General features: G+C 66.5%; 107 protein-coding genes and 1 pseudogene. 64 read left to right on the top strand and 44 right to left on the bottom strand.

All coding sequences use genetic code 11. From position 1 onward, the window contains the following. Positions 1-187 precede the first annotated feature (187 nt). Positions 188-1,168: an aldo/keto reductase gene (locus FHR73_RS13960; RefSeq protein WP_183632048.1), complete on the bottom strand. Its 981-nt coding sequence runs from the start codon at positions 1,166-1,168 to the stop codon at positions 188-190. 118 nt (positions 1,169-1,286) lie between these two features. Between FHR73_RS13960 and FHR73_RS13965 the strand changes: the two genes are divergently transcribed. Together FHR73_RS13965 and FHR73_RS22565 are read left to right on the top strand one after the other, a co-directional pair. After that, positions 1,287-1,715 carry an OsmC family protein gene (locus FHR73_RS13965; RefSeq protein WP_145008323.1) on the top strand — a complete coding sequence of 143 codons (429 nt, stop codon included), beginning with the start codon at positions 1,287-1,289 and terminating at the stop codon, positions 1,713-1,715. A 115-nt stretch (positions 1,716-1,830) separates the two neighbouring features. Next, entirely contained in the window at positions 1,831-1,959 is a 129-nt protein-coding gene (locus FHR73_RS22565; protein WP_260175707.1) for a hypothetical protein, read from the top strand. On the opposite strand, the gene FHR73_RS13970 is transcribed toward FHR73_RS22565, so the two are convergent. The 3 genes from FHR73_RS13970 to FHR73_RS13980 form a co-directional block, all read right to left on the bottom strand. Beyond that, on the bottom strand, positions 1,956-2,228 hold the full coding sequence (locus tag FHR73_RS13970; protein ID WP_183632050.1) for a cupin: 273 nt from the start codon (positions 2,226-2,228) through the stop codon (positions 1,956-1,958). The two genes, FHR73_RS22565 and FHR73_RS13970, sit on opposite strands and share 4 nt — an antisense overlap. A gap of 159 nt (positions 2,229-2,387) precedes the next feature. Beyond that, positions 2,388-2,621 carry a hypothetical protein gene (locus FHR73_RS13975; RefSeq protein WP_183632052.1) on the bottom strand — a complete coding sequence of 78 codons (234 nt, stop codon included), beginning with the start codon at positions 2,619-2,621 and terminating at the stop codon, positions 2,388-2,390. A 65-nt stretch (positions 2,622-2,686) separates the two neighbouring features. Next, positions 2,687-3,103 (bottom strand): MarR family winged helix-turn-helix transcriptional regulator, encoded by a 417-nt coding sequence (locus FHR73_RS13980; RefSeq protein ID WP_183632054.1) that lies wholly within the window; start codon positions 3,101-3,103, stop codon positions 2,687-2,689. 54 nt (positions 3,104-3,157) lie between these two features. Between FHR73_RS13980 and FHR73_RS13985 the strand changes: the two genes are divergently transcribed. Then, positions 3,158-3,952 (top strand): siderophore-interacting protein, encoded by a 795-nt coding sequence (locus FHR73_RS13985; RefSeq protein ID WP_183632056.1) that lies wholly within the window; start codon positions 3,158-3,160, stop codon positions 3,950-3,952. Next, positions 3,949-5,298, top strand: coding sequence for an MFS transporter (locus FHR73_RS13990; RefSeq protein WP_183632058.1), 1,350 nt, complete (start codon positions 3,949-3,951; stop codon positions 5,296-5,298). Before FHR73_RS13985 ends, FHR73_RS13990 begins: the two co-directional genes overlap by 4 nt. On the opposite strand, the gene FHR73_RS13995 is transcribed toward FHR73_RS13990, so the two are convergent. Beyond that, positions 5,295-6,419, bottom strand: a complete 1,125-nt coding sequence (locus FHR73_RS13995) for an aminopeptidase (RefSeq protein ID WP_183632060.1) — start codon at positions 6,417-6,419, stop codon at positions 5,295-5,297. The genes FHR73_RS13990 and FHR73_RS13995 overlap by 4 nt on opposite strands. On the opposite strand from FHR73_RS13995, the gene FHR73_RS14000 reads away from it, so the two are divergent. Next, positions 6,418-6,840, top strand: coding sequence for a hypothetical protein (locus tag FHR73_RS14000; protein WP_133860296.1), 423 nt, complete (start codon positions 6,418-6,420; stop codon positions 6,838-6,840). The genes FHR73_RS13995 and FHR73_RS14000 overlap by 2 nt on opposite strands. A gap of 34 nt (positions 6,841-6,874) precedes the next feature. Continuing rightward, positions 6,875-7,309 (top strand): hypothetical protein, encoded by a 435-nt coding sequence (locus FHR73_RS14005; protein WP_183632061.1) that lies wholly within the window; start codon positions 6,875-6,877, stop codon positions 7,307-7,309. 43 nt (positions 7,310-7,352) lie between these two features. Here FHR73_RS14005 and FHR73_RS14010 read toward each other — a convergent pair whose 3' ends face one another. Together FHR73_RS14010 and FHR73_RS14015 are read right to left on the bottom strand one after the other, a co-directional pair. Next, positions 7,353-7,529 (bottom strand): hypothetical protein, encoded by a 177-nt coding sequence (locus tag FHR73_RS14010; RefSeq protein ID WP_166655878.1) that lies wholly within the window; start codon positions 7,527-7,529, stop codon positions 7,353-7,355. A 103-nt stretch (positions 7,530-7,632) separates the two neighbouring features. Then, positions 7,633-7,863 carry a DUF1161 domain-containing protein gene (locus FHR73_RS14015; protein WP_183632063.1) on the bottom strand — a complete coding sequence of 77 codons (231 nt, stop codon included), beginning with the start codon at positions 7,861-7,863 and terminating at the stop codon, positions 7,633-7,635. Between the two features lie 148 nt (positions 7,864-8,011). Here FHR73_RS14015 and FHR73_RS14020 point away from each other — a divergent pair, with 148 nt between their 5' ends. Further along, positions 8,012-8,680 carry a hypothetical protein gene (locus FHR73_RS14020; protein WP_183632065.1) on the top strand — a complete coding sequence of 223 codons (669 nt, stop codon included), beginning with the start codon at positions 8,012-8,014 and terminating at the stop codon, positions 8,678-8,680. On the opposite strand, the gene FHR73_RS14025 is transcribed toward FHR73_RS14020, so the two are convergent. Further along, positions 8,662-9,891, bottom strand: a complete 1,230-nt coding sequence (locus tag FHR73_RS14025) for a nucleoside recognition domain-containing protein (protein WP_183632066.1) — start codon at positions 9,889-9,891, stop codon at positions 8,662-8,664. The genes FHR73_RS14020 and FHR73_RS14025 overlap by 19 nt on opposite strands. Before the next feature lie 127 nt (positions 9,892-10,018). On the opposite strand from FHR73_RS14025, the gene FHR73_RS14030 reads away from it, so the two are divergent. From FHR73_RS14030 to ubiA, 3 genes are read left to right on the top strand one after another with little or no spacing between them, the layout of a single operon-like run. Beyond that, positions 10,019-10,588: a DUF2780 domain-containing protein gene (locus tag FHR73_RS14030; RefSeq protein ID WP_183632067.1), complete on the top strand. Its 570-nt coding sequence runs from the start codon at positions 10,019-10,021 to the stop codon at positions 10,586-10,588. Further along, a complete protein-coding gene (locus FHR73_RS14035; RefSeq protein WP_183632068.1) occupies positions 10,572-11,174 on the top strand; it encodes a chorismate lyase in 603 nt (200 codons plus the stop codon). Before FHR73_RS14030 ends, FHR73_RS14035 begins: the two co-directional genes overlap by 17 nt. A gap of 30 nt (positions 11,175-11,204) precedes the next feature. Then, positions 11,205-12,152: a 4-hydroxybenzoate octaprenyltransferase gene (ubiA, locus tag FHR73_RS14040; RefSeq protein ID WP_221191547.1), complete on the top strand. Its 948-nt coding sequence runs from the start codon at positions 11,205-11,207 to the stop codon at positions 12,150-12,152. On the opposite strand, the gene FHR73_RS14045 is transcribed toward ubiA, so the two are convergent. Together FHR73_RS14045 and FHR73_RS14050 are read right to left on the bottom strand one after the other, a co-directional pair. Beyond that, positions 12,137-13,126 (bottom strand): DMT family transporter, encoded by a 990-nt coding sequence (locus tag FHR73_RS14045; protein WP_183632069.1) that lies wholly within the window; start codon positions 13,124-13,126, stop codon positions 12,137-12,139. The genes ubiA and FHR73_RS14045 overlap by 16 nt on opposite strands. 243 nt (positions 13,127-13,369) lie before the next feature. Continuing rightward, positions 13,370-14,323, bottom strand: coding sequence for a LysR family transcriptional regulator (locus tag FHR73_RS14050; RefSeq protein ID WP_064307142.1), 954 nt, complete (start codon positions 14,321-14,323; stop codon positions 13,370-13,372). A gap of 269 nt (positions 14,324-14,592) precedes the next feature. Between FHR73_RS14050 and FHR73_RS14055 the strand changes: the two genes are divergently transcribed. Genes FHR73_RS14055 through FHR73_RS14070 form a run of 4 tightly spaced genes read left to right on the top strand, consistent with a single transcriptional unit; the run spans position 14,593 to position 19,348 of the window. Continuing rightward, positions 14,593-16,095: an efflux transporter outer membrane subunit gene (locus FHR73_RS14055; protein ID WP_311630019.1), complete on the top strand. Its 1,503-nt coding sequence runs from the start codon at positions 14,593-14,595 to the stop codon at positions 16,093-16,095. Then, complete coding sequence (locus tag FHR73_RS14060; protein WP_183632070.1) at positions 16,092-18,248, top strand: FUSC family protein; 2,157 nt, start codon at positions 16,092-16,094, stop codon at positions 18,246-18,248. The genes FHR73_RS14055 and FHR73_RS14060 overlap by 4 nt, the downstream gene beginning before the upstream one ends. Continuing rightward, positions 18,238-18,438 carry a DUF1656 domain-containing protein gene (locus tag FHR73_RS14065; RefSeq protein WP_007160208.1) on the top strand — a complete coding sequence of 67 codons (201 nt, stop codon included), beginning with the start codon at positions 18,238-18,240 and terminating at the stop codon, positions 18,436-18,438. Before FHR73_RS14060 ends, FHR73_RS14065 begins: the two co-directional genes overlap by 11 nt. A gap of 10 nt (positions 18,439-18,448) precedes the next feature. Then, positions 18,449-19,348: an HlyD family secretion protein gene (locus FHR73_RS14070; protein WP_183632071.1), complete on the top strand. Its 900-nt coding sequence runs from the start codon at positions 18,449-18,451 to the stop codon at positions 19,346-19,348. A gap of 316 nt (positions 19,349-19,664) precedes the next feature. Here the strand turns inward: FHR73_RS14070 and FHR73_RS14075 are convergent, their stop codons facing one another. From FHR73_RS14075 to FHR73_RS14085, 3 genes are read right to left on the bottom strand one after another with little or no spacing between them, the layout of a single operon-like run. Then, on the bottom strand, positions 19,665-19,826 hold the full coding sequence (locus tag FHR73_RS14075) for a DUF1328 domain-containing protein (protein WP_007160206.1): 162 nt from the start codon (positions 19,824-19,826) through the stop codon (positions 19,665-19,667). A 29-nt stretch (positions 19,827-19,855) separates the two neighbouring features. Next, positions 19,856-20,077 carry a hypothetical protein gene (locus FHR73_RS14080; protein ID WP_183632073.1) on the bottom strand — a complete coding sequence of 74 codons (222 nt, stop codon included), beginning with the start codon at positions 20,075-20,077 and terminating at the stop codon, positions 19,856-19,858. Between the two features lie 10 nt (positions 20,078-20,087). Further along, positions 20,088-20,342, bottom strand: a complete 255-nt coding sequence (locus FHR73_RS14085) for a hypothetical protein (protein WP_183632075.1) — start codon at positions 20,340-20,342, stop codon at positions 20,088-20,090. Between the two features lie 441 nt (positions 20,343-20,783). Between FHR73_RS14085 and algB the strand changes: the two genes are divergently transcribed. Then, the gene (gene algB, locus FHR73_RS14090; protein ID WP_133860284.1) at positions 20,784-22,133 is read left to right on the top strand and encodes a sigma-54-dependent response regulator transcription factor AlgB; all 1,350 of its coding nucleotides are present in this window, start codon (positions 20,784-20,786) and stop codon (positions 22,131-22,133) included. Then, entirely contained in the window at positions 22,130-23,920 is a 1,791-nt protein-coding gene (locus tag FHR73_RS14095; RefSeq protein ID WP_183632077.1) for an ATP-binding protein, read from the top strand. Before algB ends, FHR73_RS14095 begins: the two co-directional genes overlap by 4 nt. 296 nt (positions 23,921-24,216) lie before the next feature. Here the strand turns inward: FHR73_RS14095 and FHR73_RS14100 are convergent, their stop codons facing one another. The 3 genes from FHR73_RS14100 to FHR73_RS14110 are packed head-to-tail and all read right to left on the bottom strand — an operon-like array spanning position 24,217 to position 27,512. Continuing rightward, on the bottom strand, positions 24,217-25,689 hold the full coding sequence (locus FHR73_RS14100; RefSeq protein ID WP_183632079.1) for an FGGY family carbohydrate kinase: 1,473 nt from the start codon (positions 25,687-25,689) through the stop codon (positions 24,217-24,219). A 40-nt stretch (positions 25,690-25,729) separates the two neighbouring features. After that, positions 25,730-26,686 carry a transketolase family protein gene (locus FHR73_RS14105; protein ID WP_183632082.1) on the bottom strand — a complete coding sequence of 319 codons (957 nt, stop codon included), beginning with the start codon at positions 26,684-26,686 and terminating at the stop codon, positions 25,730-25,732. Next, positions 26,676-27,512: a transketolase gene (locus tag FHR73_RS14110; protein ID WP_133860280.1), complete on the bottom strand. Its 837-nt coding sequence runs from the start codon at positions 27,510-27,512 to the stop codon at positions 26,676-26,678. Before FHR73_RS14110 ends, FHR73_RS14105 begins: the two co-directional genes overlap by 11 nt. Before the next feature lie 338 nt (positions 27,513-27,850). On the opposite strand from FHR73_RS14110, the gene FHR73_RS14115 reads away from it, so the two are divergent. The 7 genes from FHR73_RS14115 to FHR73_RS14145 all read left to right on the top strand — a co-directional run bounded on the left by FHR73_RS14115 (position 27,851) and on the right by FHR73_RS14145 (position 36,059). Further along, positions 27,851-28,846 (top strand): ABC transporter permease, encoded by a 996-nt coding sequence (locus FHR73_RS14115; protein ID WP_183632084.1) that lies wholly within the window; start codon positions 27,851-27,853, stop codon positions 28,844-28,846. Between the two features lie 56 nt (positions 28,847-28,902). Continuing rightward, positions 28,903-29,835, top strand: coding sequence for a sugar ABC transporter substrate-binding protein (locus FHR73_RS14120; protein WP_183632086.1), 933 nt, complete (start codon positions 28,903-28,905; stop codon positions 29,833-29,835). A gap of 101 nt (positions 29,836-29,936) precedes the next feature. Further along, positions 29,937-31,442 carry a sugar ABC transporter ATP-binding protein gene (locus FHR73_RS14125; RefSeq protein ID WP_183632088.1) on the top strand — a complete coding sequence of 502 codons (1,506 nt, stop codon included), beginning with the start codon at positions 29,937-29,939 and terminating at the stop codon, positions 31,440-31,442. Between the two features lie 14 nt (positions 31,443-31,456). Continuing rightward, positions 31,457-32,221, top strand: a complete 765-nt coding sequence (locus FHR73_RS14130; protein WP_183632090.1) for an SDR family oxidoreductase — start codon at positions 31,457-31,459, stop codon at positions 32,219-32,221. Between the two features lie 199 nt (positions 32,222-32,420). Continuing rightward, a complete protein-coding gene (locus FHR73_RS14135) occupies positions 32,421-33,221 on the top strand; it encodes an SDR family oxidoreductase (RefSeq protein ID WP_183632092.1) in 801 nt (266 codons plus the stop codon). A 323-nt stretch (positions 33,222-33,544) separates the two neighbouring features. Continuing rightward, positions 33,545-34,495 (top strand): sugar-binding transcriptional regulator, encoded by a 951-nt coding sequence (locus tag FHR73_RS14140; protein ID WP_007160193.1) that lies wholly within the window; start codon positions 33,545-33,547, stop codon positions 34,493-34,495. Positions 34,496-34,634: 139 nt separating this feature from the next. Continuing rightward, complete coding sequence (locus tag FHR73_RS14145) at positions 34,635-36,059, top strand: MFS transporter (RefSeq protein WP_183632093.1); 1,425 nt, start codon at positions 34,635-34,637, stop codon at positions 36,057-36,059. 12 nt (positions 36,060-36,071) lie between these two features. Here FHR73_RS14145 and FHR73_RS14150 read toward each other — a convergent pair whose 3' ends face one another. Continuing rightward, entirely contained in the window at positions 36,072-37,703 is a 1,632-nt protein-coding gene (locus FHR73_RS14150; RefSeq protein WP_183632095.1) for a methyl-accepting chemotaxis protein, read from the bottom strand. Positions 37,704-37,797: 94 nt separating this feature from the next. Beyond that, the gene (locus FHR73_RS14155; RefSeq protein WP_183632097.1) at positions 37,798-41,268 is read right to left on the bottom strand and encodes an acyl-[ACP]--phospholipid O-acyltransferase; all 3,471 of its coding nucleotides are present in this window, start codon (positions 41,266-41,268) and stop codon (positions 37,798-37,800) included. A gap of 268 nt (positions 41,269-41,536) precedes the next feature. On the opposite strand from FHR73_RS14155, the gene FHR73_RS14160 reads away from it, so the two are divergent. Further along, on the top strand, positions 41,537-41,746 hold the full coding sequence (locus tag FHR73_RS14160) for a cold-shock protein (protein WP_007160189.1): 210 nt from the start codon (positions 41,537-41,539) through the stop codon (positions 41,744-41,746). 414 nt (positions 41,747-42,160) lie between these two features. Here the strand turns inward: FHR73_RS14160 and pap are convergent, their stop codons facing one another. Further along, the gene (gene pap / locus FHR73_RS14165; protein WP_183632099.1) at positions 42,161-43,645 is read right to left on the bottom strand and encodes a polyphosphate:AMP phosphotransferase; all 1,485 of its coding nucleotides are present in this window, start codon (positions 43,643-43,645) and stop codon (positions 42,161-42,163) included. Positions 43,646-43,843: 198 nt separating this feature from the next. Here pap and FHR73_RS14170 point away from each other — a divergent pair, with 198 nt between their 5' ends. The 8 genes from FHR73_RS14170 to FHR73_RS14205 all read left to right on the top strand — a co-directional run bounded on the left by FHR73_RS14170 (position 43,844) and on the right by FHR73_RS14205 (position 50,727). After that, complete coding sequence (locus tag FHR73_RS14170; RefSeq protein WP_183632101.1) at positions 43,844-44,809, top strand: CHAD domain-containing protein; 966 nt, start codon at positions 43,844-43,846, stop codon at positions 44,807-44,809. A gap of 75 nt (positions 44,810-44,884) precedes the next feature. Further along, positions 44,885-45,148, top strand: a complete 264-nt coding sequence (locus tag FHR73_RS14175) for a PepSY domain-containing protein (RefSeq protein ID WP_007160186.1) — start codon at positions 44,885-44,887, stop codon at positions 45,146-45,148. A 113-nt stretch (positions 45,149-45,261) separates the two neighbouring features. Beyond that, the gene (locus tag FHR73_RS14180; protein WP_183632102.1) at positions 45,262-46,101 is read left to right on the top strand and encodes an STAS domain-containing protein; all 840 of its coding nucleotides are present in this window, start codon (positions 45,262-45,264) and stop codon (positions 46,099-46,101) included. Positions 46,102-46,111: 10 nt separating this feature from the next. Further along, positions 46,112-46,537 (top strand): STAS domain-containing protein, encoded by a 426-nt coding sequence (locus tag FHR73_RS14185; RefSeq protein WP_183632103.1) that lies wholly within the window; start codon positions 46,112-46,114, stop codon positions 46,535-46,537. 4 nt (positions 46,538-46,541) lie between these two features. Continuing rightward, positions 46,542-46,895: an ATP-binding protein gene (locus FHR73_RS14190; RefSeq protein ID WP_133860267.1), complete on the top strand. Its 354-nt coding sequence runs from the start codon at positions 46,542-46,544 to the stop codon at positions 46,893-46,895. After that, on the top strand, positions 46,892-47,872 hold the full coding sequence (locus FHR73_RS14195) for a SpoIIE family protein phosphatase (RefSeq protein ID WP_183632104.1): 981 nt from the start codon (positions 46,892-46,894) through the stop codon (positions 47,870-47,872). Before FHR73_RS14190 ends, FHR73_RS14195 begins: the two co-directional genes overlap by 4 nt. After that, positions 47,865-49,622, top strand: coding sequence for an ATP-binding protein (locus FHR73_RS14200; protein WP_183632105.1), 1,758 nt, complete (start codon positions 47,865-47,867; stop codon positions 49,620-49,622). Before FHR73_RS14195 ends, FHR73_RS14200 begins: the two co-directional genes overlap by 8 nt. Then, positions 49,615-50,727 carry a response regulator gene (locus FHR73_RS14205; RefSeq protein WP_183632106.1) on the top strand — a complete coding sequence of 371 codons (1,113 nt, stop codon included), beginning with the start codon at positions 49,615-49,617 and terminating at the stop codon, positions 50,725-50,727. Before FHR73_RS14200 ends, FHR73_RS14205 begins: the two co-directional genes overlap by 8 nt. 440 nt (positions 50,728-51,167) lie before the next feature. Here FHR73_RS14205 and FHR73_RS14210 read toward each other — a convergent pair whose 3' ends face one another. Then, complete coding sequence (locus tag FHR73_RS14210) at positions 51,168-52,265, bottom strand: hybrid-cluster NAD(P)-dependent oxidoreductase (protein ID WP_183632108.1); 1,098 nt, start codon at positions 52,263-52,265, stop codon at positions 51,168-51,170. A 328-nt stretch (positions 52,266-52,593) separates the two neighbouring features. Between FHR73_RS14210 and gbcA the strand changes: the two genes are divergently transcribed. The 4 genes from gbcA to FHR73_RS14230 all read left to right on the top strand — a co-directional run bounded on the left by gbcA (position 52,594) and on the right by FHR73_RS14230 (position 56,751). Further along, complete coding sequence (gbcA, locus tag FHR73_RS14215; protein WP_183632110.1) at positions 52,594-53,892, top strand: glycine-betaine demethylase subunit GbcA; 1,299 nt, start codon at positions 52,594-52,596, stop codon at positions 53,890-53,892. Positions 53,893-53,974: 82 nt separating this feature from the next. Beyond that, positions 53,975-55,600: a methyl-accepting chemotaxis protein gene (locus tag FHR73_RS14220; RefSeq protein ID WP_183632112.1), complete on the top strand. Its 1,626-nt coding sequence runs from the start codon at positions 53,975-53,977 to the stop codon at positions 55,598-55,600. Between the two features lie 97 nt (positions 55,601-55,697). Further along, positions 55,698-56,330 (top strand): HAD hydrolase-like protein, encoded by a 633-nt coding sequence (locus FHR73_RS14225; RefSeq protein ID WP_183632114.1) that lies wholly within the window; start codon positions 55,698-55,700, stop codon positions 56,328-56,330. Between the two features lie 10 nt (positions 56,331-56,340). After that, positions 56,341-56,751, top strand: coding sequence for a DUF2141 domain-containing protein (locus FHR73_RS14230; protein ID WP_221191549.1), 411 nt, complete (start codon positions 56,341-56,343; stop codon positions 56,749-56,751). Positions 56,752-57,483: 732 nt separating this feature from the next. On the opposite strand, the gene trpA is transcribed toward FHR73_RS14230, so the two are convergent. Both trpA and trpB read right to left on the bottom strand, forming a co-directional pair. Continuing rightward, entirely contained in the window at positions 57,484-58,290 is an 807-nt protein-coding gene (trpA, locus tag FHR73_RS14235; RefSeq protein WP_183632118.1) for a tryptophan synthase subunit alpha, read from the bottom strand. Beyond that, complete coding sequence (trpB, locus tag FHR73_RS14240) at positions 58,287-59,495, bottom strand: tryptophan synthase subunit beta (protein ID WP_183632120.1); 1,209 nt, start codon at positions 59,493-59,495, stop codon at positions 58,287-58,289. The genes trpA and trpB overlap by 4 nt, the downstream gene beginning before the upstream one ends. A 92-nt stretch (positions 59,496-59,587) precedes the next feature. On the opposite strand from trpB, the gene FHR73_RS14245 reads away from it, so the two are divergent. Next, positions 59,588-60,484, top strand: coding sequence for a LysR family transcriptional regulator (locus FHR73_RS14245; protein WP_183632122.1), 897 nt, complete (start codon positions 59,588-59,590; stop codon positions 60,482-60,484). A 39-nt stretch (positions 60,485-60,523) separates the two neighbouring features. Here FHR73_RS14245 and FHR73_RS14250 read toward each other — a convergent pair whose 3' ends face one another. After that, the gene (locus tag FHR73_RS14250; protein ID WP_007160170.1) at positions 60,524-60,847 is read right to left on the bottom strand and encodes a YqjD family protein; all 324 of its coding nucleotides are present in this window, start codon (positions 60,845-60,847) and stop codon (positions 60,524-60,526) included. Positions 60,848-61,065: 218 nt separating this feature from the next. Between FHR73_RS14250 and FHR73_RS14255 the strand changes: the two genes are divergently transcribed. Both FHR73_RS14255 and FHR73_RS14260 read left to right on the top strand, forming a co-directional pair. Beyond that, positions 61,066-61,281, top strand: coding sequence for a dodecin (locus FHR73_RS14255; RefSeq protein ID WP_007160169.1), 216 nt, complete (start codon positions 61,066-61,068; stop codon positions 61,279-61,281). Positions 61,282-61,325: 44 nt separating this feature from the next. Further along, positions 61,326-61,553: a DUF1161 domain-containing protein gene (locus tag FHR73_RS14260; protein ID WP_145008271.1), complete on the top strand. Its 228-nt coding sequence runs from the start codon at positions 61,326-61,328 to the stop codon at positions 61,551-61,553. A gap of 74 nt (positions 61,554-61,627) precedes the next feature. On the opposite strand, the gene hmpA is transcribed toward FHR73_RS14260, so the two are convergent. After that, positions 61,628-62,797, bottom strand: a complete 1,170-nt coding sequence (hmpA, locus tag FHR73_RS14265; RefSeq protein WP_183632124.1) for an NO-inducible flavohemoprotein — start codon at positions 62,795-62,797, stop codon at positions 61,628-61,630. Positions 62,798-62,928: 131 nt separating this feature from the next. Here hmpA and norR point away from each other — a divergent pair, with 131 nt between their 5' ends. Beyond that, entirely contained in the window at positions 62,929-64,467 is a 1,539-nt protein-coding gene (norR, locus tag FHR73_RS14270) for a nitric oxide reductase transcriptional regulator NorR (RefSeq protein ID WP_183632126.1), read from the top strand. Between the two features lie 18 nt (positions 64,468-64,485). Here norR and FHR73_RS14275 read toward each other — a convergent pair whose 3' ends face one another. Both FHR73_RS14275 and betC read right to left on the bottom strand, forming a co-directional pair. Further along, on the bottom strand, positions 64,486-65,403 hold the full coding sequence (locus FHR73_RS14275) for a choline ABC transporter substrate-binding protein (RefSeq protein ID WP_183632128.1): 918 nt from the start codon (positions 65,401-65,403) through the stop codon (positions 64,486-64,488). 21 nt (positions 65,404-65,424) lie between these two features. Beyond that, positions 65,425-66,924: a choline-sulfatase gene (betC, locus tag FHR73_RS14280; RefSeq protein ID WP_183632753.1), complete on the bottom strand. Its 1,500-nt coding sequence runs from the start codon at positions 66,922-66,924 to the stop codon at positions 65,425-65,427. A 117-nt stretch (positions 66,925-67,041) separates the two neighbouring features. Between betC and FHR73_RS14285 the strand changes: the two genes are divergently transcribed. Next, entirely contained in the window at positions 67,042-68,028 is a 987-nt protein-coding gene (locus tag FHR73_RS14285) for a choline sulfate utilization transcriptional regulator (protein ID WP_183632130.1), read from the top strand. Between the two features lie 8 nt (positions 68,029-68,036). Here the strand turns inward: FHR73_RS14285 and FHR73_RS14290 are convergent, their stop codons facing one another. The 5 genes from FHR73_RS14290 to prlC form a co-directional block, all read right to left on the bottom strand. Next, on the bottom strand, positions 68,037-68,426 hold the full coding sequence (locus FHR73_RS14290) for a VOC family protein (RefSeq protein WP_183632132.1): 390 nt from the start codon (positions 68,424-68,426) through the stop codon (positions 68,037-68,039). Then, a complete protein-coding gene (locus tag FHR73_RS14295; protein ID WP_183632134.1) occupies positions 68,426-69,592 on the bottom strand; it encodes a lactonase family protein in 1,167 nt (388 codons plus the stop codon). The genes FHR73_RS14290 and FHR73_RS14295 overlap by 1 nt, the downstream gene beginning before the upstream one ends. A 262-nt stretch (positions 69,593-69,854) precedes the next feature. Beyond that, positions 69,855-70,298, bottom strand: coding sequence for an anti-virulence regulator CigR family protein (locus tag FHR73_RS14300; RefSeq protein WP_183632136.1), 444 nt, complete (start codon positions 70,296-70,298; stop codon positions 69,855-69,857). A 366-nt stretch (positions 70,299-70,664) separates the two neighbouring features. Next, on the bottom strand, positions 70,665-70,937 hold the full coding sequence (locus FHR73_RS14305; RefSeq protein WP_183632138.1) for a YheV family putative zinc ribbon protein: 273 nt from the start codon (positions 70,935-70,937) through the stop codon (positions 70,665-70,667). Then, entirely contained in the window at positions 70,934-73,030 is a 2,097-nt protein-coding gene (gene prlC, locus FHR73_RS14310) for an oligopeptidase A (RefSeq protein ID WP_183632140.1), read from the bottom strand. The genes FHR73_RS14305 and prlC overlap by 4 nt, the downstream gene beginning before the upstream one ends. A gap of 44 nt (positions 73,031-73,074) precedes the next feature. Here prlC and FHR73_RS14315 point away from each other — a divergent pair, with 44 nt between their 5' ends. Further along, complete coding sequence (locus tag FHR73_RS14315) at positions 73,075-73,626, top strand: gamma carbonic anhydrase family protein (RefSeq protein WP_183632142.1); 552 nt, start codon at positions 73,075-73,077, stop codon at positions 73,624-73,626. Positions 73,627-73,951: 325 nt separating this feature from the next. Here FHR73_RS14315 and FHR73_RS14320 read toward each other — a convergent pair whose 3' ends face one another. Then, a complete protein-coding gene (locus FHR73_RS14320) occupies positions 73,952-74,302 on the bottom strand; it encodes a MerR family transcriptional regulator (protein ID WP_183632144.1) in 351 nt (116 codons plus the stop codon). Positions 74,303-74,373: 71 nt separating this feature from the next. Here FHR73_RS14320 and FHR73_RS14325 point away from each other — a divergent pair, with 71 nt between their 5' ends. Beyond that, positions 74,374-74,793: a hypothetical protein gene (locus tag FHR73_RS14325; protein WP_183632146.1), complete on the top strand. Its 420-nt coding sequence runs from the start codon at positions 74,374-74,376 to the stop codon at positions 74,791-74,793. A 108-nt stretch (positions 74,794-74,901) separates the two neighbouring features. Here FHR73_RS14325 and aroE read toward each other — a convergent pair whose 3' ends face one another. Beyond that, the gene (gene aroE / locus FHR73_RS14330; RefSeq protein WP_183632148.1) at positions 74,902-75,717 is read right to left on the bottom strand and encodes a shikimate dehydrogenase; all 816 of its coding nucleotides are present in this window, start codon (positions 75,715-75,717) and stop codon (positions 74,902-74,904) included. 5 nt (positions 75,718-75,722) lie between these two features. Then, the gene (gene hemF, locus FHR73_RS14335) at positions 75,723-76,652 is read right to left on the bottom strand and encodes an oxygen-dependent coproporphyrinogen oxidase (protein WP_183632150.1); all 930 of its coding nucleotides are present in this window, start codon (positions 76,650-76,652) and stop codon (positions 75,723-75,725) included. A 143-nt stretch (positions 76,653-76,795) separates the two neighbouring features. Here hemF and FHR73_RS14340 point away from each other — a divergent pair, with 143 nt between their 5' ends. Further along, the gene (locus tag FHR73_RS14340) at positions 76,796-77,773 is read left to right on the top strand and encodes an NADPH:quinone reductase (protein WP_183632152.1); all 978 of its coding nucleotides are present in this window, start codon (positions 76,796-76,798) and stop codon (positions 77,771-77,773) included. Between the two features lie 158 nt (positions 77,774-77,931). Further along, a complete protein-coding gene (locus FHR73_RS14345; protein ID WP_183632154.1) occupies positions 77,932-81,315 on the top strand; it encodes a PAS domain S-box protein in 3,384 nt (1,127 codons plus the stop codon). Between the two features lies 1 nt (position 81,316). On the opposite strand, the gene FHR73_RS14350 is transcribed toward FHR73_RS14345, so the two are convergent. The 3 genes and pseudogenes from FHR73_RS14350 to FHR73_RS14360 form a co-directional block, all read right to left on the bottom strand. Beyond that, positions 81,317-81,871 carry an L-threonylcarbamoyladenylate synthase gene (locus FHR73_RS14350; protein WP_133860240.1) on the bottom strand — a complete coding sequence of 185 codons (555 nt, stop codon included), beginning with the start codon at positions 81,869-81,871 and terminating at the stop codon, positions 81,317-81,319. Between the two features lie 64 nt (positions 81,872-81,935). Further along, a pseudogene (gene dprA / locus FHR73_RS14355) lies at positions 81,936-83,021 on the bottom strand (DNA-processing protein DprA). Positions 83,022-83,072: 51 nt separating this feature from the next. Further along, positions 83,073-84,104: a LysM peptidoglycan-binding domain-containing protein gene (locus FHR73_RS14360; protein WP_183632155.1), complete on the bottom strand. Its 1,032-nt coding sequence runs from the start codon at positions 84,102-84,104 to the stop codon at positions 83,073-83,075. Positions 84,105-84,335: 231 nt separating this feature from the next. Here FHR73_RS14360 and def point away from each other — a divergent pair, with 231 nt between their 5' ends. Genes def through FHR73_RS14380 form a run of 4 tightly spaced genes read left to right on the top strand, consistent with a single transcriptional unit; the run spans position 84,336 to position 87,471 of the window. After that, on the top strand, positions 84,336-84,842 hold the full coding sequence (gene def, locus FHR73_RS14365) for a peptide deformylase (protein ID WP_007160149.1): 507 nt from the start codon (positions 84,336-84,338) through the stop codon (positions 84,840-84,842). Positions 84,843-84,900: 58 nt separating this feature from the next. Further along, positions 84,901-85,845, top strand: coding sequence for a methionyl-tRNA formyltransferase (gene fmt, locus FHR73_RS14370; RefSeq protein ID WP_183632157.1), 945 nt, complete (start codon positions 84,901-84,903; stop codon positions 85,843-85,845). Then, entirely contained in the window at positions 85,842-87,143 is a 1,302-nt protein-coding gene (rsmB, locus tag FHR73_RS14375) for a 16S rRNA (cytosine(967)-C(5))-methyltransferase RsmB (RefSeq protein ID WP_183632159.1), read from the top strand. Before fmt ends, rsmB begins: the two co-directional genes overlap by 4 nt. A gap of 10 nt (positions 87,144-87,153) precedes the next feature. Then, positions 87,154-87,471, top strand: a complete 318-nt coding sequence (locus tag FHR73_RS14380) for a tetratricopeptide repeat protein (RefSeq protein WP_183632161.1) — start codon at positions 87,154-87,156, stop codon at positions 87,469-87,471. On the opposite strand, the gene FHR73_RS14385 is transcribed toward FHR73_RS14380, so the two are convergent. From FHR73_RS14385 to FHR73_RS14395, 3 genes are all read right to left on the bottom strand, one after another. Beyond that, entirely contained in the window at positions 87,462-87,734 is a 273-nt protein-coding gene (locus FHR73_RS14385; RefSeq protein WP_007160145.1) for a PilZ domain-containing protein, read from the bottom strand. The two genes, FHR73_RS14380 and FHR73_RS14385, sit on opposite strands and share 10 nt — an antisense overlap. Positions 87,735-87,902: 168 nt before the next feature. Continuing rightward, on the bottom strand, positions 87,903-88,790 hold the full coding sequence (locus tag FHR73_RS14390; RefSeq protein ID WP_183632163.1) for a lysophospholipid acyltransferase: 888 nt from the start codon (positions 88,788-88,790) through the stop codon (positions 87,903-87,905). 90 nt (positions 88,791-88,880) lie between these two features. Next, complete coding sequence (locus FHR73_RS14395) at positions 88,881-89,465, bottom strand: DNA-3-methyladenine glycosylase I (RefSeq protein WP_183632165.1); 585 nt, start codon at positions 89,463-89,465, stop codon at positions 88,881-88,883. Between the two features lie 175 nt (positions 89,466-89,640). Between FHR73_RS14395 and glyQ the strand changes: the two genes are divergently transcribed. Genes glyQ through FHR73_RS14415 form a run of 4 tightly spaced genes read left to right on the top strand, consistent with a single transcriptional unit; the run spans position 89,641 to position 93,958 of the window. Beyond that, positions 89,641-90,606, top strand: coding sequence for a glycine--tRNA ligase subunit alpha (glyQ, locus tag FHR73_RS14400; protein WP_150340262.1), 966 nt, complete (start codon positions 89,641-89,643; stop codon positions 90,604-90,606). After that, the gene (gene glyS, locus FHR73_RS14405) at positions 90,606-92,663 is read left to right on the top strand and encodes a glycine--tRNA ligase subunit beta (RefSeq protein ID WP_183632166.1); all 2,058 of its coding nucleotides are present in this window, start codon (positions 90,606-90,608) and stop codon (positions 92,661-92,663) included. The genes glyQ and glyS overlap by 1 nt, the downstream gene beginning before the upstream one ends. Positions 92,664-92,666: 3 nt before the next feature. Further along, on the top strand, positions 92,667-93,209 hold the full coding sequence (gmhB, locus tag FHR73_RS14410) for a D-glycero-beta-D-manno-heptose 1,7-bisphosphate 7-phosphatase (RefSeq protein ID WP_183632168.1): 543 nt from the start codon (positions 92,667-92,669) through the stop codon (positions 93,207-93,209). Then, positions 93,209-93,958, top strand: coding sequence for a 1-acyl-sn-glycerol-3-phosphate acyltransferase (locus FHR73_RS14415; RefSeq protein WP_183632170.1), 750 nt, complete (start codon positions 93,209-93,211; stop codon positions 93,956-93,958). Before gmhB ends, FHR73_RS14415 begins: the two co-directional genes overlap by 1 nt. A gap of 386 nt (positions 93,959-94,344) precedes the next feature. Here the strand turns inward: FHR73_RS14415 and gyrB are convergent, their stop codons facing one another. Genes gyrB through dnaA form a run of 4 tightly spaced genes read right to left on the bottom strand, consistent with a single transcriptional unit; the run spans position 94,345 to position 100,477 of the window. Next, a complete protein-coding gene (gene gyrB / locus FHR73_RS14420; protein WP_183632172.1) occupies positions 94,345-96,765 on the bottom strand; it encodes a DNA topoisomerase (ATP-hydrolyzing) subunit B in 2,421 nt (806 codons plus the stop codon). After that, a complete protein-coding gene (gene recF, locus FHR73_RS14425; protein ID WP_183632174.1) occupies positions 96,762-97,871 on the bottom strand; it encodes a DNA replication/repair protein RecF in 1,110 nt (369 codons plus the stop codon). The genes gyrB and recF overlap by 4 nt, the downstream gene beginning before the upstream one ends. Before the next feature lie 10 nt (positions 97,872-97,881). Further along, on the bottom strand, positions 97,882-98,985 hold the full coding sequence (dnaN, locus tag FHR73_RS14430) for a DNA polymerase III subunit beta (protein ID WP_007160136.1): 1,104 nt from the start codon (positions 98,983-98,985) through the stop codon (positions 97,882-97,884). Positions 98,986-99,013: 28 nt separating this feature from the next. After that, positions 99,014-100,477 (bottom strand): chromosomal replication initiator protein DnaA, encoded by a 1,464-nt coding sequence (gene dnaA / locus FHR73_RS14435; RefSeq protein ID WP_183632176.1) that lies wholly within the window; start codon positions 100,475-100,477, stop codon positions 99,014-99,016. A gap of 526 nt (positions 100,478-101,003) precedes the next feature. Between dnaA and rpmH the strand changes: the two genes are divergently transcribed. From rpmH to atpB, 11 genes are all read left to right on the top strand, one after another. Next, positions 101,004-101,138: a 50S ribosomal protein L34 gene (gene rpmH / locus FHR73_RS14440; RefSeq protein ID WP_017641476.1), complete on the top strand. Its 135-nt coding sequence runs from the start codon at positions 101,004-101,006 to the stop codon at positions 101,136-101,138. A gap of 12 nt (positions 101,139-101,150) precedes the next feature. Beyond that, entirely contained in the window at positions 101,151-101,552 is a 402-nt protein-coding gene (gene rnpA, locus FHR73_RS14445; protein ID WP_133860591.1) for a ribonuclease P protein component, read from the top strand. Further along, positions 101,545-101,793, top strand: coding sequence for a membrane protein insertion efficiency factor YidD (gene yidD / locus FHR73_RS14450; protein WP_183632178.1), 249 nt, complete (start codon positions 101,545-101,547; stop codon positions 101,791-101,793). The genes rnpA and yidD overlap by 8 nt, the downstream gene beginning before the upstream one ends. Before the next feature lie 2 nt (positions 101,794-101,795). Beyond that, complete coding sequence (yidC, locus tag FHR73_RS14455; RefSeq protein ID WP_183632180.1) at positions 101,796-103,511, top strand: membrane protein insertase YidC; 1,716 nt, start codon at positions 101,796-101,798, stop codon at positions 103,509-103,511. A gap of 63 nt (positions 103,512-103,574) precedes the next feature. Then, on the top strand, positions 103,575-104,939 hold the full coding sequence (gene mnmE / locus FHR73_RS14460) for a tRNA uridine-5-carboxymethylaminomethyl(34) synthesis GTPase MnmE (RefSeq protein WP_183632182.1): 1,365 nt from the start codon (positions 103,575-103,577) through the stop codon (positions 104,937-104,939). A 444-nt stretch (positions 104,940-105,383) separates the two neighbouring features. Beyond that, entirely contained in the window at positions 105,384-107,276 is a 1,893-nt protein-coding gene (gene mnmG, locus FHR73_RS14465; RefSeq protein ID WP_183632184.1) for a tRNA uridine-5-carboxymethylaminomethyl(34) synthesis enzyme MnmG, read from the top strand. Further along, complete coding sequence (gene rsmG / locus FHR73_RS14470) at positions 107,276-107,920, top strand: 16S rRNA (guanine(527)-N(7))-methyltransferase RsmG (RefSeq protein ID WP_183632186.1); 645 nt, start codon at positions 107,276-107,278, stop codon at positions 107,918-107,920. The genes mnmG and rsmG overlap by 1 nt, the downstream gene beginning before the upstream one ends. An 8-nt stretch (positions 107,921-107,928) precedes the next feature. After that, on the top strand, positions 107,929-108,723 hold the full coding sequence (locus FHR73_RS14475) for a ParA family protein (RefSeq protein ID WP_183632188.1): 795 nt from the start codon (positions 107,929-107,931) through the stop codon (positions 108,721-108,723). A gap of 9 nt (positions 108,724-108,732) precedes the next feature. Next, positions 108,733-109,605 carry a ParB/RepB/Spo0J family partition protein gene (locus tag FHR73_RS14480; RefSeq protein WP_183632189.1) on the top strand — a complete coding sequence of 291 codons (873 nt, stop codon included), beginning with the start codon at positions 108,733-108,735 and terminating at the stop codon, positions 109,603-109,605. A gap of 146 nt (positions 109,606-109,751) precedes the next feature. Further along, complete coding sequence (locus tag FHR73_RS14485) at positions 109,752-110,156, top strand: F0F1 ATP synthase subunit I (RefSeq protein ID WP_183632190.1); 405 nt, start codon at positions 109,752-109,754, stop codon at positions 110,154-110,156. A 16-nt stretch (positions 110,157-110,172) separates the two neighbouring features. Further along, entirely contained in the window at positions 110,173-111,036 is an 864-nt protein-coding gene (gene atpB, locus FHR73_RS14490; RefSeq protein ID WP_133860216.1) for a F0F1 ATP synthase subunit A, read from the top strand. Positions 111,037-111,143: the final 107 nt, after the last annotated feature.

Genomic DNA, 111,143 nt, shown 5'->3' on the forward strand with positions numbered 1-111,143 from the left:
GAGAGAGGGGAGCAGAGCGGTCCTCGTCTTTGTAAGGTGAGATTCGGGTACACCTGAAAGCACCTCACTTCAAAGAGCGCAGCAAGCTCTGCAGGGTCTTGGGCACCAGGGCTCATCCAACCACACCGATCCGCTCTTCCCCCTCTCCCTCCGGGAGAGGGCCGGGGTGAGGGCAAGCGCCCCCGCCTCAGCTGAACCCCACCACCGGATGCGGCACATAGGGCGCTTCCAGGGCACCGATCTCTTCTTCGCTCAGGCGCAGTTCCAGCGCGGCTACCGCATCTTCCAGATGCTGCGGCTTGGACGCCCCGACGATGGGCGCGTCGATGCCCGGCTTCTGCAGCAGCCACGCCAGGGCCACCTGGGCACGCGGTACGCCGCGGGCTTCGGCGATACGCGCCACGGCGGCGACGATCTGCCGATCGGCTTCCTCACTGGCGGTATAGAGCGTCTTGCCGAAGGCATCGCTTTCGGTGCGCGCGGTGCTGGCGTCCCAGTCGCGAGTCAGGCGGCCGCGGGCCAGTGGGCTCCAGGGGATCACGCCGATGCCGGCATCGCGGCACAGCGGCAGCATCTCCCGCTCCTCTTCGCGAGCGAGCAGATTGACGTGGTTCTGCATGGTGGCGAATTTCGTCCAGCCATGGCGCTCGGCGGTGTGCAGCGCCTTGGCGAATTGCCAGGCGTACATGCTGCTGGCACCGATGTGCAGCGCCTTGCCGGCCTTGACCACGTCGTGCAGTGCCTCCAGAGTCTCCTCAATGGGCGTGTGATAGTCCCAGCGATGGATCTGGTAGAGGTCGACATAGTCGGTGCCCAGCCGCTGCAGACTGGCGTCGATGGCGGCGAAGATGGCCTTGCGCGACAGGCCGCCGACATTGGGCTTGTCGCGCAACGGGAAGTACACCTTGGTCGCCAGCACGATCTCCTCGCGCATGGCGTTGGCCTTGAGGAAGCGGCCGACGATCTCTTCGCTGGTGCCGTCGGAGTAGCTGTTGGCGGTGTCGAAGAAGTTGATGCCGAGATCCAGCGCCTTTTTCAGCAGCGGCTGGCTCTGGTCTTCCGGCAGGGTCCAGGGGTGATTGCCGCGCTCGGGGACGCCGTAGGTCATGCAGCCGAGGCAGAGGGGCGAGATCTTCAGACCGGTACGGCCTAGATTGCGGTAGTTCATGGGGGCCTCCAGGGGTGGTCGAAAAGGGTTGACCACGGCGCTTCCGGATCGACTGCAACGAACTTACCGGCTGCCGTCTGGTTCTAGATGAATTCTCATCCACAACCGGAGATGCTCCATGAAGAAATATGCTTCCGCGGTCTGGCAAGGCGGTCTGAAGGATGGCAAGGGCCATATCACCACCGAGAGCGGCGCGCTCAAGGACAATGCCTATGGCTTCAACACCCGTTTCGAAGGCACTCCGGGCACCAATCCCGAAGAACTGATCGGCGCGGCCCATGCCGGCTGCTTCTCCATGGCCTTCTCCATGCTGCTGGGCCAGAACGGTCTGACCCCCGAGCGGATCGAGACCAAGGCTGATGTGACCCTGGACAAGGTCGGCGACGGCTTCGAGATCACCACCATCGATCTGACCATGAAGGCCAAGATCCCCGGTGCCACCCAGGAGCAGTTCACCACCATCGCCAACCAGGCGAAGGAAGGCTGCCCGGTGTCCAAGGTGCTCAAGGGGGCCAAGATCAACCTGAACGCCACGCTCGAAGGCTAAGGGTCCCAGGTGCCTGCCGGTGCCGCCAGGCATCGGCAACACCCTGTTCCAGAGCCCGTTCGCCGAGACCCCGGCGAGTCGCTAGACTGCTCCGACCCCGCTTTCGGAGAGCACTATGAACGACTCCATATTCATGACCCTGTTTTCCATCCTCGCCCTGTTGCTGCTGGGCGGCGGCGTCTACGGCTGCGTGATCCTCAACCGCCAGCGCAAGGACATCGAGAAGAACGACAGCGAGGGCTAGGCCGGTCGCCGACCCGCCAGATAGCGCACGCCCTGGGCGCCGAAGACTTCCGCGTGAGGCTCATGGGCGGCCAGGTGAAAGACCTCTCCCACCCCATAACGACGCTCGCCCGCTGCCGTGCGAATGCGGAGTTCGCCGTGGATGACCAGCGCCTTCGCCTCGAAGGGATGAGCATGGGATTCCAGGCTGCCCAGGGCTTCGCGCTCGACCAGCACCGGTGCCTGAAAACCCTCGCGGGCGAGTTGCTCGATAAAGCCGACCTGATCCAAGAGCGCTCCTTGAGCTGATGACGATCAATTCCCAGGTTAGGAACTCCGTCCGGATCGGGCCAGTGCAATACCGCTATGACACGGCAGGGCTGCCGCTATGGCTGACCACGCCTGCCACAGCAGTGGAAACCCCGGCGGCCCGAGGTTCCACGTGGAGCATCAGTGCTGCAGCTTGCGCTCGACCTCGGCGGTCTTGCGCTTGAGCTCTTCGGCTTCCTGCTCCTTGGTCTTGATGTCGGTCGGCGTGATGACCTTGTCGATGGCATCGGTCGGCGTCGATTCCGGCTGCTCCATGTCCTTTTTCACCACATCCACCGGACGGCCCGCCTCATCGAGGGCGGGTTCGTTGGGCGGGGTCTTGCCCAGGTGGGCATCGGAACGCTGGTCACTCATGGAAGGCTCTCCTCGGTAGGGTGTCTCTTTCGAGCGCAACGACCGATAGGGAGTTCGCCCGCGACTCAATTGTGGGTGCGAACCCGCTCCAGATAGGCCAGCAACTGCGCCTGCTCGCTGGCATCCAGCGGCGCGAAGACCGCTTCCAGCGCCTGGGTACGGGGCACCTGGGCCTGATCCAGCGCCTGGCGGCCCTGCTCGGTCAGATGGACCAGCAGCGCCCGACGATCCTGGGGATGGGGTTCGCGACGGACCAGGCCGTCGCGCTCCAGGGCGTCGAAGGCATCGGTCAGGGTGCGGGGCGCATGACGCAGCTGTTCGGCGACCTCGCCCGGACGGCAGGGGCCCATGCGTTCCAGCACCTTGAGCACCTTGTAGCGGGCGAAGGAAAGTCCGGAGGCCTTGAGGGTCTCATCCAGTTGTTGGCGCATCTGCCGTTTCAGATCCATCAGGGCTTCGGCAATGGCGGCGGCGGTTGACATGAAAGCTGCTTACCTCGAATATAGTGAGGAACCTCAATGAATGGTACCTCCGCAATGGCGACATCTTTTCACAGCCACGAGGGCGATGCCAGTGCCCCTCACCTTTTCCAGCGTGTGCGCTTCGACCTCAAGCGGCGTTGGGCGACCGTCGTCCGCCGCGAAGATCTGGGTGGCGACCTGCTGCGCCTGACCTTCGGTGGCAGCGACCTGGCCGATTTCCAGAGCGCGGCCTTCGATGAGCACGTGAAGCTGTTCGTCCCCGCCGACACCACCCCGATCCGCGCCGCCAGCCCCGAGCAGCTGGTGGGTCGGCACTACACGCCGCGCCACTACGATGCCGCGCGTGGCGAACTGGCCATCGACTTCTACCTGCATGAAGCCGGGGTGCTGACCACCTGGGCCCGCCATGCGCAGCCGGGTGCCGAGCTGATCATCGGTGGTCCCAAGGGCGCCCTGGTGCCGCCCGAGGACTTCGACTGGTACCTGCTGGCCGGCGACGAGACCGCCCTGCCCGCCATCGCCCGCCGCCTGGAGCAGCTGGCAGCCGGCGTTCGGGTAGTCGTCGTTGCCGAAGTGGCCTCTTCGGGCCTGGAGATCGCCCTGCCGACGGCCGCGGCCGCCGAGATCCGCTGGGTCCATCGCGAAACCGCGGCCAATGCCCTGGTGCAGGCCCTGGAGCAGCTGCAATTGCCCGCGGGCGAAGGCTATGCCTGGATCGCCGGCGAAGCCACGCAAGCCCGCGCCGCGCGCCAGGCGCTGCTGGCCAAGGGGCTGCCGCGGGACTGGGTCAAGGCAGCCGGCTACTGGAAGCTCGGCGAAAGCGACCAGCACGTGAAGGTCGAGGATTGAGCACCGCCACCGCCGCCGTCACCGACGGCCTGCCCCGGCCACGTCGCTATCGCGCCGTGGCCGCCCTGTTGCTGGCCATCAGCATGACGGTGCTGGACAGCGGCATCGCCAACCTGGCGCTGCCCAGCATCGCCGAGGCCCTGCATGTCTCGGCTGCCGCCGCGGTCTGGATCGTCAGCGCCTATCAGCTGAGTCTGGTGGCCCTGCTGTTTCCCCTGGCCGCGGTGGCCGAGCGTCTTGGCCTGCGGCCGGTATTCACTGCCGGGGTCGGCATTTTCGGCCTGGCCTCCCTGGGCTGCGCCCTGGCGCCGGATCTCGCCAGCCTGGTGGCTGCGCGGGCGCTGCAGGGGGTGGGCGCCGCCGCCATCATGTGCGTCAGCGCCGGTATCGTCCGCCTCTCCTATCCGCGCGACCGCCTCGGCCGTGGTATCGCCATCAATGCCCTCTGCGTGGCCCTGGGATCGGCCGCCGCACCCAGCCTGGGCGCGGCCATCCTGGCCCTGGGCGGCTGGCCCTGGCTGTTCGCCGTCAATGTGCCGGTGGCGGTGCTGATCGCGCTGCTGGTGCACAACCTGCCCGACAGCCCCCGTGCGCAGCGCCGCCTCGACCCGCTCAGCGTGCTGCTCAATGCCCTGCTGTTCTGCGCCGGCATCGGCGGTCTCGAGCGCCTCGGCGCCGCACCGCTGCAGGGCGTGGGCCTGCTGCTGCTGGCCGCCACCAGCCTGGTGCTGCTGGTGCGCCGCGAGCGCGGCCTGCCGGCGCCGTTGCTGCCGGTCGATCTGCTGGGGTTGCCGGCCATGCGTCATTCGGTGCTGGCCTCGGTCTGCTCCTTTGCCGCGCAGATGCTCTGCTTTCTCGCCCTGCCCTTCTATCTGCAGCACCAGCTCGGACTGGTGCCCTTGCAGGTCGCCCTGCTGATGCTGGCCTGGCCGCTCACCGTGGCCGTCTCGGCGCAGGTGGCCGGGCGCCTGGCCGACCGCTATCCGCCGCAGCGGCTGTGCATGCTCGGTGGTCTGGGCATCGCCCTGGGGCTGGCGGCCGCCGCGGTCATGCCGCTGGAGCACTCGACCGCCCTGCTGATCCCCTGCCTGATTCTCGGTGGTATCGGCTTCGGCTTCTTCCAGGTGCCCAACAACAGGATCATGCTGACCGCCGCTCCGGCCGGTCGCAACGGCGCCACCGGCGGCGTCCAGGCCACCGCGCGGCAGACCGGCATGGCCCTGGGCGCCGCGGCCCTGGCGCTGCTGCTGCATCTGGACAACGGCCTGGCACCGCGGCTGGGACTGGCCCTGGCGGCAACGCTGGGTCTGGTCGCCGCCTGGTCCAACTGGCGGGCACCGCGCTAGAGCCGAGGGCCCGTCTCCGGCCCGAGCAGGGTCCGCAGCACCTGCTCGCGTTCGGCCGCCGGACGTTCGCCCAGCAGGCGGACCCGATGGAAGAACGCCGGCCAGTTGCCCGGATGCTGTCGATAGAGGGCGGCAAAGGCCGGCACCCACTGTTCGTACAGGCCATAGGGCACCAGCCGCGCATTGTTCAGCGGCTGCTGCATCCAGCCATCGAAGCGGCGGTCGTCCCGCCAGGCCGGGGTGGCGCGCAACTGCTGGTAATCGCTGCGCATCTGCGCGAAGCGGCGGGCCTTGGCCGCGCGCTTGGCCTCGGCCGTCAATGGCTGGGCGTAGAGTCTGGCCAGGTCGGCGCGGGTAGTCAGCAGCAGGGCGCGGAATTGCTGATAGCGGGCTTCGCGCCCTGCATCCGGCGGTGGCAGGCCGCGACGGGCGCGCCATTGCCGCAGGCCTTCGCCCTCGACGAAGGTGGCATAGGACTCGTTGAAGGCGGTATCGCCGGGCAAATAGAACCGCTGGTGCGCCAGCTCGTGGAAGATCGTCGCCGCCACCTGGTCGTCGTCCCAGCGCAGCATGCTGCTGAGCAGCGGATCGCTGAACCAGCCCAGCGTCGAATAGGCCGGCACGCCACCGACATAGGTGTCCTGGCCCTGCGCCTGCAGCCGCTGCGCCTCGGCCCGCGCCAGGGCTTCCTGGTAGTAGCCACGATAGGCCACGCAACCGGCGATGGGAAAGCAGTGGGTGGTGGGCCGAGTGGAAAATTCGGCGGTGGCGAAGACATTCCACAGCACGAAGGGCCGCTTGAGTTCGACGAAGCCGCGATAGCTGGCGTTGTCGGGCAGGGCCAGTTCGGCGCTGGCGAAGCGTCGGGCCGCCGCCGCGGCAGCCAGGCGTTCGCGCAGGGCAGCGGGTCGCGCCGGATCTGCGACGACCGTCGCAATGGGCTCGCGATCACGGATCAGCGCCCACTGGCCCTGTACCATCTGACCGTAGTACCCGACCGAGGTACAACCGCTCAGTCCGATCACGAGGGACAGCAGCGCCAGCCAGCGGCTCGTGCGTTGCGCAGGCAGGGTGCCTGGCTGGGTGGCGCGCCCTTCCCTGCCCGGAGTTGTAGCCGTCATGCGTAGACTGTGCCTGCTGTTGCCTGTGCTGTTCCTAGGTGGCTGTTCCCTGTGGCCGTTGCCCAAGCCGGATCCGGCGCAGGCCTGGATCGATCTGGACAGCGACGGCAAGGCCAAGCTGGAAGCCCTGCGCGCCGATCGCAAGGATCTCGAAGACAAGCGCTACTTCCAGGTCTGGCCAGGGAGCCATGATCTGCAGGTACGCTACCAGTTCGAGGTGCAGCCCACCAACATCGGCGCCCAAGTGGCCGATCCGCTGGCGCGCACCTGTCTGGTGACCCTCAACTACAAGGCCTTCGCCGCGGGCGAGCGCTATCGCCTGGAAGCCGGCCAGACCGGCTGGCGGCCCTGGGCGCGCCTCTATGACGAGCGAAACCAGGAAGTGGCGCGCAGCACTGCCAGTCGTTGCGGCGACGTGTAGACTCGGCTGATCTCCCTGCCGCGAGTCGCCGTCCATGCGTCTGCGCCTGCTGGTCCCTCTGCTGCTACTGCTGGGCGGCTGCACCACGCCGCTCCCTCCCAAGGATCCCCACCAGGCGTGGGTCGATCTGGCGCTGCGCGAACCCGGGGTGGGCGCTTCGCTGCTGGCCGAGTCCCAGGACGGCAGACGTCTCGACGACGGCCGCTATTTCCAGCTCACCCCCGGCAGCCACAGCCTAAAGGTGAGCTATCGCTACGAACTCTATGGCGGCGGTGGCTTCGGTTCGCGCTTCGGCTGGCGCGAGCCGCTGCAGATCCAGTGCTATCTGGAGCTGGACTACGCGGACTTCCAGGCCGGTCGGCGCTATCGCCTGGAGGCCGAGAACACCTTTGGCCAGGGCGAGATCACCCTCTACGACGGCGCGCGCGAACTGGTGAGTTCCGAGCGCGGCATCTGCTCGCCCTTCTGACCCGCGGCTGGCAACGCAGCCAGCACGGTCAGGCAACGGGCCACTAGGCGGGCACGCTGAGCCAGTCGTCCTGGCTACGGTCCTGGGTGCGGACCACGGGCGGGCGACTCTTCTGCTCGCGCAGCTGGCGGCTCATGCGCAGGAAATCCTCGCGTTCCATCCAGCGCGGCGCGGGCTGGGCAAGGGACAGAGCTTGGCGAATCCGGGCGAACGGCGACATGGCATTACCCTCTTGGCTAAATACTGTATGCGCAAACAGTACTAAGCCAAGCGAAACTGTACAAGTATCCAGCGGATGAACGGTCTGCCTCCCGGGTCGGGGGTCAGTCGTTGCGCTGATAGATGATCTTGTAGGTCCCGTTGGCGCAGCTGCCCACCACCATGTTGGGATCGCGCACCTCGGCATTGGGGACCGCTTCGAGGGTATAGGCGGTCACCCCGGCCGACTGGATCTTGACCTCGATGTCGGCCTTGAGCTGGTCGCAGGACAGGGGTTCGGCCAGCACGGCGGTGCTCAGCAGGGCGGTGCAGCAGAGTAGCGATAGACGCAGCATGGCGATTTTTCCTTGGCGTGATGACCTCTCAGGCTTGGACGCCCGAGCTGTGGCGATGTTCTCAGCGCGGCCCTTTGGCCAGCGAAGCGGTGGAACCTGGAAGCCGAACGGTATTTCCGATGCTCACTCCTTCCAGTGAAGTGCCCCCATGTTCCAGTGGTTGAAAGACAATTCCCAAGTCCTCACGCTCTTCGCCCAGTGCTGCACCCTGGGCGTCTGGGTGCTCTATGCGCAGCTCCTGCTCAACAACTACAAGCGCCAGCGCCAGCCGCGGCTGATCATCAACCGCGGCGCCGGCAAGGGCGTGGGCGCCCTCTGCCTGCTGTCCAACATGAGCGCCGAGCCGGTATTCATCAACCAGCTCACGGTGATCCTCAAGACCAATCGCGAGACGCTCTACACCGATGTCACCGACATCCGCGAGAGTGGCCAGGACGACGTCGATCCCGACCTGGTGCTGGGCCAGGCCACCCACCAGGGGCCGCTCAACACCGGCGACTTCACCCACATCGGTACCTTCCAGGGCCTGATCCGCCGCGCGGCCGAGTACAACGGCCTGACCCTGGAAAATCATCGTCCGCCAGAGGGCTGGGTGTTCGAGGGCCTGGAGATCCGCGCGGTGGCCTTCTACGGTTCGGATCACGACCCCATCGGGGTACGCCGGCGCTTTCGCCTGGGCCAGCACGACGGCCACTACTGCGCGCTGATCGCCGAGGACTGGCAGACCCAGCAGCTGACCACGCGCCGCCAGCGGCGCATGGTGCAGGACGAGTGGATGGTCGAGCTGGAGCCCAAGGCTCAGCCAAAGAACCAGTAGCAGATCAGGATCGACGCCGTGACCCCGGTGAATTCCGCCAGCAGGGCGCAACCCACCGCATGGCGGGCGCGCTGGATGCCCACCGCGCCGAAGTACACCGCCAGCACATAGAAGGTGGTCTCGGTACTGCCCTGGATGGTCGCCGCCACCAGCGCCGGAAAGCTGTCCACGCCGTGGGTCTGCATGGTCTCGATCAGCAGGGCGCGGGCGGCGCTGCCGGAGAAGGGCTTGACCAGGGCGGTGGGCAGGGCCTCGACGAAGCGGGTGTCCCAGCCAAAGAAGGTCACCGCATGGCGAATGCCTTCGAGGATGGCCTCCAGGGCGCCGGACGCCCGCAGCACGCCCACCGCACAGAGCATGGCGACCAGATAGGGCAACAGCGACTTGGCGACGTCGAAGCCTTCCTTGGCGCCTTCGACGAAGGCTTCGTAGACCGGCACCTTGCGCAGGGCGCCGAGTACCATGAACGCCAGGATGATGCCGAACAGGGTCAGGTTGCCGAGCAGCGACGACAACCCGGCCAGCGCGGTGGCGGTCAGGGTGAAGAGAAAGGCGACGAAGGCGCCGAAGGCCAGGGCGCCGCCGCCGATCCAGGCCAGCACCACCGGGTCCCAGAGTTTCAGCCGCTGCATGAAGGCCACCGAGAACAGCCCCACCAGGTTGGCGCAGGTGTGGGCCAGCAGGATCGGCAGGAACACCAGGGTCGGATCGGTGGCGCCCTGCTGGGCGCGGTACATGAACACCGTCACCGGCAGCAGGGTCAGCGAAGAGGCGTTGAGCACCAGGAAGAGGATCTGCGCATTGCTCGCCGTGGTGCTGCTCGGATTGAGCTCCTGCAGCGCGCGCATGGCCTTGAGGCCGATGGGCGTGGCGGCGTTGTCCAGGCCCAGGCCGTTGGCGGCGAAGTTGAGGGTGATCAGCCCCAGCGCCGGATGACCGCGCGGCACCTCGGGCATCAGCCGGGCGAACAGCGGCCCGAGCAGCCGCGCCAGGGCGTCCACCAGCCCGGCCTTTTCGGCGATGCGCAGGATGCCGAGCCAGAGGGTCAGGGTCCCGAACAGCAGCACCATGACCTCCACCGACAGCTTGGCCATGGCGAACAGACTCTCCACCATGGCGGCGAAGACCCCGGCGTTGCCGGCGACCAGCCACTGGCCGAAGGCGCTGATCCCGGCAACGATGAAGAAGCCCAGCCACAACCCGTTGAGCATCGCGGTTCTCCCGGCAAAACGGCGATGATAACCGCAGCGTCCGCTCCCTGCAGGGACACCGTTCAGTCTGTGGTCATCGCCGTCGGGTTATCCTCTGACCTTTCACGCAACCCGCTGGAGTCCGCCCATGCGTCTGTCCGTTCTCGCCCTGCCGCTGGTGCTCGCCGCCAGCCCGGTGTTCGCCTTCAACCTCAACGACGCCGTCAACGCCTACAACAGCGCCAACGGCAACAACAACGCCAAGGCCACCGCCGCCGCCGCGGCCACGCCCCAGGCCCAGGGCCTGCTGCAGGCGCTGACCAGCCAGCTCAACGTCACCCCGCAACAGGCGGTGGGCGGCACCGGTGCCCTGCTCGGCCTGGCCAAAAATCAGCTGGTGGGCAACGACTATCGCCAGCTGGCCAAGGCCGTGCCGGGACTGGATCAGCTGGCTGGCGCCAATGCCACCGGCGGCCTGGCGCAACTGGGCGGCCTGGGCAGTCTGCTCGGCGGCGGTGGTCAGGACGCCAAGCAGAGTCCGCTGGGCAGCCTGCTGGGCAATGTCGACAGCCGCCAGGACGTCGACAAGACCTTCAACGCCCTGGGCATGAACAGCGGCATGACCGGCCAGTTCGCCCAGGTGATCCTCGGCTATCTCGGCAAGCAAGGCACCCAGCCCTCCCTGCTGAGCACCCTGGGCAATGTCTGGGGCCTGTGACGGCGCCCCGCGCTGGCTGACCCAGGCAGCGGCGCGCGCTGAGCCGGACTGCGCCACGGCGCCGCTCGGCTGGCTCTATGCGGACCGCGGCTCCCTCACCCAGCGCCTGACCGCCCTCAGCGAGGGGCGCTTCGCCGTCGAGGTGATCGACGAGGGTTGGCAAGCGCTGCGCCCGGACGAGTGCCAGGCGCTCGAGGTACCGCCGGCCAGCCCCGGCTGGGTGCGCGAGGTCTGGCTGCGCGGTGGCGGCGAGGCCTGGGTCTTCGCCCGCAGCGTGGCGGCGCGCGAGGCTCTGGAAGCGGCGGATTTCGACCTGGCGGCGCTGGGCGAGCGCCCCCTCGGCCACTGGCTGTTCCAGGCGCCGGCCTTTGTCCGCGGGCCGCTGGCGGCGTGCCGCTATCCGCTGGCCTGGCTGCCCGCAGGGGCGGCCAGCACGCCCTGCTGGGCGCGGCGCTCGGTGTTCCGGCGCGGTCCCCTGGCGATCCTGGTGGGCGAGGTCTTCCTGCCGGCCTTCTGGCCCCACGCCCGACGCGAGGGCGAGCCGGATCATCACGACGGCAGCGGCGAAATCGCAGGGCCCCTATAATCGCCGGGCCCTTCGCCATGCAGCCGTCCGATGAAAAAGAACGCCTCCCGCCTCCGTGATCGCCGCCCCGCCGCGCCCCGCGGCCCCGAGCCCAGCGCCCGGGTGATCGCCACGCGCCCCCGTCGCGAGCGCATCCGCGACTTCGTCCAACTGACCCGGCTGGACCGCCCCATCGGCATCTACCTGCTGCTCTGGCCCACCCTCTGGGCGCTGTGGATCGCTGCCGAGGGCGTGCCGAGCCTGAAGAATCTGCTGATCTTCGTGCTCGGCGTGGTGCTGATGAGATCGGCCGGCTGTGTGATCAACGACTTCGCCGATCGCAATTTCGACGGCCACGTCGCCCGCACCAAGAATCGCCCCCTGGCCACCGGGCGCATCTCGCCCAAGGAAGCCCTGCTGTTCTTTGCCGTGCTGGTACTGCTCAGCTTCGGCCTGGTGCTCTGCACCAATGCCACCACCGTCTGGCTGTCCTTTGGCGCCCTCGGCGTGGCCGCGCTCTATCCCTTCATGAAGAGATACACCTACTACCCCCAGGCGGTACTGGGCGCGGCCTTTTCCTGGGGCATGCCCATGGCGTTCACCGCCGAGACCGGCGAGTTGCCGGCGGCGGCCTGGCTGCTGTTCGTCGCCAACGTGATCTGGACGGTGGGCTACGACACCTACTACGCCATGGCCGACCGCGAAGACGATCTCAAGATCGGGGTAAAATCCACCGCCATCCTGTTCGGCGACGCCGACCGGGTGATCATCGCCACCCTGCAGGGCCTGACCCTGTTCTGCCTGGCGCTGGCCGGCGGCCGCTTCGGCCTGGGCCTGCCCTTCTACCTGGGCCTGCTGGTGGCGGCCGGCTGCTTCGCCTGGGAATTCCACGTTACCCGCGACCGTGACCCGCTGGTGTGCTTCAAGGCCTTCCTGCACAACCACTGGGCGGGTCTGGCGATCCTCGTCGGGATCATCGCCGATTACGGACTGCGCTGAGCCGGAGCGCCCGCGGCGGCATCGGCCACCACCTCCGGCAGCGCCTCAGGTTGCGCCGCCGGCACCGCCCGGGCCTTCTTGGCCCTGGACGCCTTGCGGCTCTGCTGCCAGGCCACCGCCAGGCCACTGGCGCAGATGATGAGGATGCCGATCAGCGCACCACTGTCCGGCACGTGGCCGAAGACGAAATAGCCGATGATGCCGGCGGTGACGATCTGGCCGTAGCTAAAGGGTGCCAGCAGCGCCGGCGGCGCATAGCGGAAGGCCTGGGTCAGCAGTAGGTGGCCGGACATGCCGAAGAGGCCGAGCAGCGCCAGCATGAAGCCATGGGTCAGGGTCGGGATCTCCCAGAAGAAGGGCACCACGCTGCTCAGCACCAGGGTATTGATGATGCCGGTGAGGAAGTTGCTGGTGGTGGGGCTGTCGATGCCGCTGAGCAGACGCGTCAGCAGCTGGTAGAGGCCGAAGCACACCGCCGAGCAGACCGGCAGCAGCACCGCCGGGGTGAACAGCTGGCCACCCGGCCGCACGATGACCAGCACCCCGATGAAGCCGGCCAGCACCGCCGCCCACTGGCTGCGGGTCACAGTTTCCTTGAGCAGCGGCACCGACAGCGCAGTCACCATCAGCGGGGCGAGAAAGTTGACCGCGGTGGCCTCGGCCATGGGCAGGTAGCGCAGCCCGGTGGTGAAGAACAGGCTGCAACCGATCAGGCACAGCGCCCTGAGCACCTGCAGCCCCGGCCGCTTGGTGCGGATCACCGCCAGCCCTGAGCGTGGAATGAAGATGCCCATCATCAGCAGGGTGTGGGAGAGGTAGCGGGCCCAGACCACCATGACCACCGGATAGAAACCGGACAGGTACTTGGAGAGGGCATCGTGGGAGGCGAACAGCCAGACCGCGAGGCAGATCAGGGCGATGCCCTTGAGCGGCTGGTCGGCGAATCTCAGAGTGGGTCCTGCTGGGGCGCTCATTGGACTCCCGTGGCGCTGACGGCGGTCCCTGACCGCCTGCATGATCCGGCCGTCCTGCACGGCGGTCCGTCGGCGTGACCGCCGACTCGGGACATGGACCTCGACGATAGCGGAGCGTGCCGTCGAGCAGCCGTCCTGTCGCCCTCAGGACCGCGATACCGGGCGATATTTCAATAGCTTACTAACTATGACCCGGCATGCAGCCCGGTCTCCTCCGAGCTTAGTCCAAGCGCCCCGCCGATCTCAATGCGATTGTCCGACGACTTCGCTGACGGCCCGCACGAAGGCCTCGTCCGCTTCCAGCGCCCCGGGGATCTGTTCGCGCAGATAGGCCACCCAGGTGCGGATCTTGGCATCCAGGTACTGCCGCGAGGCATAGAGCGCATAGGCGTTGAGTCGCTGCAGGCGATAGGCCGGGAGCACCCGCACCAGGCTGCCGTCGCGCAGGCCGTCCACCGCCGAATAGAGCGGCAGCACGCCGATGCCCAGCCCCTGGCGCAGGGCCTCGGTCATGGCGTCGCCGACGTTGACCTGGAAGGGGGTCTCGCCGATGCGATAGGTTTCCGGACCATTAGGTCCGTCGAACTGCCAGCGGTCGAAGGACACCACCGGGCTGATGAATCTCAGGCAGGCGTGGTTGGCCAATTCCGCCGGCGTCTGCGGCTGGCCGTGCTCCTGCAGGTAGGCAGGCGAGGCGCAGAGGATGCTGTAGGTGTGGCCGATCTGCTGAGAGACGAAGCCGGAATCGGGTAGCTCGGCCGCCACCACGATGGCCAGGTCGAAGCCCTCCTCGAGCAGATCGGGGATGCGGTTGGCCATGGTCAGGTCGAAGCGTACCTCGGGGTGCAGGGCGCGATAGCCGGCGATGGCGCGGATCACGTAGTGCTGACCGATGCCGGTCATGCTGTGCACCCGCAGTCGCCCTTCGGGCCGCGCCTGGGCGTGCCCGGCCTCGGCTTCGGCTTCCTCGACATAGGCGAGGATTTGCTCGCAGCGCGCCAGGTAGCGCTGGCCGGCTTCGGTCAGGGCGATGCGCCTCGTGGTGCGGTGCAGCAGGCGGGTGCGCAGGTGGGTTTCCAGATGGGCAACCGCCCTGGAGACGTGGGCCGTGGTGGTCTGCAGCGTCTGGGCCGCGCCGGTGAAGCTGCCGCTTTCCACCACGGCGACGAAAACGCGCATGTTATGCAGGGTGTCCATGCCGCCTCGACAGTCGGGAAAAGCGTCATTCTCCATATTATTTCAGTATGTGAAACAAAGATTCGCGGGTTGGCGCGCTAATCGACCACCCCGGAATTTTATAGAATCGTTAGCAGCCTAATGGTAACGTCCGCTGACCTCCCGGTTCACGGCCGTCCTCTACGGGCGTCTCCTACAGGCGCCCTCTTCAATTCCAGCTCATCTCGCCGACCGCGCTGCGCTGTCTCATGTCAGACGCGGGTATGGCCCTGTTGCCAACGGACCCCCACGTGTCGCCTTTCTCTAACAGAGCCTGGCCTGCGCTCACGGTGGTCGCCCTCGCGACCCTGCTGGCCGGCTGTATCGGTACCGGTCACAACGCGCCCCGGGCGCAGCGCCTCGACGACCAGGCGCTGGCCACCGACGCCGCCATCCAGGCTGCTGCCAGCCAGGCCGCCTGGCCCGAGCGGCAATGGTGGCGCGCCTACGGCGATCCCCAGCTGGATGCCTGGATCGGCGGCGCCCTGGCCGACAATCCGCGCCTGGCCACGGCTGCCGCCCGAGTGCGCCGCGCCGAGTCCCTGGCCGGCCTGGCCGAATCCCGCGAAGCCCTGCAGGTCGAGGGCAAGGGTGCCTTCAAGCGCTACAGCTGGCCCACCGACGGCTTCTATGGCCCGGGCGAACTGGCCGATCGCACCACCTGGAACAACAATGCCGAACTGGGCCTGAGCTATGCCCTGGACTTCTGGGGCCGCGAGCGTGACGCCAGCGCCCAGGCCCTAGACCAGGCCCACCAGGCCGCCGCCGAGGTGCGCGCGGCCGAGCTGGAGTTGACCGGCAACATCGTCCGCAGCTACATCGGCTTCGCCCTGCACCACGATCAGCGCGACATCCTTGCCGCCACCCTGGAGCAGCAGCGGCACCTGGCCGACCTGGCCCAGCGCCAGCTGGACGGTGGCCTCGGCACCCAGTTCGAGGTCAGCCAGGCGCGCGCCCTGCTGCCCGAGACCGAACGCCAGCTGGAAGCCCTGGACGAGACCCTGGCGCTGGATCGCAACCAGCTCGCCGCCCTGGCCGGCAAGGGCCCGGGTGCCGGTGCCCGCCTGCAGCGCCCGCGCCTGACCCTGGGCGCGGCGCCGCGCCTGCCCAGCGCCCTGCCGCTGGAGCTGGTCGGCAAGCGCCCCGACGTGGTGGCGCGCCGCTGGCAGATCGCCGCGGCGGCCAAGGGCGTGGACGTCGCCCGCGCCAGCTTCTATCCCAACATCGACCTGGTGGCCAACGTCGGCCAGTTCCTGACCCTGGGTCGCCTCAGCGAGATGCTGACCCACGCCAAGACCGGCTCCTTCATCGGCCCGGCGTTCTCTCTGCCGATCTATGACGGCGGCGCCCTGCGCAGTCGCCTCGGCGCGGAGTCGGCGGCCTACGACGTGGCCGTCAGCGCCTACAACCAGACCCTCATCGACGCCCTCAAGGACATCTCCGACGCCCTGATCAAGGCCGACTCGGCGGCCCGGCAGGCCACCCTCGCCGACCAGGCCAGCCAGGAGGCCCAGCGCACCTACGACATCGCCCGCGAGGCCTTTCGCCGCGGCCTGACCGACTACCTGCACGTGCTCGACGCCCAGACCCGACTGTTCGCCCAGCAACGCGTCACCGCCCAGGTGCATGCCCTGCGCCTGGCCGCCCAGGCCGCGGCCCTGGTCGCCCTCGGCGGCGGCGCGGACCTCGAACGCGGCCCGGGTGACCATGACCTGGTGCCGGCGCGCGTGGCCGTCGAGCGAGCGCCCCGGTGAGTGCCGGCACCGCCACCGGCGCGCCGCTGCGCCAGGCCCTCGGCGCCTGGGCGCGCAGCGACGGCAGCCTCTGGCTCTACCAGGCCAAGATGCTGCTCGCCGCCAGCCTGACCCTCTGGCTGGCCATGCGCCTGCAACTGCCGCACCCCAGCTCGGCGGTGATCACCGTGTTCATCGTCATGCAGCCACAGAGTGGCCAGGTATTGGCCAAGAGCTTCTACCGGGTCATGGGTACGTTGCTGGGACTGGCGGTGATGCTGGTGCTGATCGCCCTGTTCGCCCAGGAACGGGTGCCCTTCCTGATCTTCCTGGCGCTATGGATCGGCCTCTGCGTGGCCGGTTCGGCGCGCTACCGGGACTTTCGCAGCTATGCCTGCATGCTGGCCGGCTACACCGCCGCGCTGATCGGCATTCCCGCGGCCCTGAATGCCGACACCGCCTTCATGTCGGCGGTGATGCGGGTCCTGGCCATCACCCTGGGCGTGCTCTGCAGCGGCGCGGTGAGCGCGGCGGTCTTTCCGCAGACCAGCGCCACGGCCATGCGCGCGACCCTCTATCGGCGCATGGGTGGCTTCGCCGGACTGGCCGCCGACGTCCTGCGCGGTCGTCTCGACCGTGCCACCCTGGAGGCCGCCGGCGTACGCCTGGCCGCCGAGGCGGTGGGGCTGGAAAGCCTGCGCAGCGCCTCGGCCTTCGAAGACCCGCACATGCGCATGCGCAGCGGGCGCCTGGCCCGGCTGAATGCCGAATTCATGGGCCTGACCACCCGCCTGCATGCCCTCAGCCGCCTGTTGATGCGCCTGCGCGAGCGCGACGCCCAGCTCCCACTGGCGGCCCTCGAACGCCTCTGGGCGCCGCTGCTGGAGCTGTTCGAGGAATGGCGCGGCCAGGCGCTCACCGAACGCGCGGCCCTGGCGGCGGCGGCGCGCCTGGAACAGCTGCACCAGGGCCTGCGGCCGCGCATTCGCGCCCTGCGTGCCGAGCTGCCGCCCTTGAGCGAAACCGACCGGCGCGACGTCGAGACCGCCGTGGAGCTGCTCTTTCGCTTCACCGGCGAATGGCACGGCTATCTGCAGACCCACGCCTCCCTGGCGGCGCCGCGCCACAGTCGCGAACAGTGGAAGCCGCGCTTCGTGGCCAAGGCCAATGCCCTGGGTGCGGCGGTCACCGGTATCCGCAGCGCCTTTCTGGTGCTGGTGCTGGGCGCCTTCTGGATCGCCAGCGCCTATCCCAGCGGCGGCATGCTGGCGCTCAACGCCGCGGCCGTCTCGGCGCTAGCCTCGGCCTCGCCCGATCCCAAGCGCACCGCCCTGCAGATGGCCGTCGGCGCCAGTGGCGGCGTGGTGCTGGGCTTCTTCCTGACCTTCTTCGTCTTTCCCTGGATCACCGGTCTGCCGCTGCTGCTGCTGACCCTGGCACCGGTGTTCATGCTCGGCACCTGGATCTCCCTGCGCCCGGGCTGGATGGGCTATGGCCTGGGTTGCCTGGTGTTCTTCTGCTTCACCTCGATTCCCGACAATCCGCCGGTCTACGACGCCTACGCCTTCATCAACAACGGCATCGCCGTGGTCCTGTCGATGGTGATCACGGCGGCGGTCTCGGCGGTGCTGCTGCCACCCAACAGCCCCTGGCTGTGGCGCCGGCTGGAGCGTGACCTGCGTCAGCAACTGGTGCGAGCGGTGAGCGCGCCGCTGCCGCACCTGGCGCCGGCCTTCGAGGGCCAGACCCGCGACCTGCTCAACCAGGCCTATGGCGTCAGCGCCGGACGCGGCGAGGCGCAGCGGCGCCTAATCGGCTGGGCCTTCGCGGTGCTGGAGATCGGTCATGCGGTGATCGAACTGCGTCAGTTGCAGGCCCGCCTGCCCGCGGCCCCGCGCTATGCCGAGCGCAGCGCCTGGCGCCAGGCCATCCGGGTGCTCGGACGCGCCCTGATGCGCCTCTTCCTCAAGCCCGGCGCGGAACATCTGCGGCGGGCGCTGGTAGCGGTGGACGCGGCTCTGGCGGCCGTGGCGACCGTGACCGAACCGCCGGAACTGCCCTATGACGAGTCGCCGCTGCGCCAGGTACAGAGCGACCTGCATTTTATTCGCAGCGCCCTGCTCGATCCCCAGGGGCCTCTGGCCCGCTATCACGAGATCTCCCATGCCCCGTGAAATCGCCTTCCACGGCCTCTACCTGCCCACCGTGACGGTGCTGTTCCTGGTCGCCGCCCTGCTCGCCTGGGCGCTGGACCGGGTGCTCGCCGCGGTCGGCCTCTATCACGTCGTCTGGCATCCGGCGCTGCTGCGCCTGGCCCTGTTCATCTGCCTCTACTGCGCCCTGGCGCTGTGCGTCTATCGCTAGGACTCCTGCCATGATCCTCAAGAAACTTTTCGGCGTGCTCTTTACCCTGCTGGTGGTCTGCCTGGCGCTGATCCTCGGGCGCCTGCTCTGGGTGCACTACATGAACGACCCCTGGACCCGCGATGGCCGGGTGCGCGCCGAGGTCATCACCATCGCGCCCGATGTCGCCGGCCTGGTGACCGAGATCGCCGTGCGCGACAACCAGTGGGTCAACAAGGGCGACCTGCTGCTGCAGATCGATCCGGAGCACTACGAGATCGCCGTGCATCAGGCCGAGGCCTCGGTCGCCGCGCGCAAGGCCACCCTGGCTATGCGCCAGCAGAACGCCCGCCGCCGTGCCGACATCGACAGCCTGGTGGTTTCCCGCGAGAACCGCGAAGACGCCAGCAGCGCCGCCCTGGCCGCCGAGGCCGATCTACGCCAGGCCCAGGCCCAGCTGGAATCGGCGCGCCTCAACCTCAAGCGTACCCGGGTATTAGCCCCCGTCGACGGCTACGTCACCAACCTCTCGGTGTTCAGAGGCGACTACGCCGCCGCGGGCGCGCCCAAGCTGGCCGTCATCGACGCCCATTCGTTCTGGGTCTATGGCTACTTCGAAGAAACCAAGCTGCCCCATGTGCAGGTGGGGGCGGCGGCCAAGATGCGGCTGATGAGCGGCCAGACGTTGCAGGGGCACGTGGAAAGCATCGCCCGCGGCATCTACGACCGCGACAATCCCCAGAGTCGTGAACTCACCGCCGACGTGAATCCCACCTTCAACTGGGTCCGTCTGGCCCAGCGGGTACCGGTGCGCATCGCCCTGGATCCGTTGCCCGAAGGCCTGCTGCTGGCGGCGGGCACCACCTGCACGGTGGTACTGGAAGACGTTCGCGGCGAACGCTCCTGGTGGGACGCCTTCTGGCAGGGGTGAGCCATGCCCGACCACCAGACTTTCCACTGCGCCAAAACGACAACACCCCTGACACCGGCAGGTTTCGCTTGAGACGAAACCGGTCGAATTCAGGGGTGTGGTCGTATCCAGCCCAGTCCGCCGCGAGTGCGAAAGTACTCCCTGTACTCTTGGAACCCTCCCTAACTGCAGAGCGTCCCGACCATGTGGCCCTTGCGTCCCGGATCAGGAGACGACTTCGAGGTTGCCCATTGAATCGGCTTAAAGCTGCAATTCGATGACAGAGCCTCAGCTGCCGGTCATCACGACCGGCAGCTTGTTTTTCATGAGGCTGGCGTCAGGGACGACGACGGCCCATGAAGAACGACACCACGAACAGCACCAGGAAAAGCACGAACAGGATCTTGGCGATACTGGTGGCGGTACCGGCGATGCCACCGAAACCCAGGACGCCTGCGATGATCGCGATGATCAGGAAAGTGATAGCCCAGCTCAGCATGGTGTTTCTCCTATGTATTACAAGTGCACTCAGCGGACGACAGCACCTGTCCAGCGAGCAGTGGTTTTATTAGCGAAATCCTGGGTATCCAGACTCGCCATCCGTGGTTCCACAGCGGTCAGATCGAGATCCAGACCGTTGAGGTTGTGCGTCTGATTGAGCGCACGACCCATTATCAAAGCACTGAGCAACATCCCGATCACGACCGCCGCTGCAGCGAACAACACAATCATCAGCAGCATCCACAACATGGTCATGACCTCAGAATACCCAGCGGGTCTGCTTTACCAGACGGTCACCGTTGGACTGTGCCGGGATGGCTTTGAGTTCCCCACGACCTTGACTTGCCAACGGCTTGGCTGCGGGCACCATGGCCTGGGCAGCAACGCGGGTGGATGCGATGAGGGCCTGTTCGCGGCTGACGTCCTGGCCCTGGGGGGCAGCGACGGCGGCGCTGGCGAAGCAAGCGAAGAGCGCAGTACCTACCAAGTGCTTGCGAAGGGTCTGGCTGATCATCGGGTATCTCCTGCAATCCGTTGGCCCTGAGGCCGGCTTGCCAAGGAGATTGCAGACTGCGTGCCAGCTTTTCGAAAACAGTTTTTTCCTTAAAAAACAGTAGCTTATGGTTTTCGCTAGTATCCGCCACACTTGCACCTTGCAAGGTGCAACGCCTGAAGCATTGCGTTTTGCATGATGGCCAGGAGCTGATTGGGACGTCCGGATCCGGATGGCTGCCAGGCGCAACGGCAAAAGACGGGTTAAAAGCCTTCCCCGACTCCATGAAAACGGTCTTTTTCCAGCGTTCGCCTTTCGGGGTTGCGATCTGCACGATGCCCGTAACGCGTCAGTGGTTGGCCCGATGGTCCTGCGGATTGCAACTTGCACGATGTATCATGGACTAACTGCCAGCCCTGTCCTTTAGCGCGTTTCGGCCCTTCGGCCTGGAGTTTTGCCGTCATGGAACAAACCAGCGGTCGCATCCTGCTCGTGGACGACGAAGCCGCCATCCTGCGTACCTTCCGCTTCTGTCTGGAAGACGCCGGCTACAGCGTCGCCACGGCCAATAGCGCGGCCCAGGCCGAAGCCCTACTCTTGCGCCAGGTCTACGACCTCTGCTTTCTCGATCTGCGCCTGGGCGCGGACAACGGTCTGGACGTCCTGCAGCAGATGCGTATCCAGGCCCCCTGGATGCGTGTGGTGATCGTCACCGCCCACTCGGCCATCGACACCGCGGTGGACGCTATGCAGGCCGGCGCCGCCGACTACCTGGTGAAACCCTGCAGTCCCGACCAGTTGCGCATGGCTGCGGCCAAGCAGCTGGAGTTCCGCCAGCTCTCGGCGCGCCTGGAGGCGCTCGAAGGCGAGGTACGCAAATCCAGCGCCGGTCTCGATTCGCGCAGTCCGACGATGATGAGCATCCTGGAGACCGCCCGACAGGTCGCCACCACCGATGCCAACGTGCTGATCCTCGGCGAGTCCGGATCCGGAAAGGGCGAACTGGCCCGGGCCATCCACGCCTGGAGTCGCCGTGCGAAAAAGACCTTCGTCACCATCAACTGCCCCTCGCTGTCCGCCGACCTGATGGAAAGCGAGATGTTCGGCCATACCCGCGGCGCCTTTACCGGGGCCAGCGAGAGCACCCTCGGCCGGGTCAGCCAGGCCGACGGCGGCACCCTTTTCCTCGACGAGATCGGCGACTTCCCCCTGGCCCTGCAGCCCAAGCTCTTGCGCTTCATCCAGGATAAGGAATACGAGCGTGTCGGCGATCCGGTGACCCGCCGCGCCGACGTGCGCATCCTCGCCGCCACCAACCGCAACCTGGAACAGATGGTGGCGGAAAACGAATTCCGCGAAGACCTGCTCTATCGCCTCAACGTCATCGTGCTCAACCTGCCGCCGCTGCGCGAGCGCAAGGAAGACATCGTCGATCTCGCCGAGCGCTTCCTCGCCCGCTTCGTCAAGGACTACAACAGACCCGCCCACGGCTTCAGCGAGGCGGCCCTGGACGCCCTGCGCAACTACGGCTGGCCGGGCAACGTCCGCGAGCTGCGCAACGTCATCGAACGCGCGAGCATCATCTGCGGCCAGGACTTGGTGGACGTCAATCACCTGGGTCTGGGTGACAGCCCGGCTACCAGCGGCGCCGCCAGCGCACCGCGGGTCGGCGAGGCCCTGAGCCTGGAAGCCCTGGAGCGCGCCCACATCGCCGCGGTGATGGCCACCAGCGAGACCCTCGACCAGGCCGCCAAGACGCTGGGCATCGACGCCTCCACGCTCTATCGAAAACGCAAGCAGTACGGGCTATGAAGCTGCCGATCAAGTTGCACACCCGCCTCTTCCTCAGCATTTCCGCCCTGATCGCCGTGGCCCTCATCGGCCTGCTGGTCGGCCTGGTCAGCGTCCTCCACCTGGCCCGCGAGCAGAGCGTCCAGACCCGCAGCAATCTGGACTTCATCAACCTGACGCTGAACATGCGCCAGGAGCTGAGCAACAGCCTGTTCCAGATGCTCGACGGGGCACCCAACCCCCAATCGCTGGCCGCGGCCCAGCAGCGTTTCCAGGAGTATTTGCAACAGGTCGAAGGCCAGATGCGCAATCCCGAGCAGCTGGCCATCCTGGAAGACGTCAAGCAGCGCTACCAGCGCTTTTCCAACTACCTGAGCTCACCCCCGGCGGGCTATGGCGAGCTGCGCGCCGATCGCGGCTTCCAGCAAAACCTCAACGCACTGCGCACGCGCATCTACGATCTGCAGCGCAGCTATGTGGTGACCCTGGAGCGCATGCAGGACGAGGCCCATGACCGGGCGGTGATCATCGCCCTGCTGCTGGCGCTGATCGGCGTAGCCATCCTGGTCACCGGGGTGGTCACCGCCAACGGCATCGCCCGGCGCTTCACCGGGCCCATCGACGGTCTGGCCAAGGCCGCCGAACGCATCAGCCAGGGCAACTTCGACGTCCAGCTGCCGACCTCGCAGATCGCCGAATTCACCCTCCTCAGCCGCCGCTTCGGCAACATGGCCCAGGCCCTGCACCGCCTCAGCCAGACCAATGTCGAGGCGCTGGTGGCCGGGCAGCGGCGCCTGCAGGCGGTGCTCGACAGCATCGACTACGGCCTGGTGATCCTTGATCCCCAGGGCAACATCGAGCACGCCAATCCGGTGGCCTGCCGCCAGCTGGGCTGGAACGAGAATCACCTGGGCGAATCCCTGATCGCGGCCCTGGAACGCCCGGAAATCGAGGCCAGCGTGCAGCGGGTCCTGGCCGGTGGCGCCCTCGATGCGGCGCCCGAAGACCTGGAGATCCGCGTCGACGACGAGGTGCGGCTGCTGGCCTGGAGTCTGACCCCGGTCAATCACGCCGATGGCCGCAGCGTCGGTGCGCTCATGGTGCTGCGCGACGTCACCGAGCAGCGCGCCTTCGACCGGGTACGCAACGAATTCGTCCTGCGTGCCTCCCACGAATTGCGCACCCCGGTCACCGGCATGCACATGGCCTTCGGTCTGTTACGGGAGCGCCTCAAGGTGGCGCCGGAATCCCGCGAGGCCTTTCTGCTGCAGACGGTGGACGAGGAAACCCATCGCCTGGTGCAGCTGATCAACGACCTGCTGGACTACTCCCGTCACCAGAGCGGCCTGCAGCGCCCGGAAAAGCTGCCGAGCGAGATCGGCGACCTGCTAGAAGCGGCCCGCGTCCGCCATGCCGACGAGGCCCGCGAGCGCGATGTCGAGCTGGCCGTGGAGTTGCTGCACACGCCGCTGCCACGGGTCAGCCTGGATCCCAAGCAACTGGCCCGGGTGTTCGACAACCTGCTGAGCAATGCCCTGCGCCATACCCCGGCGGGCGGCCGTATCGTCATCCAGGCCATGCGCCAGAACGAGCAGCTGCTGATGGCGGTGCAGGACAATGGCGAGGGCATCGCCTACGCCCAGCAGGGCCGGGTGTTCGAGCCCTTCGTGCAGATCGGCAGCCAGAAGGGCGGCGCCGGCCTGGGTCTGGCCCTGTGCAAGGAAATCATCCGCCAGCACGGTGGCCGCATCGGCGTGGTCTCCCGCCCCGGTCAGGGCACCCAGATCTTCATGACCTTGCCGACCTGAGTCAGGCGACACGGCGCCGCCGTAGGTTGGGTTGAGCGCAGCGAAGCCCAACGGTGCCCAGATCGAATCCCTGTTGTTGGGCTTCGACGATGGCGCCGTCTCAACCCAACCTACGGGCTAGCCCCCTCTCCCTCGGGGAGGGTGCGGTATCTCGTCACGATGCCCCCAGTAGAAAAGGCTGCGCCGTTTTCCACGCTACGGTGCTCGTAGGTTGGGTTGAGCGCAGCGAAGCCCAACGATTGAATCCACGTTGTTGGGCTTCGACGATGGCGCCCTCTCAACCCAACCTACGGACCTTACAGCAGCGTCCGCGCCAGCGCCTGGCGCCAGCCGGCGTAGAGTTCCGGCACGGCAGTGGCGCGGGGTTCGTAGCGGCGGCGTGGCCGTTCAAGGTCGGCCAGGGCCGCGGCGTCCTGCCACCAGCCAAGGGCGTAGCCGGCCAGGTGCGCGGCGCCCAGCGCCGAGACCTCCGGCGACAGGCTGCAGATCACCGGCCGCTGCAGGAGATCAGCCTGGAACTGAAGCAGCCATTCGTTGCGCGTGGCGCCGCCATCCACCCAGAGTTCGTCCAGGGGCGTCGGACTGTCCTGCTGCATGGCGTCGAAGACGTCGCGAATCTGGTAGGCGATGGCCTCCAGGGACGCGCGCATCAGGTGCGCCCGGCCGCAGTTCTCGGTCAGGCCGCAGAACAGTCCGCGCGCCTCGGCCCGCCAGTGCGGCGCACCCAGGCCACCCAGCGCCGGGACGAAATAGACGCCACCGTTGTCCGGCAGCGCCGCGGCTTCGGCGGCCAGGGCCTCCAGCTCGCCGGCCCCGCCCAGCAGGCGCGCCGTCCAGCCCACGGCGGCGCCGGTGTGGACGATGTTGCCTTCCAGGGCAAAGGTCGGCGTATCCCCCAGGCGCCAGGCCAGGGTGGTGGCCAGGCCATGGGCGGACACCACCGGCTCGGCGATGGGCGTCATCAGTGAGGAACCGGTTCCTAAGGTGGCCTTGACCTTGCCGGGGACGAAACCGCCCTGGCCGAACAGCGCCGCATGGGAGTCGCCGATCATCGCCAGGATCGGCAAACCCGCCGGCAGCGGACCCTGGGCACGGGTCTCGCCGAAGCAGCCGGCACTGGGGCGGATCTCCGGCAGCGCCGCCCGAGGAATATCGAATAGATCCAGCAGCCGCGGATCCCAGTCGCCCCCGCGCAGGTCGAGCAACTGGGTCCGGGCGGCGTTGGCCGCGTCGATGAGAAAGCTCGTGCCGCCGCTGAGTTGCCAGAGCAGCCAGCTGTCCACGGTGCCCAGGCAGATCTCGCCGGCGGCGGCGCGAGCCGTGCCGTCGGGGATCTGGTCGAGCAGCCAGCGCCATTTACCGGCGGAAAACATCGGGTCCAGCGCCAGGCCACTGCGCTCGCGGATCAGCTCGCCATGACCGGCGGCGTGCAAGGCTTCGCACTGCGGCTGGGACCTCTTGCACTGCCAGCTCACCAGCGGACCGAGCAACTGGCCGCTGCTGCGCTCCCAGGCCAGGGCGGATTCGCGCTGGTTGCTGATGGCGATGGCCGCCAGGGGCGCGTCCGCCTGGGCCAGGCAGTCGCCGATGGCGCCCTGCAGGGCCTGCCAGATGGCCAGGGGATCCTGCTCGGCATAGCCCGCCTGCGGATGCTGGACGGTCAGCGGCCGGGACCCGCGGGCCACGACCCGACCGGCGCGATCCACCAGGATCGCCTTGGCATTGGTGGTGCCCTCGTCGAGGGCGAGGATCAGCGGTTCGGCGGCCATGGCAGCTCCTGTTGTTCTTGTCGTGGCGGACGCCTGAGCCTCAGCGCAGGCGCTGCACCGCGGCGACGATACCGGCGGCATCGATGCCGTGCCTGGCACGGGTCGGCCCGCGGCCTCCGGCGGCAGCATACTCGCCGTCGGCGATGCCCAGACGGATCAGCGGCACGCCCAGGGCGGCCTCGGCCATCACCTCGGCGACCAGGCTGCCCACCCCGCCATTGGCGTTGTGCTCTTCCACCGTGACCACCCCGCCGCGGGCGGCGCAAAGGACTTCCAGCAAGGCCTCGCGCTGCAGCGGACGGATCGACGACAGATTGATTACCTGCGCGCTGATACCCTGCTCTGCCAGCAACCGCGCGGCGTCCACCGCCTCGTGGACCACCGAGCCCAGCGCCACCAGGCTGACGTCGTGACCCTGGCGCAGCACATCGACCTGACCGGGGACGAAACGATAGTCGGGGCCGTGCAGATCGGGCAGCGCCTTGCCGTCCAGGCGGATATAGACCGGACCGTCATGGGCCAGGGCGTGCTCGACGATCTGCCGGCACTCGCGGCCATCGGCCGGCGCATAGATTTCCACGTTGCCGAAGCCGCGCATCACGGCGATGTCGTCGAGGCTGTGGTGGGTGCTGGCCAGGGGACCGTAGCTGGCCCCGGCGTTGAGGCCGAACATCTTGACGTTGGACCTGTTGTAGCAGACGTCCACCTTGACCTGTTCGTTGGCCCGGGAGATCAGGAAGGGCGCGGCGTTGCAGGTCACCGCCACCTTGCCGGCGAGGCCCAGGCCGGCGGCCACCCCGACCAGGGTCTGTTCGGCGATGCCGACATTGACCAGGCGCTCCGGGAAGCGTTTGACGAAGGGGCCGATCTTGGCCGTGGAGGTGGAATCGCTCACCACCGGCACCAGGTCGACGCCGGCGTCCACCGCGGCGATGAAGGCCTCGACCATGACGCTGGCGAGATGGGCTTCGCCCGGAGTCTGGGTATCAGTGGCCATGGTCGAGCTCCTCCAGTGCAGCGGCGATCTCGTCGCCCTTGGGCACCCGGTGGTGCCATTCGGGTTTGCCTTCGATGAAGGAAACCCCCTTGCCTTTGACGGTATTGGCGATAAGCACCTGGGGCTGGCCGCGGTGTTCACGCAGCGCTTCCAGGGTCTCCACCAGTTGGGCCACGTCGTTGCCATCGCACTCGACCACATGGAAGCCGAAGGCGCGCCACTTCTCGGCCAGGGGCTCCAGCGGCAGGATCTCCGCGGTGGGGCCGGCCAGTTGCAGGCGGTTGTGGTCGACGATCACCGTGAGGTTGTCCAGCCGGTACTTGGCGGCGGTTAGTGCCGACTCCCAGTTGGAGCCCTCGCCCAGTTCGCCATCACCGGTCAGCACATAGACGCGGCGCGGACTGCCATCGCGTTGCGCGGCCAGGGCGATCCCGGTGGCGACCGGCAAGCCGTGGCCGAGGGCGCCGGTGTTGAGCTCGATGCCGGGGGTCTTCTGCCGCACCGGATGGCCCGGCAGGTGGGAGTCGAAATGTTGGTAGGTGTCGAGCCATTCCGGCGGGAAGTAGCCGGCCTCGGCCAGGCAGCAGTAGAGGCCGCCGACGCCATGGCCCTTGCTCTGGATGTAGATGTCGCGCTGGGGATCAGCGAGGCGCTCCGGGGCGACGTCGAGCAGGCGGAAATAGAGGGTAGCGAGGATGTCTGTCTCCGACAGATCCGCCCCGGTATGGCCGCCGGCGGGCGAGCCGGCATTGAGCTGGATGACGCGCCGGCGGATCAGCCGGGCCTTTTCGCGAATCTGCGCGACGTCGTACTGGAACGGATTCATCAGGCGACCCCCTCGGGTATCCGAAGCTGCGATGGAGCAGACGCCTGCCGAGGTTTCAGTGGGCGTCTTATGAATATTTATTCGTCACTGAAAATATATTTATCATTTAGACCCCAATCCGCAGGGCCGTCAATAGCCAGGAACGGCCGTTGGCGACCTGGCGAGCGGATAGAATGCGGGGCGGGCTGCGGGATTGCCGAAGCCATCGCGTTCGGCAGACGGCGATGAAAAGGCGCTTGACTTCCATCCGGAACAGGCGGAGTCTGAATTAAAAATCAGGCACGCATAAATATTCAGGCGAGCCGGACACAAGAACAATAACCTCCTAGGAGAAGTGCGTGGACGCCAAAGCCCCGACTGCCTCGCCACCCGCCAAGCCCCTGGCCCGCCTGGCACTGCGCCTGCCGCGCAACGTCGGCGGCCCGCTGATCGGCCTGGCGCTGCTGATCACCGTGTTCTCCTTTGCCTCGGAGTATTTCTTCTCCGTGCGCAACGCCCTCAACATCCTCGACCAGGTGACCGTGCTCGGCATCCTGGCCATCGGCATGACCCTGGTGATCGTCATCGGCGGCATCGACCTGTCGGTGGGCTCGGTGCTGGCCTTCTCCATGATGCTGCTGGGCTGGCTCTACCAGGACATTGGCTGGTCGCTGGGCCTGGCCATTCCCGCCGCCATCCTCGGTGGCCTGGTCTGCGGCCTGGTCTCGGGGCTGTTGATCGCCCGGGCGCGCCTGCCGGCCTTCATCGCCACTCTGACCATGATGTCGGTGGCCCGCGGCCTGGCCAACATCCTCACCGACGGTCGCCAGATCGTCGGCTTCCCGGACTGGTTCACCAACCTGGCCACGGTGCGGCACTTCGGCTTCCTCTCGGTCACCGTCGGGCTGTTCCTGCTGATGCTGCTGGTGGCCTGGGTGTTCCTGCGCTTTCGCGCCGGTGGCCGCAACCTCTATGCCATGGGCGGCAGCGCCGAAGTGGCACGGTTGTCGGGCATCAAGGTGCGCACCATCACCCTCTGGATCTATGGCCTGAGCGGCGCCCTGGCGGGCCTGGCCGCGGTGGCCATGGCCGCGCGCCTGGATTCGTCCCAGCCCAGCGCCGGCCTATCCATGGAGCTGGATGCCATCGCCGCGGTGGTGATCGGCGGCGCCAGCCTCAGCGGCGGCGTCGGCAGCGTCGGTGGCACCCTGGTAGGGGTGCTGATCATCGGCGTGCTGCGCAACGGCCTGAATCTGCTGGGGGTCTCGCCCTTCGTGCAGCAGGTGATCATCGGCATCGTCATCGCCCTGGCCGTCACCCTGGACACCCTGCGCCGCCGTAACGGGCAGCGCTAGTTTAGAACTGCTTCGTCTCGTCACCGCAGTACAACAATAACAACGGAGTGCCATCCATGCTGACCCCCAAGAAGCTGTTGCTCAGTACCCTGTTCGCCACCATCACCTGCACCGGCGCCCTCAATGCCCAGGCCAAGGAGCTCACCGTGGGCCTGGCCGTGGCCAACCTGCAGGCCGACTTCTTCAACCAGATCAAGCAGGCCGTCGAGGCCGAAGGCAAGGCCAAGGGCATCAAGGTGATCACCGTGGACGCCCAGGGCAACTCGGCGACCCAGGTCAACCAGATCCAGGACCTGATCACCCGTCAGGTCGACGCCCTGATCTACATCCCGGCCGGCGCCACCGCCGCCGGTGTCCCCGTCAAGGCGGCCAAGGCCGCCGGCATCCCGGTGGTGGCGGTCGACCGCAACGCTCCCGATGCCCCGGGTGACACCTTCATCGCCAGCGACAGCGTCGCCGCCGCCCGTACCCTGGCCGGATACGTCGGTAAGGTCACCAACGGCAAGGGCCGCGTCGCCATCCTCCAGGGTCAGATCGGCACCACGCCGGAAAACGATCGCGCCAAGGGCTTCGCCGAAGGCCTGGCCAAGTTTCCCGAGTTGAAGGTGGTCGCCCAGCAGCCCGCCGAGTGGGCCCAGGACAAGGGCTTCGCCGTGGCCCAGGACATGCTCCAGCGCGATCCCAACATCAGCGTCTTCTTCGGCCGTGCCGACGCCATGGCCCTGGGCGCCGCCCAGGCGGTCAAGGTCGCCAACCTCGACCATCCGGTGACCATCGTCGGCTTCGACGGCGACGTGGCCGGCCTCAAGGCCGTGGCCGCCGGCACCCTGTCCGCCACCATGACCCAGCAGACCCGCAAGATGGGGCGCATGGCCCTGGAATCGGCAGTGGCGCTCAAGGAAGGCAAGCAAGTGCCCAAGGAGCAGCTGCAGGAGGCGATCCTGACCACCAAGGATAACGTCGCCTCCTTCATCGAGAACCACCCGTAACGGATCACCTGGCCAGCAGCGGATAACGGCCGCCGCCGCCAGCCCATGCCCCAGGTGCCTCCCAAGGGAGGCACCGTTTCAGCTCCCCCTTCGGAGGCTCCATGTCCGCCGTCATGCCCCTGGAACAGCCCGCCGCCCTCAGCCTGAGAAACATCGGCAAGAAATACGCCGGCATCGAGGTGCTGAGCGGCGTGGACGTCGATATCCAGCCGGGCGAGGTCCTGGCCCTGCTCGGCGAGAACGGCGCCGGCAAGTCCACCCTGTCGTCGATCATCGCCGGCCTGGTGCCACCCGAAGCCGGTGGCCGCATGACCTGGCTGGGTCGCGACTACGCCCCGGATTCCCCTGGCGCCGCGCTGGCCGCCGGCATCGGTCTGATCCATCAGGAGATCCGCCTGCTGCCGGAACTGACCATCGCCGAAAACATGTTCGTCGGCCGCCTGCCCATGCGCGGTGGCCGCATCGATCGCGCCTTCATGGAAACCGAGGCCCAGCGCCAGCTGGATCGCCTGGGCCTGAAGGTGCCCGCCACGCGCACCGTGGCCGGCCTCAGCGTGGCCGCCCAGCAACTGGTAGAGATCGCCAAGGCGCTGACCCTCAAGGCGCGCCTGCTGATCCTCGACGAACCCACCGCGGCCCTGGGTGGCGAAGAGACCGAATTGCTGTTCGCCCAGGTCGAGCGACTCAAGGCCGAGGGCGTCTCCTTCATCTACATCAGCCATCGCCTGGAAGAGATCGCGCGCATCGCCGACCGGGTGCTGGTCTTGCGCGACGGCCGCCAGATCGCCTTGCACGCCACCGCCCAGGTGCCGGTGCGGCAACTGGTGGAAGAAATGGTCGGGCGCAGCGTGGAGCGCATCTTTCCAACCATGGCCGCGCCGGGTACGCGGGAGGTCCTGCGGGTCAAGGATCTCAGCTGCCGCGAGATGCCGCTCAAGCACATCGATTTCGCGGTGCGCGCCGGTGAGGTGCTCGGCGTGGCCGGGGTGGTCGGCGCCGGCCGTACCGAACTGGTCCGCGCCATCGCCGGCGCTGCCGAGCAGGTCACCGGCACCCTGGTGCTGGAAGGCCAGACCTGCCGCTTCGCCAGTCCCTGCGAAGCCATCCAGGCCGGCATCGTGCTGGTGCCCGAGGATCGCAAGCAGCAGGGCGTGGTGGTCGACCACGCCATCGAGGAAAACCTCATCTATGGCAACACCGACCTGCTCGCCGCCGGTGGCTGGGTATCCCCCGGCGGCCTGCGCGCCTTCGCCCGCAAGGCGGTGGCGCGGCTAGGCGTGAAGGGCCAGCCGGAGCAGGCCATCGCTGCCCTCTCGGGTGGCAACCAGCAGAAGGTGATCATCGCCAAGTGGCTGGCACGCAATCCCAAGGTCTTCATCCTCGACGAGCCCACCCGCGGCATCGACGTCGGCGCCCGCGCCGCCATCTACCAGGTGATCGCCGAACTGGCAGCCACCGGCATGGCGGTGATCGTGGTCAGCTCGGACCTCGACGAGGTCCTCGGCCTGTCGCATCGAGTCATGGTGATGAGCCGTGGCCAGCAGATGGGTATTCTCGAACGTGAACAGGCCACTCCAGTGGCCGTGATGGAATTGGCTACCGCCTGACTAGGAGTTCTTTCATGCGTCTCTTCGATCTCGGCGGCCAGACCGCCTTCGTCACCGGTGCCGGCAGCGGCATCGGCCAGGCCATCGCCATCGGGCTCGCCGAGGCCGGGGCCCAGGTGGCCTGCTTCGACCTGCCCGGCAGTCGCGATCTGGCCGGTACCGTCGAACGCATCCAGGCCCACGGCCGCCGCGCCCTGGCCCTGGAAGGCTCGGTGACCAGCGCCGCCGACCTGGAAGCCGCCGTGGCCCGTACCGAGGCCGAACTCGGTCCCCTGAGCCTCGCCGTCAACAGCGCCGGCATCGCCAACGCCCAGCCGGCCGAGGAACTGGAGCTAGAGCGCTGGCAGCGCATGCTCGACATCAACCTCACCGGGGTGCTGCTCAGCTGCCAGGCCCAGGCGCGGGTCATGCTGCCACGCGGCAAGGGAGCCATCGTCAACATCGCCTCCATGTCCGGCAGCATCGTCAACCGCGGCCTGCTGCAGGCCCACTACAACACCTCCAAGGCCGGGGTCATCCACCTGACCAAGAGCCTGGCGATGGAATGGGCCGAGCGCGGCATCCGGGTCAACTGCATCAGCCCCGGCTACACCGCCACGCCGATGAACACCCGTCCGGAGGTGGCCGACCAGGTCAGGATCTTCGAGCAGACCACCCCGCTGGGCCGCATGGCCGAGGTGGACGAAATGGTCGGTCCGGCGATCTTCCTCTGCAGCCCGGCCGCGTCCTTCTGCACCGGGGTTGACCTCATCGTCGATGGCGGCTTCGTCTGCTGGTAACGCCTTTCACGATCTGCTGCGCGTCGGCCAACCTGCGTTGAATACAGCCTGGATCGCCAGCCCGGTCTGGGCGGCCCCGTCGGACTGCTCATTTACCCCTCGTAAATCTGAGCACACGCCTGGTTAACGTTCTCAGCCGTATTCAACTGGGTTAGCTCTAGCTCGCGAGATCGTGGCCTATAGCTCTAGGAGGTTTCACGTGGAACGTCGCTTCGCTGGTCAAACCGTGGTCATCACCGGGGGTTGCCGTGGCATCGGTGAAGGTATCGCCGAGCGCTTCGGGCGTGAGGGCGCCAACCTGGTGCTGGTCTCCAACGCCGAGCGGGTGCACGATACCGCCGCGCGGCTGGCCGCCGAGACCGGGGCCGAGGTGCTGCCGCTGGTGGTGGACATCACCAACGAGGCGGCGGTGGCCGACCTCTATGCCCAGGCCGAGGCCCGCTTCGGTCGCATCGACGTCTCGGTGCAGAACGCCGGGATCATCACCATCGACGCCTTCGACCGCATGCCGCGCGAGGACTTCGATCGCATTCTGCAGGTCAACACCACCGGCGTCTGGCTGTGCTGCCGCGAGGCGGCCAGGCGCATGGTCGCCGCTGGGCGTGGCGGACGCCTGATCAACACCAGCTCCGGCCAGGGGCGCCAGGGCTTCATCTACACGCCGCACTATGCGGCGAGCAAGATGGGCGTCATCGGCATCACCCAGAGCCTGGCCCACGAACTGGCGCGCCACGGCATCACCGTCAACGCCTTCTGCCCCGGCATCATCGAAAGCGAGATGTGGGACTACAACGACCGGGTCTGGGGCGAGATCCTTTCCACCCCGGAAAAGCGTTATGGCCAGGGTGAACTGATGACCGAATGGGTCGGCAACATCCCCATGAAGCGCGCCGGCACCCCCGCCGACGTGGCCGGCCTGGTGGCCTTCCTAGCCTCGGCGGACGCCGCCTACATCACCGGCCAGGCGATCAATGTGGACGGTGGCCTGATCATGTCCTGAGAGGCTGCTCATAAGCGGCTACGCGTCGGCCAAACGGCGTTGAAAAGCCCTTCGGAATGCTCATTTACCACTCGTAAACTCCGCTTCCTCAGGGCTTTTCGCCTTGTTTGACTCTAGCTCGCGCGCTTATGAGCAGCCTCCAACAAGGATGTGCAGGCCGCAAAAGCCTTGGCGTCCGGCGGGAGGCTGAGGGAAAATAGCTGGAAAATGCGCCTTTCTAACAGGTACGTGCCTGCTTTTCGGTAGTTCGTCGCGGCCAGGGGGCTTCCCGGTCCGGGCTGGCCGCCGCGAGCGCGGCGTATCCGCTGGTACCGGGAATCTGGATGAGTAACCTCGAAGAACAACGCCTGCTGACCAAGATCGCCTCTCTCTACTACGAAGAGGGACTCAAGCAGTCGCAGATCTCCGAACAGCTCGACCTGTCGCAATCCTTCGTCAGCCGCGCCCTGAGCCGAGCGCTCAAGGAAGGCATCGTGCGCATCTCGGTGCAGCGCCCGCGCAACTTCCACCTGGAACTGGAGCGTCAGCTGCAGCAGCGCTACGGCATCCGCCAGGCGATCGTGGTGGAGCCCACCGGTGACGACGAAGAGGCCATCAAGCAGGCCATCGGCTCGGCCGCCGCCCACTACCTGGAAACCAGCGTCACCGAGAAGGACCACATCGGCATCTCTTCCTGGAGCTCCACCATCCGCGCCATGGTCGGCCACATGCACCGCGGCAGCAGTCGCCAGGGTGCGACCGAGGTGGTGCAGCTGCTCGGCGGGGTCGGCAACAAGGGCGCCTTCGAGGCCACCCTGCTGACCCAGCAACTCGCCAATCTGCTGGGTTGCCCGGCCTATCTGCTGCCGTCCCAGAGCATCGAGCAGTCACCGGAAAGTCGCCAGCGCATCCTGCAGCTGGACGAGGTGCGCGAGGTGACCGAGCGCTTCGCCCGGCTCACCGTGGCGCTAGTCGGCATCGGCGAATTGGAGCCGTCGCAGCTCTTGCGCAACAGCGGCAACTACCATGGCGAGGCCATGCTGGAAGTGCTCGCCGCCCGCGGCGCGGTGGGCGACATCTGCCTGAGGTACTTCGATGCCCAAGGCCGGCCGGTGCTGGACGACAGCGAAGAGACCGTGGTCGCGGTGGACCTACCGCAACTGCTAGAGATCGACCGCGTGGTGGGTCTGGCCGGAGGCCTGCGCAAGGTCAACGCTATCCGCGGCGCGCTGCAGGGCGGTTATCTGGATGTCCTGGTGGTCGATCTGCGCACTGCCCTGGCGCTGGTCCCCTGATCAACGCAAGAGGCTGCCAGAATCGAGCTCGGAAACGCGATTTCCTGCCAAACGGCATACTCGGCACGGAAATCTTTGGCAACATTCGGTACGGGTTGATCCGTAAGCTGTAGGACGACTGTTCTCTGGATAGCGTCCCATGACCTCTGCGTCTTCGGCTTCGGCTTCGGCCACTGCCCTGCCCGCCTCCCAGCGGGCCGCCGCCCTGTCGGCGCGTCTCGATCGCCTGCCTGCCACCCGCAGCCTGTGGCGCCTGGTGGCTCTGCTGTCCATCGGCGGCTTCTTCGAACTCTACGACCTGTTCCAGACCGCCTACATCAGCCCCGGGCTCCTGCGCGATGGCGTCTTCCAGACCGGCGCGGCCGGGGTGTTCGGCGTCTCCGACCAGGCCGCCTTCGCCGCGGCCACCTTTCTCGGCCTGTTCGTCGGCGCCAGCCTGCTCAGCCCCATCGCCGACCGCTTCGGTCGCCGGGCGATCTTTACCTGGGCGCTGGTCGGCTACACCCTGGCGACCCTGGCCATGGGCCTGCAGACCACCGCCCTGGGGCTGATCGCCTTGCGCTTCGTGGTGGGCATCGGCCTGGGCCTGGAGCTGGTGACCATCGACGCCTATCTGTCAGAACTGGTGCCCAAGGCCATGCGCACCTCGGCGTTCGCCTTTGCCTTCGCCCTCCAGTTCCTCTCGGTGCCGGCGGTGGCGCTGCTGTCCTGGTGGCTAGTACCCCAGGCGCCGCTGGGGATCTCCGGCTGGCGCTGGGTGGTGCTGTCCAGTGCCGTCTTCGCCCTGTTCATCTGGTGGTTGCGCCAGCGCCTGCCCGAATCACCGCGCTGGCTGGCCCAGCAGGGCCGGCTGGACGAAGCCGAACAGGGCGTGGAGCGCCTGGAAGCAGCCTGCCAGGCCGACAGTAGCCAGCCGCTGCCGCCGCCGGCCGCGATCGTCGAAGAACCCGCCGTGAGCGCGCGCTTCGCGGCGCTGTGGCAACCGCCCTATCGGCGCCGGGTGATCATGCTGATCGTCTTCAACCTGTTCCAGGCTATCGGCTTCTTCGGCTTCGGCAACTGGCTGCCGGCGCTGCTCTCCGGCCAGGGCGTGAGCCTGACCCACAGCCTGGGCTATGCCTTCGTCATCACCCTCGCCTATCCGCTGGGGCCACTGCTGTTCGTGCGCATCGCCAATCGCTTCGAGAACAAGTGGCAGATCGTCGGCTCCGCCCTGGGGACGGTGGGCTTCGGCAGTCTGTTCGCCCTGCAGCAGGGTGCCCTCGGCCTGATCCTCTGTGGCATCGGCATCACCTTCTGCAACGCCTGGCTGACCTTCGCCTTCCACTCCTACCAGGCCGAGCTGTTTCCCACCGCCATCCGTGCCCGGGCGGTGGGCTTCTGCTATTCCTTCAGCCGGCTGTCCACGGTGTTCAGCAGCCTGCTGATCGGCAGCCTGCTGGAGCGCCTGGGCACCCCGGGCGTGCTGGCCTTCATCGTCGCCAGCATGCTGATCGTGGTGCTGACCATCGGCCTATTCGGCCCGCGCACCCGCAACCGGGCGCTGGAGGACATCGCCCGCTGAAGGATTCCGGGTTCAGAGCCGGAACTGTCGCACCGCACCGCTCAGGTCACCGGCCAGACGCGCCAGGTCGGTGCTGGCGGCCGCGGTCTGCCCGGCCCCGGCGGCGTTCTGGGTGGACAGGTCGCGAATGCTGGTGAGGTTGCGATCCACCTCGCGGGCCACCTGGGCCTGCTCCTCGGTGGCGGCGGAGATACTCAGGTTGCGCTCGGTGATCTGCACGATGTGGCGACCGATCTCGGCCAGGGCCTCGCCGGCGGCCGCGGCCACGTCCAGGCAGATACCGGCCTGCTGATTGCTGGTGGCCATGGCGTCCACCGCCTTGCCGGCGCCGCCCTGGATGGCGCCGATCATGTCTTCGATCTCGCCGGTGGACTGCTGGGTACGGGCCGCCAGGGCGCGCACCTCGTCGGCCACCACGGCAAAGCCGCGCCCGGCCTCACCGGCACGCGCGGCTTCGATGGCGGCGTTGAGTGCCAGCAGATTGGTCTGCTCGGCGATGCCGCGGATGACGTCGAGCACCCCGCTGATGCGTTGCACCTGGGCGGCCAGGCCGTCGATCTCGCCACTGCTGGAGGCCACGGCGCTGTGCAGGGCGTGAATGGTGCTGAGGGTCTCCTCGACCCGGCGCTGGCCAAGATCGGCGGAGGTACGCGAATCCTGGGCGGCGGCGCTGGCGGCGGCGGCGTTGCGCGCCACCTCCTCCACCGCGGCGGTCATCTGGTTGACGGCGGTGGCCGCCTGGGCCAGCTCGTCGTTCTGCCGCTGGATGCCGCGCAGCCCGGTCTCGGTGACCGTCGACAACTCTTCGGAAGTGGACGCCAGGGTGGTGGACGACAAGGTCAGCCGCTCCAGGGTGCCGCGCAGGTTGTCCTGCATCCGCGCCATGGCCGCCAGCAGCCGGCCGGGTTCGTCGCGCCCGTCCGGCTCGACCGTCCGGCTGAGGTCGTTGGCGGCGATGCGCTCGGCCACCGCCAGGGCCTTTTCCAGCGGCCCGGTGAGGCTGCGGGTAAAGCGCCAGGCCAGCAGCAGGGTACCGGCCAGGGCCGCCACCATCACCGTCACGGTGACGGCGATGGCGTTGTGGTAGCTGGCCATGGAGGCGGCGGCCAGCCGCGTGACCTTGCCATCGACCAGTCCGGCGAGTTCGTTGACGGTAGCGCTCAGGGCATTGCCGCTGTGGGCCATCTCGCCGTCCTGCCCGGCCAGCTTGAGCAGCTCGGCGTCGTTCTGGTCGTCGAGGGCCTTGAGATAGCGATTCTGGTTGCTCAGGTAGGTGGCCAGTTGGCCGGTCATCCGGGTGTAGACCTCCCGCCCGGTATCGGTGAGCAGCAGGGCGTCGAAATGGCGCACATGCTGTTCCAGGGTAGCCTTGGCCGCCTCGATGGCCTTGTGCACCGCCTGGGTCTCGGCGTTGGAGCTGGCCAGCATCAGCCCCTGGTTGTGCATGCGCAGACTCAGCAGATCGGCGCGGATCTCGCCGATGGTCTGGACGCTGGGGATCACGTTACCGACGATTTGCTCCTCGCCCTCCTTGATGACGCGATTCTGGCCCAGGGAAAACAGCCCGAGGCCGATCACCAGCAGGGCGAAGAATCCAAAGGCGACCAGGGCCCGCGGGGCGATGTTGAGGGAGCGTAGCTTCACCGGGAAGACCTCGAAAAAATGATTAGCCCCCTCATGATCGGCCAAACGGCGCCAGGCTTTAGGGTTCGCTGGCGCCGACTGGCCGATTTATCGCCTAGGCCTCCCCCGCCTCGTTCAACCGCGTCTGCGCCAGCCGTTTCGCGCCGGCCACGTCGGCCTTGCCGGTCCCCAGTTTCGGCAGGCTGTCCACCGCCAGCCAGGCCGAGGGCAACAGCAGTCCGCTCACCCCCTGGGCCAACAGGGACTTCTCCACCGCCGCGCCGTCCAGGGTGCCGGTATGCAGCACCACGATGCGCTCGCCTTTTCGGGCATCCGGCAGATTGACCGCCTGCAACTCGATCTCCGGATCGGCCACCGCCCTGGCCAGGGCCTGCTCCACGGCACCCAGGCTGACCATCTCGCCGCCGATCTTGGCGAAGCGCGAATAGCGGTCGACGATGGTGAGAAAGCCATCCTCGTCCAGCCGGCCCTGGTCGCCGGTCACGTACCAGCGCTCGCCGTCGATCTCGCGGATGGCCTTGGTGGTGCGCTCGGGATCGTTCAGATAGCCCTGCATCAGTTGCGGCCCGCCGATCAGCACCATGCCGGCCTCGCCGGTGGGCAATTCGGCAAAGGTCTGGGGGTCGACGATCTTGAAGCCGGTCCCCGGCAGCGGCATGCCCACGGTGCCGAGCTTGCCGCCGCGCTGCACCTGCAGGTAGCTGACGTCCAGGGCATCGGGCAGGTTGACCGAGGCCACCGGGGCGGTCTCGGTGGCGCCGTAGCCCTCGTAGATGTCCTGGTTGAACTTGAGCTTGAAGGCCTCGCGCACCGCTGGATCCAGGCGCTCGGCACCGGCCACCACGATGCGCAGACTCTCCAGCATCAGCGGATGCACCTTGGTGTTGCGCACGAACAGCCGCAGGAAGGTCGAGGTGCCGCAGAGCACCGTGGCGCGATGGGTCGCCACCGCCTTGGCGATGCCGGCCACGTCGGTGGGATCGGCCTGGCAGACCACCGGCACCCCTTCGATCAGCGGCAGGAACTGGGTCACGGTGAGGCCGAAGGCGTGGAACAGCGGCAGCGAGGCCATGAAGACGTCGTCGTCCTGGGTGTTGAGCACGTCCGAGGTCTGCTTGAGATTGGCCATGAGGTTGCTGTGGCTGAGCATCACCCCTTTGGGCGTGCCCTCGCTGCCACTGGAGAAGAGGATGGCGGCGGTGGCCTCGGGATCGTGGGCACGACTCACCAGCACCTGCAGCATGGCGGTGGGCAACAGCCAGACCGCCAGCCAGTTGGCCAGCAACTCGGCCTTGCCGATACCGGCGCGCAGCGTCTCCAGATCCACCACCTCGCGCCCGGCGAGCAACTCGTCCACCGGCAGCCCGCGCTTGCGCAGGCGGTCGAGGAAGCGCGTCGAGGTGTAGACGGTACGGATACCGGCTTGGTCCAGCCCCGAAGCCAGGGCCTCGGGCGTGGCCGTGTAGTTGAGATTGACCAGGGTCTTGCCGGCCAGCAGCACCGCCATGTTGGCCAGCATGCCGCCGCTGCTGGTGGGCAGCAGCAGGCCGAGATTGGCCTCGGGTCGCTTGCGCATCCGCCGCGCCAAGCAGGCGGCGCCGGTGAGCGCCTGGGCGGCCTTGAGCGGAGCGCCCAGGTCGTCGATCAGCGCCAGGCCGTTGGGCCGGCGCTTGACGCTGGCCACCCAGGCATCGGCCAGCGACGGCAGGCCCTGCATGTAGCGCTCCCAGGAGCGGATCGACAACTCGAAGATGCGCCGCTTGAGCACATCGGCCGGGGTGTCCTTGGGCAACGCCTTGCCGAAGGCCACCACCACCTCGCGGTGCAGCGGGCTGTCCCGCAGTTCCTTGAGCTTGCTGGAAGAGCGCGAGAACTGGCTGCCCCAGAGACCGCGCAGGTAGAAGGGCACGATCTGCACCTCGGGACCGACCCGCTCGCAGGCCTTTTCGTAGCCGCGGCGGAATTCGCCGAGCTGACCGGTGCGGCTGATCGCCCCTTCCGGAAACAGGCAGACCACCTCGCCGGCGCTGAGCAGCCCGGCCACCTGCTCCAGCGCCGCGCCGGCGCCGGTGCCCTGGGCGATGGGCAGGCAGCCCATGGCCTTGAGAAAGGGCTTCAGGTACCAGCGCTCGTAGATCGCGCGCAGCATCACGAAGCGCACCGGGCGCGGACTGGCGATCTGCACCATGGCCCAGTCGACCCAGCTGATGTGATTGCCCAGCAGCAGCACCCCGCCCTGAGCCGGCAGGTTCTGCAGCCCCTGCACCTGGATGCGGTAGTGGCGGGTGACCATCAGGCCGAGCAGGAAACGCACTAGGCTCTGCGGCAGCTTCCACACCGTGTAGGCGCCGCCGATCAGCGCCACGGCGGCGATCAGCAGCAGCAGCCAGCGACTGTCCAGGCCCAGCAGGGCGATCACCGCGGTGAGCACCAGAAAGCTCAGCATGGCGACGTTCTGCACCCAGTTGTTGGCCGCCAGCACCGTGCCGAGCTGGTCCTCGCGGGCATGGAACTGGATCAGGGCGTTGAGCGGAACGATGAACAACCCGCCCATCAGGCCGATGAAGATGAAGTTGAGCGCATGCACCCAGGCCGAACTGGGCGCCGGCAGCCACCACAGGCCGAGGGCGATGCCCAGGGCGCCCACCGGGATCAGGCCGGTCTCGATGCGCCCGCGGGAGGCCCGGCTGGCCAGTGCCGAGCCGATGGCGATGCCGATCCCGGCGCAGGCCAGGATGCCCTGCAGCAGCAGCACGTTGTCGATGCCCAGGTGCTCCTTGGCATAGGCCGGAAAGCTCGCCAGCAGCACCTGGCCCACCGACCAGAACACCGCCAGCCCGATGATCGACAGGCGGATCACCGGATTCTCACCGATCACCGCCAGGTTGCGCCGAGCACTCTGCAGCCGCACATAGGCGTGCCAGTCGAAGGCCTGCCGTGGCTTGGGCTCTTCCAGCAGCGGCAGCCGATAGAGCAGCGCCACCTCGGCCAGGCTGCAGAGCACCAGCAGCCAGCCCAGCGGGGCGATGTCCTGCAGGATGGCATGGGGCGTGGCATGGCCCGCGCCCAGGTGCAGCTGGAAGAAGGCGGTGAAGACCACGGTGCCGGCGAGAATGGCGATGATGGAATTGGCCTGCACCAGGCCATTGCCCTCGGCCAGCCGCTGCTTGCCGAACAGCGCCTTGATGTAGCCGTACTTGGCGGGCGAATAGAAGGTCGCCTGGATGGCCAGCAGGAGCGTCATGGCGAAGGCCAGCTCGAACAGCCCGGCATAGTAGGCCAGGGTGATGCCCAGGGTGATGGCCACCGCCGCCCAGCCGCCGAGGCGCAGCACCCGGACCTTGGCGAAGCGATCGGCCACATGGCCGGAGGGACTGAACAGCAGGATGAAGGGCAACAGCATCATGCCGTTGACTAGGGCGGTCAGCACCACCTGGGTGGAACCGTCATAGACCTTGAACACGGTGTTCTGGATGACGATCTTGTGGCCAAGATCGACGAAGGCGTTGAGAAAGACGGCGATCAGGTAGGGCCAGGCCCCCTTGATCCGGTGCAGCTTGTCCATGCGGAGTCTCTTTCGAGCAGGGGAATCCGTAGCCTGAGTGAGACGCTCTGGCAGCGCAAGCAGCGCCATTGGTCAACAAATATGCGAATCAGGGCTATACAAGCTCGCGAAAGCGAGTATGGTGTGGGCACTGCTACTGCAATAGTTACTCGATACCTGCTTGATGTTGCTTCATTTTCATCTCCTGGCTCGTCTCACTCTCGCATTACAGTCCCGCTAGCGAATGTCTCGCTAACGTGGTTGTTCCCCCTACACCCTGGAGATACTCATGTCCAATCGTGAAAATGGCACCGTCAAGTGGTTCAACGATGAGAAAGGCTACGGCTTCATCACCCCGGAAAGCGGCGCCGACCTGTTCGTGCACTACCGCTCCATCGAAAGCGCCGGCTTCAAGAGCCTGAGCGAAGGCCAGAAGGTCACTTTCGTGGCTGTCAAAGGCCAGAAGGGTATGCAAGCTGACCAGGTTCAAGTCGTCTAACGACTGATCCGGTTGCAGAAAGGCCCCACTTCGGTGGGGCTTTTTCGTTTCTGGGATTTAATGTTTTAGCCAAAGCTGCCGCGCTTCACGTCGCCCCTTCTCTTGGGCAATCCAAGGTACAGGCGCGCCCAATACCCCTTCCAGCAGGGCGAGCGCAATCGTTGCGCAAGGGGTCGAGCGGCATGGATGCCGCGAGAGTCGCGAGGGCCTAGGAGGGCCCTTCGCGGCGGGCCCCTAGAGCGACGATGGAGGGAGCGACCCCCGGCACAGCCGGGGCCGAATGGCGGGGCAAGCGTTTTTGGTTACTTTTGTCCGGGGCGCGCAGCCGCGACTGGCAAAAGTGACTCGCCCGAGGGGGCGAAACAAGAGCTAGCCGCAAACCTCGATAATCAGCCAAACAGCCCCGGCATTGGCTTACCCCTTGTCATACGCCCGCTCCAACGCCTCGTTAAGCGTCCGCACCACCTTCACCCGCGCGAACCTCTTGTCGTTGGCCTCCACCAGCGTCCAGGGCGCGATGGCCGTGCTGGTCTGCACCACCATGTCGTTGACGGCCTGACTGTAGAGATCCCACTTGTCCCGGTTGCGCCAGTCGTCCTCGGTGATCTTGAAACGCTTGAAGGGCGTTTCCTCGCGGGCGCGGAAGCGCTCCAGCTGGGTGTCCTGGTCGATGGCCAGCCAGAACTTGGCCAGCACGAGGCCGGCGTCGTGGAGCTGTTCCTCGAAGTCGTTGATCTCGCCGTAGGCACGCTGCCAGTCGGCGGCGGGGGTCAGCCCCTCGACCCGCTCCACCAGCACCCGGCCGTACCAGGAACGATCGAAGATGGTGAAGTTGCCCTGCCGCGGAATGTGTCGCCAGAAGCGCCACAGATAGGGCTGGGCCAGTTCCTCGTCGCTGGGCGCGGCGACCGGGACGATGCGGTACTGGCGCGGATCCAGGGCGCCGGTGACACGGCGGATGGCGCTGCCCTTGCCGGCCGCGTCATTGCCCTCGAAGGCGGCCACCAGCGCATGCCGACGATACTTCTTGTCGCGTAGCAGGCGCGCCAGTCGCGCCTGCTCGGCGAGCAACTGGTCGTCGTAGTCGGCCTTGTCCAGGCGCTGGGTCAGATCTATGGCTTCCAGCACGCCGCGGCCATCCACCGGTGGTGGCACCACGGCGGCGGCCCGGCGTTGCTTGCGCGGCTTGTTGGCCAGGGCCCGCTGCAGTGCCTTGAGCAGCACGGTGCCAACGGTCAGGCTGCGAAAGCGCTCGTCGAAGCCGGGCACCACGTGCCAGGGGGCGTAGTCGTGATGGGTTCGCCGCACCACCCGCTCGCCTTCCCTAACGAAGCGGTCATAGACCTTGGCCTGCCGCCAGTCCAGCGGGCTGAGCTTCCAGCCCAGGCGGGGATCGTTCTTGAGGTGCTTCAGGCGCTGCTTGAGCTGGGGCTTGGAGAGGTGGAACCAGAACTTGAGGATCAGCGCGCCTTCGTCGGCGAGCATGCGCTCGAAGCGTTCCGCCTGGCCGATGGCGGCATCCAGCTCGACGCGGCTGAGTTCCTTGTTGACCCGGCCGTGCAGCATCTGGCTGTACCAGTTGCCGAAGAACACGCCGATCCGTCCCTTGCCCGGCAGGCGCTGCCAGTAGCGCCACGCCGGCGGGTGCTGGCGTTCTTCGTTGCTGGGCTGCAGAAAGGTCTCGACGCGGATCAGGCGCGGATCCATCCACTCGTTGAGCAACTTGACCGTCTCGCCCTTGCCCGCCCCCTCGATGCCATTGATCAGCACGATCACCGGGAAGCGGCCTTGATTTTTGAGTTCGTACTGGGCGGCCAGCAGCGCCTCGCGCAGCTTGGGCAGCTTGGCGTCGTAGGTGGCCTCGTCGAGCAGGTGTTCGTTTTCGGCGGCTTCGAACATCCGGATCTCCTTGCGCAGGTGGTCGGGCAACTATAGCCCTTCTGACCGACCCGGCGGCAGGCGGTGCCCGGCGTGAGCGGCATGAAGGAAATATGACGTTTAGATGAAATTTGGCATCTCCCGCTGTCGGGAAGGTCTTTCTTACCGTTACGCTCCCGCGCAAGCGGGTGCTGCAGTCCACCTATTGAGGAGAGTTCGATGGCCTTTCGTTTCGAGGCGCGGCAACCGGCTGACGAGGAAGTCCGCCGCGTGGTGACGGATCGTCTGGTGCAGGCCGAGGCGTCCCTGTCCAGCGGTACCCCCAAGGGCGTCCACGAGACGCGCAAGCGACTCAAGGAAATGCGTGCCCTCCTGCGGCTGCTGCACGGCGCCCTGGGCAAGCGCGCCTTCGCCAGTCGCAACCGGCGCCTGCGCGACCTCGGGCGCGAGCTGTCCTCGCTGCGTGACAGCGCCGCCCTGGTGGAAAGCTGGGACAAGCTCGGCGAGTCCGACCGCAAGCGATTCGCCTCGCCGGCCATGAAGCGCGTGCGCCAGCGCCTGCAAGAGCGCGCCGACCAGCAGATCGCCGCGGCCAGCGGTCACCCCGAGTTGCTCGACGAACTGACCGCCATGCGTGAGGAAGCGGCAGGCTGGAAACTCTCCGGCAAGGGCTTCGCCCTCTTCGCCCGCGGCCTGGAAGATAACTACAAGGCCGGGCGCCAGGCGCTCAAGACCGCGCGCGACAAGCCCACCGACGACAACCTGCACGACTGGCGCAAGCGGGTGAAGGATCACTGGTATCACACCCAGCTGCTCGCCGCGGCCTGGCCGGCGGAATTCAAGACGCGGCAGAAGAGCCTCAAGCGCCTGTCGGAATACCTGGGCGACGATCACGACCTGGCGGTGATGCAGCAGCTGCTGGTGGACGAGCCGACCCTGTTCGGCGCCAGCAACACCCGCCTGGCCATCGGCGAAAGCCTGGCCCAGCAGCGCGAGCGGCTGCAGGCGAAGGCCTTTTCCCTAGGCCTGCGCCTCTATCTAGACAAGCCCACCGCCCTCGCCGAGCGCTGGCGGGATCTGTGGCGGCTGGCCAGTCGTCCCTATACCCCGCGCAAGACCAAGGGCCAGGGCACCAAGGCCCCTGCCGGACTGCTGCCGCACCTGGTCGAAGAAACGGCCGGCTGACGCCTGGGACAGCGGGGATCTGTCGCGCGTGGTGGTGGTCCAAGCCTGGGCATACCACCACGACGAGGTCTCGCGATGAAATCCAAGCTGCTCGCTTCCCTGTTTGCCTGTTCCGTCCTGGCCAGCACCGCGGCCCTGGCCGACCAGCCCGGCGCCGACTGGATGCCCATGAACGACGTCAAGTCCAAGCTCATGGAGCAGGGCTATACTTCGATCACCAAGATCGAAGCCGATGACGGTCAGTGGGAAGGCGAAGGCATGAAGAAAGATGGTATGAAGTACGACTTCCATGCCGACGCCAAGACCGGCAAGATCACCAAGGAAAAGATGGACATGTGATCCTCCGGGGATCCGATCGCGTGGTCGGATCCCACCTGCACCTGCCACCGCTTCCCACGCTTTCCGCCCGGTCGGCCCGTCCTGAGCCGCCTCCTCGTCACCTAGGAACCCCCATGTACAGTACCGCTTTGGTCGAGCTGCTGCGCACCCACGAGCGGCCGCTGCTCGATGCCTGGATCGGCGCCCAGCGCGCCGCCGGCATGCGCATTGACCTGCTCGACGAAACCACCATCATGGCCAATTCCGCCGAGCTGCTGCGGCGGATCACCGTGGCCGCCGCCCAGGGCCTGGGCAATCTGCGCGAGCCGCACTGGCAGCCGGTACGGGCGCTGCTGGAGCGCTTCTCCTTCGACCAGAGCCGCGCGGGCCTGACGCCCGCACAGACGGCGACCTTCGTCTTCTCGCTCAAGGAACCGCTGTTCAACCTGATCCAGAACGAATGCGACGACCCGCTCGCCGAGATCTGGGCCGCCACCCGGCTGATCGACGATCTCGGCCTGTACAGCATGGAAAGCTACATGAGCGGTCGCGAGACGGTGATCCGCGAGCAACAGGAAAGCATGCTGGAACTGTCCACCCCGGTGGTGGAACTGTGGGACGGCATCCTGGCCATCCCGCTGATCGGCGCGCTGGACAGCAACCGCACCCAGGTGGTGATGGAGTCGCTGCTGGAAAAGATCGTCCAGACCGAGTCGGACATCGCCATCATCGACATCACCGGCGTGCCCACGGTGGACACCATGGTCGCCCAGCACCTGCTCAAGACGGTGACCGCCGCCCGCCTGATGGGTGCCCAGTGCATCATCAGCGGTATTCGCCCGCAGATCGCCGCCACCATCGTCCACCTGGGCGTGGACCTGGGCGACGTGATCACCAAGGCGTCCCTGGCCGATGCCTTTCGCCTGGCCCTGCGCCAGCAGGGCGTACGCCTGGCCGCCCCGGTAAAGGTCTGAGGAACGCGCCATGATCGAGCGGATTCCGATCCTCAAGCTGGGCCCCTTCCTGCTGCTGAGCATTCAGGTGGACATGCACGACCAGCTGGCCCTGGACCTGCAGGAAGACCTCACCGAGCAGATCGTGCGGCACCGGGCCAAGGGCGTGCTCATCGACATCTCGGCGCTGGAAATCGTCGACTCCTTCATTGGCCGGATGCTGTCCCACATCGCCCAGGTCTCGCGCATCCTCGATGCCAAGGTGATCGTGGTCGGCATGCAGCCGGCGGTGGCCATCACCCTGGTGGAGCTGGGGCTGTCGCTGGACGGCATCGCCACGGCGCTGAACATGGAAAAGGGCATGCGCCGGCTGGAAGCCATGGTCGCCGCGGACGAATCGCTGGAGGAGTCAGAAGGTGGCGAAGATACAGACGCTTCCACTCCGCCAGGAGACTGACATCGTGCTGATCCGTCAGCAGGTGCGCAAGGTGGCGGAAGCCATCCGCCTGGGCCTGATCTCCCAGACCAAGATCGTCACCGCGGCCAGCGAGATCGCGCGCAACGGCCTGGTCTACGGGCTGGGCGGCGAGTGCCTGATCGAGGAGACGCAGCGCGCCGGCAAGCCGGCGATCCGCCTGGTGATCCGCGACCAGGGTCCGGGCATCGCCGATCTCGATCGCGCCATGGTCGACGGCTATACCTCGGGCAAGGGCCTGGGCCTCGGCCTGTCCGGCTCGCGGCGGCTGGTGGACGACTTCCACATCGACAGCCAGCCCGGCCAGGGCACCACCGTCGAACTCTGGAAGTGGCGATGAACGACCAGCCGTGCAGCCTGGTGCTGCCGGTGAGCACCAGCGTCCATGTCGATGCCGCCCGGCGCGCCCTGGTCCGGCTGGCCGCTACCGTCACTGCCGATGAAACCCTGCTCGGGCGCCTGACCATCGTCGCCCAGGAGCTGGGCTACAACCTGGTCCGCCATGCCGGGCACGGCGAACTCCTGGCCAACCTGAGCGGCGAAGGCGTACTCGATGTGCTGGCGGTGGATCGCGGGCCGGGCATGCACGACGTCGCCCGTTGCCTGAGCGATCACTACAGCACCGCGGCCACCCTGGGTGCCGGCCTGGGGGCGATCCGCCGCCAGTCCGATGTCTTCGACATCCATTCGCGACCGGGCCAGGGCACCGTGGTGCTGGCGCGCTTCCATCTGGCCGGGGCGCCCAGTACCCGGTTGCAGCATGGCGCCCTGTGCACGCCGCACCCCGAGGAGCAGGTCTGTGGTGACACCTGGGCGGTCAGCGGACGGCGCCTGCTGGTGTGCGACGGCCTGGGGCATGGCCAGCAGGCCGCCACCGCCAGTCGTCGGGCGCGGGAGGTGTTCCTGCGCCATGGCGCGCACCTGCCGCTGCAGCGACTGATGGAGAATCTGCACCAGGTGCTCATGGAAACCCGCGGCGCCGCCCTGGCGCTGGCCGAGCTGGACCCGGATCAGGGCCAGGTGAGCTTTTGCGGCATCGGCAACATCGCCGGCCGCCTGCTCGGCAACACCACGCGCAGCCTGGTGTCCAACAACGGCACCCTGGGCTACCGGATCGGGCGGATCCAGACCTACACCTATCCCTGGACACCCGGCACCCTGCTGGTGCTGAACTCCGATGGACTGACGTCCAAGGTGGGACTGGGCGAGCGCTCCGGGCTGGGGGCGCGCCATCCGGCACTGATCGCCGCCCTCCTGCACCGCGATTTCCGGCGTTCCGCCGACGATGCCACCGTTCTGGTACTCAAGCATGTCTGACGTCTTGCCCCTGCTGACCCTCGCCCTGCGCAGCGAGCAGGACATCGTGCACTGCCGCCAGGCCGCCAAGCGCCTGGCCGCGGCCCTGGAGTGGCCGGTGCTGGAGCAGATCCGCCTGGCCACCGCGGTCTCCGAGCTGGCGCGCAACATCCATCAGTACGCCGGCAGCGGTCAGTTCGACTTCGCCCTGCTGCGTGGCGAGGGCCAGCGCCTGCGCGGCCTGGAGGTGCGGGCGATCGATCAGGGGCCGGGCATCGCCGAGATGGAGGCCATCCGCGCGGGCAGCTATCGCTCCAGCACCGGCATGGGCATCGGCCTGCGCGGCGCCCAGCGGCTGTTCGACGACTTCGACATCCAGACCTCCCCTGCCGGTACCCGCATCACCGCCCGCAAGTACCAGACGCCACGACCCTTTCCCGAGGCGGAGCTGCTGCAGGCGCTGACGGCCGAGCTGCAGGGCAGTCCGCCACCGGATCCCTACCAGCAGATCCGCCTGCAAAGCGAAGAGCTGCTGCTGACCAACACCGAGCTGCAGGTGCGCCAGTCGGAACTGGAGGTCACCAACAAGGAACTGGAAAACACCAACCAGGGCGTGGTGGCGCTCTATTCCGAGCTGGAAAAGGCCACCCAGGAACTCAAGGAGGCCAGCGAGGCGAAGACGCGCTTCTTCTCCAACATGACCCATGAATTCCGCACCCCGATCAACATCATCGAGAATGTCGCCAAGCTGCTCGCCAGCGGCGTGGACGGGGCGCTCAATGCCGAACAGCAGCGCCAGGTGCGCTTCATCAGCGACGCGGCGCTGGAACTGGCCAGTCTGGTCAGCGAGCTGCTGGCGCTGGCCGAGGTGCAGTCCGGACGCCTGACCGTCGTGCCCCAGCCCTTTGCGCTGGCGCCCTTCATCGATCGCCTCGAACAGTTCGCCGCGGCCCTGGCGCCGCGCTATCCCCAGGTCAGCTTCAGCGTCGCCCCGCCGCCCGCGGAAGTCCTGCTGGATACCGACGAGAGTCGGCTGTTCCAGGTGCTGCGCAACCTGATCTCCAACGCCTTCAAGTACACCCCCCAGGGCCAGGTGCGCATCCAGGTATTCCAGCCGGACGACGCCAGTCTGGAATTTCTGGTGGAAGACAGCGGCATCGGCATCGCCGCTGCGGATCAGCAGAAGATCTTCGAGGAATTCGAGCGCATCCGCTCGCCGCACCTGACCCACATCGAAGGCACCGGTCTGGGCCTGCCGCTCGCCCAGCGCCTGGCCGTGCTGCTCGGGGGCGAGCTGTCCCTCGACAGCGCGGTCGGCCGCGGCAGTCGCTTCACCCTGCGCTTGCCACGCCACTACGCCAGCCACCGGGCTGCCGCGCCGGAGCCCGATCTCAGCGGCCTCACGGTGCTGGTGATCGAGGACAACGAAGGGGATCGCTATCTGGTCCGCCGCACCCTCGAACGCCTCAATCCGGTCCTGCTGGAGGCCGACAGTGCCCGCAGCAGCCTGGATCGCCTCAACGCCGTGCGCCCGGACATCATCATCCTTGACCTCGACCTGCCCGACATCAACGGCGAGGACCTGCTTGCCAGCATGGACTGGAGCATGCACCGGCGGGTGCTGATCAACACCGCCCAGCCGCTTGACGAGGCGGGTTGCCAGCGGCTGCAGGACTATTGCCACGCCATCCTGTTCAAGCATGCCCCCGATCACGCCGAGCGGCTGCTGGCCGAGGTCTGCGCCCTGGCGCGGAGCCTGTCCGATGACTAGCGCCCTGCGCCGCATCGTCATCATCGACGACACCGAGGCCAATCGCTATGTGCTGCGCAAGATCCTCGCCAGCCAGAGCCACTACGAGGTCCTGGAAGCGGCCAGCGGCGCCAGCGGCCTGGCGCTGATCGACGAATCCGTCGAGCTGGTGATCATCGACGTCAATCTGCCGGACACCACCGGCTTCGAGCTGATCCAGGCCATCGAGCGCCAATGCGGCTGGGGCCGGTTGCCGGCCATCATCAACATCTCGGCCACCTTCGTCTCCGGCAAGGACAAGGCTCAGGGCTTCAACACCGGGGCCCAGGCCTACCTGACCCACCCGATCAATCCGGAAGAGGTGCTGGCCACCGTCGGCGCCCTGCTCAAGGCCAGCTCCCGGGTCGGGCACATGGAGCAGCAGCGCAATTCGGCCATCGCCCGCAGCGAGAACCTGCAGGCGGAAAAGGTCATGCTCGAACGCTTCATGAGATCGCTCAACCACGACCTGCGCTCGCCGCTCACCGCCGCCACCATGGTGGTCAACCTGATGCAGCGCAGTCCGGCGCGGCGGACCGATGATCTGTTGCAGACCCTGCACGATAACCTGCAGCGCATGAACCAGATGATCACCGACGTGCTGGACATCAGCCACATGAGCCTGGGCGGCGGTGTCCGTCTCAGTGGCGATCCGCTGGTGCTGGGTCCGCTGCTGAAGGAGGCTGCGGCCAATCTGCAGCTGCAATTCAGTAACCGTCTCGACCTGCAGCTGGAGACGCCGGAGCTGGAGGTGCTGTGGGACAGATACGCCTTCCTGCGCATCTTCGACAACCTGGTGCTCAACGCCGCCAAGCACGGCGAGGCGGGGACGCCGATCTGGGTCCGCCAGTGGCTGGCGAATGACCAGGTCATGCTGGAGCTACGCAACCTCGGCCAGTTTCCCGACGAAGTCCTGGCCAATCTGGCCACGCCCTATTTCATCTCCACCCGCAGCGACAAGCGCGGCTGGGGCCTGGGCCTGCCCATCGTCAAGGCGCTCAGCGAAAGCTTCGGCGGCGAGGCGCGCTTCGCCAACGGCGCGGGCGAGGTGGTCATCACCCTGCACCTGCCGCTGCGCTTGGCCTAACCCAGCGCCTATGGAGCGGAGGTAGGCTGGGCTGAGACAGCTCTACCGTCGAAGCTCAACAGGGCGGGCTTGACCTGGGCAGCGTTGGGCTTCGCTGTGCTCAGCGCCAACCTACTGAAGTTTCGTGTCGTAGGTTGGGCCGAGACAGCTCCACCGTCGAACCCCAACAGGGCGGGCTCGACCCGGGCAGCCTCGAGCTTCGCTGCGCTCAGCGCCAACCTACTGAATCGTGTCGTAGGTTGGGTCGAGACAGCTCCACCGTCGAACCCCAACAGGGCGGGCTCGGCCTGGGCAGCGTTGGGCTTCGCTGTGCTCAGCGCCAACCTACTGAATCGTGTCGTAGGTTGGGCTGAGACAGCTCTACCGTCGAAGCCCAACAGGGCGGACTCGACCCGGGCAGCGTTGGGCTTCGCTCAGGCTCAGCCCAACCGCCCTCCTCCTCAGAACTCGATCTGCACATCCCCCTGCGGGATGCTGCAGCAGGACAGGATATAGCCTTCGGCTTCGTCTTCCTCGGTGATGCCACCGTTGTGGTCCATGACCACCTCGCCGCTCTTCTTGAGTACCTTGCAGGTACCGCAGATACCCATGCCGCAGGCCTTGGGAATGTGCAGGCCGAGCTTGGCCGCGGCGCCGTGGATGGTTTCGCCGGGGCCGATGTTGACGCTCTTGCCACTCTCGGTGAAGGCGATGTTGCACTGGGCTTCCAGAGGAATCGGCGGCAGCTCGGCCGCGGCTTCGGCCTGTTCGGCGGCCTCCACCTTGGCTTCCGGCGGCGTCGCGCCGAAGGATTCCTCGTGGTAGTGGGTCATGTCGAAGTCCAGCTCGCGGAGCATGGTCTTGACGGCATTCATGTAGGGCGTGGGACCGCAGCAGAAGATCTCGCGCTCACGGAAGTCCGGCGCCATCAGCTCCAGCATGCGGCGGTCGAAGTAGCCCCGGTAGCCGGCCCAGGACTCGCCGTGCTCGGTGCGCTCGCACACCAGGTTCAGGGCGAAGTTGTCGATCCGCGCCGCCATGTGCTCCAGCTCACCCTGGTAGATGATGTCGCGCGGGGTGCGGGCGCTGTGCACGAAGACCATGTCGACGCTGGCATTGGTGTCGTAGAACCAGCGCGCCATGGACATCACCGGGGTGATGCCGACGCCGCCGGAAAGATAGAGCACCTTGTCGGCGGGATAGTCGATGGCGTTGAACAGCCCGACTGGGCCGTGCACGGCCAGGTTGTCGCCGACCTTGAGGGTGTCGTGCAGCCAGTTGGATACCTGGCCGCCCGGCACGCGCTTGACGGTGATGGAGAAGCTGTAGGGCACCGAGGGTGAGCTGGAGATGGTGTAGGAGCGCATCACCTGGCGGCCGTCGATCTCCAGCTCCAGGGTCACGAACTGGCCCGGCTTGAAGAAATACATCAGCGGGATTTCGGCGGTGAAGCAGAAGGTGCGTACGTCCCAGGTTTCCTGGATGACCTTGACGCAGCGCACGGGGTGGCGGCCATTGGTCCAGGTCTGGGTGGTTACGGGATTGAGGAAGGTATTCATGACGCACCTCGACTGCCACTGGGGCTATTGGCGGCGATTCTGGGAGGGGCCCACGACCGCCACTTTCCCAATCGCGACATCCACATGCCGATGGCGACCGGCCCAGCAGTGGCAAGGGCTGGGGCGTCGTGAACAGCGTCGGCCATGTCGCCCATGAGCAAGGCCCCCTCCCGGCTCCGGCCCCACACTCCGCCCCAAGCCGAACCTGAACAGCACGCGACGGGCGAAACCTGGGGTCATTCGGCGGCCCTGCCCCGTCGGCCAATAGCCTTGCAATACCGTGACCAACCACTTTCGCCACCCGCCGCGGTGGCCACGAGGATGTACGATGGACGTCAGCACCTTGAGTTTGGGCGACCCTCTCGATCCGGCCCGCAAGGCCACGGCCGAGATGCTGCGCACCCGCGAGCGCACTTACTCCCTGCCCCAGCCGTTCTACAACGACGAGCGCCTGTTCCAGATCGACATGCAGGAGATCTTCGGCAAGGAATGGCTGATCGCCGGCATGACCTGCGAGATCCCCACCAAGGGCAACTTCATCACCCTGCAGCTGGGGGACAACCCCATCCTGGTGGTCCGCGGTGCCGAGGGCAAGGTGCATGCCTTCCACAACGTCTGCCGCCACCGGGGCTCGCGCCTCTGCGTGAGCGACAAGGGCAAGGTCGCCAAGCTGGTCTGCCCCTACCATCAGTGGACCTACGAGCTGGACGGCCGCCTGCTGTTCGCCGGCAGCGAGATGGGCGCCGACTTCAACATGGCCGACTTCAGCCTCAAGCCGGTCCACGTCAAGACCGCCGGCGGCTACATCTTCATCTCCCTGGCCGACGAACCACCGGCCATCGACGACTTCCTGCGTACGCTCGAGCACTACATGGAGCCGTACGACATGGAGAACGCCAAGGTCGCGGTGCGCACCGACCTGGTCGAGCAGGCCAACTGGAAGCTGGTGCTGGAAAACAACCGCGAGTGCTACCACTGCAGCGGCTCCCACCCTGAATTGCTGAACACTCTGCTGGAGTGGGACGACGTCACCGATCCACGCGCCTCCCAGGCGTTCAAGGATCAGGTCGCCGCCTGCACCAGTCGCTGGGACGCCGACAACATCCCCTACGCCCATGCCAGCTTCGGCCTGCGCAACCGCATCGTGCGCATGCCGCTGCTCGCCGGCACCGTGTCCATGACCCTGGACGGCAAGCCCGGCTGCAAGAAACTCATGGGGCGCATCAAGGACCCGGACCTGGGCTCCATGCGCATCCTGCACCTGCCGCATTCCTGGAACCACTGCATGGGCGATCACATGATCGTCTTCACCGTCTGGCCGCTGGGTCCGACCGAGACCGTGGTGACCACCAAGTGGCTGGTGCACAAGGATGCCGTCGAAGGCGTCGACTACGATCCGGTCAACCTGCGCAAGGTCTGGGATGCCACCAACGACCAGGATCGCCGGCTGGCCGAGGAAAATCAGCGCGGCATCAATTCCAAGGCCTATCAGCCGGGTCCCTATTCAAAGACTTACGAATTCGGCGTGATCAACTTCATCGACTGGTACAGCGAGCGCCTGCTCAACAACCTAGGCGAGGAGCAACCAGCGCCCCACCTGCATCAGGTCGGCTCTACCAGCGCATAAGTCGGATTTAAGACGAATGACCATAAAGTCACGGCGGCCCTAGCCGTTAAAGGGAGCCTCACTCTTCACCGGGGCTGCCGCCGTGACCTTTCGTTCCTTCTCCCTCGCCATTCGCAGTGTGTTGTGTTTCGGCCTGCTGGCCATCCTCGTCGCCAGTCTTGGCCTGTTCGGCCTGCTGCAACTGTCGCAGATCCGTGCCCAGGGCCAGGTGATCGAAACCAACAACGTGCCCAGCATCGTCGAAGCCGACAACCTCGCCCTGCAACTGGCCCGTACCCGGGTCGAGGTGCTGCGCCTGCTGGCCATTCCGGACGCCGCTACCGTCGCCAACACGCGCAAGAAGATCGACAGCATCAATGCCGACATCGGCGCCGGTTTCGGTCGCTATGAAAAACTCGTCAGCGGCGATCGCGAGCGCCAGGCCTTCGATGCCCTGCGCCAGATCCATGGCGACTATGTCCGCTACACCGCGCAGCTGGCCGATCTGATCGGCGCCGGCAAGCTCGATGAGGCCCGCAGCCTGATCCAGACCAGCATGGCCCAGCTCGGCGTGCAGATGAACGAGCGCACCGAAGCCCTGCGCAAGATCAACCAGGAAGACATCAAGGCCGCCTCCCAACACTCCGGCGACACCTATGCCCAGGCCACCTCCATCACCTGGATCGTCATCGCCCTGGCCCTGGGTCTGACCGTGCTGCTGGCCTGGCGCCTGACCCTGAGCATGACCCGGCCCATCGCCGAGGCCGTCGCCGCCGCCCGCACCATCGCCAGCGGCGATCTGACCCAGACCTTGGATACCCGCGGTCACGACGAAGCCGCCCAGCTGCTGCAGGCCATGCAGCAGATGCAGACCAACCTGCGCGACACCCTGGGGCACCTGGGCCACTCCGCTACCCAGCTGGCCTCCGCCGCCGAGGAAATGACCGCGGTCATGCAGGAGAGCGCCCACGGCCTGCAACAGCAGAACAGCGAAATCGAGATGGCGGCCACCGCCGTCACCGAGATGAGCCAGGCGGTGGACGAGGTGGCCGGCAACGCCACCTCCACCTCGTCCGAATCGCGCCAGGCCGCCGATACCGCGCGCCAGGGCCAGCGTCAGCTGGGCGATACCCTGGGCGCCATCGAGGTGCTCACCGAGAACGTGCTGGGTGCCAGCGAACAGGCCCGCCAGCTGGCCGAACAGACCCGCAACATCAGCCAGGTGCTGGACGTCATCCGCTCGGTCGCCGAACAGACCAACCTGCTGGCGCTCAACGCCGCCATCGAGGCCGCGCGGGCCGGTGACGCCGGTCGTGGCTTCGCCGTGGTCGCCGACGAGGTTCGCGCCCTGGCCCATCGCACCGGTGAATCCACCCGCGAGATCGAAGGCATGATCGGCAGCATACAGCAGGGCACCGGCCAGACCGTCGATGCCTTGCTGACCAGCGCCGACCAGGCGCGCCAGACCCGCGAGCAGGCGCAGTCGGCCAACGCCGCCCTGGCCGCCATCGCCCAATCGGTGTCGGGCATCGACGAGCGCAACCTGGTGATCGCCAGCGCCGCCGAAGAGCAGGCCCAGGTGGCTCGCGAGGTGGATCGCAACCTGGTACGCATCCGCGACCTGTCGGTGCAGACCGCGGCCGGTGCCGAGCAGACCCGCGCCGCCAGCCAGCAGCTCTCCGAACTGGCGGTGGAGCTCAACGGCCAGATCCGCCGCTTCCGCGTGTGACCTGTCCGGCAGGGACGTCCCTGCCGGATCCCGTCGCGGTGGCAAAACCGCAAGGCGACCGCTACGCTGGCGCCTTCGCCCACCGCGCCTCTCTCGCATGAGCTATCGCTACGTCATCTTCGACTTCGACGGTACCCTGGCGGACAGCCTGCCCTTTCTGCTGAGCTGCCTGGGCGAGCTGGCGCGAACCCATGGCTTTCGCCAGCCGGCCGCCGACGAGTGGCCCCGGCTGCGCGCCGCCTCCCTGACCACTCTGCTCGACAACCTGGGCATTCCGCTCTGGCAGGTGCCCCGTATCGCCCGGCACTATCGGCGCCTGCTGGTCCAGCGAGGCGATCAGGTCCTGCCCTTCGCCGAGATTCCCGCCACCCTCGACCGCTTGCAGGCCAGCGGCCTGCAGCTGGGCCTGGCGACCTCCAACTCCGCCGCGGCCGTCCACCAGGTGCTGCCCCAGGCCGGACGCCTGTTCGCCGCTGGCGAATTCGACATCCCCCTGCTGGGCAAGGCCCGGCGCCTGACCCGTCTGCTGCGCCGCCAGCGGATAGCACCGGCCGAAGCCCTCTATGTCGGTGACGAGCTGCGCGATCTCCAGGCCGCGCGCCGCGCCGGTTTGGGCTGCGCGGCCGTGGCCTGGGGCTATGGCTGCCCGGCGACGCTGCGCGCCCAGCAGCCCGATCTCTTCTTCGAAAAACCGGCCGACCTGCTGCGGCTGACGACCTCTCCCTGCTGAAGGAATGCCCATGAAGTCTCTGTTGCTGATCCCTGGTCTCTGTCTGAGCGGTCTCTTGCACGCCGCCGAACTGCAGGTGCGGGTCGAGACGGTCGACGCCTCGGGGGGCCAGCTGCTGCTCGCGGTGTTCGACAGCGAAGCGGCCTGGAAGGAGCACAAGACGCCGGTGGCCCAGGCCCATCTCGCCGCGCAGGCGGGTACCCAGGAGCAGCGCTTCGAGCTGCCGCCCGGGCGCTATGCCGTGTCGGTCATCCACGACAGCAACAGCGACGGCAAGCTGGACACCAATTTCATCGGCATGCCCACCGAACAATACGGCTACAGCAACAATCCACCGCTGCGCATGCGCATGGCCACCTTCGAGGAATGCGCCTTCGCCCTGCCGGCCATGGGCCTGCGCCAGCAGGTGACGCTGCGCTAGGCCACCTCGGTCATGCACAGGCTTCCAAACAGAAAATCAACAGAGTTACCCACAAGGCTTTTAGCGGCGATCCCTGAGCCTGGCGCTGAACAGACGTGGATAACTCCTTGGGATAGCAACAGAAATCCCTTGACTCGGGAATATCACGGAAAACTGGTCATTATTTGATCGATTCCCTGGAAGCCGCGTCAGCTCTGGCCTCTGGCACTAGACGAACAACCTATCCACAGCCCTATGCAGCTCTATTGTGGGTTGTGGAAAACAGCTGAAAATGGATTGATCATTTTTTGTACGATCTTCTGCAGACCTTGCCAGCCATGGCGTGCAGGTCGGGTCCCACATCTTTTCCACAGGCACGCACACAGCAGATGTGGGAAAACCGGAAGACCAAGTCCGCTTCAGGCTGTTCGAGTGACCTGGACCGAATTGGCTATTTATTGATCAATTTTGCCCAGGCAACCACCTGGTCGGTTGCTGACAACTTGCCCAGGGCTTATCCACAGCCTTTACCTGTCAAGCAATGACGGCAAAGCAGTCCGGCGTTCGCAGCCTGACTCGACGGATCAAGCCGTAGCGGATTCGATCAACAGCCTCAATATCCGCCCAGCCCTTCTGGCACACGGCTTTGCGCCGGAAGCGAACAGACTGCCCACAGAGTTATGCACAGCTTGCAAGCTGTCCAGGCATAAAAAAAGACCGCCTAAGGCGGTCTTCTGGAGAGCTGGTAGAGGTCTAGCGCGCGGTGCGTACGCTGTCCGACAGCTGCTTGCAGAGGCCGAGCACGCCGTCGATGGCAGCGCCAGAGGACTCGGCCTTGGCGATCTGATCGACGAACGCCGAGCCCACCACCACACCATCGGCAATGCGGGCGATCACCCGGGCCTGCTCGGGGGTACGGATACCGAAGCCGACGGCCAGGGGCAGGTCGGTGAAGCGGCGCAGGCGCGCCACGGCGGCCTCGACGTGTTCAGTGGTGGCCGAGCCGGCACCAGTCACGCCGGCGACGGACACGTAGTAGACGAAGCCGGAGCTGGTGTTGAGCACGCGCGGCAGGCGGGCGTCATCGGTGGTCGGGGTGGTCAGGCGGATGAAGTCGATACCGGCGGCCTGGGCCGGCAGCGCCAGCTCGGCGTCATGCTCGGGCGGCAGGTCGACCACGATCAGGCCATCCACGCCCGCTTCGGCGGCTTCCGCCAGGAAGCGCTCCACGCCATAACGATGGATGGGGTTGTAATAGCCCATCAGCACCAGTGGCGTCTCGCCTTCCCCGCGCCGGAAATCGCGCACCATCTCCAGGGTCTTGGCCAGATTCTGGCCTGCCTGCAGGGCCCGCAGGGCAGCGGCCTGGATGGCCGGGCCGTCGGCCATGGGATCGGTGAAGGGCATGCCCAGCTCGATGACGTCGGCACCGGCCGCCGGCAGGCCCTTGAGGATGGCCAGGGCGGTGGCGTAGTCCGGATCGCCAGCGGTGGTGTAGGTGACCAGGGCCGCGCGGCCCTCGGCCTTCAGCGCGGCGAAGCTGGTTTCCAGGCGGCTCATAGGGTGTCTCCCAGGTGACTCATCACGGTCTGCATGTCCTTGTCGCCGCGGCCCGAGAGGCAGATCACCATCAGGTGGTCCTTGGGCAGGTACGGCGCGCGCTTGTAGGCCTCGGCCAGGGCGTGAGCCGTCTCCAGCGCCGGAATGATGCCTTCCAGACGGCAGGTCTGGTGGAAGGCCTTGAGCGCCTCGTCGTCGTTGATCGGCACGTATTCCACGCGCTTCACGTCATGCAGGTGGGCGTGTTCCGGGCCGATGCCGGGATAGTCCAGGCCAGCGGAAATCGAGTGGGCGTCGATGATCTGGCCATCGTCGTCCTGCAGCAGGAAGGTGCGGTTGCCATGCAGCACCCCGGGCACCCCGCCGTTGAGGCTGGAGGCGTGCTTGCTGGTATTCACGCCGTGGCCGCCGGCTTCGACGCCGATGATGGCGACGTCCTGGTCATCGAGGAATTCGTGGAACAGGCCCATGGCATTGGAGCCACCCCCGACGCAGGCGATCAGGCTGTCGGGCAGGCGTCCTTCCTTTTCCAGGATCTGGGCGCGGGTCTCGCGACCGATCACGGCCTGGAAATCGCGGACCATGGCCGGATAGGGGTGCGGACCGGCCACGGTGCCGATCAGGTAGAAGGTGTCGGCGACATTGGTCACCCAGTCGCGCAGCGCCTCGTTCATGGCGTCCTTGAGGGTGCCGGTACCGGAGGTGACCGGAATCACCTCGGCGCCCAGCAGCTTCATGCGGAAGACGTTGGCCTGCTGGCGGTCGATGTCGGTGCTGCCCATGTAGATGACGCAGGGCAGGCCGAAACGCGCGGCGACGGTGGCGGTGGCCACGCCGTGCATGCCGGCGCCGGTCTCGGCGATGATGCGGGTCTTGCCCATGCGCTTGGCCAGCAGGATCTGGCCAATGCAGTTGTTGATCTTGTGCGCGCCGGTGTGGTTCAGCTCTTCGCGCTTGAGATAGATCTTGGCGCCACCGAAGTGCTCGGTCAGGCGCTCGGCGAAGTACAGCGGATTGGGCCGACCGACGTAGTCGCGCTGGAAGTAGGCCAGCTGCTCGAGAAACGCCGGATCCTCCATGGCGGTCTCGTATTCGCGCTGCAGATCGAGGATCAGCGGCATCAGGGTTTCGGCGACATAGCGACCACCGAACTGGCCGAACATGCCTTGAGCGTCGGGGCCCTGGCGATAAGCGAACTGGGTCATGGGATTCTCCTGCGAAGATGGATCTACCTTACCTGCTTGAGTGCCGCTGATAAATCGATAAGATCGCGATGACCCGTCAGGAAATCTCACAGATGAGCCATCCCCGAGACCTGCCCCCGCTAAATGCCCTGCGCGCCTTCGAGGCCACCGCCCGTCTGGGTGGGATGAGTCGCGCCGGGGAAGAACTACACGTGACCCATGGCGCCGTGAGTCGCCAGATCCGTGCCCTGGAGGAACAGCTGGGGGTGGCGCTGTTTCGCCGTGAAGGGCGCGGGCTGGCGCTGACCGAGGCGGGGCTGCGCCTGCGCGAGGTGAGTGGCGAGGTCTTCGAGCGCTTGCGTGAGGTGAGCGCCGAACTCAAGGTCGGCAGTCGCCGGGGGCCCTTCGTGCTGGGCTGCCCGGGCAGCCTGGTAGCGCGCTGGTTCATTCCGCGGCTGGATCGCCTCAATCGCGATCTGCCGGAGTTGCGCCTGCACCTCTCGACCCGTACCGACGACACCCCGCTGGCCGCCGCGGGCCTGGACGCCAGCCTGCTGTTCACCGAGACGGCGCCGCCGCAGGACGTGATGCCCTATCACCTGGCGCCCGAGCGCATCGGCCCGGTGCTGAGTCCCTATTGCCCGGCCTATCTGCGGCTCAGGGAGGGCGACCTGCAGGCCTTGCTGACAGAGCGCCTGCTGCACACGCTGTCACGGCCCCAGGCCTGGCCGCAGTGGTTCGCCACCCAAGGCCTGGATGCGCCGGCGCTGGAGTACGGGCAGGGCTTCGAGCACCTCTATTACCTGCTGGAGGCGGCGCTGTCGGGATTGGGCGTGGCGATCGCGCCGGAGCCACTGGTGGCGGCGGATCTGAAGGCGGGCAGGCTGGTCGCGCCCTGGGGATTCGCCGCGACCGGTGCGGAGTTGGCGCTGTGGGCGCCGGGTCGGCTGGCGGATGAACGGGTGGAGCGGTTGGCGGCCTGGCTCAGAACCGAGCTGGCCGAGCGTTAGCGCCCGGGGCATCCCGCAGGATGCCCCGGACTGCCGCGATCAGTGGTCGCCGCGCAGCAGTGCCCAGCCGACCAGGACGGTCACGCCAGCGGCGATGCCGACGGTGGCCCAGGGATGTTCGCGCGCCACGCCGCTGGCGGCGCGACCGTACTGGCGGGTCAGACGACGCACGTCGTCATAAACCTCTTCCAGCGAGTCGCCCGAATGATGCAGGGCTTCGCGAGCGGTGCTCTTGAAGGAATTCAGGCTGCTGCGGGATTCGCGCGCAGCGTTCTTCTTCAACGATGCCAGCGAGTCGAGCAGGCTGTTGATTTCGTTCTCGATGCTGGCGATGGACGCCTGGTAATCGGTGTTACGGGCCATGACAACCTCCTGGGATGGACGGATTCAGGAAATGTGACTACCGAGCCGTTGGAAAGTGCTGCAAAGCCGTGGGCGAGAGCCTGGGCAGTGAACTTATCGGGGCCTTTCGCGGCCTCAAATGTCAGAAGCACCCTTCCCGGCGAGTCGACCGCGACACCGGTCAACGCGTTGCCGGCTAACCGCTGCAGCGCCCGTCATTGCTGACCCAGGAGATTTTCATGTCCGATCATCACACCTACAAGAAGCTGGAAATCGTTGGCTCTTCCACCACCAGTGTCGAGGACGCCATCAACAATGCCCTCGCCGAGACCGCCAAATCGGTCAAGAACCTGGAATGGTTCGAAGTGGGTGAAATCCGCGGTCATATCCAGGACGCAAAGGTGGCGCACTATCAGGTCACCCTGAAGATCGGCTTCCGTATCGAAGCCAGCTGAGCAGCTGCTCAAGACCTCCCTTCCCTCGCAAAAGGACAGGCAAGATGCGTAGAGTCGTGATCACCCTCGGTTTGTTGGCCCTGAGCGGCGGCGCCTTTGCCGCCGGCACCTCGTGCGACACGGTCAAGGCCGATATCGATGCCAAGCTGCAGGCCAAGCAGGTGGCGCACTACAGTCTCGAGGTTGTGGACAAGGGCAGCGCCAGCGCCTCCGCCAAGGTGGTGGGCAGCTGCGAAGGCGGTAGCAAGGACATCGTCTACCAGCGTCGCTAGGTCGCTGTACGCAAGGCGGCGCCTTTGCTCTCGAAGAAACGCCCACTGTCGCCAGGCAGTGGGCGTTTCTGTTTTCAGAGATCCATGGCGGGACCGAAGAACTCGTGACGGATCTGCTTTTCCGGCACGCCCAGTTCCAGCAGGTCGCGCCGTACCTGGGCCATGAACGGCTGCGGGCCGAGGACGTAGGCGTCCAGGTCGCGCCCCTTGGGCAGCCAGCGCTGCAGGCGCATCCGGTCCAGCCGCGAGGCATAGGCCTCTTCCGCCACCGGCTCGCTGTAGCAGAAGTACAGCTGCAATTGCGGATGGTGGGCGGCCTGCTCTTCCAGCCAGTGACCGAAGGCCTGCACCCCGACGTGACGGGTGCAGTGGATCAGCTGGATCGGGCGCCCGCTGGGCAGGGCCGCCGACACCATGGGCAGCAACGGCGTGATGCCGACCCCGCCGGCGATCAGCAGCAGCGGCCTGGTGGAATCCTGCAGGACGAATTCACCGGCCGGCGCGAAGACCTGCAGCACGCTGCCTTCATGGGCGTCGGTGTGCAGGAAGCGCGACACCACCCCACCCGGCTGATGCTTGACGCTGATCCGGTAGCCACGGCCGTCGCTGGCCGCCGAGATCGAGTAGTTGCGGCGGTATTCCACCCCATCGAGGATCAGACTCAGCCCCAGGTACTGGCCAGGCTGGGCGATGCTGGTGGGCAAGCCGTCCACCGGCTCCAGGTAGAAGGAGCTGATCTCTTCGCTTTCCGGCTCGATCCGGGCGATACGGAACGGCCGCCCGCCGCGCCAGCCACCGGGCGCCTCGGCCTGGGCCGCATAGCGTTGTTCCTCGGCGCCGATCAGCAGATTGGCCAGCTGGCCATAGGCGGCGGCCCAGGCATCGATCACGGCATCGGTGGCCACCTCGGCCCCCAGCACTTCGCGGATGCTCTGCAGCAGGGCGATGCCCACCAGGGGATAGTGATCCGGCTGCACCTGAAGCGAGACGTGCTTGTTGACGATCTGCTCCACCAGCGGCCCCAGGGTGTCCAGACGGTCAATGTAGCGGGCATACATGAGTACCGCCCGCGCCAGCGCCCGCGCCTGGGCACCACTGGCCTGGTGGGCGCCGTTGAACAGCGGGCGGATCTCGGGGTTGTCGCCGAGCAACTTGTCGTAGAAATGTCGGGTCAGGACTTCACCGCCGGTCTCCAGCAGGGGGACGGTGGCCTTGATGATGGCTTTTTGGTCTGATGACAACATGGCAGGGATCTCCAAACAGGACTGCCCTGGCCGTATCACGAGTCGTGCCAACCGAAAAACTGCGCTAGATCAGGCTTTTATCCGGCGAGAAGGTCATAATGACCAGGTCCCTATGACTCGCCGAGGTTAAATTGACCCGTACCACCCTGCTCGAAGCCATGGTGCCCCTGGTGGCGGATCTGGCCCGCGACCTGCCCGATCAGCAGCGCTATGCCAGCCTGCTCGATGCCCTGCGCCAGGTCCTGCCCTTCGATGCGGTGGCCCTACTGCGCCTGGAGGGTGAGGTGCTGGTGCCCCTGGCCGTACGCGGTCTTGCGGCCGACACCCTGGGCCGCCGCTTCAAGGTCGGCGAGCACCCGCGCCTGGCGCTGCTGCTGGCGAGTCGCGCGCCCACCCGCTTCGCCCTCGATTGCGACCTGCCCGATCCCTACGATGGGCTGGTGGAAGGCGTGCAGGGGCATCTGGAGGTCCATAACTGCCTCGGCTGTCCGCTCTATGTGCAGGACCAGCTCTGGGGTCTGCTGACCCTGGATTCGCTGCAGGCGCAGAACGCCCAGCCCGAGGATCTTACCACCCTGGCCGCCTTCGCCGGGCTGGCGGCCGCCACCGTGGCCGCCGCCGAGCGCATCGGCCAGCTCTCCGCCCGCATCGTCAGCGAGCACGAGCTAACCGTGGCCTACCAGCAATCGGTGGGGCACCAGCGGCCTCGCGAACTCATCGGCCAGAGTCCGGCCAGCCTGCGCCTGCGGCAGGAGATCGAGACCGTGGCGGCCAGCGACCTGACCGTGCTCATCACCGGCGAGACCGGGGTCGGCAAGGAACTGGTGGCCGAGGCCGTGCATGCGCGCTCCCTGCGCCAGCAGCGGCCCCTGATCAGTCTCAACTGTGCGGCCCTGCCCGAGGCGCTGGTGGAAAGCGAACTCTTCGGCCATGTGCGCGGGGCCTTTTCCGGGGCCGTCAGCGAACGCCGCGGGCGCTTCGAGCTGGCCGATGGCGGCACCCTGTTTCTCGACGAGGTCGGCGAATTGCCGCTGACGGTGCAGGCCAAGCTGCTGCGGGTGCTGCAGAGCGGCCAGTTGCAGCGGCTGGGCTCGGATCGCGATCTCAAGGTGGACGTGCGCATCATCGCCGCCACCAATCGCGACCTGGCCGAATGCGTGCGTGCCGGGCGCTTTCGCGCCGACCTCTACCATCGCCTGAGCGTCTATCCGCTGGCCGTGCCGGCCATGCGCGAGCGTGGCCGCGACGTCCTGCTGCTGGCCGGCTTCTACCTGGAACAGAATCGCGCCCGCCTAGGCCTGCGCGGTCTCCGGCTGACCCCCGCAGCGCAACGGACCCTGCTGGCCTACGACTGGCCGGGCAACGTGCGCGAACTCTCTCACCTCATCAGCCGGGCGGCGCTCAAGGCCCATGCCAGCAGCGAGGAACGCGGTGGCATCCTGACCCTGGACAGCGATCAGCTCGGCCTGCCGCTGGGCACCCTTCCCTTGCCCGAGGAGGATCCCGCCCTGCCCACCGCCTCCCTGCGCGAGGCCACGGACGCCTTTCAGCGCCAGACCATCAACCTGGCGCTGGAACAGCACGGCCAGAACTGGACCCTGGCCGCGGCCGCCCTCGATCTGGATCGCGCCAACCTCGCCCGCCTGGCGCGGCGGCTTGGCCTCAAGTAGCCCTCGAAGAGGGAGCGGTCAGAGCGCTTTCTGTACCGCCGGCAGGCCCGGCTGGCCGTCGCGGGTGGTGACGCCCTGCAGCCAGGGCTCCAGCACCTGGGGATGGGCCTTGAGCCAGGCCTTGGCGGCGGTGTCGTAGCTGCCGCCCTTGTCCCGCGCGGCGCTCATGACGGCGTTTTCCATGTCCAGGGTGAACTTCATGTTGGTCAGCAGGCGGGCCGGATTGGGGCACTGCTCGGCGTAGCCCTTGCGCGTCAAGGTGTTCACCGTGCCGGCGGTACCGAAATACTTGTCGCCGCCGGTCAGGTACTTGATCGGGTAGTCGACGTTCATGGGATGCGGGGTCCAGCCGAGGAAGACCACCCACTTGTCGCGCTTCACCGCCCGCCCGACCTGGGACAGCATGGCCTGCTCGCTGGACTCCACCAGTTGCCAGCCACCCAGGCCGAATTCGTTGTCCTGGATGATCTTCTGCAGCGACTGGTTGGCCGGCGCGCCGGCGCCAATGCCGTAGATCTTCTTGCCGAACTGGTCGGCATGCTTGGCCAGGTCGTCGAAGCTCTTCACCCCGCCTTCCCAGACATAGGTGGGCACCGCCAGGGTGAATTCGGTCCCGACCAGATTCTGCGCCAGCTCGTTGACCTGCCCGGTCTTCACGAACTGGTCGTAGTGCGCCTGTTGCGCCGGCATCCAGTTGCCGAGGAAGGCGTCCACCTGCCCGTTGCGCATGCCGCCGTAGATGATCGGCACCGCCAGGGTCTCGACCTTGCCGGTATAGCCCAGCGCACTCAGGATCGCGCCGGTGAGGGCGTTGGTGGCGGCGATGTCGCTCCAGCCCGGATCGGCCAGGCGAACCGTTGCACAGGCCTGGTCCTCGGCCTGGGCCGACAGGCTGACCAGGGCCAGCGTGAAGGTAGCGATGATTCCGTGTTTCATGGCCGTGCTCCAGTTAGCGGTTCAGGGTTGAGGGTAGCGCGCGCGACGCTCCAGGTCGTCGAGGTCGATGTGATTGCGCATGTATTGCTGGCTGGCATCGACGAAAGGCTGGTGATCCCAGCTGGTCCGCTCGCCCTGCTCCAGGGCCGCCGCGACGAAGCGCCGCCGCCGCTGGCTGGCCAGCACCTCGGCGTGCAGGCGCGGCAGGTCCCAGCGCTGGCGGACCTCGGCCTGGAAGCTGGCGAGCAGCTCGGCATAGTCGGCGCTGGCGGCCAGATTCTCGCGCTCCAGCGGATCGTTCTGCAGATCGAACAGCAGCGGCGGATCCAGTTCGCAGTGGATGTACTTGTAGGCGCCGCGACGGATCATCAGCAGCGGGCTGACGGTGCCCTCGGCCAGGTATTCGCCGATCACCTCGTCGTGCCCTGCCCGGCCTTCCAGGTGCGGCAGCAGCGAGCGGCCATCCAGTGGCAGTTCATCCGGCAGCTGGCCGCCGGCCAGCTCGACGAAGGTCGGCAGCAGGTCCAGGGTCGACACCGAGGCCTGCACCCGCGCCGGGGCGAAGCGACCGGGCGCATGGATTAGCAGCGGTACCCGCGCGGCCATCTCGAACCAGTGCATCTTGTACCAGAGCCCGCGCTCGCCGAGCATGTCGCCGTGGTCGCCGGAAAAGACGATCACCGTATCGTCGGCCAGACCGCACTCTTCCAGGGTCTTGAGCAGATGGCCGACCTGGGCGTCGACATAGCTGCAGGCACCGTAGTAGGCCTGGCGGGCGTCGCGGATCTTGGCGGCGGGCAGGGGCTTGTCCCAGAGGTCGATCACCTTGAGCAGGCGCTGGCTGTGGGGGTCCTGCTCGGCCTGGGGGATGGTGCCTTCCGGCAGCGGGATGTCGACCTCGTTGTACAGGTCCCAGAACTCGCGGGGAATGGTGTAGGGATCGTGCGGGTGGGTCAGGGATACGGTCAGGCAGAACGGCTTATCGTCCCCACGACGCACGTGATCGTAGAGGTACTGGCGCGCCTTGAAGACCACCTCTTCGTCGAAATCCAGCTGGTTGGTGCGCACGCAGGGCCCGGCCTGCAGCACCGAGGACATGTTGTGGTACCAGCTCGGACGCGCGTCCCCTGCGTCCCAGTTCACCGCCCAGCCGTAGTCGGCGGGATAGATGTCGCTGGTCAGGCGCTCTTCGTAGCCGTGCAACTGGTCCGGTCCGCAGAAGTGCATCTTGCCCGACAGCGCCGTGCGATAGCCGAGGCGGCGCAGATGGTGGGCATAGGTGGGAATGTCGGCGGCGAAATCGGCGGCGTTGTCGTAGGCGCCGATCTTCGACGGCAGCTGGCCGCTCACCAGGGTGAAGCGCGAGGGTGCGCACAGCGGACTGTTGCAATAGGCGGAGTCGAACACCACGGCGCGCTCGGCCAGGCGCTGCAGATGCGGCAGCTTGATCGGCGACGCGGCGTCGTACAGCGGCAGGATGGGCGCCGCCATCTGGTCGGCCATGAGAAAGAGGATGTTCATCGGCTTGGACAAGAGCGCCTCCGCTAGGATCAGGGTTGCTTATGGGTGCTCCATCATCCGATGCTGAAAAATCTGCGTGAAGGCCATCCGGGATGATGTTTCGGATAAGCTGGGCTTATGTCTGATCGCCATGGAAACGCCCTCTTGGACACCGCCCTCCCTGCCGACCGCCCTGCCCTGGCGCTGGACAGCCTGCGCACCTTCGAAGTGGTGGCGCGCCGCCTGAGCTTTACCGCGGCAGCGGGCGAAATGGGCACCACCCAACCGGCCATCAGCCAGCAGATCAAGCGCCTGGAAGCCCAGTTGCAGGTGCGGCTGTTCGATCGGGTCCATCGCGGCATCCTGCTTACCGAGGCCGGACGATTGCTGCAGGAATACGTCGAGGCCGGTCTCGCCACCCTGGACGAGGGGGTGCGCCTGGTCACCGCCCGGCCCGCCCACGAGGTGCTGCAGGTGGCTACTGATTTCGCCTTTGCCGCCTATTGGCTCTTGCCGCGCCTGCCGCGCTTCCATGCTCGCCATCCGGAGCTGGACGTCAACCTGGTGACCAGCGATCGGGTGCCGCTGCCCGGTCCGGAGATCGACATCACCCTGGGCTTCGGCGACGGTCGCTTCAAGCACGGCGAAGCCTGGCCGCTGTTTCGCGAAGAGGTCTTTCCGGTATGCAGTCCGCGCCTGCTCCAGGGTCGGCAGCCGCCGCTGCCCGCCCTGGAGCTGGGGCGCTGGCCGCTGCTGCATCTCAAGGCGGCGCCCAACAGCCGCTGGTACGACTGGAAGACGCTGTTGCCGGCGCTGGACCTGGCGCCCCTGCCCGCCGCGCCGTCCGGCGCGGTGCTGAGCTTCGACAACTACACCCTGGTGATCCAGGCGGCCATCGCCGGCCAGGGCCTGGCGATCGGCTGGCGCCACCTGGTGGACGATCTGCTGCGGCAGGAACTGCTCTGTCGCCCCTTCGCCGGGCTGGCCACCTCGCGCTATGGCTATTACGCCATCCTGCCCGAGCGCAAGCGGCGCCAGCGGCTGGTGCAGCGCTTTCTCGACTGGCTGCTGGAAGAGCTGGAGCTGCCGCGCGAGTCGCTGGCCGGCGCACGGCTGGCGACCTGAGCGGCGCGCTAGCGCTCGTAGACTTCCAGCGGCAGATCGTCCGGGTCGGCGAAAAAGGTGAATCTCTTGCCGGTCAGCTCGTCAGTGCGGATCGGCTCGGTGACCACGCCGTGGCCCTGCAGGTGGGCGACGGTGGCGTCCAGGTCGGCCACGGCAAAGGCCAGGTGGCGCAGCCCCTGGGCCTCCGGGCGCGACGGCCTGGGCGGGGCATCGGGAAAGGAGAACAGCTCCAGCTGGGCATGCGCACCCACCGCCAGATCCAGCTTCCAGGAGCGCCGGGCCTCGCGATAGGTCTCGGCGATCACCGGCAGCCCGAGGATCTCGGTGTAGAAATGCCGGGAGCGTTCGTAGTCGGCGCAGATCAGCGCCACGTGGTGCAGACAATCGAAGTGGGTCATCAGGGTACCGCGACGAATTTGAGGTCGGCCGGGGCGCCAACGTCCAGGCTCTGGAGTTCGTCGCCGAGCTTGCCGCTGTCGGGATCCCGGGCGAAGACCTTGAGCTGGTTGGATTTCTGGTTGGCCACCAGCAGGAAGCGTCCGGACGGATCGATGGCGAATTCCCGTGGCGACAGGCCGTTGACCGGATGGCGTTCGACAAAGGTCAGGGTGCCGTCGGGATTCACCGCGAACACCGCCAGCTGGTTGTCGGTGCCGCGGCTGGCGACATAGAGGAAGCGCCCGTCGCCGGACAGGTGCAGCGCTCCGGCATCCCGCTCGCCGGTGAATTCCTGGGGCGTCAGGCTGTAGCTCTGCAACTGCCGCAGCATGCCGTCCTGGTGGGCGAAGGCCATCACCTGCCCGGCCAGTTCCAAGGTCAGGTAGGCGTAGCGGCCATCGGCGCTGAACACCAGGTGGCGCGGCCCGCTGCCTTCCGGTACCGGCACGAAGGGCGTCTCGGCGGCCACCAGCGGCCGCTCCGGCTGCTGTGGCAGATAGCGATAAACGAATACCTTGTCGGCGCCCAGATCCGGAGCGAAGACGAAGCGGCCGTCCGGGGTGGTCACCGCCGCATGCACATGGCTGGACTGCTGGCGCGGGTGCTGTTCGCTGGGCTGGTGGAATTCGATCTGCGCCACCGGACTGAGCACGCCGCCGTCCTGGATCGGCAGCACCGCCAGGGAGCCTTCCGGCAGGCTGGAGTAGTTGGCCACGAACAGGAATTTGCCGTCGGTGCTGAGGCTGGAATAGGTCGGCTCGTCACCCAGGCTCTTGACCTGACTGATCTGCTGCAGGCGGCCATTACCGGGTTCGAAGCGATAGGAGGTGACTCGCCCGATGCTGTCGCCGCTCGAACCCCGGCCATTCTCGTTGACGGTGAACAGTGTCCGACCATCCCGCGACAGGGTCAGAAATGACGGATTGGACGCCTTGACGATGCGCAGCGGGCCATCGATCTGGCCATTGCGACTGTTGAAGCGATAGACATACAGCCCCTGGCTGCTGCCCGCGGTGTAGCTGCCGACCAGCAGGTTGAACAGACCGGGTTCGGCGCGGGCCGGGGCATTGTGCCCGACGAGCAGGGCGAACAGGGCCAGCGGCAGCAGACGGGGCAGAGCTCTCATGGGAAATCCTTGGCGAGCGATGGGCGTTGAGACCGATGCGAGGCGGCCCTGTTTCCCTACCGTCTGGAGGCGGAAGGCGGCCGCGCGCGGCGGCTATTCTACTGAAATCCGGGCTGGCACTGTGCCAGAGGCCTTTCGCCATTTATCGCCTGCGCCGATGCACTGGCGGTCCACGTCGGGCCATCCGGCCCGAGGAGGCCGTGCCAGAGCCTGCGGTGAATCTGACACCGTCCGAGGGCTGCTGGTAAAAGAATTGGTCAGGTTAATCCAGCACGCCCTGCAGGATGGCGTAGACGAGCCCGGTGCCCACGGCGACCAGCACCATGTCGGTACCCAGGCGCCGCCATTCGTAGCCTGGATAGTCTGGCAACTGGCGGGCGATGCCCGGGGGCAGGGGACGGCCATACCCGGGAGGCAAAGGACGCCCGCGCTCCAGACGCAGTCCTGGCGGCAGGTCGCCACCGCGACCGATCTGGCCGCGCAGTGCCTGGATGCGCTCCCGCGCCGGTCCCAGGTCCGGCGGTCCGGCACCCGGGCGGCCCTGGCCGCGCGATTCAGGACCCGGTCCCTGGCCATGGGGGCCACCCTGATCCTGCCAGCCCGGTCCGTGCGGACCCTTGGGCCCACCAGGCCCGTGATCCTGAGGCGCGGCCAGGGCCAGGTTGCCGATCAGGCAGAGGGCTGCAGCGGAGAGGAGGGTACGCATCGGGGGCTTCCTCGCGAGGGACGATGGCGTCGGTTATCCCCTTGGAGTCTGATCGCGGAAAAAGACTCCCAGGTCATTTGCGGACTTATGGCCTGTGGATAAATCAGGGATAAAATCGGTATAACTTCGGAAGAAATCTCCCAATCGCGTCAGAGACCGAATAAAAGTCCTTTATTATCAATGAATTAAAAAGATGATCGGCTGACTATCGAATCCGCTTTTTGTGGATAAAGCCTGAGACCCCCCTGCGCTGATGCCCATTTTCGCCTGCACCCGAGCCCTGTGCGGACTGGATTTCCCCCAGCCTGGAAACGAAAAAACCGCACCCGAATGACCGGGCGCGGCTTTTCTGGAGGTCGCCTTTCCCTAGTCCGGCTTCTTCAGCTTGGGATTGGGAAAGAACTGCACAGCCTGCACCTTGGGATCGGCCTTCTTGGGCTTGAGCGCACTGATGTTGACCCGCGTCGGCAATTCCTTGGGGACCGAATTGCCGCGCTCGTCCAAGGTGTCGCTGTACCCACAGGAGACGCACTCGCGATGGGGCGTGCCCTCCTGGGTCCACATCTTCAGGGTGTCCTGCGCCTGGCACGCCGGGCAGACCGCCCCGGCGATGAACCTCTTGCGGATCGGCTCGCTCACGCCGCCTCCTCGCTCAGCCCGGAATGGCGGAGCAGGGCGTCGATGCTGGGCTCGCGACCGCGGAAGTCGACGAACAGCACCATGGGCGCCTGGGAGCCGCCGCGGGCCAGGATGGCTTCACGGAAGGCCCGGCCGGTTTCGGGGTTGAAGACGCCTTCTTCCTCGAACTTGGCGAAGGCATCGGCGGACAGCACCTCGGCCCACTTGTAGCTGTAGTAACCCGCTGCATAACCACCGGCGAAGATGTGCGCGAAGCTGTTGGGGAAGCGATTGTAGGCTGGCGGCCGTACCACGGAGATCTCGTCGCGGATGCCTTCCAGTACCTCGCGCACGCTGCGGCCGTCGCCGTGGCTGGCGTGCAGCTCGAAGTCGAACAGCGAGAATTCCAGCTGGCGCAGCATCATCAGGCCGGACTGGAAGTTCTTGGCCGCCAGCATCTTGTCCAGCAGCTCCTGGGGCAGCGGCTCGCCGGTCTCGTAGTGACCGGAGATCAGCGCCAGGCCCTCGGGCTCCCAGCACCAGTTCTCCATGAACTGGCTGGGCAGCTCCACCGCATCCCAGGCCACGCCGTTGATGCCGGAAACGCTGGCATGCTCGACGCGGGTCAGCAGGTGGTGCAGACCGTGGCCGAATTCATGGAAGAGGGTGGTCACCTCGTCATGGGTGAGCAGCGCCGGCTTGCCGGGGCTGGCCGGGGTGAAGTTGCACACCAGGTAGGCCACTGGATCGATCAGCCGACCTTCGGCATCGCGGCGCTTGTCGCGGGCACCGTCCATCCAGGCACCGCCGCGCTTGTTGGCGCGGGCATAGAGATCGAAATAGAAGCGGCCGATGGAGGTGCCGTTTTCCTTGATCTCGAACAGGCGCACGTCCGGGTGCCATTTCTCGAAATCGCGCAACTCGGCGATCTCGATGCCATAGAGCTTCTGCACCGTGGCGAACAGGCCGGAGAGCACCTTGTCCACCGGGAACCAGGCACGGACCTCTTCCTGGGACAGCGAATAGCGCTGCTGGCGCAGCTTCTCGGCGAAGTAGCCGGTGTCCCAGCTCTGCAGATCCTGCACGCCCTGTTCGGCGGCGAAGGCGCGCAGTTCTTCCAGGTCGCGCTGGGCGAAGGGCTTAGAACGCACGGCGAGGTCGCGCAGGAAGCCCAGCACCTGATCGCTGCTCTCGGCCATCTTGGTGGCCAGCGACAGCTCGGCGTAGTTGGCGTAGCCCAGCAGGCGGGCCAGCTCCTGGCGCAGGTCGAGCAATTCCTCCATCACCGGGCCGTTGTCGAACTGACCGGCGTTGGGGCCCTGCTCGGAGGCGCGGGTGGCGTAGGCGGCATAGACCTCTTCACGCAGGGCGCGATCGTCGGCGTAGGTCATCACCGCGTAGTAGCTGGGGAATTCCAGGGTCACCAGCCAGCCGTCCAGCTCCTTGGCCTGGGCGGCGGCCTGCAGCTGGGCCTTGGCCGACTCGGGCAGGCCGGCCAGGGCGGCTTCGTCGGTGAGGTGCTTGGTCCAGGCTTGCGTCGCGTCGAGCAGCTGGTTGGAAAACTTGCTGCCCAGCTCGGACTTGCGCGCCTGGATGGCGGCATAGCGCTGCTGCTCGGCCGGCGGCAGGTCGATGCCGGACAGGCGGAAATCGCGCAGGGCGTGTTCCAGGGTGGTCTTCTGACCGACGTCGAAGCCCTTGGCTTCTTCGCTCTCGGCCAGGCGGCTGTAGGCCTGGAAGAGCTCCTTGTTCTGGCCGATCTCGGTGGAATAGGCCGACAGCTTGGGCAGGCAGGCCTCGTAGGCGGCGCGCAGCTCGGCGCTGTTGCACACGGCGTTGAGGTGGCCGATAGGGCTCCAGGCCTGGCCCAGCCGATCGTTCAGCTCGTCCATCGCCAGCACCAGGCCGGCCCAGGTGGGATGTTCCTTCTGCGTCTCCAGCAACTTGGCCAGGGCGGCACGGTTCTCGGCCAGGACGGTGTCGATGGCCGGCTCGACGTGCTCGGGCTTGATGGCGGAAAAGGGCGGCAGGTCGTAGGACTGAAGCAGCGGATTGCTGGCGCTCACGGCGTTCCCCTCGGGGCGATGGCTTTGACAGTTATATATGGAGCCCATCCTAATAGGTCTCAAGACCCTTCCGACGAGAAAAGGTATCTATCGTGACCATAAGGACCTTCCAGGGTAAGACCCCGCAACTGGGCGAACGCGCCTTCGTCGACGCCACCGCCGTGGTGATCGGCGAGGTCGAGCTCGGCGCAGACAGCTCGATCTGGCCGCTGACGGTGATCCGCGGCGACATGCACCTCATCCGCATCGGCGCCCGCACCAGCATCCAGGACGGCAGCGTGCTGCACATCACCCACGCCGGCCCCTTCAATCCGGACGGCTATCCCTTGCTGATCGGCAACGACGTCACCGTCGGCCACCAGGTGACCCTGCACGGCTGCACGATTGGCGACCGGGTGCTGGTGGGCATGGGCAGCATCGTCATGGACGGCGCGGTGGTGGAGGATGACGTGGTGATCGGCGCCGGCAGCCTGGTCCCGCCGGGCAAGCGGCTGGAAGGCGGCCATCTCTACGTCGGTCGCCCGGTCAAGCAGATCCGCCCGCTGGAAGACAAGGAACGCGCCTTCTTCACCTACAGCGCCGGCAACTACGTGAAGCTCAAGGACCAGCATCTGGCCGAGGGCTATGGGGAGGAGGGGGCGTAAACAACGCTCCAGGACACCAAGGCCTGTCATCCGGCGCTGTTGGGCTTCGGCGATGGAGCCGCCCAAACCCAACCTACGCGGCCTCCGTAGGTTGGGTTGAGCACAGCGAAGCCCAACAGCGTCACGGACCTAGCGCCGTAGCGTGGAAAACGGCGCAGCCTTTTCCACAGGAGACTTCGTGGCGCGGGGGCTCGCCCTCACCCCAACCCTCTCCCAAGGGGAGAGGGTGCTATCAGAGCGGGCGGTCATCTCCCGCATCTCCGGCCCGATCGCGATCAACTGTTATAACCCAGCCCCTAGAAACAGTCGCGTCGGCCGCGATCTGCTACCCCCGCAGCGGACAGGCTTCCCCCAGCCTTGCCTGGAGCACCCCACGCAACGCCTGCAATTCATCGATGCGCGCCTCGATGACCCTGAGCTTGTCGCGCAGCAGTTCTTGCAGATAGGCATCCGGATCGACGGCGCGCTCGACGTCCGCGAGGTTGGCAGCGATTTCCTGCAGGCTGAAACCCAACCGCTGGGCGGTGCGGATATAGCCCAGCCATTCCACGGCTTCGGGTGGATAGTCGCGATAGCCATTGGGCCGCCGCCGCGCCTGGAGCAGTCCCTGGCGCTCGTAGAATCTCAGGGTGTCGCGACTCAGGCCGGTGGCCTGGGCGAGGGTGCCGATCCGCATCCGTTCTCCTTGACCCTGGACCTTGCTCCAGGGTCGACACTGGCCTTCCTCTCATTCAAGGAAGTCCGTCCATGTGGAAGCTTGCGCCCTATCTGAGACTGGTCCGTGCCAGCGCCCTCTATGATCTGCTGGTCACCACCCCCTTCGCCACCCCCTGGAGTCTCGCCTGGCTGTTGCGGCAGCTCGACGACCTCGGCCAGGCGCTGGGCCTGGCGCCCCTGGCGGGGTTCCCGCCGGAAGCCCTGCTGCTGGGCAATCTGCTCGGCTCCGTGGTGTGCGTCTGGTCCGTGCTGCGCCTGATCCGGCCTTCGTTGCTGCTGGGACGCCTCGATGCGGTGGCCAGGGGCCTGTTCGCCTTCTGGCAGGCCTGGGCGCTGTACCAGGGCGCCAGTCCCTTGCTTGCCGTGTTCCTGGTAGTCGAAATCGGCTTTGGCGTCGCCCAGGCGTGGCCGGTATCTCCCAGCGTCCGCCGTGCTCAGCTGGCTTGCTGATGGCTATCCGTTGGGCTTCGGCGATGGCGCCGCCTCAACCCAACCTACAAGTGATCGCCAGGGCCGTAGGTTGGGTTGAACGCAGCGAAGCCCAACGGCGTCGCGGAACTACCCCAGCTGCCGGCGCAACTCCGCCAGCACCGGGGCGCTATCGGGGCGCACGCCGCGCCAGAGTTCGAAGGCCTCGGCGGCCTGTTCCACCAGCATGCCCAGGCCGTCCAGGGTATGGAAGGCACCCTCGTCCAGGGCCCAGCGATTGAAGGGGGTGAAGTCCTTGCCGTACATCATGTCGTAGGTCACCGTCTGCGGGCCGATGACCGCCTCCGACAGGGGCGGACGACCACCACCGAGACTGGCCGAGGTGCCGTTGATGATGACGTCGAAGGGCTCTCTCAGGGTGGAGAAGGCCGCCACCTCGATCATCCCCAGCTCGGCGAATTCCCGCGCCAGTTGCACTGCCTTGAGTTCGGTGCGATTGGCCAGCACCAGTTGCCCCGGATTGCAGGCCAGCAGTGGCTCCAGCACGCCGCGTACGGCGCCGCCGGCGCCCAGCACCAGCACGCGCTGGCCGGCCAGCTGCAGACCGGCGTTGACCGTGAGATCCCGGACCAGCCCGGCGCCGTCGGTGTTGTCGCCGAGCAGGCGACCGTTGGCCTGGCGCTTGAGGGTATTCACCGCCCCGGCCCGCCGCGCCCGCGGGGTGAGTTCATCGCACAGCTGGTAGGCCTCTTCCTTGAAGGGCACCGTGACATTGGCGCCCAGGCCGCTCTGGAAGAAGCTGCGGGCGCTTTCGCTGAAGCCGTCCAGCGGCGCCAGCAGCGTCCCGTAGTGCAGGCGCTGGCCGGTCTGGTCGGCGAACAGGCTGTGGATCAGCGGCGACTTGCTGTGGGCGATGGGATTGCCGAAGACGGCGTAGCGATCCATGGACTCTATCCTGCGGGCGTCGGGGCGAGCGCGAGCCAGTCGCGGTCGGTGAGAAAGAAATCGGTCAGGCGCGCTTCCGGCGAGCCGGGCGCGGGCTTCCAGTCATAGCCCCAGCGCACCTCGGGCGGCAGCGACATGAGGATGGACTCGGTGCGCCCGCCGGATTGCAGGCCGAACAGGGTACCGCGGTCATAGACCAGGTTGAATTCCACGTAGCGGCCGCGGCGATAGGCCTGGAATTCTCGCTCGGCCTGGCCGTAGGGGTGGTCGCGGCGGCGCTGGACGATGGGCAGGTAGGCATCGACGAAGGCATCGCCGATGGCGCGCTGGAAGGCGAAGCAGGTGTCGAAGTCCCAGTCGTTCAGGTCATCGAAGAACAGGCCGCCGATGCCGCGCGGCTCGCCACGGTGCTTGAGGTGGAAATAGCGGTCGCACCAGGCCTTGTAGCGCGGATAGACGTCGGCGCCGAAGGGCGCGCAGGCGTCATGGCAGACCTGGTGCCAGTGCAGGCAGTCGGCCTCGTTGCCGTAGTAGGGGGTCAGGTCGAGACCGCCGCCGAACCACCAGACCGGCGCCTCGCCAGGCTTTTCGGCCAGGAAGAAGCGCACATTGGCATGGGCGGTGGGAATATGCGGATTGCGCGGGTGCATGACCAGGGAGACGCCCATGGCCTCGAAGCTGCGCCCGGCCAGTTCCGGGCGATGGGCGCTGGCCGAGGGCGGCAGGCTGTCGCCATGCACATGGGAGAAATTCACGCCGCCCTTTTCCAGCAGGGCGCCATCGGCGATCACCCGGGTGCGGCCACCACCGCCGGTCGACCGGGTCCAGGCGTCTTCGACGAAAGCTGCGCTGCCATCCTCGGCTTCCAAAGCGGCGCAGATGCGCTCCTGCAGATCGAGCAGATAGGCCTTGACGGCCTCCAGGGAGGGATTCATCGCAAGGATTTCCACAACAGGCGGGGAGGGCGGAGAGCATAACACCCGTATCCGACCGGTTGACGTGGCCCGCGGTTGCGGCTTGGATGAAGGCTCACCCCAAGAGAGCCCGGCCAAGGGCTCCAACCAGGAGACACGCAAGCATGGCCCAGCGCATCCAGTTCAGCCGCACCGGTGGTCCCGAAGTACTCGAACTTGTGGATTTCGAACCCGCCGCGCCCGGCCCCGACGAGGTGCAGGTGCGCAACCATGCCATCGGCCTCAACTTCATCGAGACCTACTACCGCAGCGGCCTCTATCCGCCGCCGGCGCTGCCCTCGGGCCTGGGCACCGAGGGCGCCGGGGTGGTGGAAGCGGTCGGCAGCGCGGTTACCCGCTTCAAGGCCGGCGACCGCGTGGCCTATGCCACCGGGCCGCTGGGCGCCTATGCCGGGGTCCATGTGCTGCCCGAGCGCCATCTGGTGCACCTGCCGGAGACGATCTCTTTTGAACAGGGCGCCGCGGTCATGCTCAAGGGGCTGACCGTGCAGTACCTGCTGCGCCAGACTTATCCGCTGCAAGCCGGCGACACCGTGCTGTTCCACGCCGCGGCCGGGGGCGTCGGCTCCCTGGCCTGCCAGTGGGCCAAGGCCTTAGGTGTGCGCTTGATCGGCACTGCTGGCTCGCCGGAAAAGCTGGAAAAGGCCAAGGCGCTGGGCGCCTGGGCAGTGATCGACTACCGCCAGGAAGACGTTCCGGCGCGGGTCCGCGAATTGACTGATGGCGCCAAGGTGCCGGTGATCTACGACGGCGTCGGCAAGGATACCTGGGAGATGTCGCTGGACTGCCTGGCGCCGCGCGGGCTGATGGTCAGCTTCGGCAACGCCTCTGGCGCGGTCACCGGAGTCAACCTGGGGATCCTCTCGCAGAAGGGCTCGCTCTATGTGACCCGGCCGACCCTGGCCACCTACGCCGCATCGCCTGAGGCCCTGCAGGACATGGCCGATCAGCTGTTCGAGCTGATCACCGATGGCCGCATCCAGGTGGACATTGGCCGACGCTATCCGCTGGCTGAGGTGCAGGAGGCGCATCGGGCGCTGTCGGGTCGCGAGACCAGCGGCTCGACCATCCTGCTGCCCTGAGGCGAAGCGCCCGTGCGCCTGGCCGGGGAAATCGTGACGGCCATTAAGTTTCCCGCAGCCAGGCGGCACGACGGGGGTAAACGCCGGTCTATCTCGGACAGTCAGGTCGTCACGGCCTCGACGTTCTTTCAAGAATCGGCCGGATCGCTGCCCTCGTCATGCCTATCTCCAGCCCCCTCGCCAGCCTGCTCGATACCGCCACGGACACGGCGCTGATCACCCTGACCGCCGAAGGGCGGATCGGGCAATGGTGTCCGGCCGTCGCCCGGCTGCTGGGCTGGACGGCGCAGGACTGGCTCGGTGAATCCATCGTCGGCCTGCTGCTTCCGGAACCACCGGCCGACGGCTGGCTGACCGCCCTCGAACGCTGCCAGACCCAGGGCCTGCGCCACCGCGACGGTCACCTGGTACGCCTCGACCTGCATCTGGTGCCGCTGCGCCGGGCCGATGTCGCCGTGGGCTGGTTGCTGCACGTCTGGCAGGCCCCGGCGAGCCGGGCCCGTTTCGCCGCTCGGCGCAGCGCCGAGCGGGAGCTGCCGCAACGCCTGCAGGCGCTCGGCGAATGGTCACGGCGCCTCAGCGGCACCTCGGATCTGGCCGCCTTGCGGCTGTGTGCCACCCAGGCCCTGCGGGACCTCACCGACGATCCTCAGGCGCGGCTGCTGTCCGTGGCCGAGGCCGGCAATCCGCCGGTGGCTCAGTCGCTCATCCCCTTTGGTCCCGCTACCCAGCCCCTGGGCTATCTGCAACTGGGCGGTGCCGTCGAGGCGGACACCCGGCTGTTGCTCGATCAGCTGGCCCTGCTGCTGGGCGCCTTGCTGATTCGGCAGCAGACCCAGGACCAGGCGCGACACCTGGAGCGACGGCTGTCGCTGGAACAGGGACTGCTGGCCAGCGTGTTGCAGCAGGCGCCCCTGGGCATCTCCATCACCGAGGCCGGCAGCGAAGAAGCGGTGATGCTCAACGACCGCGTCGACATCCTGCTGGGCAAGCGTCCGGCCGGCGAGACGCTGGACGAACGCTATGGCGCCATCGGCGCCCTGCACGCCAATGGCCAGCCCTATGCGGTGGACGACTATCCCACGGTACGGGTGCTGCGCAGCGGCCAGGCGGTGGCGCCCGAATTGATGCGCTATCGGCGACCCGACGGCAGCATCCGGCTGCTGGAGGTCTCCAGCGCACCGGTCCGCTCCGCCACTGGCGAGGTGATCGCCTCGGTCACCCTGTTCGATGACGTCCAGCAGCGGGTAGATGCGGAAACCGCCCTGCGCGAACACAGCGCGCGCCTGGCCAGCCTGATCAACCAGGCGGCGGTCGGCATCTGCCAGACCGACGCCCGCGGGCGCATCCTGCTCGCCAATCGCCGCTATTGCGAATTGCTCGATCGCAACGAGGTGGGGGTGCTGGAGCAGACCCTGCAGGCCCAGACCCATCCCGAGGACCGGGCCATCCTGGAGCGCCATCTCGACACCCTGCGCGAGCGTGGCGACAGCTTCAAGCTGGACCAGCGCTTCCTGCGCCCCGACGGCTCGGTGGTCTGGGTCAGCCTGCATGGCTCGCCGCTGCAATCGGAACTCGGCCAGGAGCTGTCGGTGAGCCTGGTGGTGGTGGATCTCACCCAGCGCAAGCAGGCCGAAGCTGCGCTGCACCTGTCCAACCAGCGCTTCCGCAATGCCGTGGAGGCGGTGCAGGGGGTGGTCTGGACCAGCAATGCCCAGGGTCATCTGCTCGGTGAACAACTCGCCTGGAGCACCCTGACCGGGCAGAGCTATGCCCAGTACCAGCAGGATGGCTGGGCCGATGCCCTGCACCCCGAGGACGCATCCCGCACCCTGCGCCGCTGGCGCCTGGCGGTGCAGCAGCAGGTGGATTTCCACGACGAACATCGCCTGCGCTGTCGCGACGGCCAGTGGCGTACCTTCAGCGTGCGTGCCCTGCCGGTGCGCGAGAACGGCGTAGTCTGCGAATGGGTGGGCGTGCACACCGACGTCAGCGAGATCCGCATGGCCGAGCACCGCCTGCGGCGGCTTGCCGAACTGCTGGAACAGCGGGTCCACGAGCGCACCGTCGAGCGTGACCGCATGTGGCGGGTGGCCGACGACCTGCTCGGCGTCATCCAGGGGCAACGCTGGCTCAGCCGCAATCCCGCCTGGGGCCGTACCCTGGGCTGGGACGACGAGGAATTGCGTCATCAGCCGCCGACCTCGCTGGAGCACCCGGACGATCCGCCGGTGTTTCCGCGCCTGGCCGCCCTGCGCCACGGCGAGGTGCTCAGCGATCTGCCTGGACGCCTGCGCACCCGCGATGGTCACTGGCGCCACATGATGTGGAAGGCCACTGCCGATCACGACGGGCGCATCTATGTCTTCGGCCGCGACGTCACCGTCGAACACGATGCCGCCCTGGCCCTGCAGAACGCCGAGGCCGCATTGCGCCAGGCGCAGAAGATGGAAGCCATCGGCCATCTCACCGGCGGCATCGCCCATGACTTCAACAACCTGCTCACCGGCATCAGCGGCTCCCTGGAATTGTTGCGCCGGCGTCTGGACCAGGGTCGCCACGACAACCTGCAGCGCTATCTGGACACCGCCGAGCAATCCGCCACCCGCGCCGCCGCCCTGACCCATCGCCTGCTGGCCTTCGCGCGCCGGCAGACGCTGGATCCGCGGCCGGTCAACGTGAATGACCTGATCCTGTCCCTGGAAGAACTCTTCCAGCGCACCCTGGGCGAACGCATCAGCCTGCGCAGCAGCCTCGCACTGCAGTTGCCACCCGCACGCACCGACACCAACCAGCTGGAGAACGCCCTGCTGAATCTGGTGATCAACGCCCGCGACGCCATGCCCGAGGGCGGCCAGCTGACCCTGGAAACCGCCCTCGATCACCTCACCGACCTGGCCGCCGAGCATGACCTGCCGCCGGGTAATTACGTGCGCCTGACCATCGCCGACACCGGCAGCGGCATGCCGGCCGAGGTGGTGGACCGCGCCTTCGATCCCTTCTTCACCACCAAGCCCATTGGCCAGGGCACCGGCCTGGGCCTGTCGATGCTCTATGGCTTCATCAAGCAGTCGGGTGGCCACGTGACCCTGGAGAGCGAAATGGGCTGTGGTACCCGGGTCAGCCTCTGGCTGCCCTGTGCCCAGCCCGAGCGGCCGGCGGCGAGCGACACGCCCCAGGCGACCATCGCCCAGAGTCGGGGCGAACGCCTGCTGCTGGTGGAGGACGATGTCTCGGTGCGGCTGCTGCTACGCGAGATGCTCACCGAGCTGGGCTATCGCGTGCGCACCGCCGCCAGTGCCTCGGCGGCGCTCACCCTGGTCGACGGCGATCTGCCCTGTGACCTGCTGATCACCGATCTCGGCCTGCCGGATCTCGACGGCGCCGAGCTGGCAGGGCGCCTGCGCGAGCGCTGGCCGGAGCTGCCGGTGCTGTTCGTCAGCGGTCACGCCGAACGGCCGACGCCGAATGGCGAGCTCTCACTGGCCAAGCCGTTCCAGATCGATACGCTAGCGCGGTTGCTGCGCCAACTGCTCGATTGACCTAGGGCCGGAAGACCTTGCCGGTCACCAGGTCGCGAATCACGCTGGGATTCTTGCGCCCACCGAGTTCGCCCATGAGGATGCCGTCCAGGTTATCGGGAAAGTATTGCTGGACCCGCAACCGGGTGCGCGCGGCCGGGCGACCGGCGGGATTGGCCGAGGTGGAGATCAGCGGACCGGTCAGGGCGCAGAGTTCGCCCACCAGCGGATGCTCGGAGACCCGCAGCGCCACGGTGGCGTGGGCGCCGGTCACCCAGCCGGGCAGGCGATTGTGGTGCGGCACCAGCCAGGTGTTGGGCCCCGGCCAGGTGCTGGCCAGCTTGGCCAGGGAGGCCTCCGGCAGATCGTGGAGCAGGAAGTCGAACTGGCGGATGTTGTCGGCTACAAGGATCAGACCCTTTTCCATCGGCCGCCGCTTGAGCATCAGCAGGCGATAGACCGCGGCCTGATCCCAGGGATCGCAGCCCAGGCCCCAGACGGCCTCGGTGGGGTAGGCCAGGACGCCCCCCTCGCGCACGATTCGCGCCGCCTGCCGCACTCGCCAGCTGTTATGCATCGCCTAGCCTCCGCCAAATCCCTAAAGTCTACCCGAGCGGGCCGCCGATGCCAGTCATCCACCGCTAGCCGAGACGACTCCAGCTGCCCTGCTGCGCCACTACCCGGCCTTCCAGCTCCAACTCGGTCAGCTGGACCAGCACCTCCGGCAGCGACAGGCCGCAGAGCCGCGCCAGCTCTTCGCTGTTGAGCGGTCCAGCGGCCAGCTGGCGCAGCAGGGGATGCTCCTCGACCGCCGCGGTGGTAGTGAGTGGGGCCAGGCTGCGCCAGCCCTGCAGGGCTTCGAGGATGTGTTCCACGCTCTCCACCAGCTGCGCGCCCTCGCGGATCAGCTGATGACAGCCGCGGGCGCCGGGATGATGGATGGAGCCGGGCAGGGCGAAGACCTCGCGGCCCTGCTCGGCGGCCAGGCGCGCGGTGATCAGCGAACCGCTGGAAGGGCTGGCTTCCACCACCAGGGTACCCAGGCTGAGACCGCTGATGATCCGGTTGCGCCGCGGAAAGTTGGCGGCCTGGGGCGTGCAGTCCAGCGGCAATTCCGAGACCAGCGCACCACCCTCGTCCAGCAGGCGCCGGGCGAGCCCCAGGTGCCGACGCGGATAGAGCTGCCGTAGGCCGGTGCCGAGCACGGCGACCGTGCCGCCGCCGGCCTCCAGGGCGCCCTGATGCGCTGCGCCATCGATGCCCAGCGCCAAGCCGCTGGTGATGCAGAAGCCGGCCGCGGCCAGGCTGTGGGCGAAACGCCGGGCGTTGTCCAACCCCTGGGCACTGGCCTGGCGACTGCCGACCAGGGCCAGCTGCGGCCGTTCGAGCAGCTCGACCTGCCCTTCGACGAACAGCAGCGGGGGTGGATCGGCGATCTCGGCGAGCAACGCCGGATAGCGGTCGTCACCCAGGCAGAGCAGGTGGCGTTCGGGGCCGTCCAGCTAGGCCAGGGCCTGGTCGACCCGTTCGCGGGTCGCCGGGCTGCGGCGGGCGTCCGCGGCCACCGCCGGCAAGCGCAGGGCGCGCCAGGCCGAAGCGGGGGCACTGAGGGCGGCAGCGGCGCTGCCAAAGGCATCCAGCAGCAGGCGCTGGCGCACGGCGCCGAGTTCCGGCAGGGCATGCAAGCGAAGCCGGGCGTCCAGCTCGGCAGGGGAGAGGCTGGCCATGGGGTCATCCTTGAGGGTGGCCGGTCGCCATCCTGGCGACCCGGGAGGGGGTTAGGGGTTGCGCACCTTGTCCATGATTTCCAGCTGGCGGGTGGCGGTCAGGATCAGGCCGTAGCTGATCTTGTCATAGGTGCGAAAGACCATCAGCAGGCCGGCGCGCTCGTCGGGGATCTTCACCAGCTCGCCGGTGATGCGATCGCGCACCGTCTCGCCGGTCTTGTTGACCGCCAGCACATTGCCTTCGGTCAGGCCATCGCGGCTGCCCTTGTTCAGGGTCACCACATCGAACTGGCCGACCTGGGTGACGCCACGGGGCACGTCCAGAATCAGGCCGCTGATGTCACGTGCTGGCGCGCTGGGCATGAAGGTGGAATTCACCAGCCGCTCCTCGGTGGGGAACAGGCGATCGCCCAGGCGCACTTCCTGGGTGGTGCGGGTCAGTCTCAGGGTGGCGATGTCGCCTTCCTGGGTAACCAGATCGGCGCTGCCGATGAAGTCGCCGTTGATGCCGAGGAAGGCACCGGTCTTGGGATCGACATAGGTCTTGCCTTGGCGATAGATGCCATAGGCCGAGACACCCGGCTGCAACTTGCCGCGCACATAGATGCGATCGCCGGCGCCGCTCACCACCCGCTCGGCGTTGCCGGCCACCACATAGGGCGCGGCCTGAAACTGTTCGGCCGAATCGATGGCGCGATTCTGCAGCAGGAAGCTGTTGACCGCTTCCAGCGGAATGGCCGGGATGGCTTCGGCGATGGGCGTGCTGCGTACCGTGGGCGACAGCTTGACCGTGCCGCGCGAGGCGCCGCGGTTGAGCTGCAGGCGCGGCTGGCCGTCGACGTAGCTCAGCACCAGGGTATCGCCGGGATAGATGAGATGGGGATTCTTGATCTGCGGATTGGCCTGCCAGATCTCCGGCCACTCCCAGGGCTTGCTGAGGAATCTGGCGGAGATGTCCCAGAGGGTATCGCCGCGGACCACGGTGTAGCTTTCCGGGTGATCCTGACGCAGGGTGACCGCTGCGTACGCCGACTGCAGGGCGCCCGCTGCAGCCAGCAGCAGGGCGAACAAAGATTTCCTCATGCGTCGAATCCCTTTACACTCTTGGCCTTGAAGAACCGTCTTCACGCAAACGTCGGGGAATCGCCCCAGTCGTGCCCTGATCGCCATCTCTGTCGGCACTGGGCAGCGCAGGCGCTCATCCCCGTCGACCGACGTCATCCACCTTTCGGGACCAGCCCGAGCCGGGTGGAGACAACGCTGCGGCATCTTAGCAGCGCCCCTTGACTGTATTCCACAAGTGCCCTCAACGCCATGGCGATCCTAGACATCCTCGAATTCCCCGATCCCCGCCTGCGCACCGTCGCCAAGCCCATCGACACGGTGGACGACGCCCTGCGCCAGACCATCGACGACATGTTCGAGACCATGTACGAAGCGCCCGGCATCGGTCTGGCCGCCACCCAGGTCAATGTCCATCGCCGCCTGGTGGTGATCGACGTCAGCGAAGACAAGAGCGAGCCCCTGGTCTTCATCAATCCCGAGGCTGAGCCGCTCACCCAGGAACTGGGCGAGTACCAGGAAGGCTGCCTGTCGATCCCCGGTTTCTACGAAAAGGTCTGTCGCCCCGAGCGCGTCCGGGTGAAAGCCCTGGACCGTGACGGCAAGCCCTTCGAGCTGGAGTGCGACGGCCTGCTGGCGGTGTGCATCCAGCACGAGATCGATCACCTCGACGGCAAGCTGTTCGTCGACTACCTGTCGCCGCTCAAGCGCGATCGCATCAAGAAGAAGCTCGAAAAGCAGCAGCGCCACAAGGCCTGATCGCCCTGGCGGACGGCGTCATCGGCGTCCGCCGCTCGCCCTTTCCGCCAGGTCCGCCATGTCCAGATCCCTTCGCCTCGTCTTCGCCGGAACCCCGGAATTCGCCGCCGTGCACCTGCAGGCGCTGATCGACGCCGGTTATCCCATCGCCGCTGTCTACACCCAGCCGGATCGCCCCGCCGGGCGTGGCCAGAAACTGGCCATGAGTCCGGTCAAGCAGCTGGCGCTGAGCCACGGCATCCCCGTGCAGCAGCCGCCGACCCTTCGCGATCCCGCCGCCCAGGCCACCCTGGCGGCGCTGGAGCCCGATCTGCTGGTGGTGGTGGCCTACGGCCTGATCCTGCCCCAGGTGGTGCTCGACATCCCGCGCCTAGGCTGCATAAACAGCCACGCCTCGCTGCTGCCGCGCTGGCGCGGCGCCGCGCCCATCCAGCGCGCCCTGGAGGCCGGCGATGCCGAATCCGGGGTCACCGTGATGCGCATGGAAGCCGGTCTGGATACCGGCCCCATGCTGAACAAGGTGACCACACCGCTGAGCGCCGACGACACTGGCGGCAGCCTGCACGATCGCCTGGCCAGCCTGGGCGCCGCCGCCGTGGTCCAGGTGCTGCCGGGTCTGGCCGAGGGCAGCCTGCCGGGCGAGGTGCAGGACGATGACCTGGCCACTTATGCGCACAAGCTCAACAAGGACGAGGCCCGGCTAGACTGGGGCCATCCGGCGGTGGAGCTGGAGCGCCGTATCCGCGCCTTCGATCCCTGGCCGCTGTGCCACACCGCCCTGGCCGGCGAACCGCTCAAGGTCTGGGCCGCCGAACTGGCCGCAGGGCAGGGCGTTCCCGGCATGGTGCTGGATGCCGATCGCCACGGTCTGCTGGTCGCCTGCGGTGAGGGCGCCCTGCGCCTGACCCGGCTGCAGCTGCCCGGTGGCAAGCCGCTGGGCTTCGCCGATCTATACAACGCCCGTCGCGAGCGCTTCGCCCCCGGGCAGGTGCTGGGTCTATGAATCCGCGCCTGGCGGCCACCCGCGCCCTGGCGGCGGTTCTTGCCGGCCGCGCCTCCCTCGGCAGCAGCCTGCCCGAGCAACTGGTCAAGGTCGATCCGCGTGACCGCGCCCTGGCCCAGGATCTGGCCTTCGGCACCGCCCGCTGGCAGCCGCGCCTGTCGCTGCTGGCGGAAAAGCTCATGGATAAACCCTTCAAGGCCGGCGACCGCGACCTCGAAGCCCTGCTGCTGATCGGTCTATACCAGCTGTTCCATACCCGCATCCCGGCCCATGCCGCCATCGGTGAGACGGTGGGCTGCGTCGACAAGCTGAAGAAATCCTCGGCCAAGGGCCTGCTCAACGCCGTGCTGCGCCGCGCCCAGCGCGAATACGACAGCCTGCTGCCGGCCCTGGAGCATGATCCCGCCGCGCGCCTGGCCCACCCACGCTGGCTACAGAAAGCCCTCAAGGCGCGCTGGCCGGAGCAGTGGGAGGCCATCGCCACGGCCAACAACCTGCACCCGCCACTGATCCTCAGGGTCAATCGCCGTCAGGGCAGTCGCGACGGCTATCTGGCCGAGCTGGCCGCCGCCGGCATCCAGGCCGTGCCCTGCGCCTTCAGCGCCGATGGCATCCGCCTGCTGCAGCCCCAGGACGTCACCGCGCTGCCGGGCTTTGCCGCGGGGCGTCTCAGCGTGCAGGACGAAGCCGCCCAGCTGGCGGCCGAACTCCTGGAGCTGGCGCCCGGCCAGCGGGTGCTGGACGCCTGCGCCGCGCCCGGTGGCAAGACCTGCCACCTGCTGGAACGTGAACCGGCGCTGGCCGAGGTGGTGGCGCTGGACGCCGATGTCGGCCGCCTGGAGCGGGTCGAGCAAAATCTGGCCCGCCTGGGCCTCATCGCCCGCACCCTGGCCGCCGACGGCCGCGCCGTGGCCGACTGGTGGGACGGCACGCCCTTCCAGCGCATCCTGCTGGACGCCCCCTGCAGCGCCACCGGGGTGATCCGCCGCCATCCGGACATCAAGCTGACCCGCCAGGTCAGCGACATCGCGCCCCTGGTGCAGTTGCAGGGCGAATTGCTGGACGCCCTCTGGCCGACGCTGGAGGTGGGCGGCATCCTGGTCTATGCCACCTGTTCGGTGCTACCGGAAGAAAACAGCGACAACCTCGCCGCCTTTCTCGCCCGCACCCCGGGCGCCCGCGAACTGGACATCCCCGCCCCCTGGGGCCTCGTCCAGCCCCATGGCCGCCAGCTCCTGCCGCAGCCCGACGGCCACGACGGCTTCTATTACTGCAAGCTGATCAAGATCGCCAAGTAGGAGTCCCGCCATGCTCGAATCCCTGGAGAAGATGCTCGCCCGCGGCCAGGACAACGCCCTGCTCAGATTCGGTCTGGGCAAGGGTTATCTGGATGCAGGGGAGCCCGCGCGGGCGATCGAGCACCTGGCGCGCTGCGTCGAATTCGATCCGGCCTATTCGGCGGCCTGGAAGCTGCTGGGCAAGGCCCATGAGGGAAGTGGCGACGTGGCCAGCGCCGAGGCGGCCTGGATCCAGGGCCTGCAGGCGGCGCAGGCCAGGGGCGACAAGCAGGCGGAAAAGGAGATGACGGTGTTTCTCAAGCGCCTGGCGCGCCGCGCTCAGTCCTGATCGCGCAGGAACCTGAGCCCCGCGCCGTCACCGTCGGTGCGCATGACTTCCATGGTCACCTTGGGCGCTTCGATCGGCAGGTCGAGCACCTGGCCGACCACGCGGGTGCCCTGCGGCAGCCGGGTCAGCTCGGGATGCACCACATAGACGCCGCCATCGGACAGGTCGCGGGTCTCGCCGACGATCTCGCCATCCGGATAGGCGATCCATAGCCGGCACTTGAGCGGGGTACGGGTATGCTGGCGCTGATCGCGCGAATTCATCGCCTGACTCCCTGGCTTAGGCGCTCCCTTGAGGTCCTGGCAGCTTCCGGCAAAGCCCTGCGCCTGTCAGCCACGCACCGACCGAACGGTGCTGGCGAAGCGCCGAGCGATAGGTCATGGGACCACCACCTGCCCCTCGGCGCCCGGGCCGAACCCGGGCGCTAGACCTCAGTACCACTTCTCCTCGCCATCCGGGCGATTCTTGAACCTCTTCATGCTCCACATGTACTGGGTCGGATAGCGCCGCACGTAGCCGGCCAGCACCTCGCTCATGGCCGCCACCGAGACCTCCGGATCCGGGTCGTACATGGCCGGCGGTGCGGCTTCCAGGATCACCTTGTAGCCGCTGCCGTCTTCCAGGCGCACGGCATGGAAGAACACCCCGCGGGCCTTGCCGCGGGCCAGCAGCGAGGGCACGAACTTGCTGGTCAGGGCGGTGGTGCCGAGGAAGGGTACGAAGAGGCCGGCGCTGCGACTCGGCTCGGGATCGGCCGGGATACCCACGGCGCCGCCGCGACGGACTTCCTTGATCACGCTGATGATGCCTTCCGGGGTGGAGGGCGCCACGCGATTGCCCAGCTGCACCCGCTGGCGTTTGAGCAGGTCGTCTACCGCCTTCAGCTTGGGCGGCCGGTAGAAGATGATCGGCTTGGCGTGGGAGCAGTAGAAGTGGTTGAGCAACTCCCAGTTGCCCAGGTGACTGGTGATGCCCACCACGCCATCGCCGGAAGCCAGGGCCTCCTGCAGGACGTCCATGCCTTCTACTTCGCGCACCAGACGCAGCGAACGCTGCGGCGACCAGATCCAGGCGCAGGCGCTTTCGGTCAGGGTCTTGCCGATGCCGCGCAGGCACTCGCGCGACAGTCGCTCCAGACCGGCGGCATCGAGTTCGGGAAAACAGTGGGCGAGGTTGATGCGGGTGACCTTGCTGGCGCGGGTCGGCAGCTTCCACATGCACCAGCCGATGAATCCACCCAGGCGCTGGACCAGCGGCCAGGGCAGCAGGGCGAAAAGGCGCAGGAAGGCGATCATCAGCGCGCCTTTGAATCTTTCCAAAAGAGGGGCTCCTGTCTGAATGCCCAGACAGTTTACCGTCTACAAGTCCCGGAAACGTTAAGAAAGCGTAAGGTTCACGCCAACTGGCGCCTATACATTCGACTTTTCCTGCAGTTCTGCCGACGAAGACGCCAATTCGGCATGGCGGTCGCAATCGAGGGTGTGGTCCATCACCAGGCTCATGGCCTGCATAAAGGCATAGCAGATGGTTGGACCGGCAAAGGTGAAACCGGCCCGCTTGAGCGCCTTGCTCATGGCCTCGGCTTCTGGGGTGATCGCCGGCACCTCCTGGCGATCGCGAAAGTGATTGATCCTGGGCGCGCCGCCGACAAAGGACCACAGCCAGCCGGCAGGGTCTTCGAGGCGCAGCCAGGCCTGGGCATTCTGACGAGCGGCGCGCAGCTTGGCGCCATTGCGGATGATGCCCGGGTCCTGCATCAGCACCTCGATCTCGGCATCGCTCAGCTGCGCCAGGCGCGCGGGATCGAAACCATGCAGCACCTGACGATAGCGCTCGCGTTTCTTCAGCACGGTGATCCACGACAGTCCGGCCTGGAAGCCTTCCAGCAAGAGGAATTCGAAGAGTACCGCCGGATCGCGCTGGGGCACGCCCCATTCGTGGTCGTGATACTCGATGTACAGCGGATCGGCGGTGCACCAGAAGCAACGCGGCATGGTGAAGGCTCGGTCGAGAAGGGAAGGCCTCACCTTAGCGCAATTGCCCGCCAGCGGAGACAGCCCGTCCGGACAACCCGGCCAGCCGCCCGGCCGCGACACGAGTCCCATGCGGGCGACGACGGCTTTCGGCTATACTCTCCGGCTTTTCGTCGCAGCCGAACGGGTATTTTTCGTGAGCCAGTCCAAGCCCACCGTGCGCACCTTCCAAGACTTGATCCTGGCCTTGCAGCAATACTGGGCCGAGCAGGGCTGCGTGGTACTCCAGCCCTATGACATGGAAGTCGGCGCCGGTACCTTCCACACCGCCACCTTCCTGCGCGCCATCGGTCCCGAGACCTGGAACGCCGCCTATGTGCAGCCCAGCCGCCGCCCCACCGACGGCCGCTACGGCGAGAATCCCAATCGCCTGCAGCACTACTACCAGTTCCAGGTGGTCCTCAAGCCCAACCCGGACAACTTCCAGGAGCTCTACCTGGGCTCCCTGGCCGCCATCGGCCTGGATCCGCTGGTGCACGACGTGCGCTTCGTCGAGGACAACTGGGAATCGCCCACCCTGGGCGCCTGGGGTCTCGGCTGGGAAGTCTGGCTCAACGGCATGGAAGTCACCCAGTTCACCTACTTCCAGCAGGCGGGCGGTATCGAGTGCTACCCGGTGACCGGCGAGATCACCTATGGCCTGGAGCGTCTGGCCATGTACCTGCAGGGCGTGGATTCGGTCTATGACCTGATCTGGGCCGACGGCCCCTTCGGCACCGTGACCTACGGCGACGTCTTCCACCAGAACGAGGTGGAGCAGAGTACCTACAACTTCGAGCACGCCAATGTGCCCAAGCTGTTCGAACTGTTCGACTTCTACGAGTCCGAGGCCAATCGCCTGATCGCCCTGGACCTGCCGCTGCCCACCTACGAGATGGTGCTCAAGGCCTCCCACACCTTCAACCTGCTGGACGCCCGCCGGGCCATCTCGGTGACCGAGCGCCAGCGCTACATCCTGCGCGTGCGCACCCTGGCGCGCAGCGTCGCCCAGGGCTACTTCAAGGCCCGGGCCCGGCTGGGCTTTCCCCTGGCCAGCCCCGCGCTGCGTGACGAGGTCCTGGGTCGCGACGATGTCCAGGCGCTGCTCAAGGAGGGCGAATGATGAGCACCACTCTGGATTTCCTGGTCGAACTAGGTACCGAAGAACTGCCGCCCAAGGCGCTCAAGACCCTGGGCGACAGCTTTCTCGCCGGTATCGAGAAGGGCCTCAAGCAGGCCGGTCTCGGCTATGCCAGCGCCCGTGCCTATGCCGCCCCGCGCCGGCTGGCCGTACTGGTCGAAGCCCTGCAGACCCAGCAGCCCGAGCGTAGCGTCAATCTGGACGGCCCGCCGATCCAGGCCGCCTTCGGCACCGATGGCCAGCCGACCCAGGCGGCCCTGGGCTTCGCCCGCAAGTGTGGCGTCGACATCAGCGCCATCGATCGCAGCGGCCCCAAGCTGAGATTCTCCCAGAGCATTCCCGGCCAGCCGGCCGCCAGCCTGCTGCCCGGCATCGTCGAAGCCTCCCTGGCCGAGCTGCCGATTCCCAAGCGCATGCGCTGGGCCGCCCGCCGCGAGGAATTCGTGCGGCCGACCCAGTGGCTGGTGATGCTGCTCGGTGACGAGGTGATCGACTGCGAGATCCTGACCCGCCGCGCCGGACGCGACTCCCGTGGCCATCGCTTCCATCATCCCGATGCCGTGCGCATCAGCGCGCCGGCCCACTACGCCGCCGACCTGCGCGCCGCCCACGTGCTGGCCGACTTCGCCGAGCGGCGCCAGCTGATCGAATCCCGCGTGGCCGAACTGGCCGCGGCGGAGCAGGGCCGCGCCGTGGTGCCGCCCGCGCTGCTGGACGAGGTGACCGCCCTGGTGGAATGGCCGGTGCCGCTGGTCTGCGCCTTCGAGGAACGCTTCCTCGAGGTGCCCCAGGAAGCCCTGATCACCACCATGCAGGACAACCAGAAGTACTTCTGCCTGCTGGACGCCCAGGGCAAGCTCCTGCCGCGTTTCATCACCGTGGCCAACCTGGAGAGCAAGGATCCGGCGCAGATCGTCAGCGGCAACGAGAAGGTGGTCCGCCCCCGTCTCACCGATGCCGAATTCTTCTTCAAGCAGGACCAGAAGCAGCCGCTAGAAAGCTTCAACGAGCGCCTCAAGAACGTGGTCTTCCAGGCCCAGCTCGGCACCGTCTACGACAAGGCCCAGCGCGTCGCCGCCCTGGCCGCCTCCATCGCCGAACGCATCGGCGGTGATGCCGAGCGCGCCCACCGTGCCGGCGTCCTCGCCAAGTGCGACCTGGCCACCGAGATGGTCGGCGAATTTCCCGAGATGCAGGGTATCGCCGGCTACTACTACGCCAAAAAGGGCGGCGAGGCCGAAGACGTGGCCCTGGCGCTCAACGAGCAGTACATGCCGCGCGGCGCTGGCGCCGAGCTGCCGCAGACCCTGACCGGTGCCGCCGTGGCCCTGGCCGACAAGCTCGACACCCTGGTCGGCATCTTCGGCATCGGCATGCTGCCCACCGGTAGCAAGGATCCCTTCGCCCTGCGCCGTCAGGCCCTGGGCGTGCTGCGCATCCTCATCGAGAAGGGCCTGGAGCTGGATCTGCCGGCGGCCGTCGCCTTCGCCATCGCCGGCTACGGCGAGCGGGTCAAGGCCGCAGGACTGCAGGAGCAGGTGCTGGACTTCGTCTTCGACCGCCTGCGGGCCCGCTACGAGGACGAAGGCGTCGACACCGCGGCCTACCTGGCGGTACGCGCCCTGCGTCCGGCTTCGGCGCTGGACTTCGATCAGCGCGTCCAGGCCGTGCAGGCCTTCCGTCGCCTGCCCGAGGCCGAAGCCCTGGCCGCCGCCAACAAGCGCGTCTCCAACCTGCTCGGCAAGTTCGAGGGCACGGTCGCCACCCAGGCCGACCCCGCGCTGTTCGAAACCGAGGCCGAGCGCACCCTGGCCGCGGCGATCGCCGCGGCCGAGCGGGATGCCGCGCCCCTGGCCGAAGCCCGTCGTTATCGCGAAGCCCTGGAGCGCCTGGCCAGCCTGCGCGCCCCGGTGGATGCCTTCTTCGACGAGGTGCTGGTCAATGCCGAGGACGAGCGCGTCCGCGCCAACCGCTATGCGCTGCTCGCCCACCTGCGTGGCCTGTTCCTGGGCATCGCCGACATCTCGGTGCTGGGCTAGGGCATGAAGCTGATCGTGCTGGACCGCGATGGCGTCATCAATGTCGATTCCGATGACTACGTGCGCAGCGCCGAGCAGTGGCAACCGCTGCCCGGCAGCCTCGCCGCCATCGCCCGCCTGAACCGGGCCGGCTGGCAGGTGGCCGTGGCCACCAACCAGTCCGGCCTGGCGCGCGGCTACTTCACGGCAGACGACCTGGCGGCCATGCATGAGAAACTGCGGCGGTTGCTGGCGGAGGAGGGCGGTCGGATCGACCTGATCCTCCACTGCCCCCATGGCCCGGAAGCAGGCTGCGACTGCAGGAAGCCGCTGCCCGGCCTGTTTCGCGCCATCGCCCACCACTATGGACGTACCGACCTGAGCGGTGTCCCGGTGGTGGGTGACAGCCTGCGCGACCTGGAAGCCGGCGTGGCCCTTGGCTGCACGCCCTGCCTGGTGCGTACCGGCAAGGGTGAGCGCACCCTGGCCAAGCCTTTGCCATCCGGCACCCGGGTCTTCGCCGACCTGGCCGCGGTGGCTGATCATCTGCTCGAGGAAGCGCCCTGATGCGGCTCTTGCGTACCCTGTTGTTCTATGTGCTGCTGGGGACCAGCGGCATCCTCTGGTCCTGCGTCAGCCTGCTGATCGCCCCCTTCCTGGCCTATCGCGCCCGCTATCGGCTGGTGGTCAAAGCCTGGACCGGTTTCGCCGTCTGGCTGGCCAAGGTCATCTGCGGCATCCGCTACGAGATTGACGGCCTGGAAAACGTCCCGGCGCAGCCCTGCGTGATCGTGGCCAACCACCAGAGCACTTGGGAAACCTTCTTCCTGTCCGCCCAGTTCGAGCCCACTTCCCAGGTGATCAAGCGCGAATTGCTCAGGATCCCCTTCTTTGGCTGGGCCTTCTCGCTGCTCAAGCCCATCGCCATCGACCGCGACAACGGCAAGCTGGCCCTGCAGCAGCTGACCGAGCAGGGCGGCCGTTATCTCGCCCAGGGCTGCTGGGTACTGATCTTTCCCCAGGGCACCCGCATCGATTACGGCCAGATGGGCAAGTTCTCCCGCGGTGGCGCCGCCCTGGCCTGCAGCCTGAACGTGCCCATCCTGCCCATCGCCCACGATGCCGGCGCCTACTGGCCCAATCGCTCCTGGATCAAGTCGCCGGGGACCATCAAGGTCAGCATCGGTCCCTTGCTCTATCCCCAGGGCCAGGATCCGCGCGCCATCGTCGATCTCAACGCCCGCTGCTTCGCCTTCATCGAGCAGGCCCTGGCGCCCAAGCCTGACGCCAGCCCGGCCGAGCGCTGCGTAGCCTGATCGCCAGGCCGCGAGGCCTGGCCGTTTCCACTTCTTTTCCGCACTTTTCCCACAGACTTATCCACAGGCTGTGCCAGGCTTTTGGTGCGCCCGAATTTTGCTCTGCTAGCGCGGATTGACCTTCATCCACAAGTACCGACAAGCTTATTCCCAGGCTTATCCACAGGACCGTTCGTTATAGCCTGTGTCTCTATGCCGCATGGCACGGCCCCTTTGCGCACCTTTTCGGCGTCGATCAAAAGCGGCTGAGGAAAACTATCCACAAAACCTTCGGCTATAAGATGAACGGCGTTCGTTCCCGGGGAACGAAACGGCGCGACTCTCTAGCCAGAATGTTTTCCACAAAAAAGCCCCGCATGGCGGGGCTTGTGCATAACCGCAGGCGATCAGACGTCGAGGTTCGACACCGCCAGGGCGTTGCTCTCGATGAAGTCGCGACGCGGCTCCACGTGATCGCCCATCAGGGTGTTGAAGATCTGGTCGGCGGCCACGGCATCCTCGATGGTCACCTGCAGCATGCGACGCACGTTCGGATCCATGGTGGTTTCCCACAGCTGATCCGGATTCATCTCACCCAGGCCCTTGTAGCGCTGAATGTTGAATCTTTTGCTGGTCTCGGTCATCAGCCATTCCCAGGCTTCCTTGAAGGTGCTGACCGGGCGACGGCGTTCACCGCGCTTGGCATAGGCGCCTTCTTCCAGCAGGTTGTCAAGCTGGGCGGCCAGCTCGGTCACCAGGCGGTAATCGTTGCTGCCGAAGAAATCCCGGTTGAAGGTGACGTAGCTGGACAGGCCATGGGCGCGGGTCTCGACTTCCGGCAGCCACAGGCTGCGCTCGCGGTCTTCGCGCAGGCTCAGGGTGTAGGTGGTGCCATTGCGCTCGGCGGACTTCAGGCGCGTCTCCAGGCTGGCCAGCCACTGCCGCATGGCGGCCTCGTCACCCAGTTGCTCCACGCCCACGCGGGGCAGGTACAGCAGGTGTTCGCTGACGTCGGCCGGATACAGCCGCGACAGGCGCTTGAAGGTCTTCATCACCTGGCGATAGCTGTTCACCAGCTTCTCGAGTTCCACGCCGGACAGACCCGGGGCATTCTCGTTGACGTGCAGGCTGGCCTCTTCCAGAGCGGTCTGGGTCAGGTATTCCTCCATCGCCTCGTCGTCCTTGATGTACTGCTCCTGCTTGCCACGCTTCACCTTGTACAGCGGCGGCTGGGCGATGTAGATGTAGCCCCGCTCGATCAGCAGCGGCATCTGGCGGAAGAAGAAGGTCAGCAGCAGGGTACGGATGTGCGAACCGTCCACATCGGCATCGGTCATGATGATGATGTTGTGGTAGCGCAGCTTGTCGATGTTGAATTCTTCGCGACCGATGCCGCAGCCCAGCGCGGTGATCAGGGTGCCCACCTCCTGGGAGGAAAGCATCTTGTCGAAGCGCGCCTTCTCCACGTTGAGGATCTTGCCCTTGAGCGGCAGGATCGCCTGGGTGCGCCGATTGCGGCCCTGCTTGGCCGAACCACCGGCGGAGTCACCCTCCACGATGTAGAGTTCGGACAGCGCCGGATCCTTCTCCTGGCAGTCCGCCAGCTTGCCCGGCAGGCCGGCGATGTCCAGGGCGCCCTTGCGGCGGGTCATCTCGCGCGCCTTGCGCGCCGCTTCCCGGGCCCGGGCCGCGTCGATCATCTTGCCGACCACCGCCTTGGCTTCGTTGGGATTCTCCAGCAGGAAGTCGGAGAAGTGCTTGCCCATCTCCTGTTCCACCGCGGTCTTCACCTCGGAGGAGACCAGCTTGTCCTTGGTCTGGGAGGAGAACTTGGGATCCGGCACCTTGACCGAGATGATGGCGGTCAGGCCTTCACGGGCGTCGTCACCGGTGGTGGCCACCTTGAACTTCTTGGCCAGGCCCTCGGCCTCGATGTAGCTGTTCAGGTTGCGCGTCAGCGCCGAGCGAAAGCCCGCCAAGTGGGTGCCGCCATCGCGCTGGGGAATGTTGTTGGTGAAGCAGAGGATGTTCTCGTTGAAGCTGTCGTTCCACTGCAACGCCACTTCCACGCCGACGCCATCGTCCTCGCGCTGCACCTGGAAGTGAAATACCTCGTTCACCGCGGTCTTGTTGGTGTTCAGGTAGTCGACGAAGGCACGCAGGCCACCCTCGTACTTGAACAGCTCTTCCTTGCCGCTGCGCTCGTCGCGCAGGACGATGCCGACACCGGAGTTGAGGAAGGACAGCTCGCGAATCCGCTTGGCCAGGATGTCCCAACTGAACTGGATGTTGTTGAAGGTCTCGGCGGACGGCTTGAAATGCACCTGGGTACCGGTGGTGTCGGTCTCGCCGATCACTGCCAGCGGCGCCTGGGGTACGCCGTGCACATAGACCTGCTCCCACAGCTGGCCGGCGCGGCGAATGGTCAACCGCAGCTCCTCGGACAGGGCGTTCACCACCGAGACGCCCACGCCGTGCAGGCCGCCGGACACCTTGTAGGTGTTGTCGTCGAACTTACCGCCGGCGTGCAGCACGGTCATGATGACCTCGGCGGCCGAGACGCCTTCTTCCTTGTGGATGTCCACCGGGATGCCGCGGCCGTTGTCGCGCACGGTGATGGATTCATCCATGTGGATGGTGATGCTGATCTCGCTGCAGAAGCCGGCCAGGGCCTCGTCGATGGAGTTGTCCACCACCTCGAAGACCATGTGGTGCAGGCCGGTGCCGTCATCGGTGTCGCCGATGTACATGCCGGGGCGCTTGCGCACGGCATCCAGTCCCTTCAGCACCTTAATGCTGGAAGAGTCGTAGGTATTGGTCTCGCTCATGCTTGGCTCCCGCTAGTGTGGGTCTGCTTGATATGGCCGTGTTCCACGTGAAACACGCTGACCTCTGTCTCCGGCCGCCAGGCGGCCTGTAGCGTCTCGCGCTCGACACAGGTGATGAAGACTTGGCACTCCAGTGCCTCCAGCAGCCGGCACAAGGCCAGCCGGTGTCCCTCGTCCAGTTCCGAGGGCAGGTCGTCGATGAGATAGACGCACTGGCCCCGCTTGACCTGGTTGACCAGCCGCCCCTGGGCGATGCGCAACGCGCACACCACCAGCTTCTGCTGGCCGCGCGACAGGATGTCCGCCGCGTTGTGGTTGCCGATGCGGATCCGTAGGTCGGCGCGCTGGGGACCGGCCTGGGTATGCCCCAGCTGCAGATCCCGCGGCAGACTGTCCGCCAGCACCTCGCGCAGATCGCGCTCGCGGTCCCAGCCGCGGTAGTAGCTCAGGGTCAGGCCATCGAGCCGGATCAGCTCGGCCAGTACCGCGGTGAATTCCGGCTTCAGACGCTGGATATAGGCCTGGCGAAAGCCATCGATCTCTGCGCTGGCCAGGGCCAGTTCCTGATCCCAGGCGGCCTGCGCCGCAGGGTCGATTTTACCACGTCTGAGCCAGTGATTTCGCTGCCTGAGCGCCTTTTGCAGGCGTTGCCACAGCGGCAGGAAACGCTGTTCCTCGTGGAACACGCCCCAGTCGAGAAACTGCCGCCTGATCTTGGGACTGCCTTCGAGCAGCCGGAAGCCGTCGGGGTTGATCAGCTGCAGTGGCAGCACCTCGGCCAGCTGCGCTGCGCTGCGGGCATTCTCGCCATTGATGCGAATCTGGTAGTCGCCGCCGCGCTCGCGCTGGATGCCCAGGTTGCAGTCCTGGCCCCCGGGCAGCCGCACCTGGCCGAACACCGTGCAACTGGCCTGCTCGTGCTGGATGACCGGCGCCAGTTTGGTGCTGCGAAAGGAGCGCGCCAGGCCCAGCAGGTGGATGGCTTCCAGCAGGCTGGTCTTGCCACTGCCGTTGGCGCCATGCAGGAGGTTGACCCGGGGCGAGGGCTGAAGCGCGACCGCCTGCAGATTGCGCAGGCGGTCGGCATTGAAACGGATCAGCGTCATCGAGCGGCGATCAGAGGCGCATCGGCATCACGACATAAGAGGAATCGTCGTTGCCCGCCTCCTGCAACAGCGCACTGCTGCTGGAATCGGACAGGGTGATGCGCACCTGGTCGGTGGTCATCACGCCGAGTACGTCGAGCAGGTAGCTGACGTTGAAGCCGATCTCCAGGCTGCCGCCGTCGTAGTCGACCTGCAGCTCTTCCTCGGCCTCTTCCTGCTCCGGGTTGTTGGCCTGGATCTTCATGAAGCCGTTTTCCAGCTGCAGGCGGATGCCGCGGTACTTCTCGTTGGAGAGGATGGCGGTGCGGCTGAAGGCCTCGCGCAGGTGCTGACGCTCGCCCAGTACCAGCTTGTCGCCATGCCGCGGCAGCACGCGCTCGTAGTCGGGGAACTTGCCGTCCACCAGCTTGGAGGTAAAGGTGAAGTCACCGGTGGTGGCGCGGATATGGTGCTGGCCGAGGACCACGTTGACCGGCTCTTCCGGTTCGGTGAGCAGGCGCGACAGTTCCAGGATGCCCTTGCGCGGCACGATGACCTGGTGCTTCTCGGCCTGGTCGACGTCGGCCTCCAGCATGCACATGGCCAGGCGGTGCCCATCGGTGGCCACGGCGCGCAGGCGACCGGTGCTGGCTTCCAGCAGCATGCCGTTGAGGTAGTAGCGCACGTCCTGCTGGGCCATGGCAAAGCCGGTGCGCTCGATCAGGCGGCGCAAGCGACCCTGGGGGATGCTGAATTTCAGCGAACCCGGACCTTCCTCCACGGTGGGGAAGTCGTTGGCCGGCAGGGTGGACAGGGTGAAACGGCTGCGTCCGGCGCGGATCAGCAGCTTCTGCTCCTCGGTGCGGATGTCGATCAGCGCATCGGGCTGCAGGCTCTTGCAGATGTCCATCAGCTTGCGCGCCGGCACGGTGATCTCGCCGGCTTCGGCGGCTTCTTCCAGATCGACCCGGCCAACCAGCTCGACTTCCAGGTCGGTCCCGGTCAGCGAGAGGCGCTGGCCTTCCACGACCAGGAGTACGTTGGACAGCACCGGCAGCGTTTGCCGACGTTCCACGACACCGGCCACTAGCTGCAGCGGTTTCAACAGGGCTTCGCGTTGAATGGTGAAATGCATGGTCAGGTCCTTGCCAGGGCCGCGTCCGTCAGGTGGTCAGGGTACGCAGCAGGTTCTTGTAATCCTCGCGAATATCCGCGTCGGATTCCCGAAGTTCGGCGATCTTGCGACAGGCGTGCAACACCGTCGTGTGATCGCGTCCGCCAAAGGCATCGCCGATTTCCGGCAGGCTGTGGTTGGTCAGTTCCTTGGATAGCGCCATGGCGACTTGCCGCGGCCGAGCGACCGAACGCGAGCGGCGTTTGGACAGCAGATCGGCGATCTTGATCTTGTAGTACTCGGCCGCGGTGCGCTGGATGTTGTCGATGCTGACCAGCTTGTCCTGCAGCGCCAGAAGGTCCTTGAGCGACTCGCGGATCAGTTCGATGGTGATGTCCCGGCCCATGAAGTGGGCATGGGCGATCACCCGCTTGAGCGCGCCTTCCAGTTCCCGCACGTTGGAACGGATGCGCTGGGCGATGAAGAAGGCGGCGTCATGGGGCAGATCCACCTTGGCCTGGTCGGCCTTCTTCATCAGGATCGCCACCCGCGTCTCCAGCTCCGGCGGCTCCACCGCCACGGTGAGACCCCAGCCGAAGCGCGACTTGAGGCGCTCTTCCAGACCATCGATCTCCTTGGGATAGCGGTCGCTGGTGAGGATCACCTGTTGTCCACCTTCAAGCAGGGCGTTGAAGGTGTGGAAAAACTCTTCCTGCGAACGCTCCTTGCGGGCGAAGAACTGGATGTCATCGATCAGCAGCGCATCCACCGAGCGGTAGAAGCGCTTGAATTCGTTGATGGCATTGAGCTGCAGCGCCTTGACCATGTCGGCGACGAAGCGCTCCGAATGCAGATAGACGATCTTGGCGTTCGGATTGCGCTTGAGCAAATGATTGCCCACTGCGTGCATCAGGTGGGTCTTGCCCAGACCCACGCCCCCATAGAGGAAGAGCGGGTTGTAACCGTGCTTGGGATTGTCCGCCACCTGCCAGGCCGCCGCGCGGGCCAGCTGGTTGGACTTGCCCTCGACGAAGTTCTCGAAGGTGAAGGTGCGGTTCAGATAGCTGGTGTGCTTGAGCGCACCCTCCACCTGCACGGTACGTTCGGTCTTGACGGCCGGCTCGTCGGCCAATTCCGCCGTCACGTCTTCCAGGGCGACGCCCGCCGTGACGATATCCGACTGGATTGGTTGCGGCGCCTGCACCGGTGGTGGCAGCGGAGCGCTCTGGCTGCTCGGCGTCTGGACAGCGCGCGGCTTGTTGCTGCGCTTGCTGCCGATCAGCAGGGACAGCACCGGGGCAATACCGTCGTCGGCATGCTCCTCGAGCAATTCGAGCAGGCGACCCAGGTATTTCTCGTTGACCCAGTCGAGCACGAAGCGATTGGGCGCGAACACCCGCAGCTCATCCCCTTCCGCTTCCACCTGTAGTGGCCGGATCCAGGTATTGAATTGTTGCGAAGGCAACTCGTCGCGCAGCACATCCACGCAACGTTGCCAGAGTTCGACCGACACAGCGTCTCCCAAGAACTGGAGCGGCCCGGACGGGCCATGAGCAAACGCCCATTGTATCCCTCCCCACCCGGGTTATCCACATGACCGCGCAGTTTCCCGGCAGATACCTACCACGACCGCCGGAGCCAGCCGCATGACCGTCAGCACTGTGGATAAGGCCGTCTGACCTCTCTGGACATCCTAGGGTTTTTCTCTGTGGATAATCCGGGTGTGCGTAACCGCTCTGCTTATCCACAGTCTCTGGACAGCCTGACCACCTTCGCCCCACCTGTTGAAAACAGACTTTCCGCCGCCGCTCCGACCAGCCTGGATCGGGGCTGCCACGATCTATCCACAGAAATCTGCTGCACCATACATATTCACTTCAACAGTCTTTTAAAACCTTCTGACCTGTTGATTTTATTTACGCACTCGCCTGCCAGCCGGTGCTGGTTGGAAATTGACCTGTACCGAGGCTTTCTCTAGAATCGCCGGTCTCTTTGCGCGGGGCACTCATGCCTTGCCGCTTTCACCTAGGTAAAAGTCCATGAAACGCACCTTCCAACCCAGCACCCTGAAGCGCGCCCGTGTCCACGGTTTCCGTGCTCGTATGGCAACCAAGAACGGCCGTCAGGTTCTCGCCCGTCGCCGTGCCAAAGGCCGCAAGCGTCTGGCGATCTGATTGCCCGGTCAGGTGGTGAGTCAGGGTTTCGGTCGGGACAGGCGCTTACTGAGCTCCCAACAGTTCCAAGCGGTCTTTGACTCTCCCACCCACAAGGCATCCGGCAAGCACCTGCTGCTGCTCGCCCATGCCAATGGGCTCGACCATTCCCGCCTGGGGCTGGTCATCGGCAAGAAAAGCGTCAAGCTTTCTGTCGAGCGCAATCGCATCAAGCGGGTCATCCGAGATTCCTTCCGTCTGAATCAGGACCGCCTGGGCAGCTTCGATCTGGTCTTCGTCGCCCGTAAGGGACTTGGCGAGGTCGACAATCCCGAATTGCACGATCAGCTGCTGCAACTGTGGAAACGTCTTAATCGCCAGGCGAGCAAGACGATTGCCCACCCCATTGACAGTCCCGACGGTGCTCATGCGTAAACCGGCCCTGCTGCTGATTCGCTTCTACCGTTATGCCATCAGCCCCTTGATGGCCAGTCACTGTCGTTTCTATCCGACCTGTTCCGGTTACGCTCTCGAAGCCATCGAGCGCCACGGGCTGCTGCGTGGTGGCTGGCTGACCACACGGCGACTGTGCCGGTGCCATCCCTGGCACTCAGGCGGATACGATCCCGTTCCTCCCGCAAAGAACCCAGCCCCGACCTCTTCGATGGCCGAGTAAACATGGATATCAAGCGCCCGCTACTCATTGCCGCCTTGGCGATCGTGTCCTACACCCTGGTTTTCCAGTGGAATAAGGATTACGGCCAGGCCGATCTGCCCACGGCCAAGACGCAGACCAGCGTCCTGCCGGGCGATACCCCCAACGTACCCACCGATGTACCGGCCGATGCCAAGGCTGCCGCTCCGGTGGACAACTCGGCCGCCCAGCCGAGCACCGCGCTCATCAAGGTGCGTACCGACGTTCTGGATGTGGCCATCGACCCCCGCGGCGGCGACATCGTCCAGCTCGGGCTGGTGCAGTATCCCCGTCGCCAGGATCATCCCGACGTTCCCTTCATGCTGTTCGACAACGGCAACGAGCGTCTTTACCTGGCCCAGAGCGGGCTGACCGGTGCCAACGGTCCCGACGCCAACAGCGCCGGTCGTCCGCTGTACACCTCGGCGCAGTCCAGCTACGTGCTCGCCGATGGCCAGCCGCAACTGGCGGTGGATCTCAAGTACCAGGCCAATGGCGTCGACTACATCAAGAGATTCACCTTCCACCGGGGCCTGAAGGTCGACTGCTCGGACGCCGAGAAGGCGCAGAAGAAGATCACTTGCATCAACCCGGACGCCTACCAGATCCAGGTCAGCTACCTGATCGACAACCACAGCGCCAGCGCCTGGAACGGCGTGCTCTACGCCCAGCTCAAGCGTGACAAGAGCGGCGATCCCTCGGCCACCACCGCAACCGGCGTGTCCACCTACCTGGGCGCCGCGGTCGGTACTCCCGCCGAGCCCTACCGCAAGGTGTCCATGAGCGACATGGACAAGAACCGCCTGCAGGAATCCGTGCAGGGCGGCTGGGTCGGTTGGCTGCAGCACTACTTCGTCACCGCCTGGGTGCCTAACAAGGACGAGCAGCACCAGATCACCACCCGCAAGGATGCCCAGGGCAACTACATCGTCGGCTTCACCGGTCCGCAGTTCAGCGTGCCGGCGGGTGGCAAGGGCGAGACCTCGCTGACCCTCTATGCCGGTCCGAAGATCCAGGAGCACCTCAAGACCCTGTCCCACGGCCTGGAACTGACCGTCGACTACGGCTTCCTGTGGTTCATCGCCCAGCCGATCTTCTGGCTGCTGCAGCATATCCACAGCATCCTGGGTAACTGGGGCTGGTCGATCATCGTCCTGACCATCATCATCAAGATGCTGTTCTTCCCGCTGTCCGCCGCCAGCTACCGTTCCATGGCCCGCATGCGCGCCGTCGGCCCGCGACTGCAGGCGCTGAAGGAACAGCATGGCGACGATCGCCAGAAGATGTCCCAGGCGATGATGGAGCTGTACCGCAAGGAGAAGATCAATCCCTTGGGTGGCTGCCTGCCCATCGTGGTGCAGATGCCGGTGTTCCTGGCGCTGTACTGGGTGCTGCTGGAAAGCGTCGAGATGCGCCAGTCGCCCTGGATGTTCTGGATCACCGACCTGTCGGCCAAGGATCCCTTCTTCATCCTGCCGATCATCATGGGCGCCACCATGCTGGTGCAGCAGATGCTCAACCCGGCACCGCCGGATCCCATGCAGGCCAAGGTCATGAAGATGATGCCGATCATCTTCACCTTCTTTTTCCTGTGGTTCCCAGCCGGTCTGGTGCTGTACTGGATCGTCAACAACTGCCTGTCGATCCTGCAGCAGTGGTACATTACCCGGAAGATCGAGGCGGCCAGCAAGAAGGCCTGACCCCGCTCACCCTGTCCACACGACGCCCCTTGATTGGGGCGTCGTGCTTTCTGGAGGATCGTCATGTCCCTGTCTTCCGACAGCATCGCCGCCATCGCCACCGCCACCGGGCGCGGCGGGGTCGGCATCGTCCGCGTCTCCGGACCCCTGGCCGCCCCCCTGGCGCGGGCGATCTGCGGCCGTGAGCTGCCCCCGCGACATGCCCACTACGGCAACTTCCTCGCCGCCGACGGCAGCGTGCTGGACGCCGGCATCGCGCTGTTCTTTCCCGGCCCCAACTCCTTCACCGGCGAAGACGTGCTGGAACTCCAGGGCCATGGCGGCCCGGTGATCCTCGACCTGCTGCTGCGCCGGACCCTGGAAGAGGGCGCGCGGCTGGCCCGTCCAGGGGAGTTCAGCGAACGCGCCTTCCTCAACGACAAGCTCGACCTGGCGCAGGCCGAGGCCATCGCCGACCTCATCGAGGCCAGCACCGAACAGGCCGCGCGCAATGCCCTGCGCTCGCTGCAGGGCGAATTCTCCCGCCGCGTGGAAAGCCTGGTCGAGCAACTCATCCAGCTGCGTATCTACGTCGAGGCCGCCATCGACTTTCCCGAGGAAGAGATCGACTTCCTCGCCGACGGCCGGGTGCAGGGCTTGCTGGAGGGCGTCCAGGCCGAATTGCAGGAGGTCCGCCGCGAAGCCAATCGTGGCGCCCTGCTGCGTGACGGCATGACCGTGGTGATCGCCGGCCGCCCCAATGCCGGCAAGTCCAGCCTGCTCAATGCCCTGGCCGGCCGCGAAGCCGCCATCGTCACCGACATCGCCGGCACCACCCGCGATGTCCTGCGTGAACATATCCACCTGGATGGCATGCCGCTGCACGTGGTCGATACGGCCGGTCTGCGCGACACCGACGACCGTGTGGAGCAGATCGGCGTCCAGCGGGCCCTGGACGCCATCGCCGGAGCCGATCGGGTGCTGCTGGTGGTGGACGCCAGCGCACCGGAAGCCGGCGATCCCCAGGCGCTCTGGCCGGAATTGCTGAGCGCCAGGCCGCCGCTGGACAAGCTGACGGTGATCCGCAACAAGGCCGACCTCACCGGTGAGCCCACCGGACTGCTGGCGTCGACCGCGCCGGTGGAGATCGCCCTGAGCGCCACCGATGGCGGAGGGGTCGAGGCCCTGCGCGAGCACCTCAAGGCCTGCATGGGCTTCGAGCAGACCACCGAAGGCGGCTTCAGCGCCCGCCGTCGTCACCTGGATGCCCTGCAACGGGCGGCCAGCACCCTGGACCACGGCTATCGCCAGCTCACCCTGGCCGGTTCCGGCGAGCTCTTGGCCGAGGATCTGCGCCAGGCCCAGCAGGTGCTCGGCGAGATCACCGGCGCCTTCAGCTCCGACGATCTGCTCGGCCGCATCTTCTCTAGCTTCTGCATCGGCAAGTAATCCCTGCTCCGCTTTAGCAGGCCCGTGCAATGCGGGCCTTTTCTGTCCTCACCTCCCCCTTCCAGAGCCCTGTTGATAAACCCGCCTGAGGTCTGCCCATAAATCGGTGCACGAACTGTCTATGACCCGCGCTGTGGATAAGCAGGCAAAGGATCCACAGGATGCTGAGAGCTTGTATTCATCCACAGCACAAGACGTGCACGGGGTTCAGGTTTTCCCCAGACCAGGCCTGCCAAGGGCTGGATAAGCTTATCCACAGCGAAGGGCCTGCATATACATAAGCTCTATATCAGTCCTTTTAAAACTTTCTTCTCTATTGTTTATATTGAGCGTCTACTCCTGCGCCTGGTCATTTTTTGGCCAGAGCCCCTTCTGCAAGACTCGTCCAGGCCTTATACTTGCCGGCTTTCCTTTGAATTCCTGCCAACAGGCACGAGGTGCGTGGTGGACTTTCCTTCCCGTTTCGACGTCATCGTGATCGGCGGCGGCCATGCCGGTACCGAAGCGGCCCTGGCGGCCGCTCGCATGGGTGTGCGCACCCTGCTGCTCACGCATAATGTGGAAACTCTCGGCCAGATGAGCTGCAACCCCGCTATCGGCGGCATCGGCAAGAGCCATCTGGTCAAGGAGATCGATGCCCTGGGCGGCGCCATGGCCGCGGCGACGGACCTCGCCGGCATCCAGTTCCGCATTCTCAACAGCCGCAAGGGACCTGCCGTGCGCGCCACTCGCGCCCAGGCCGATCGCGTGCTGTACAAGGCGGCCATCCGCTACGTCCTGGAAAACCAGCCGAATCTGTGGATATTCCAGCAGGCCTGCGACGACCTCATCGTCGAAGGCGATCGCGTCGCTGGCGTGATCACCCAGATGGGCCTGAAATTCCATGCCGACAACGTGGTGCTGACCGCCGGGACCTTCCTTGGTGGTCTTATCCACATCGGCTTGCAGAACCACAGCGGTGGACGAGCCGGGGATCCGCCGGCCATTGCCCTGGCGCAGCGTCTGCGTGAACTGCCGCTGCGGGTCTCGCGCCTGAAGACCGGCACGCCGCCGCGTATCGACGGCCGCTCGGTGGACTTCTCGGTGATGACCGAGCAGCCCGGGGATACCCCGCTGCCGGTGATGTCCTTTCTCGGCAATCGCGAGCAGCATCCGGCGCAGGTCAGCTGCTGGATCACCCACACCAACGCCCGCACCCACGACATCATCCGCGCCAACCTGGATCGTTCGCCCATGTACTCGGGCGTGATCGAAGGGGTAGGGCCGCGCTACTGTCCGTCCATCGAAGACAAGATCCACCGCTTCGCCGACAAGGACAGCCATCAGGTCTTTCTCGAACCCGAGGGCCTGACCACCCACGAGCTCTATCCCAACGGCATCTCCACCTCGCTGCCCTTCGATGTGCAGCTCGAGGTGGTGCGCTCCATGCGCGGCATGGAGAACGCCCACATCCTGCGACCCGGCTACGCCATCGAATACGATTTCTTCGATCCGCGGGATCTCAAGTACAGCCTGGAAACCAAGGTCATCGCCGGGCTGTTCTTCGCCGGCCAGATCAACGGCACCACCGGTTACGAAGAAGCCGGCGCCCAGGGTCTGCTCGCCGGGGCCAACGCCGCCTTGCGTGCCCAGGGCCGTGAGGCCTGGTGTCCGCGTCGCGACGAGGCCTACCTCGGCGTGCTGGTCGACGACCTCATCACCCTGGGTACCCAGGAGCCCTATCGCATGTTCACCTCGCGCGCCGAATACCGGCTAATCCTGCGCGAGGACAACGCCGACCTGCGCCTGACCGAGAAGGGCCGCGAGCTGGGCCTGGTGGACGACCAGCGCTGGGCGCTGTTCGAGGCCAAGCGCGAAGGCATCGCCCTGGAAGAGCAACGTCTCAAGGCGATCTGGGTCCGTCCGGGCACGCCCCAGGGTATGGCGGTCGCCGAGCGCTTCGGCACCCCGCTCAACCACGAGTACAACCTGCAGAACCTGCTGGCCCGCCCGGAGATCGACTATGCCGGTCTGCTGGCCGCGGTGGGCGAGACGCCGGCCGAGACCCAGGTCGCCGAGCAGATCGAGATCAAGACCAAGTACGCCGGCTATATCGATCGCCAGCAGGACGAGATCCAGCGCCTGCGCGCCAGCGACGCCGTGGCACTGCCGGTGGAGCTCGACTACGCCAGCATTTCCGGACTGTCCAAGGAGATCCAGCACAAGCTGGCCCAGGCCCGTCCCGAAACCCTGGGCCAGGCCTCGCGCATCCCGGGCGTCACCCCGGCGGCGGTTTCGCTGCTGCTGATCCACCTCAAGAAGCGCAGCGCCGGTCGTAGCCTGGAGCACAGCGCCTGATGGCCAGCGCGATCCAAGCCAACGAACTGCGCCAGGGCGCCGAGACCCTCGGCGTGGCGCTGCCCGCCGCCGTGGAAGAGCGACTGCTGGGCTACCTGGACCTGCTGGTCAAGTGGAACAAGGCCTACAATCTCACCGCGGTGCGCGACCCTAACGAGATGGTCTCGCGGCACCTGCTGGACAGCCTCAGCATCGTCCCCTACGTGGGCGCCGGGCACTGGCTGGACGTGGGCAGTGGCGGCGGCATGCCGGGCATTCCCCTGGCGATCCTCTTTCCCGAGTCGCGCTTCACCCTGCTCGACAGCAACGGCAAGAAGACCCGCTTCCTGACCCAGGCCAAGATCGAACTGGGCCTTGCCAATCTCGAGGTGGTCCACGCCCGTGTCGAGGCCTATCAGCCTGCCGCGCCCTTCACCGGCATCGTCTCGCGGGCGTTCAGCGCCATCGATGACTTCGCCACCTGGACGCGCCACCTGGGCGACAACCAAACACAGTGGCTGGCGATGAAGGGGCTGCACCCCGACGACGAGCTGGCCAAGCTACCAGCGGATTTCCGGGTTGCGGCGGCGCACGTCCTCGCGGTTCCCGGTTGCCAAGGCCAGCGGCACTTGCTGATACTGCGCCGCACGAACGGAGAGGGGTAAGGCGGTACATGGCCAAGGTTTACGCGATAGCCAACCAGAAGGGCGGGGTGGGCAAGACCACGACGTGCATCAATCTCGCCGCTTCTCTGGCCGCCACCAACCGGCGCAAGGTGCTGCTGATCGATCTCGATCCCCAGGGTAACGCCACCATGGGCAGCGGGGTCGACAAGCACGCCCTGGAGCATTCGGTGCTGGACGTCCTCACCGGGGCCTGCGGCCTGCTCGACGCCATGCACTTCTCCGAGCACGGCGGCTATCAGCTGCTGCCCTCGAACCGCGACGTCACCGCCGCGGAAGTGGAGCTGCTGGAACTGCCCGGGCGCGAGAGTCGCCTGCGCGATGCTTTGGCGCCAGTGCGGGACAACTACGACTACGTGCTCATCGACTGCCCGCCGTCGCTGTCCATGCTGACCATCAACGGCCTGGTGGCCGCCGATGGCGTGATCATTCCCATGCAGTGCGAGTACTTCGCCCTGGAAGGCCTGACCGATCTGGTCGGCAGCATCCAGCACATCGCCCAGCGGCTGAATCCGCAGCTGAAGATCGAGGGCCTGCTGCGCACCATGTTCGATCCGCGCATCGGCCTGGCCAACGACGTCGCCGCCCAGCTCAAGCAGCACTTCGGCGACGAGCTCTACGAAACCATCATTCCGCGCAACGTCCGCCTGGCCGAAGCGCCCAGCTACGGCATGCCCGCCCTGGTCTACGACAAGAGCTCCAAGGGGGCCGCGGCCTACCTGGAACTGGCCAGCGAGCTGGTCAAACGTCAGCGCAAGGCGGCTCGCGTCGCCAAGACTGCCTAAGGAATCCCCATGGCTGTGAAGAAACGAGGTCTGGGCCGCGGTCTCGACGCCCTGCTCGGCGGTGCCAGCGTCAAGGTCCTGCAGGAGCAGGCCGCCGCCACCCCGGTCAGCGAACTGCAATCGCTGCCGCTGGACATCATCCAGCGCGGCAAGTACCAGCCACGCCGGCACATGGATCCGACCGCTCTGGAAGAGCTGGCCAACTCCATCCGTGTCCAGGGGCTGATGCAGCCGATCGTGGTGCGTGCCATCGGTGAAGGCCGTTACGAGATCATCGCCGGCGAACGCCGCTGGCGTGCCAGCCAGCAGGCCGGTCTGGAGCGCATCCCGGCGCTGGTGCGCGACGTGCCCGACCAGGTCGCCATCGCCCTGGCGCTGATCGAGAACATCCAGCGGCAGAATCTCAATCCGCTGGAAGAGGCCATGGCCCTGCAGCGGCTGCAGGACGAATTCGAGCTGACCCAGGCCCAGGTGGCCGAAGCCGTCGGCAAGTCGCGCTCGGGCGTGACCAACCTGCTGCGCCTGCTGGCACTGGCCGAAGACGCCAAGGACCTGCTGGCCAAGGGCGAGCTGGAAATGGGCCATGCCCGCGCACTGCTCGGTCTGCCCAAGGCGCGCCAGGGCGAAGGGGCGCGGCACGTTGTCGCACGGGGCCTCACCGTCCGCCAGACCGAAGCCCTGGTGCGCCAGTGGCTCAGCGGCGCGGAGCCGGAGGAGAAGGCCGCGGTGGTCGATCCCGACATCAGTCGGCTGGAGCAGCGTCTGGCCGAACGTTTGGGCGCCAACGTGCAGATCCGCCACGGCGAGAAAGGCAAGGGCCAGCTGGTGATCCGTTACACCTCTTTGGACGAACTTCAAGGCGTACTGGCGCACATTCGCTGACACAAATGCCTGCGAGCCTGGACGGCAATCTGTCCGGGGTGGCTTGAACCACTCCGGACGCGCCCCTATACTTTGCCCGCTTTTTGTCGGCACAAAGCATGCCAGTGAAAACAACTATTAAGCCGACACCAGAGGACTTCGAGCCGATGGACCGCCGCACGCCCAAACGCCTGCCTTTCCATCACCAGCCTGCCTTTCGCCTGCTGCTCGTCCAACTGGCTGTCGCGTCGTGTGCCGCCGTTGTCTTGTTTTGCTTCGTCGGTAAGGTCGCCGGTTATTCCGGATTGTTGGGCGGGCTGATTGCCTGGCTGCCCAATCTGTATTTTTCGTTCAAGGCGTTCCGCTATCGCGGCGCCCATGCCGCCCAAGACATCGTCCGTTCTTTCTACTCGGGCGAGGCGGGCAAACTGATTCTCACGGCAGTGCTCTTTGCACTGACGTTTGCTGGGGTAAAACCGCTTTCGGCTCCTGCACTGTTCGGCGTCTACCTGTTGACGCTGATGGTCAATGCCGGCGCGCCCTTGCTACTGAAAAAACCGACTAGACCTTAAGGCATTCGAGGCACACATGGCAGCAGACTCCGCTTCGGGCTACATCCAGCACCACCTGCAGAACCTGACCTATGGTATGCACCCGGTGAACGGCTGGAGCTTCGCCCACACCCCCGCTGAAGCTAAGGAAATGGGCTTCTGGGCCTTCCACGTGGATACCCTTGGCTGGTCGGTCGCCCTCGGCCTGATCTTCCTGGTGCTGTTCCGCAGCGTCGCCAAGAAGGCCACCAGCGGTCAGCCCGGCGGCCTGCAGAACTTCGTCGAGGTGCTGGTCGAATTCGTCGACGGCAGCGTCCGTGACACCTTCCACGGCAAGAATCCGCTGATCGCGCCTCTGGCCCTGACCATCTTCGTCTGGATCTTCCTGATGAACCTGATGGACCTGGTGCCGGTGGACTGGCTGCCGTCCGTGGCCGGCATGCTGTTCGGCGAGCACACCTACTTCCGCGTGGTGCCCACCACCGACCCGAACGCCACCCTGGGCATGGCCCTGTCGGTGTTCGCCCTGCTGATCTTCTACAGCATCAAGATGAAGGGCCTGGGCGGCTTCTTCGGCGAGCTGACCCTGCATCCCTTCAGCAGCAAGAACATGCTGCTGCAGATCATCCTGGTCCCGATCAACTTCCTGCTCGAATTCGTCACCCTGATCGCCAAGCCGATCTCGCTGGCACTGCGACTGTTCGGCAACATGTATGCTGGCGAGCTGATCTTTATCCTCATCGCCATCATGTTCGCCAACGGTCTGGCGCTGGGTGGCCTGGGTATCGTGCTGCAGTGGGCGTGGGCGGTGTTCCACATCCTCATCATCACCCTGCAGGCCTTCATCTTCATGATGCTGACCATCGTCTACCTGTCGATGGCGCACGAAGAAAGTCACTAAGGAATGGCCCCCGGACGCTGCTGACGGCGTCCGGAGGCGGTTCTGCCGTGAGTCCCGGAGGACGTTGTTCGCCGGGTAACTTGGGAAAACTTTTTCGCTTCAACCTT

Origin of the sequence: Pseudomonas sp. AS2.8 (genome assembly GCF_014190935.1) — a bacterium.
Taxonomy (GTDB): Bacteria; Pseudomonadota; Gammaproteobacteria; order Pseudomonadales; family Pseudomonadaceae; genus Chryseomonas.

What these genes read in the sequence shown, in the direction of transcription:
- FHR73_RS13960 (WP_183632048.1), bottom strand. Translation starts at nt 1,168, where the DNA reads ATGAACTACCGCAATCTAGGCCGTACCGGTCTGAAGATCTCGCCCCTC.
- FHR73_RS13965 (WP_145008323.1), top strand. Translation starts at nt 1,287, where the DNA reads ATGAAGAAATATGCTTCCGCGGTCTGGCAAGGCGGTCTGAAGGATGGC.
- FHR73_RS22565 (WP_260175707.1), top strand. Translation starts at nt 1,831, where the DNA reads ATGAACGACTCCATATTCATGACCCTGTTTTCCATCCTCGCCCTGTTG.
- FHR73_RS13975 (WP_183632052.1), bottom strand. Translation starts at nt 2,621, where the DNA reads ATGAGTGACCAGCGTTCCGATGCCCACCTGGGCAAGACCCCGCCCAAC.
- FHR73_RS13980 (WP_183632054.1), bottom strand. Translation starts at nt 3,103, where the DNA reads ATGTCAACCGCCGCCGCCATTGCCGAAGCCCTGATGGATCTGAAACGG.
- FHR73_RS13985 (WP_183632056.1), top strand. Translation starts at nt 3,158, where the DNA reads ATGGCGACATCTTTTCACAGCCACGAGGGCGATGCCAGTGCCCCTCAC.
- FHR73_RS14000 (WP_133860296.1), top strand. Translation starts at nt 6,418, where the DNA reads ATGCGTAGACTGTGCCTGCTGTTGCCTGTGCTGTTCCTAGGTGGCTGT.
- FHR73_RS13995 (WP_183632060.1), bottom strand. Translation starts at nt 6,419, where the DNA reads ATGACGGCTACAACTCCGGGCAGGGAAGGGCGCGCCACCCAGCCAGGC.
- FHR73_RS14005 (WP_183632061.1), top strand. Translation starts at nt 6,875, where the DNA reads ATGCGTCTGCGCCTGCTGGTCCCTCTGCTGCTACTGCTGGGCGGCTGC.
- FHR73_RS14010 (WP_166655878.1), bottom strand. Translation starts at nt 7,529, where the DNA reads ATGTCGCCGTTCGCCCGGATTCGCCAAGCTCTGTCCCTTGCCCAGCCC.
- FHR73_RS14015 (WP_183632063.1), bottom strand. Translation starts at nt 7,863, where the DNA reads ATGCTGCGTCTATCGCTACTCTGCTGCACCGCCCTGCTGAGCACCGCC.
- FHR73_RS14020 (WP_183632065.1), top strand. Translation starts at nt 8,012, where the DNA reads ATGTTCCAGTGGTTGAAAGACAATTCCCAAGTCCTCACGCTCTTCGCC.
- FHR73_RS14025 (WP_183632066.1), bottom strand. Translation starts at nt 9,891, where the DNA reads ATGCTCAACGGGTTGTGGCTGGGCTTCTTCATCGTTGCCGGGATCAGC.
- FHR73_RS14030 (WP_183632067.1), top strand. Translation starts at nt 10,019, where the DNA reads ATGCGTCTGTCCGTTCTCGCCCTGCCGCTGGTGCTCGCCGCCAGCCCG.
- FHR73_RS14035 (WP_183632068.1), top strand. Translation starts at nt 10,572, where the DNA reads ATGTCTGGGGCCTGTGACGGCGCCCCGCGCTGGCTGACCCAGGCAGCG.
- ubiA (WP_221191547.1), top strand. Translation starts at nt 11,205, where the DNA reads ATGAAAAAGAACGCCTCCCGCCTCCGTGATCGCCGCCCCGCCGCGCCC.
- FHR73_RS14045 (WP_183632069.1), bottom strand. Translation starts at nt 13,126, where the DNA reads ATGAGCGCCCCAGCAGGACCCACTCTGAGATTCGCCGACCAGCCGCTC.
- FHR73_RS14050 (WP_064307142.1), bottom strand. Translation starts at nt 14,323, where the DNA reads ATGGACACCCTGCATAACATGCGCGTTTTCGTCGCCGTGGTGGAAAGC.
- FHR73_RS14065 (WP_007160208.1), top strand. Translation starts at nt 18,238, where the DNA reads ATGCCCCGTGAAATCGCCTTCCACGGCCTCTACCTGCCCACCGTGACG.
- FHR73_RS14070 (WP_183632071.1), top strand. Translation starts at nt 18,449, where the DNA reads ATGATCCTCAAGAAACTTTTCGGCGTGCTCTTTACCCTGCTGGTGGTC.
- FHR73_RS14075 (WP_007160206.1), bottom strand. Translation starts at nt 19,826, where the DNA reads ATGCTGAGCTGGGCTATCACTTTCCTGATCATCGCGATCATCGCAGGC.
- FHR73_RS14080 (WP_183632073.1), bottom strand. Translation starts at nt 20,077, where the DNA reads ATGTTGTGGATGCTGCTGATGATTGTGTTGTTCGCTGCAGCGGCGGTC.
- FHR73_RS14085 (WP_183632075.1), bottom strand. Translation starts at nt 20,342, where the DNA reads ATGATCAGCCAGACCCTTCGCAAGCACTTGGTAGGTACTGCGCTCTTC.
- algB (WP_133860284.1), top strand. Translation starts at nt 20,784, where the DNA reads ATGGAACAAACCAGCGGTCGCATCCTGCTCGTGGACGACGAAGCCGCC.
- FHR73_RS14095 (WP_183632077.1), top strand. Translation starts at nt 22,130, where the DNA reads ATGAAGCTGCCGATCAAGTTGCACACCCGCCTCTTCCTCAGCATTTCC.
- FHR73_RS14100 (WP_183632079.1), bottom strand. Translation starts at nt 25,689, where the DNA reads ATGGCCGCCGAACCGCTGATCCTCGCCCTCGACGAGGGCACCACCAAT.
- FHR73_RS14105 (WP_183632082.1), bottom strand. Translation starts at nt 26,686, where the DNA reads ATGGCCACTGATACCCAGACTCCGGGCGAAGCCCATCTCGCCAGCGTC.
- FHR73_RS14110 (WP_133860280.1), bottom strand. Translation starts at nt 27,512, where the DNA reads ATGAATCCGTTCCAGTACGACGTCGCGCAGATTCGCGAAAAGGCCCGG.
- FHR73_RS14120 (WP_183632086.1), top strand. Translation starts at nt 28,903, where the DNA reads ATGCTGACCCCCAAGAAGCTGTTGCTCAGTACCCTGTTCGCCACCATC.
- FHR73_RS14125 (WP_183632088.1), top strand. Translation starts at nt 29,937, where the DNA reads ATGTCCGCCGTCATGCCCCTGGAACAGCCCGCCGCCCTCAGCCTGAGA.
- FHR73_RS14130 (WP_183632090.1), top strand. Translation starts at nt 31,457, where the DNA reads ATGCGTCTCTTCGATCTCGGCGGCCAGACCGCCTTCGTCACCGGTGCC.
- FHR73_RS14140 (WP_007160193.1), top strand. Translation starts at nt 33,545, where the DNA reads ATGAGTAACCTCGAAGAACAACGCCTGCTGACCAAGATCGCCTCTCTC.
- FHR73_RS14145 (WP_183632093.1), top strand. Translation starts at nt 34,635, where the DNA reads ATGACCTCTGCGTCTTCGGCTTCGGCTTCGGCCACTGCCCTGCCCGCC.
- FHR73_RS14155 (WP_183632097.1), bottom strand. Translation starts at nt 41,268, where the DNA reads ATGGACAAGCTGCACCGGATCAAGGGGGCCTGGCCCTACCTGATCGCC.
- FHR73_RS14160 (WP_007160189.1), top strand. Translation starts at nt 41,537, where the DNA reads ATGTCCAATCGTGAAAATGGCACCGTCAAGTGGTTCAACGATGAGAAA.
- pap (WP_183632099.1), bottom strand. Translation starts at nt 43,645, where the DNA reads ATGTTCGAAGCCGCCGAAAACGAACACCTGCTCGACGAGGCCACCTAC.
- FHR73_RS14170 (WP_183632101.1), top strand. Translation starts at nt 43,844, where the DNA reads ATGGCCTTTCGTTTCGAGGCGCGGCAACCGGCTGACGAGGAAGTCCGC.
- FHR73_RS14175 (WP_007160186.1), top strand. Translation starts at nt 44,885, where the DNA reads ATGAAATCCAAGCTGCTCGCTTCCCTGTTTGCCTGTTCCGTCCTGGCC.
- FHR73_RS14180 (WP_183632102.1), top strand. Translation starts at nt 45,262, where the DNA reads ATGTACAGTACCGCTTTGGTCGAGCTGCTGCGCACCCACGAGCGGCCG.
- FHR73_RS14185 (WP_183632103.1), top strand. Translation starts at nt 46,112, where the DNA reads ATGATCGAGCGGATTCCGATCCTCAAGCTGGGCCCCTTCCTGCTGCTG.
- FHR73_RS14195 (WP_183632104.1), top strand. Translation starts at nt 46,892, where the DNA reads ATGAACGACCAGCCGTGCAGCCTGGTGCTGCCGGTGAGCACCAGCGTC.
- FHR73_RS14200 (WP_183632105.1), top strand. Translation starts at nt 47,865, where the DNA reads ATGTCTGACGTCTTGCCCCTGCTGACCCTCGCCCTGCGCAGCGAGCAG.
- FHR73_RS14205 (WP_183632106.1), top strand. Translation starts at nt 49,615, where the DNA reads ATGACTAGCGCCCTGCGCCGCATCGTCATCATCGACGACACCGAGGCC.
- FHR73_RS14210 (WP_183632108.1), bottom strand. Translation starts at nt 52,265, where the DNA reads ATGAATACCTTCCTCAATCCCGTAACCACCCAGACCTGGACCAATGGC.
- gbcA (WP_183632110.1), top strand. Translation starts at nt 52,594, where the DNA reads ATGGACGTCAGCACCTTGAGTTTGGGCGACCCTCTCGATCCGGCCCGC.
- FHR73_RS14225 (WP_183632114.1), top strand. Translation starts at nt 55,698, where the DNA reads ATGAGCTATCGCTACGTCATCTTCGACTTCGACGGTACCCTGGCGGAC.
- FHR73_RS14230 (WP_221191549.1), top strand. Translation starts at nt 56,341, where the DNA reads ATGAAGTCTCTGTTGCTGATCCCTGGTCTCTGTCTGAGCGGTCTCTTG.
- trpA (WP_183632118.1), bottom strand. Translation starts at nt 58,290, where the DNA reads ATGAGCCGCCTGGAAACCAGCTTCGCCGCGCTGAAGGCCGAGGGCCGC.
- trpB (WP_183632120.1), bottom strand. Translation starts at nt 59,495, where the DNA reads ATGACCCAGTTCGCTTATCGCCAGGGCCCCGACGCTCAAGGCATGTTC.
- FHR73_RS14245 (WP_183632122.1), top strand. Translation starts at nt 59,588, where the DNA reads ATGAGCCATCCCCGAGACCTGCCCCCGCTAAATGCCCTGCGCGCCTTC.
- FHR73_RS14250 (WP_007160170.1), bottom strand. Translation starts at nt 60,847, where the DNA reads ATGGCCCGTAACACCGATTACCAGGCGTCCATCGCCAGCATCGAGAAC.
- FHR73_RS14255 (WP_007160169.1), top strand. Translation starts at nt 61,066, where the DNA reads ATGTCCGATCATCACACCTACAAGAAGCTGGAAATCGTTGGCTCTTCC.
- FHR73_RS14260 (WP_145008271.1), top strand. Translation starts at nt 61,326, where the DNA reads ATGCGTAGAGTCGTGATCACCCTCGGTTTGTTGGCCCTGAGCGGCGGC.
- hmpA (WP_183632124.1), bottom strand. Translation starts at nt 62,797, where the DNA reads ATGTTGTCATCAGACCAAAAAGCCATCATCAAGGCCACCGTCCCCCTG.
- FHR73_RS14275 (WP_183632128.1), bottom strand. Translation starts at nt 65,403, where the DNA reads ATGAAACACGGAATCATCGCTACCTTCACGCTGGCCCTGGTCAGCCTG.
- betC (WP_183632753.1), bottom strand. Translation starts at nt 66,924, where the DNA reads ATGAACATCCTCTTTCTCATGGCCGACCAGATGGCGGCGCCCATCCTG.
- FHR73_RS14285 (WP_183632130.1), top strand. Translation starts at nt 67,042, where the DNA reads ATGTCTGATCGCCATGGAAACGCCCTCTTGGACACCGCCCTCCCTGCC.
- FHR73_RS14290 (WP_183632132.1), bottom strand. Translation starts at nt 68,426, where the DNA reads ATGACCCACTTCGATTGTCTGCACCACGTGGCGCTGATCTGCGCCGAC.
- FHR73_RS14295 (WP_183632134.1), bottom strand. Translation starts at nt 69,592, where the DNA reads ATGAGAGCTCTGCCCCGTCTGCTGCCGCTGGCCCTGTTCGCCCTGCTC.
- FHR73_RS14300 (WP_183632136.1), bottom strand. Translation starts at nt 70,298, where the DNA reads ATGCGTACCCTCCTCTCCGCTGCAGCCCTCTGCCTGATCGGCAACCTG.
- prlC (WP_183632140.1), bottom strand. Translation starts at nt 73,030, where the DNA reads ATGGGCTCCATATATAACTGTCAAAGCCATCGCCCCGAGGGGAACGCC.
- FHR73_RS14320 (WP_183632144.1), bottom strand. Translation starts at nt 74,302, where the DNA reads ATGCGGATCGGCACCCTCGCCCAGGCCACCGGCCTGAGTCGCGACACC.
- FHR73_RS14325 (WP_183632146.1), top strand. Translation starts at nt 74,374, where the DNA reads ATGTGGAAGCTTGCGCCCTATCTGAGACTGGTCCGTGCCAGCGCCCTC.
- aroE (WP_183632148.1), bottom strand. Translation starts at nt 75,717, where the DNA reads ATGGATCGCTACGCCGTCTTCGGCAATCCCATCGCCCACAGCAAGTCG.
- hemF (WP_183632150.1), bottom strand. Translation starts at nt 76,652, where the DNA reads ATGAATCCCTCCCTGGAGGCCGTCAAGGCCTATCTGCTCGATCTGCAG.
- FHR73_RS14340 (WP_183632152.1), top strand. Translation starts at nt 76,796, where the DNA reads ATGGCCCAGCGCATCCAGTTCAGCCGCACCGGTGGTCCCGAAGTACTC.
- FHR73_RS14345 (WP_183632154.1), top strand. Translation starts at nt 77,932, where the DNA reads ATGCCTATCTCCAGCCCCCTCGCCAGCCTGCTCGATACCGCCACGGAC.
- FHR73_RS14350 (WP_133860240.1), bottom strand. Translation starts at nt 81,871, where the DNA reads ATGCATAACAGCTGGCGAGTGCGGCAGGCGGCGCGAATCGTGCGCGAG.
- FHR73_RS14360 (WP_183632155.1), bottom strand. Translation starts at nt 84,104, where the DNA reads ATGAGGAAATCTTTGTTCGCCCTGCTGCTGGCTGCAGCGGGCGCCCTG.
- def (WP_007160149.1), top strand. Translation starts at nt 84,336, where the DNA reads ATGGCGATCCTAGACATCCTCGAATTCCCCGATCCCCGCCTGCGCACC.
- fmt (WP_183632157.1), top strand. Translation starts at nt 84,901, where the DNA reads ATGTCCAGATCCCTTCGCCTCGTCTTCGCCGGAACCCCGGAATTCGCC.
- rsmB (WP_183632159.1), top strand. Translation starts at nt 85,842, where the DNA reads ATGAATCCGCGCCTGGCGGCCACCCGCGCCCTGGCGGCGGTTCTTGCC.
- FHR73_RS14380 (WP_183632161.1), top strand. Translation starts at nt 87,154, where the DNA reads ATGCTCGAATCCCTGGAGAAGATGCTCGCCCGCGGCCAGGACAACGCC.
- FHR73_RS14385 (WP_007160145.1), bottom strand. Translation starts at nt 87,734, where the DNA reads ATGAATTCGCGCGATCAGCGCCAGCATACCCGTACCCCGCTCAAGTGC.
- FHR73_RS14395 (WP_183632165.1), bottom strand. Translation starts at nt 89,465, where the DNA reads ATGCCGCGTTGCTTCTGGTGCACCGCCGATCCGCTGTACATCGAGTAT.
- glyS (WP_183632166.1), top strand. Translation starts at nt 90,606, where the DNA reads ATGAGCACCACTCTGGATTTCCTGGTCGAACTAGGTACCGAAGAACTG.
- gmhB (WP_183632168.1), top strand. Translation starts at nt 92,667, where the DNA reads ATGAAGCTGATCGTGCTGGACCGCGATGGCGTCATCAATGTCGATTCC.
- FHR73_RS14415 (WP_183632170.1), top strand. Translation starts at nt 93,209, where the DNA reads ATGCGGCTCTTGCGTACCCTGTTGTTCTATGTGCTGCTGGGGACCAGC.
- gyrB (WP_183632172.1), bottom strand. Translation starts at nt 96,765, where the DNA reads ATGAGCGAGACCAATACCTACGACTCTTCCAGCATTAAGGTGCTGAAG.
- recF (WP_183632174.1), bottom strand. Translation starts at nt 97,871, where the DNA reads ATGACGCTGATCCGTTTCAATGCCGACCGCCTGCGCAATCTGCAGGCG.
- dnaN (WP_007160136.1), bottom strand. Translation starts at nt 98,985, where the DNA reads ATGCATTTCACCATTCAACGCGAAGCCCTGTTGAAACCGCTGCAGCTA.
- rpmH (WP_017641476.1), top strand. Translation starts at nt 101,004, where the DNA reads ATGAAACGCACCTTCCAACCCAGCACCCTGAAGCGCGCCCGTGTCCAC.
- yidD (WP_183632178.1), top strand. Translation starts at nt 101,545, where the DNA reads ATGCGTAAACCGGCCCTGCTGCTGATTCGCTTCTACCGTTATGCCATC.
- yidC (WP_183632180.1), top strand. Translation starts at nt 101,796, where the DNA reads ATGGATATCAAGCGCCCGCTACTCATTGCCGCCTTGGCGATCGTGTCC.
- mnmE (WP_183632182.1), top strand. Translation starts at nt 103,575, where the DNA reads ATGTCCCTGTCTTCCGACAGCATCGCCGCCATCGCCACCGCCACCGGG.
- rsmG (WP_183632186.1), top strand. Translation starts at nt 107,276, where the DNA reads ATGGCCAGCGCGATCCAAGCCAACGAACTGCGCCAGGGCGCCGAGACC.
- FHR73_RS14475 (WP_183632188.1), top strand. Translation starts at nt 107,929, where the DNA reads ATGGCCAAGGTTTACGCGATAGCCAACCAGAAGGGCGGGGTGGGCAAG.
- FHR73_RS14480 (WP_183632189.1), top strand. Translation starts at nt 108,733, where the DNA reads ATGGCTGTGAAGAAACGAGGTCTGGGCCGCGGTCTCGACGCCCTGCTC.
- FHR73_RS14485 (WP_183632190.1), top strand. Translation starts at nt 109,752, where the DNA reads ATGGACCGCCGCACGCCCAAACGCCTGCCTTTCCATCACCAGCCTGCC.
- atpB (WP_133860216.1), top strand. Translation starts at nt 110,173, where the DNA reads ATGGCAGCAGACTCCGCTTCGGGCTACATCCAGCACCACCTGCAGAAC.